This window comes from Hoeflea sp. EC-HK425 (assembly GCF_902498795.1).
Classification (GTDB): Bacteria; Pseudomonadota; Alphaproteobacteria; order Rhizobiales; family Rhizobiaceae; genus Hoeflea; species Hoeflea alexandrii.
Genome location: NZ_LR701572.1, coordinates 3,836,402 through 3,950,664, shown reverse-complemented (window position 1 = coordinate 3,950,664; position 114,263 = coordinate 3,836,402). Strand labels below are relative to the sequence as shown.

The window sequence follows — 114,263 nt, the reverse complement described above, 5'->3', positions numbered from 1 at the left end:
AGCCTTCTTCCAGGCCATGGCGCGCTATACGGCACGGCAGTGGAAGGACGCGAAGTCGCGCGCGCCCGCGCGCTACTCCTTCGCCACCCTGGTCGATCCGGACGAAGCCCTGCCGCCGTCTTCGATTGCAAGCCTGAAGCACTGGTCGCGGATCGCAGCGCGGATGGGGGTTTCGGTCGAGCCGATCGGGCGAAAGGACCTGCCGCGGCTGGCCAATTTCGATGCGCTGTTCATCCGCGAAACCACCTCGATCTCCAACCACACCTACCGTTTCGCCCGCCGCGCCCAGCAGGAGGGCATGCCGGTGATCGATGATCCGGTGTCGATGATCCGCTGCACCAACAAGGTCTATCTTGACGAGCTGATGGCCTCCAACGGCATTCCGGTGCCCGATACGGTGATGCTGATCGGGCCGGAGGATTTCCAGCGCGCCGCCGATCAGCTCGGTTTTCCCATGGTGCTGAAGGTGCCCGATTCGTCGTTCTCCCGGGGCGTCAAGAAAGTCGCCTCCATGGCCGAACTCAAGGCCCTGGCCGGTGCCTGGCTGAACGATTCCGAAGTATTGATCGCGCAGAAATTCATGCCGACGAAGTTCGACTGGCGTATCGGCGTGCTCGGTGGCAAGCCGCTGTTTGCCGTGCAGTACCTGATGGCCAAGAAGCACTGGCAGATCGTCAAGCACGACACCGGTGGCAAGCCGCTGGAAGGCGGCTTCAAGTCGTTCTCGCTGGCCCAGGTGCCACCGCTGGTGCTCGACACCGGCCTTCGCGCCGCCTGTTCGGTCGGTGACGGTCTCTATGGCGTTGATCTCAAGGAAACCGATGACGGCGTCTTCGTCATCGAGGTCAACGACAACCCCAATCTCGAGCACGGCGTCGAAGACGCGGCGGAGAAGGACGAGGTCTGGACCCGGCTGACCAACTGGTTCATCGAGCGCATAGCGACCTGAGCCGGGCTTGATGCGCCAGGCCTTGCGCCTCCGGTCGCGCGCGGGCTGTCGTTTCCGGGCGAAACAGGCTATAGCAGCCGCGGCTCGCTGCGCCGGGCCGGCACATTGATTGCGACCAGGACCCACTTCATGCTCAAAGCCGCCGAAGACAGCCTCGATCTCAACAAGATTGTCGATCCGGCAAAACTGCGCAAGGCGCTCAACGCCATCGCCGCAAAGCATGGCGGGGCCAGCAACGAGGCCCGGATGGACGTGCTCGCCGAGGTCAAGCGCGTCAATGCGCTCGGCCGTGAGACCGCCCGTGCCATGCTGTTCGACGATGGCGGTGGCACCGCCTGCGCCATGCGGATCTCGCATCTGCAGGACGTTATCACCGCCGCGCTCTATGATTACGCCAGCGTTCACGTCTACCGGGTCGAAAACCCTTCGAAATCCGAGCGCATGACCGTCACCGCCGTTGGCGGCTACGGCCGCGGCACACTTGCACCGGGCTCCGACATCGATCTTCTGTTCGTGCTGCCCTATCGCAACACCGCCTGGACCGAACAGGTTGTCGAATGGATCCTCTATATTCTCTGGGACATGGGGCTGAAGGTCGGCCACGCGACCCGTAATGTGGATGAATGCATCCGGCTGTCGCGCTCTGACATGACCATCCGCACCGCCATTCTCGAAGCCCGTTTCATCTGCGGCGAGCGGGCGCTCTTCAGCGACCTGGGCCAGCGCTTCGAAAACGAGGTGGTGGATGGCACGGGTCCCGAATTCATTGCCGCCAAGCTGGCCGAGCGTGACGAGCGCCACCGCAAGGCCGGGGACACCCGCTATCTGGTCGAGCCCAACGTCAAGGAAGGCAAGGGCGGCCTGCGCGATCTCAACACCCTGTTCTGGATCGCCAAGTATTTCTACCATATTCGTGACACCGAGGAGCTGGTCGGGCTTGGCGTGCTGTCGCGCCGCGAGTTCAACCTCTTCGTCAAGGCCGAGGATTTCCTCTGGGCCGTGCGCTGCCACATGCACTATCTCACCGGCAAGTCCGAGGAGCGGCTGTCCTTCGATATCCAGCGCGACATCGCCTCGGGCCTTGGCTACCAGGACCACCCCGGCCTGTCGGCGGTCGAGCGCTTCATGAAGCACTATTTCCTTGTCGCCAAGGACGTCGGCGACCTGACCCGGATTTTCTGCGCCGGGCTCGAGGACCAGCAGGCCAAGCAGGCTCCGGGGCTTACCGGCGTTATCAGCCGCTTTGCTAGCCGCCCGCGCAAGATCCCGGGAACGCTGGATTTTCTCGAGGACAAGGGCCGCATCAACCTTGCCGATGCAGAGGTCTTCAAGCGCGATCCGGTCAACATCATCCGCATGTTCCATCTCGCCGATATCCGCGGACTGGAGTTCCATCCCGATGCACTCAAGCGAGTGACCCGTTCGCTGCGGCTGGTCAATGCCGAACTGCGCGAGAACGAGGAGGCCAACCGGCTTTTCATGTCGATCCTGACCTCCAAGCGGCAGCCGGCGGTCATTCTGAGGCGCATGAACGAGGCCGGCGTTCTGGGCCGTTTCATTCCGGAATTCGGCAAGATCGTCGCGATGATGCAGTTCAACATGTATCATCACTACACGGTCGACGAGCACCTGATCCGCACCGTTTCGGTGCTGTCGGGCATCGACAAGGGCGAAGGCGAGCGCGAACATCCGCTGGCCTCCAAGCTGATGCCCGGCATCGAGGAGCGCGAGGCGCTTTACGTGGCCGTCTTTCTGCACGACATCGCCAAGGGACGGCCTGAAGATCACTCCGTCGCCGGCGCCAAGGTGGCGCGCAAGCTCTGCCCGCGGCTTGGCCTCAATCCGCACCAGACCGAGCTCGTGGTCTGGCTGATCGCGGAGCATCTCACCATGTCGATGGTTGCCCAGACCCGCGACCTCAATGACCGCAAGACGATCAGTGATTTCGCCGAGAGTGTGCGTACGCTCGAGCGGCTGAAAATGCTGCTGATCCTGTCGGTCTGCGATATCCGGGCCGTCGGTCCCGGCGTCTGGAACGGCTGGAAGGGCCAATTGCTGCGCACGCTCTACTACGAGACCGAACTGATGCTTTCGGGCGGCTTCTCCGAAGTCTCGCGCAAGGAACGCGCCGCCCATGCCCGCGATGCGCTGGGCGAGGCCCTGTCCGACTGGAGCCAGAAGGACCGCAAGGCCTATCTGAAGCTCCACTACGAGCCCTATCTTCTGGCTGTTCCGCTGGAGGAACAGGTGCGCCATGCCAATTTTGTCCGCGAGGCCGACAAGGCCAAGAAGCAGCTGGCCACCATGGTGCGCACCCACGCGTTCCACGCCATCACCGAAATCACCCTGCTGTCGCCCGACCATCCGCGGCTGCTGTCAATCGTCACCGGCGCCTGCGCCGCCGCCGGCGCCAACATCGCCGATGCCCAGGTCTTCACCACATCCGACGGCCGCGCGCTCGACACCATCCTGATCAACCGCGAACTGCCCGATGACGAGGATGAGCTCAGACGCGGCGCTTCGGTCGGCCGCATGATCGAGGAAGTGCTGGCCGGCAGGGCCTACATTCCTGAAGTGATCGCCCGCAAGACCCGTGGCAAGTCGAAGAAACGGCCCTTTATCGTTAAGCCGCAGGTGACGATTTCCAACACGCTCTCCAACAAGTTCACGGTTATCGAGGTCGAGTGTCTCGATCGCACCGGTCTGCTCTCCGAGATCACCTCGGTCCTGTCCGATCTCTCGCTCGACATCGCCTCGGCCCACATCACCACCTTCGGCGAGAAGGTGGTGGACACCTTCTACGTGCGGGATCTGGTTGGCATGAAGATCACCAACGAGAACCGCCAGATCAACATAATCGCACGGCTCAAGGCAGTGCTCGCCAAGGAAGAAGACGAGGTGCGCGACAGGATGCCTCCGGGCATGATCGCACCACAAGGCTCGACCCGGCGCGGCAAGACCTCGGCGTGATCCCGGCATGAAGAGACCAGCCGCATGAGCCTGATCGGAAAATTCGCAAGCGTCGGCAGCGCCACCATGGCAAGCCGCGTTCTCGGTTTCGTTCGTGAGGCGATGATCGCGGCATTTCTTGGCGCCGGTCCCGTCGCCGATGCGTTCTACGCCGCCTTCCGGTTCCCCAACCTGTTTCGCAGGCTGTTTGCCGAAGGCGCGTTCAACGCGGCTTTCGTGCCGCTTTTCGCCAAGGAGATCGAGGGCGGCGGGCAGGCGGCGGCAAGGAAGTTCGCCGAGCAGGTGCTCTCGGTCCTGCTCCTGTCGCTGTTCGTGCTGTCGGCGCTGGCGATGGTCTTCATGCCGTTCCTGGTCGGCACCGTGATCGCCCCCAAATTTGCCACGGATCCGGAGAAGTTCGATCTGACCGTGCTGCTTGCGCGCATCATGTTTCCCTACCTGGCCGCGATGAGCCTTGTCGCCATGCTGGCGGGCATCCTCAATTCGCTCAGGCGCTATTTCCTGGCGGCACTGGCGCCGGTTCTGCTCAATGTGGTGCTTGTTTCGGGACTGACGGCGTCAGGTTACTTCGACCTTTCCGCACCGGACATAGGCAAGGTTCTGGGCTGGTCGGTCACCCTTTCCGGCGTGCTTCAGCTTGGCCTGCTGGTCTGGGCACTCAGACGCGAGAATTTCAGCATCGGGTTCGTTCGCCCGAGATTGACGCCGGCCGTGCGGCGTCTCCTGTGGCTGGCCCTGCCCGCCGCGGTCACCGGCGGCATCACCCAGATCAACCTGCTTGTCGGCCAGATCATCGCGTCCGCCCAGGACGGGGCCATCGCCATCATCAACTATGCCGACCGCCTCAATCAGTTGCCGCTCGGTGTCATCGGCATCGCCATCGGTGTCGTCCTGCTGCCCGAACTCTCCCGTGCGCTCAGGGCGGGAAACACCAAGGAAGCCCTGCATCTGCAGAACCGCAGCCTCGAATTCGGCATGGCGATTACCGTTCCCGCCGCTGTCGGCCTTGCCTTGCTGCCCGAACCGATCATCGCGCTGGTGTTTGAACGCGGTGCCTTCACCCGGGAAACCACCCTTGTCACCTCTGAGGTCCTCGCTGCATTCTCCATCGGTCTGCCTGCCTTCGTGCTGATGAAGATCTTCACGCCTGTGTTTTATGCCCGCGAAGACATGCGCACGCCGCTGTGGGCCTCGTCGATATCGGTGGTTGTCAACATTGCCGGCAGCCTGCTGCTGTTTCCACGGCTTGGCGTGATGGGCCTTGCAATTGCAACCAGTCTCGCCGGCTGGCTCTCGGCGCTGTATCTCGGCCAGCAGCTCGTGACGAGAGACCTGTTCCGGCCGGCTGCTCTCACCATTCGCCGCATCCTGCTCATCGTTACCGGCGCGGCGCTGATGGGCGTTCTGCTGTGGTGGGCCGATGCCAGCTTCCCGCATCTCCTGCTTGATGCGTCGCTGCCGGTCCGTCTGGCATCGGTGCTTGTGACCGTTCTCGCCAGTGCCGTGGTCTATTTCGGATTTGCTTTTCTCACCGGAGCACTCGACCGGCGTGAATTCGCCCGGTTGTTCAAACGTCGCAAAAAGGGTCCGGACCCGGACGGTCGGGCTTGATAGGCCCTTGACCTCACACCTTTGCAGCCGCATAACCCCGCCCGATTTCAACGAGGTATCCGGGCCCTCCACAAGCCCGGCGGGAGCAAACCATGTCCGCCACTTTCAAGCCGCTCGTCTTCTCCGGCGTCCAGCCGACCGGCAATCTGCATCTGGGTAACTATCTTGGCGCTATCCGCAAGTTTGTGGCGCTGCAGGATCAGCATGACTGCATCTTCTGCGTGGTCGACATGCACTCGATCACCGCCCAGCTCGTTCACGAGGACCTGAAGGGCCAGACCCGGTCCATCGCCGCCGCCTTCATTGCCTCGGGCATCGACCCGGTCAAGCACATTGTCTTCAATCAGTCCGCCGTGCCCGGCCATGCCGAACTCGCCTGGATCTTCAACTGTGTCGCGCGCATCGGCTGGATGAACCGCATGACCCAGTTCAAGGACAAGGCCGGCAAGGACCGTGAGAACGCCTCGCTCGGCCTGCTCGCCTATCCGAGCCTGATGGCCGCCGACATCCTGCTCTACCGCGCCACCCATGTCCCGGTCGGGGAGGATCAGAAGCAGCACCTTGAGCTGACCCGCGACATCGCCCAGAAGTTCAACATCGATTTCTCCGACCGCATCCGCGCTACCGGTCTCGGCGTCGAGATGATGGTCGGCGAGGAAAAGGTCTCGGGCTTCTTCCCGATGACCGAACCGCTGATCGAGGGCCCCGCGCCGCGCGTCATGAGCCTGCGCGACGGCTCCAAGAAGATGTCGAAATCCGATCCGTCGGACCTCTCGCGCATCAATCTCACCGACGATGCCGATACGATCGCCAAGAAGATCCGCAAGGCCAAGACCGATCCAGCCCCCTTGCCCGAAACGGTCGAGGAGCTCGAAGGCCGGCCCGAGGCGCAGAACCTGGTCGGCATCTACGCCGCCCTGAGCGACCGTACCCGCAAGGATGTGATCGACGAATATGCCGGCCAGCAGTTCTCGGTATTCAAGCCGGCCCTGGTCGATCTGGCAGTCAACGTGCTTGAGCCGGTAAGCCGCGAGATGCATCGATTGATGGATGATCCGAGCCACATCGACGCGATTCTCAAGGATGGCAGCGCGCGCGCCAACGCCATCGCCGCAAAGACCATGGCCGACGTTCGCGAGATCATCGGCTTCGTCTAGGGCCGGTCCATCCGCCTGGGATCAGGCAGCATTCCTCCGGATGCGGCCTGATCCGCCCGCCTTTGCGGGTCTCAAAATCGCACTTGCGGGGCAGCCCGCTCTGATGGCATTGTCCCGCCCATGGTATCACGAAGACGTTCACGCGAGGCTGGCCACCGCCGCAAGTTCCTCGCAGTTATCGACGACACGCCCGAGTGTGAGCGCGCCATGCGCTACGCCGGGATGCGGGCTTTCAATTCCGGCGGCGGTCTGGTTCTGGTCTATGTGATCGAGCCTGGCGATTTCCAGCACTGGCTCGGCGTCGAGGAGATCATGCGCGCCGAAGCGATGGAAGAGGCCGAGGCGACGCTCGCCAAGGCCAGCGAGAAGATGCGCCAGATCATCGGCATCGATCCTGAAGTGGTGATCCGGCAAGGCAAGACCACCGAGGAAATCCACGCGGTTATCGAGGAAGACCAGGATATTGCCATCCTCGTTCTCGCCGCAGGCTCCGCCAAGGACGGTCCCGGGCCGCTCGTGACCTCGATTGCCGGACGCGGCGCGGCCTTCCCGATCCCGGTCACCGTCATTCCCGATGCACTCTCCGATGACGAGATCGATGCATTGAGTTGAAGCATATCCGCCCTTGATTGCGGGCCCATCGAGGCTTATCTTGTTTTGAAGAATTCTAAACTAGCCGGTCATTGCAACTGGCAGGGAGACCGACAATGTTCATCCAGACCGAATCCACCCCCAATCCCGCGACCCTGAAGTTCCTGCCTGGCAAGGTGGTGATGGATCAGGGGACCGCCGATTACCGGGATGCTGACGAAGCCGGTTTGGCTTCGCCGCTCGCCGCCAAGCTGTTCGGGATTCCCGGCGTTACCGGCGTGTTCTTTGGCTACGACTTCATCACCATCACCAAGGAAGGGCCCGACTGGCAGCACCTCAAGCCGGCCGTTCTCGGCACCATCATGGAGCATTTCATGTCAGGCGCGCCGATCATGGCGGCGGGCAATGACGGCGTTCCGGCGACCGATGAGGAATTCTTTGAGGCGGGTGACGAGACCATCGTCGCCACCATCAAGGAACTGCTTGAAAGCCGGGTCCGGCCGGCCGTGGCCCAGGACGGCGGAGACATCACCTTCCGTGGTTTCCGCGATGGCAAGGTGTTCCTTCACATGAAGGGAGCCTGCGCCGGATGCCCGTCGTCGACCGCAACGCTCAAGCACGGCATCCAGAACCTGCTCCGCCATTTCGTGCCCGAAGTGCGCGAAGTCGAAGCCGTCTGACGCGAACAGTCTTTACCACGCCGGCCCCTCTGCCTATTAACAACGGCATGAAGTTGCCGCGCATTGTTCGTGCGGCCCGTTCCCATGGATCTGCCCGGTGCTGACGCTCGCCATTGATTGTTCCGCAAGGTTTTGCGCCGTTGCCCTGCATGACGCGGGTGAGGACAGGATTGTTGCGTCCGCCAGCCCCGATATCGGCCGTGGCCATGCCGAGAAGCTGCCGGCCGTGCTTGAGGCGGTGCTGGCCGATGCCGGTAAGAAGCTGTCGCAGGTCGGGCGCATCGGGGTGACCATCGGGCCCGGTTCATTTGCCGGAATCCGGGTCGGAGTCGCCTTTGCCCGCGGTCTTGCGCTTGCGCTCGATGTGCCAGCTTTGGGCGTGGGATCGCTCGAAGCGATCGCTCTCCCGGCGGCAAGAGACCGGGGCAAGGCCGTCATGGCTGTTCTCGATGCCAGGCGCGATCACGTCTGGGCACTGCTGGTTGCCGCGGACGGCACGGTGATCGCCCCGGCGGCCGAATTGATGCCCGAGGCCGCGTCCGCACGGGCCGTCGAAACCGGCTGCATGATCATCGGCAGCGGCGCAGCGCTTCTTGCCAGCAATGTTCCGTCTCTCAACACGCGCATCATCGGCGACCCGGTCGCACCGGATATCGCCGATGTCGCTCGTCTTGCGGCAGGCCTCGATCCCGTGTCGAACCCGGCCGAACCGCGCTACCTTCGGGATGCCGACGCCAAGCCGCAGGCCGGTTTCGTGCTTCCGCACGAGGCGGTCATCTGATGGTCTTCAACCTGTTCTCGCGTCAACCACAGTGTCTGATCCTCGCAATTGAAATGCAGGATGCGCGCACGGCTTCGCGCATTCACGGCGAGGCCTTCGCACGGGCCTGGGGGGATGGCGAATTTGAAAGCCTCATTTCCCAGCAGTCCGTCTTCGGTTTCCTTGCCTGTCCGGAGGGGCGCGCCCGTGACGCGGCGGCCGGTTTTGTGCTGTCGCGCGAAGCTGCGGGGGAGGCCGAGATCCTGTCGATCGGCATCTCGCCCCGCCAGCGCCGCGCAGGTCTGGGATGGCGCCTGATGCTCAGCGCCATGCAGGAAGCCAGGCGGCGCGGCGCCGAGGAAATGTTTCTCGAGGTCGACGAGACCAACACGGCTGCGGTGTCCATGTACCGCAGGCTCGACTTCGTCCAGGTTGGTGAACGCCGCGCCTATTATGCACAGGCGGGCGCGTCGAGCACGACGGCGCTTGTCATGCGCTGCGATCTTCGCTAGTCCGCAGGGGATCGTCGGCTGAGGTTCGCCGGCATAACCTCTCCCTATCAACCGGCGGGGCAGGCGATGGACGAGCAGAAATCCCTGGAAGACAGGTGCGCCGAGCGCGGCATGCGCATGACCGAGCAACGTCGGGTCATCGCCCGCGTGCTCGATGGCGCCGATGATCATCCCGATGTCGAGGAACTGCACCGCCGCGCTGTCCTGGTCGATCCGCGCATTTCCATGTCCACCGTCTACCGGACCGTCAAGCTGTTCGAGGACATCGGCATCATCGAGCGGCATGATTTCCGCGACGGCCGCTCGCGCTATGAGACGGTGCCCGAAGAACACCATGATCATCTCATCGATCTGCGCACCGGCCAGGTGATCGAGTTTCATTCACCGGAAATCGAGGCGCTGCAGGAGCGCATTGCCCGCGAACACGGCTTCCGGCTGGTCGATCACCGGCTGGAGCTTTACGGAATCCCGATCAAGCCCGACAAGAAATAGCACGACGATGCCGGATATTGTCCGTCTGCCAGCCCTGCCGGTTCTGCCATGATTGCCGCCCTGCGCATCGTCTTTGTCCTTGCAGCCTTTCTGATCCTGACGCTGTCGCTTCTGCCCGTCCAGCTGGTGGCCCTGGGCTTCGGCCACTCGGTGATGCAGCGCCTGCCGCGCTGGTGGCATCGGCTGATGTGCCGTGTCATCGGCCTGCGGGTGCATGTCCGGGGCAGCCTGGCGCTGGAAAGACCTCTCCTGCTGGTCGCCAACCATGTCTCCTGGAAGGACATTCTGGTGCTTGGGTCGGTGGCAGACGTCGTCTTCATCGCCAAGTCGGAAGTCCGCACCTGGCCGGTGCTGGGCTGGCTGGCGCGGCTGCAGCGCTCGGTGTTTGTCGAGCGCGAGGTCCGGCGCAAGACCGGCGACCAGATTTCCGAGGTTTCCAGCCGGCTGCTGGCGGGGGAAGTGGTGGTGCTGTTTGCCGAGGGAACCACGTCGGACGGCAACCGGGTGATGCCTTTCAATTCCTCGCTGTTTGGTGCGGCGAGTGCGGCTCTGCCCTTTGCCCCCGGCGGCGTGGTCCACATACAGCCGGTTTCCATCGCCTACACAGGCATTCACGGCATGCCGATGGGGCGTTATCACCGGCCCGTTGCCGGCTGGCCGGGAGACGTGGCGCTGGGGCCGCACATGCTGCGTGTCATCCGCGACGGCGCCCTTGATGTCGAGGTTGTCTTCAACGAGGCCATCCCGTTTGATGCGGCCACTGACCGCAAGAAGACCGCCCGTCTGGTCGAGGCCCGGGTGCGCGACGGCCTGAGTGCAGCCCTTCGCGGCAAATTCAATGGCTGAGGGGCCATTTTCAAGCCACGATTTTGCCGCTAAAAGCCCCGCATGACACAAGTAACCCTCATACCTGACACCGCTTCCGAAGCAGGTGACGGCGCGCAAGCCGGCGGACAGTCCAAAAAGGTCTTCGTCAAGACCTATGGCTGCCAGATGAATGTCTATGACAGCGAGCGCATGGGCGACGCACTGACCCGTGACGGCTATCAGACCGTCGATACGGTCGAGGCGGCAGACCTGATCCTCATCAACACCTGCCATATCCGTGAAAAGGCCGCCGAAAAGGTCTATTCCCAGCTCGGACGGCTGGCCAAGCTCAAGAGGCAACGCAACGCCGTTGGTGGCGACCTCATGGTCGCGGTTGCCGGCTGTGTTGCCCAGGCCGAGGGTCAGGAAATCATCCGCCGCGCGCCGGTCGTCGATGTCGTCATCGGCCCGCAGACCTATCACCGCCTGCCCGAGGCTCTGGCAAGGGCGCGAAACGGCGAGAGCGTCGTTGAGACCGAGTTTCCCGCCGAAGACAAGTTCGACGGCTTGCCGAACGCGCCGGAAAAAGCCATCCGCGCCCGAGGTGTGGCGGCTTTTCTCACCGTCCAGGAAGGCTGCGACAAGTTCTGCACCTTCTGCGTCGTGCCTTACACCCGTGGCGCCGAGGTCTCCCGTCCGGTCGACCGGATCCTCGGAGAGGCCGAACGCTTGGCGGAGGCCGGCGTCCGCGAGGTCACGCTTCTGGGTCAGAACGTCAATGCCTGGCACGGCAAGGGCGCGGATGGCCGCGAATGGGGTCTGGGTGAACTGGTCCGTCGCCTGGCGACGATCGAGGGCATTGACCGCATCCGCTACACCACCAGCCATCCGCGCGACATGGATGACGCGCTGATTGCGGCGCACCGCGATCTGCCCGAACTGATGCCCTACCTGCATCTGCCCGTGCAGGCCGGCTCGGACAGGATCCTCAAGGCCATGAACCGCCGCCACACCGCGGCTGAATATGTGAACCTGGTCGGGCGCATCCGCGCCGCCCGCCCGGATATCGCGCTTTCGGGTGATTTCATCGTCGGCTTTCCCGGCGAAACGGATGCGGATTTCGAAGACACCATGCGGCTGGTCCGCGAGGTCAGATACGCCTCGGCCTTCACCTTCAAGTACTCGATCCGGCCAGGTACCCCGGGAGCAGATATGGATGACCAGGTCGACGAGGCGGTCAAGACCGAGCGCCTGGCGCGGCTGCAGGATCTGATCAACGAGCAGACCAGGGCCTTTGGCCGCGAATGTGTCGGAAAAGTGGTCGATCTGCTGCTGGAGAAACCCGGACGCAACACCGGCCAGTTAATTGGCCGCTCTCCCTGGCTGCAGCCGGTAATAGTTGATGCAAAGCTGGGGGAAATCGGTGACATTGTCAGGGTGCGAATCACGCAACCCGGCACCACCGGTCTTTACGCGGAGCCTGCGGAATGACCGCCAAGTGCAATTATGGAGCCAGATCGTTTGACAGCTGAGCACCTGTCCCGGACAGAAGCTGCGACGCCCGCATCGGGCGCCTCGGACGCGACCCACCTCGCGCTCACCTTTGAAAACAACCGTCTTGCCAGCGAACTTTTTGGCCAGTTTGACCAGAACCTGGCGCTTCTTGAGCAGAAGCTGAAGATAGACGCGCGGGCCCGTGGCAACACGGTCAACCTGCGGGGTGATGAAATCGCCACCAATCAGGCCCGCAGGGCGCTGGATTATCTCTATGACCGGCTGCTCAAGGGCGCCAGCGTGGAGAGTTCCGACGTTGAGGGCGCCATCCGCATGGCGCTTGCCGCGGACGACCAGCTCGTGCTGCCGACGCTCGAACGCAAGGGTAAGATGACGTTGGCGCAGATCTCGACGCGCAAGAAGACCGTCATTGCCCGGACCCCGACCCAGGACGCCTATATGCGCGCCATGGAGCGTTCGGAACTGGTCTTTGGCGTTGGCCCGGCCGGCACCGGCAAGACCTATCTGGCGGTTGCCCACGCGGCGCAACTGCTTGAGCGCGGCTCCGTCGAGCGCATCATCCTGTCGCGTCCCGCGGTGGAGGCTGGCGAACGGCTTGGCTTTCTGCCCGGCGACATGAAGGAGAAGGTCGACCCCTATCTCAGGCCGCTCTATGACGCGCTCTACGACATGATGCCGGGCGACAAGGTCGAACGCGCCATCACCGCCGGCGTCATCGAAATCGCGCCGCTGGCCTTCATGCGCGGCCGTACCCTGGCCAACGCCGCGGTCATTCTGGATGAAGCGCAGAACACCACGCAGATGCAGATGAAGATGTTTCTTACCCGTCTGGGCGAGAACTCGCGCATGATCATCACCGGCGATCCGAGCCAGGTCGACCTGCCGCGCGGCGTTACCTCCGGTCTGGTCGAGGCGCTGTCCATCCTCGAGGGCGTTGATGGTGTTGTCACCTGCCGCTTCCGCGGCGCCGACGTGGTGCGCCATCCGCTGGTCCAGCGCATTGTCGAGGCCTATGACAAGCGGATCTACCCCAAGGCCGAAGGAGACGCATGACCTCCGGTCCGGCGATCAGCCTGGCGCTAGCCGTCGAGGCCGGAGACTGGGGCGATGCCGGGGCAATCGAAGCACTGGCCGAGACCGCTCTTGCTGCGGCTGTGCGTGATCTGAGCGAACGCGAGGGCCAGCCCTTTCCCGACATCGAGCCCGAGGTTTCGCTCGTGCTGGCCGATGATGCGATGATGGCGGATATCAACGGCCAGTGGCGCAATCAGCCCAAGCCGACCAATGTGCTGTCGTTTCCCGCCTTCCCGCTCGTGCCGGGCGGTCAGCCAGGGCCGATGCTCGGCGACATCATCCTGGCCCGCGGGACGATCGAGCGGGAGGCGCAGGAGCTGGACAAGCCGGTGGAGGAGCATGTCGCGCACCTCATCGTGCACGGATTTCTTCATCTTTTCGGCTACGATCACATTGAAAACAACGATGCCGAGAAAATGGAAGCGATCGAGACTCGCATTTTGACCTCGCTTGGCCTATCTGACCCTTACGGCGATACAGAGCCGGTTTGACATTGAAGAGACGATGACAGAGAGCAATGCCCCGGCACAGACCGGAGACGCGCAAGGCGCTTCGAGCGCCCCACCCAGCGAAGACGCCCCCAGTTATCTTCCCGTGCCTGTGCACCGGAACGAGATCACCGTGCAACAGGATGAGCGTGGCGGCATGGGGCTGTGGCAGCGTCTGGTGCGTGCCCTGTTCCCGCCTTCCGACCGCGAATCCATCCGTGAGGATCTCAATGACGCGTTGCAGTCGGGCGGCGAGCTTCATGAGGCGTTCTCTGCCGATGAGCGCGCCATGCTGCACAACATCCTGCGCCTGCGCGAGGTCCGGGTCGAAGACCTGATGGTCCCGCGCGCCGATGTCGAGGCGGTCGACCAGACCACCTCGCTTGGCCGGCTGCTGGAGATTTTCGAGGAATCGGGCCGTTCCCGAATGCCGGTCTATGCGGAAAATCTCGATGATCCGCGCGGCATGATCCATATCCGGGATCTGCTGGCCTGGATTACCAAGCAGGCCCGGACCAAGCGCAAGTCCACCGCCAAGAGTGCTGCGACGAACCAGAAGGTCAACTCGCTCAACGCGCTCGAGCTTTCGCGCGTCGATCTGAGCAAGACCCTTCAGGAGTCAGGCATTACCCGCAAGGTACTGTTCGTGCCGGCCTCGATGCTGGCCTCCGACCTGATGCAGCGCATGCAGGCAAACCGGATCCAGATGGCGCTGGTGATCGACGAATATGGCGGCACCGACGGCCTGGTCTCGCTTGAGGACATCGTCGAGATGGTTGTGGGCGATATTGCCGACGAGCATGACGATGAAGAGGAAACGCTGATCAGCAAGGCCGGCGAGGACATCTGGGTTGTCGACGCCAAGGCCGAGCTCGAGGATCTGGCCGAGGAAATCGGATCGGATTTCGACATTCGCGAGCAGAGCGAGGAAGTCGATACCATCGGCGGCCTGATCTTCTCCGAACTTGGTCGCGTCCCGGCCCGCGGCGAAGTGGTCCAGGCTCTGCCTGGCTTCGAGTTTCACGTGATGGATGCCGATCCGCGCCGCGTCAAGCGCGTCCGGATCATCAGGAAGCGCCAGGCTCCGCGCCGCCGTCCGGCCCGTGGCGAGGCTGCCCCCAAGAAGCCCGAACCCGAAGACGCCGGCGCCACATAACGGCTCCAGACCCGTCGCTGCGCGTCGTCACATCCCGGATATTCATCCAGCCTCGCTCGATCATCCGCCTGTAACTTACGCGTTGAAAAATGCCGCGCGCAACGCCGGACATTGCCGCGGTTTTTTGAAAGGATACGGCAACTGATTCGCTTGGCCAAAGCGCATTGCAATAGCCGGATCTTTGTTGGCGGGGAGAATACCGGGTTTGGAACGGATCGCTGAATCCATCATGCTGAGTTGGGGCGTCAAGCGCGCTGTTCTTGCGTTTGCCGCAGGCGCATTCTCCGTTCTGGCCCTGCCGCCGTTCAATTTTTTTGCCGCCCTGTTCATATCCTTCCCGATGCTGGTCTGGCTCCTCGACGGTGCCAGCGGACCGCCGGAGCGGGGTCTGCTGGGGCGAATGCGCCCGGCATTTGCCACCGGCTGGTGGTTCGGCTTCGGTTACTTCGTGGCCGGCCTCTGGTGGCTTGGCAATGCGCTGCTGATCGATGCGGGCGGCTTTGCCTGGGCCCTGCCGCTGGCAGTCCTTGGGCTGCCGGCGCTGCTCGCGCTGTTTTACGGCGTCGCCACCTCGCTTGCCTGGCTGCTGTGGTCGGATGGAATCGGACGCATTGCGGCGCTTGGCGCGGCTTTCGGTCTGATCGAGTGGGTCCGCAGCTTTGTTCTGACCGGGTTCCCCTGGAACGCCATCGGCTATGCGGCAATGCCGGCGCCGGTGATGATGCAATCGGCCGAGATCGTCGGTGTTTTCGGCATGTCCGCGCTGACCGTGTTCGTGTTTTCGGCGCCCGCGCTGGTCGGCACGAGGCGCGGCGCAGTTGCCGGCCTGGTCGCGGCACTGGTGCTCTTTGCTGCTCATGTCGGATATGGATGGTTCGCGCTTGACCGTCTCGACCGGTCCCAGATGACGCCGACTGAAGCGGTCGTGCGGATTGTACAGCCGGCTATCGATCAGTCTGCAAAGTGGGACATGGCCGAACGTGAGCAGATTTTTTCGCGGCTTCTTGCCTTCTCCGCTCTGCCGCCACGCGAAGGCCAACCCAGGCCGACCCACATTGTCTGGCCGGAGACAGCACTGCCGTTTCTCCTGACGGAAAACCCCGGTTCGCTCTCCCGCATCGCCGACATGTTGCAGGTTGGCCAGACCCTCATCACCGGAGCTGTCCGGTTCGAGGACGGGCTGGCAGGTTCACCGCCGCGGTTCTTCAACACCATCTATGTGATTGATGACGAAGGGCAAATCATCGGGTCCGCTGACAAGGCGCACCTTGTGCCCTTTGGCGAATACCTGCCCTTTGAGGCCTTGCTGCGTCGCTGGGGGCTGACCCCGGTTGCCGAGACCTTCGGCGGATTTACCGCCGCTGACCGCCGCGGCCTGCTGGGTCTGCCCGGTGGGCTGGGGGCGGTGCCGCTGATCTGCTACGAAGCCATCTTTCCGGAGATGTCCAGCCTTGAAGACGGCCGTGGATCGCTTCTTCTCAACCTGACCAACGATGCTTGGTATGGTCTGACCCCTGGGCCCTATCAGCATCTCCGCCAGGCGCAGCTCAGGGCAGTCGAGACCCGTCTTCCGCTCGTGCGGGCCGCCAACAACGGCATCTCCGCTGTGGTTGATCCTGGCGGGCGCATCGTTGGCAGCCTGCCGCTTGGCGAGGCGGGTGTCTTCGATGTGAGGTTGCCTTCGGGGGCAGACGAGTTTTTGCTTATGAGAATTAGGCGATTTAACTTTGGATTGATTATCGTCATAATGGTATTGACGGCGCTTCTTGCTCGTAAAAGTAAAAATCAACGGTTCGATTGACGCAAAACCCCCAAAATAGCATAGTTGTTTCGTCAACCCATTTCCCGTCTCGGTCACAGCAAGGATGGTCGGGTGTATCCGATTTTCTTCGACTGCAATCAAAGCGGGATAAATCAACCATGGAGCCAAGGCTCTTGTCAGGACGAAAGAATGATTGAGAACAAGAAAAAGCCCAATCCGATCGACATTCATGTCGGCAGCCGGATCCGTCTTCGCCGAACCATGCTTGGCATGAGTCAGGAAAAGCTGGGCGAAGCGTTGGGCATCACCTTCCAGCAGATCCAGAAGTATGAAAAGGGCACCAATCGCGTCGGCGCCAGCCGTCTGCAAAACATCTCGACGATCCTGAATGTTCCGGTGAGCTTCTTCTTCGAGGACGCACCGGGTGACCCGTCCACGGCACAGCCGGGCATGGCCGAGGCCAACAGCTCGAATTATGTCGTGGATTTCCTGTCCTCGTCGGAAGGGCTGCAGCTCAATCGTGCCTTTATCAAGATCCCCGATCCCAAGGTGCGCCGCAAGCTCGTCGATCTTGTCAAGTCGCTGGCGTCCGAGCCGGATTCCGACTGATCGCCTCACCGGAGATCTGGCAGGCCTTCGGGCCATGAAGTGCAACAGCGCCGCGCTTCGGGCTCCTGCAGTCCGGGAGCGGCGCGTTCGCCGTCTGGAAGCTGTGCCGCGCAGCAAGGCAATCGGCGAGCGCCCTCAATCATATCAAGATATATTTATGTCATTCTGACCTTGTCAGACTCGCGCGTTGCCACTAAACGTTCTCCACCACTTCAATCTGATGGAGCCTGCAATGGAGCGCTCGACTTTCCTGTTCACAAGCGAATCCGTTTCGGAAGGACACCCCGACAAGGTGTGCGACCGCATTTCGGATGAGATCGTCGACCTGGTCTATCGCGAGGCAAAGAAGACCGGTGTGGATCCGTGGAGCGTCCGCGTTGCCTGCGAAACGCTGGCGACCACCAACCGCGTCGTGATCGCCGGAGAGGTCCGCGTTCCGCCTTCGCTGGTCAAGAAGGACAAGAATGGCAACGACGCCATCAATCCGTCCAAGTTCAAGTCCGCCGCCCGCAAGGCCATCAAGTCCATCGGCTACGAACAGGATGGGTTCCACTGGAAAACCGCCAAGATCGATGTGCTCCTGCACTTCCAGTCCGCGCATATCGCGCAGGGCGTGGACAACGCGGCCGACCACCAGGGATCGGAAGGCGCAGGCGACCAGGGCATCATGTTCGGCTACGCCTGCAACGAAACGCCGGAACTGATGCCGGCCCCGATCTACTACAGTCACAAGATTCTCGAGCTTCTGGCCGCGGCCCGCCACAAGGGCGAGGGCGATGCAGCCAGGCTCGGCCCCGACGCGAAGAGCCAGGTCACCGTTCGCTATGTCGATGGCAAGCCTTCCGAGGTCGTATCGATCGTGCTGTCGACACAGCATCTTGATGAAAGCTGGAATTCGGCCAAGGTGCGTGAGGTCGTCGAGCCTTATATTCGCGAAGCGCTTGCCGGTCTGAGCATTGCCGATGATTGCAAATGGTACATCAATCCGACCGGCACCTTCGTCATCGGCGGTCCCGACGGCGATGCGGGCCTTACCGGACGCAAGATCATCGTCGACACCTACGGCGGCGCTGCTCCCCACGGTGGCGGTGCGTTTTCCGGCAAGGACACCACCAAGGTCGACCGCTCGGCCGCTTATGCCGCGCGTTACCTGGCCAAGAATGCAATCGCCGCCGGCCTTGCCGAGCGCTGCACCATCCAGCTTTCCTATGCCATCGGCGTGGCGCAGCCGCTGTCGATCAATGTCAATTTTCACGACACCGGCAAGGTGTCGGAGGCCGCTCTCGAAGAGGCGCTGCCCAAGGTGATGGATCTGACGCCGCGCGGCATCCGCAGCCATCTTGATCTCAACAAGCCGATCTATGCCCGCACCGCGGCCTATGGTCACTTCGGCCGCAAGGCCGGCCGTGACGGCTCGTTCTCCTGGGAGAAGCTTGATCTGGTCAAGCCGCTCAAGGAAGCGCTGAAGGGCTGAGGCAGGCTTTCCGCTCGGGATCCGAAACCATGTCCAGCCCGCAAAGGCGCAGCCGTGCGACCGAAGCCTTTTACGGTCGCCGCAAGGGAAAGGCGCTCAAGGCGCCGCAGGCCGAGGCGCTTTCCGCGCTTCTGCCCGTGCTGAAGCTCGATCTGTCTGTGCCTGCACCCGTACCGCTGGCAACACTTTGGCCCAGACCTGTTTCTCGGATCAGGCTGGAGATCGGTTTCGGAGGGGGCGAACACCTGCTTCATCGTGCCCGCGAAGCCCCGGACACGGGCTTCATCGGCGTCGAACCCTTCGTCAACTCCATGGCCAAGCTGCTGGCGGCGCTCGACAGTGAAGGCCTGGACAACATCCGCCTTTATGACGACGATGCCACCCAGGTTCTGGACTGGCTTCCTGATGCCTGTCTCGATCGCATCGACCTGCTCTATCCCGACCCCTGGCCCAAGAAGAAGCACTGGAAGCGCCGTTTCGTCTCCAGGCTCAATCTCGACCGCTTCGCCCGCGTTCTCAAGCCCGGCGGCCGGTTCGGATTTGCATCGGACATCGACACCTACATCAACTGGACCCTGGCCCATATGGCCTCCCATCCGCAGTTCGAGTGGGTGGCCCGAAAGGCCGCGGACTGGCATGAGCCGTGGCAGGGATGGCCAGGCACGCGCTACGAGGCCAAGGCGATTCGCGAAGGCCGTACGCCCTGCTACCTGGAATTCGAACGCCTGGACTGATAGTCCCACCCTTCCTCGCAGTCGATCCGTGCGGCCGCAGGGCGGGGCCACGCCGGAATGCCGGAATTCCCTTGCGGAAGCGGCTGAATGGGTCTATATACCTCTCAAATTCTTGATCGTCAGAACAAGGGTGGGCCCGCGAGGACCCGCTCTTTTTTGTTGCCGGACGATCGGATGAACCATTGCAGCGCGGATGACGCCGGAAACGGCGACTGGACGCTGCAGCGCTTTTAAAGTGTTGCATCATCATGCCCCTGAACCGGCAGCGGTTCGAGGGCGCTTGCAGCAGTCAGGATACGGTGCCGATGACAGACGAAGCCGCAATGCCCAATGATGACCGCCTGGTGACCGAAACCGGTGTCGACGCACGCATTGCTGAAATTGTCGAGCCGCTCATCGAATCGATGGATATGCGCCTGGTGCGGGTGCGTCTCTCCGGCCAGAATGGCCTGACACTGCAGATCATGGCCGAGCGCAATGACGGAACCATGAGTGTCGAGGACTGCGAAGCGGTGTCCCGGGCAATTTCACCGGTTCTCGATGTGGAGGATCCGGTCGAAAAGGCGTATCATCTGGAAATCTCGTCGCCGGGCATTGACCGGCCGCTGGTGCGCAGGTCCGATTTCGTGCGCTGGGAAGGCCATCTTGCCCGCTGCGACGCGTCGGTGCTGATCAATGGCCGAAAGCGCTTTCGCGGCTTCATCCGCGATGTCACCGACACAGGCTTTTCGGTCGAGCGTGACCAGCCGGCCTATGGCGAGGAAAACATTGCGGTCATCCCGTTCTCGGCACTTGCCGAGGCCAAGCTGGTGCTGACCGACGAACTGATCCGCGAATCATTGCGCGCCGACAAGGCCGCGAAGGCCGCCCAGGCGGCAAACGGGAATGACAGCGGTGACGACGCGGACGAATCCGGCTCGGGCGATCTGGCCTGAACCGGCGACAGTATTTTGGGGCATCCATCGCGGTGCCGTTGATCCGGTCCGCTTGACGGACCCAACCCAGAGCAGGGCCGCAAGCCGCGGTCCCACATATGGAGACAGACATGGCAGTCAGTGCAAACAGGCTTGAGCTTCTTCAGATCGCCGACGCGGTCGCGCGCGAGAAGTCCATTGACCGCGAGATCGTCATCGCCGCCATGGCCGACGCGATCCAGAAAGCCGCACGCTCGCGCTACGGATCGGAATCCAACATCCGCGCCGACATCAATGCCAAGACCGGCGAGATCCGCCTGCAGCGCCTGCTCGAGGTTGTTGACCACGCCGAGGACTACTCCTTGCAGATCCCGCTGGCTCTCGCCCGCGACCGCAACCCGGATGCCCAGCTTGGCGATTTTATCGCCGACCCGCTGCCGCCGATGGACTTTGGCCGTATCGCTGCCCAGTCCGCCAAGCAGGTGATCGTGCAGAAGGTACGCGAAGCCGAGCGCGACCGCCAATTTGACGAATTCAAGGACCGCATCGGCGAGATCGTCAATGGCACCGTCAAGCGTGTCGAATACGGCAATGTCATTGTTGATCTTGGCCGTGGTGAAGGCATCATCCGCCGTGATGAGACCATTCCGCGCGAAGCCTTCCGTTATGGCGACCGCGTCCGCGCCTATGTCTATGATGTCCGCCGCGAGCAGCGCGGCCCGCAGATTTTCCTGTCGCGCACCCATCCGCAGTTTATGGTCAAGCTGTTCACGATGGAAGTGCCGGAAATCTATGACGGCATCATCGAGATCCGCTCGGTCGCCCGTGATCCGGGCAGCCGCGCCAAGATCGCCGTGATCTCCAACGATTCCTCCATCGATCCCGTCGGCGCCTGCGTCGGCATGCGCGGCAGCCGCGTGCAGGCCGTGGTTGGCGAATTGCAGGGTGAGAAGATCGACATTATCCCCTGGTCGCCGTCGCCTGCAAGCTTCATCGTCAACGCTCTGCAGCCGGCCGAAGTGGCCAAGGTGGTGCTTGACGAGGACGCCGAGCGGATCGAGGTGGTGGTGCCGGACGAGCAGCTGTCGCTGGCCATCGGCCGCCGTGGCCAGAATGTCCGCCTGGCCTCGCAGCTGACCGGTTGGGACATCGACATCCTCACCGAGGAAGAGGAAAGCCAGCGCCGTCAGAAGGAATTCAACGAGCGCACGCAACTCTTCATGGAAGCGCTCGATGTCGACGAAATGGTCGGCCAGGTGCTGGCCTCCGAAGGCTTCAGCCAGGTCGAGGAAGTGGCCTATGTCGATCTCGGTGAAATCACCGCGATTGAGGGTTTTGACGAGGAAACCGCCAACGAACTGCAGACCCGCGCCCGCGAATATCTCGACAAGGTCGAGTCGGAACTGGATGCCAAGCGCAAGGAACTCGGCGTCGAGGACGAACTCCGTTCGATCCCCGGCATCACCACGCCGATGATGGTTGCGCTGGGCGCAGACGGGATCAAGACTGTCGAGGATTTCGCCGGTTGCGCTGTTGACGATCTGACCGGCTGGTCGGAACGCAAGGATGGTGAGACCAAGCGCTTCGACGGCCTGTTCACCGGCCTCGACGTGTCCCGCGCCGAAGCCGAACAGATGATCCTGCAGGCGCGTCTTGCAGTTGGCTGGATCACCGAAGACGAACTGGTGGCCGAGGAAGAAGAAGAGGCTGAAGCGGAAGTGGAAGCTGGCGAAGAAGAAGCCTGAGGTCCGGCGTCTCCGGAGGCTTTGCAGTGAAGGTCAGGATCGAACCCGTGAACGACCGCATGTGCATAGTGACCAGGGAGCGTGGCCAGCCGGATGATCTGATCCGGTTTGTCGCCGGTCCTGACGGAACCGTTGTGCCTGACCTGCGCCATGCCCTGCCGGGGCGCGGCTGCTGGGTCAAGGCGGAGCGGTCCGTGATTGACCTGGCCGTCAAGCGCAAGCTCTTCGGTCGGGCTCTGAAAACAGAGGTGACCACGGACCCGGATCTGGGGGGCGTGGTCGACAGGCTGCTTTGCGACAGCCTTTTTGGTATGATGAACATGGCTCGGAAATCCGGCCAGTTCGTCACCGGATCTGGTAAGGTGGATGATGCCATCCGCTCAGGCGCCGCACGGGCGCTGATGCATGCGAGCGACGCGGCCGAAGACGGCGTACGAAAATTGCGTCAGGCCAATACGGCCCGCGCCAAGGGGATCAAAGAGGCGGAGATACCCGTCTTTCGGCTGTTTTCAGCCGATGAATTGGCGCTTGTCATGGGCGATGGCGCTTTTATCCATGCCGCCGCGCTTGCAGGGCAGGCCGGTGAGGGTGTAGTGAAGCGCGCAAAGATGCTTGCGCGCTACAGGAACGGTCCCGATGCGGGGCCGGGCTGAAAACGGGCTAAGGGGTGTTGAACCCCGGATGCGATCGATCAAGAAGCCGGCGCGCACAGGTGCGATGCGGCTTCCCGCGGAAACGGATACGGAATGAGCGACAGCAACGACGACAAGACAACCAGTGTTACCGGCAAGAAGACCTTCTCGCTGAAGCGCCCCTCTGTGGAACAGGGGATGGTGCGCCAGGAGATGGGCCGTGGGCGCACAAAGGCGGTGGTGGTGGAGACGCGCAAGCGCCGCATCAACCGTCCTGAAGACGACAAGCCGGTCCCGCCGGTGACCCTGAAGCCACGTCCGGCGCCCGCGGCTGAAAAGCCTGCGGAACCGGCTCCGGCCGCCAAGTCTGCGGCAGGCGCCGCGGCAACGCCGGCTGCTCCTTCGGCTCCCGCGCGCGCACCGGCTGCCAAGCCTGCGCCGCGTGGTGCCGTTCTCAACCAGCTTTCCGCAAGTGAAGTCGAGGCGCGCCGTCGCGCCCTTCAGGACAGCCGCATCCGCGATGTCGAGGAGCGCAAGCGGGCCGAAGAAGAGGCCGCGCGCCGCGCCGAGGAAGATGCACGCCGTGCAGCCGAAGAGGCTGAGGCCGCCCGCATCAAGGCGGAAGAGGATGCCCGGCTGGCCAAGGAAGCCGCTGAGCAGGCTGTTGCCGCGGAGGAAGCTGCTGTCAACGCACCTGCAGAGGCTATTCCGCCGGCCGCCGAAGAGGCCCCGCGCGGTCGCCGTCGCGATGCCGTGGAAGAGGAGGCCCCCTCCCGCTCGGGTGGTGCTGCCCGTCCCGGTGGCCCGGCACGGCCCGGTGCCAAGGTCACGCGGCCGGAAACGCCCAAGCCGGCCCGTCCGAAGGCAGAAGAAGATCGCCGCCGCGGCAAGCTGACGCTGACCGCTGCTCTCAACGATGACGGCAATTCGCGCGGCCGCTCGCTGTCGGCCATGCGCCGCCGTCAGGAAAAGATGCGCCGGTCGATGGCGCAGGAACCGCGCGAGAAGATTGCCCGCGAAGTCACCCTGCCTGAAACCATCACCATCCAGGAACTCTCGCAGCGTATGGCCGAACGCTCGGTCGACGTGATCAAGTACCTGATGAAGGAAGGCCAGATGATGAAGCCGGGCGACGTCATCGACGCCGATCTGGCCGAACTGATTGCCGGTGAATTCGGTCACACCGTCCGCCGTGTCTCGGAATCCGACGTCGAACTGGGCATCTTCAATGTCGAGGACGAAGGTGGCGAGATGGTATCGCGGCCTCCGGTGGTCACCATCATGGGCCATGTCGACCACGGCAAGACCTCGCTGCTCGATGCCATCCGCGATGCCAATGTGGTTTCGGGGGAAGCCGGCGGCATCACCCAGCACATTGGTGCCTACCAGGTCGAGAAGAACGGTCAGCTGATCACCTTCATCGATACTCCGGGCCACGCCGCCTTTACCGCGATGCGTGCCCGCGGCGCCCAGGCCACCGATATCGCCATTCTCGTGGTCGCGGCCGACGACGCCGTGATGCCGCAGACGATTGAATCGATCAATCACGCCAAGGCGGCCGGTGTTCCGATCATCGTGGCGATCAACAAGATCGACAAGCCGACGGCTGATGCGCAGAAGGTCCGGACCGATCTCCTGCAGCATGAAGTCTTCGTTGAAAGCATGGGCGGTGAAGTCCTCGACGTCGAGGTCTCCGCCACCAAGCAGCTCAACCTCGACAAGCTGCTTGATGCCATCCTGCTGCAGGCCGAACTTCTCGATCTCAAGGCCAACCCCGATCGCACCGCCGAGGGTGTCGTGATCGAGGCCAAGCTTGATCGTGGCCGCGGCTCGGTTGCCACCGTTCTGGTTCAGACCGGTACGCTCAAGCCGGGCGAAATTCTCGTCGCCGGCGACCAGTGGGGCCGTGTGCGCGCCCTGGTCAATGACCGTGGCGAGCATGTCAAGGAAGCCGGACCCGCGTTCCCGGTTGAGATTCTCGGCCTTCAGGGCACGCCGCAGGCCGGCGACCGCTTTGCCGTGGTCGAGAATGAAAGCCGCGCTCGTGAAATTGCCGAGTATCGCCAGCGGCTTGCCCGCGACAAGGCGGCGGCACGCCAGAGCGGAACACGTGGTTCCCTCGAGCAGATGATGACCCAGCTGCAGGACACCGGCAGCCAGGAGTTTCCGCTTCTGGTCAAGGGTGACGTGCAGGGCTCGATCGAGGCCATTGCCGGTGCCATCGAGAAGCTCGGCACCGACGAGGTTCGCGCCCGGATCATCCATTCCGGCGCAGGCGCCATCACCGAATCCGATATCTCGCTGGCCGAAGCTTCGGGCGCGGCGATCATCGGCTTCAACGTCCGCGCCAACAAGCAGGCGCGCGACGCGGCCGAGCGCGATGGCGTCGAGATCCGCTACTACAACATCATCTACGATCTGGTGGATGACGTGAAAGCCGCCATGTCGGGCATGCTGTCGCCGGAACGTCGCGAGACCTTCCTCGGCAATGCCGAGATCCTCGAGGTGTTCAACATCACCAAGGTCGGCAAGGTTGCCGGTTGCCGTGTCACCGAAGGCAAGGTCGAGCGTGGCGCAGGCGTCCGCCTGATCCGCGACAACGTTGTCATTCACGAAGGCAAGCTCAAGACCCTCAAGCGCTTCAAGGACGAAGTCGCCGAGGTCAATGGCGGCCAGGAATGCGGCATGGCCTTCGAGAACTACGAGGACATCCGCGCAGGCGACGTCATCGAGTGCTTCCGCGTCGAACACGTCACCCGCACGCTCTGATCGGATAGCGATCCCGGCGCTTCGGCGCCGGGCAAGCCTCCGTCTTGCGCTGTCTCGGGCCGTCGTGCCCGCACTTTCGGTTGGAACACCATGGCCAAGTCATCCTCATCGGGTCCGTCCCAGCGCATGCTCCGTGTCGGCGAGCAGGTGCGCGCCGCCATCACCCAGGTCCTGCAGCGTGGTGAGGTCCGTGATCCGGTGATCTCCAACACCCTGATCTCGGTGACCGAGGTGCGCATGTCGCCCGACCTGCAGGTCGCCACCGCCTACGTCACGCCGCTCGGCGTCGACGATCACGCCAAAACCATCGCGGCGCTCAACAAGAATGCCCGCTTCATCCGCGGCCGCGTCTCGCCGGATCTGCGCCAGATGCGCAACATCCCCGAACTTCGCTTCCGCGACGACACCAGCTTCGAGAACTATTCGAAGATCGACGCGCTGTTGCGCTCGCCCGAAGTCGCCCGCGATCTCGACCATGACGAGGATGCGGACGAGACCGGTGATGGCGCCGGCCCCGAAGGCGAAGGGAAAGCCTGAAATGGGGCGTCGTGGCAAGAAGAAGGGCCGTCCGGTTTCCGGCTGGCTGGTTCTCGACAAACCGTGGGATTTCGGCTCGACCGAGGCTGTCTCGAAGATCAAGTGGCTGTTCAAGGCCGAAAAGGCAGGCCATGCCGGCACTCTCGATCCGCTGGCCTCGGGCATGCTGCCGATTGCGCTCGGCGACGCCACCAAGACGGTCCCCTATGTCATGGACGGCCGCAAGATATATGAGTTCACCGTCGCCTGGGGCGAGGAGCGCAACACCGACGATCTCGAGGGCAAGGTGACGGCAAGTTCCGACGCGCGCCCCGACAAGGCGGCCATCGAGGCTATCCTGCCGGCCTATACCGGCGTCATCGAGCAGGTTCCGCCGGCCTTTTCCGCAGTCAAGATAGCCGGCGAGCGTGCCTATGACATGGCGCGTGACGGCGAGGTGGTGGAAATCCCCGCCCGCGAGGTCGAGATCCACCGCATCACGCTGCTGGGATGTCCGGACGCCGACCATGCGGTGTTCGAGGTCGAGTGCGGCAAGGGCACCTATGTGCGGGCGCTGGCCCGCGATTTTGGCCGCCAACTCGGCTGCTGCGGCCATATCTCGGCGCTGCGCCGCACCATGGTCGCGCCGTTCTCCGAAGACGTCATGGTGCCGCTCGCCGATCTGGTGGCTCTCGAGGAAATCGAGGACGACGCCGAACGCCTTGCTCAGCTGGATGCTTATCTGGTGCCTGCAGGCGAGGCGCTTGGCATGCTGCCCCGCATCGATGTCAGCGAGGATCAGGCCCATCGCATACGCATGGGCAACCCGATCATCCTGCGCGGACGCGATGCGCCCGTCGCCACCGACGACGCCTGCGCCTTCGTGCGCGGCCAGCTGCTCTCGATCGGCGAAGTCGCCGGCGGCGAGTTCCGTCCCCGCCGGGTCTTCAAGGCCTGATCACGGTCTTGCGGCGGCCCTTGCGCTGTTGCACACTGATCGCCTGAAAGCCGCGTCGGCCGACTTCGTGCCGGCAGGGAACAAGTTCGGGGGGTAACCAGCCTTGAAATCACGATCCGTTGTCATCTCAATCGCAGGTCTTGCCGCCATCACCCTTGTCGCTGGCGCCGCTCCGTCGGGCGCCCAGAGCCCAGGTTTCGATGCCCAGGGTTGCGGTTGGTACATCGTTCTGGGGTGTTCGAAGAGCCGTGTCGACGCCAAGCGGCAACTCATCGATCTGGGCGGTCCCATGGTCGGCGGCGGCGCCGGATCGCGGGTGATCAACACCTCCGATTTTGACGGATTCCGGGGCGGTTTCTACTGTGTCGCCGACGGTCCGTATGTCTCCCGGGATGATGCAGGCTCCGTGGCCTGGATCGAGGCGGTGCCGGATGCCTATGTCAAGCGAGGTTGCTGACGCGGCGGCTTCACGCGCGCCGATGCCGGCCTTGGTAACCTTGAAGCGGGCGTGGCCCGGGCGTACCCCACATTTCCCTTTCAATTTTGCCGCATTTGGCCTATAGCCCAGCCGTTATCGCCGGTTTGTCCGGCGTGACGCTTCGAGGCCCCTGCTGGACGACATCCCGGCAGCGGGCGCCATATCCATCCAGACTGAAAGGATTTACGATGTCGATTACTGCTGAGCGCAAGGCTGCGCTGATCGAAGAATACGCCACGAAGCCAGGCGATACCGGTTCGCCGGAAGTCCAGGTTGCCATTCTCACCGAACGGATCAACAACCTGACCGGCCACTTCAAGGAAAACAAGAAGGACAACCACTCACGCCGCGGGCTGTTGACGATGGTTTCCACGCGCCGTTCGCTGCTTGATTACGTCAAGCGCAAGGACGAAGCGCGCTATGCTGCGCTGATCGCCCGTCTGGGCATCCGCCGCTAAACGGTTCTCCGGCGGGCGGGCCACGTGTTTCGCCCGCCGGACCCTTTCCCCGATTCCGGTCCTTATGGGTCTGGAACGGGATCCCGGCGCCAAGGCGCGCGCCACCGGTCAGAGGGCCGGAAATCGCGCCACAACCGTCCGAAGACCGGGTAGTCCGGTTCCGACGACACCAGAATGGCCTGTCATGGGGCAGGATTGCCGGATGCTTTTGCCGCGGTTTGCAACGTGGTCCCTCAAAGCCTCCCGCTGTCTTGCCCGAGATGCGCTTAAACACACGGGACAGTGAAGCGCGCGGCCGAATACCGGTCACGCCCACATGCCCGCACTTGAAGGACAAGACATGTTCGATACCCACAAGGTCGAGATTGAATGGGGCGGTCGTCCGCTCACCCTGGAAACCGGCAAGGTTGCCCGCCAGGCCGATGGTGCCGTTATCGCCTCCTACGGCGAGACCACCGTGCTAGCCACCGTCGTTTCGGCGAAATCGCCCAAGCCCGGCCAGGATTTCTTTCCGCTGACCGTCAACTACCAGGAAAAGACCTATGCGGCCGGCAAGATCCCCGGCGGCTATTTCAAGCGCGAAGGCCGCCCGAGCGAGAACGAGACGCTGACGTCGCGCCTCATCGACCGCCCGCTGCGCCCGCTCTTTCCCGATGGCTACAAGAACGACACCCAGATCATCATCACCGTTCTGCAGCATGACCTGGAAAACAACCCCGACATTCTGGCACTGGTCGCAGCCTCGGCTGCCCTGACCATCTCCGGCATCCCGTTCATGGGCCCGATCGCAGGCGCCCGTGTCGGCTACATCAACGGCGACTACGTGCTCAACCCGCATGTCGACGAAATGCCGGAATCGGCGCTCGACCTTATCGTTGCAGGCACTTCCGACGCCGTTCTGATGGTTGAATCCGAAGCCAAGGAACTCGGTGAAGAAGTCATGCTCGGCGCGGTCATGTTCGGCCACAAGTCCATGCAGCCGGTCATCGACGCGATCATCAAGCTCGCCGAAGCCGCAGCGAAAGAGCCGCGCGACTTTGCCGCTCCGGATCATTCCGAACTTGAAACAGAAATGCTCGCCATGTGCGAAGCGGATCTGCGCAAGGCCTATGAGAACACCGACAAGGCAGCGCGCTACGCCGCCATCGATGAGGTCAAGGCCAAGGTCAAGGACCACTTTGCACCGGCTGAGGGCGAAGAGCCCCGCTTTACGTCCGAAGTCATCGGCGCTGTTTTCAAGTCGCTGCAGGCCAAGGTCGTCCGCGGCGCCATCCTCGAGACCAAGAGCCGCATCGACGGTCGTGATCTGTCGACCGTGCGTCCGATCGTCTCGGAAGTCGGCCTGCTGCCGCGCACCCACGGCTCCGCCCTGTTCACCCGCGGCGAGACCCAGGCCATCGTCGTTGCCACGCTCGGCACCGGCGAGGACGAGCAGTATGTCGACAGCCTGACGGGGACCTACAAGGCCACCTTCATGCTGCACTACAACTTCCCGCCCTACTCGGTCGGTGAGACCGGCCGTACCGGTTCGCCCGGCCGCCGCGAAATCGGCCATGGCAAGCTCGCCTGGCGCGCCATCCACCCGATGATGCCGTCGCCCGAGCAGTTCCCCTACACGCTGCGCGTTGTGTCCGAGATCACCGAATCCAATGGTTCGTCCTCGATGGCCACCGTCTGCGGCACCTCGCTGGCGCTGATGGATGCAGGCGTGCCGCTGGCCAAGCCCGTTGCCGGTATCGCCATGGGCCTTATCAAGGAAGGCGACCAGTTCGCCGTCCTTTCCGACATTCTCGGTGACGAGGATCACCTGGGCGACATGGACTTCAAGGTCGCCGGTACCTCCGACGGCATCACCGCCCTGCAGATGGACATCAAGATCGATGGCATCACCGAGGAAATCATGCAGATCGCGCTTGGCCAGGCCAAGGACGGCCGCCTCCATATCCTCGGCGAAATGGGCAACGCCCTGTCTGAAAGCCGGGGCCAGCTGGGTGAATTCGCTCCGCGCATCGAGGTCATGAACATTCCGGTCGACAAGATCCGTGACGTCATCGGCACCGGTGGCAAGATCATCCGCGAAATCGTCGAGAAGACCGGCGCCAAGATCAACATCGACGACGACGGCACCATCAAGATCGCCTCGTCCTCGGGCAAGGAAATCGAGGCCGCCAAGAAGTGGATCCATTCGATCGTTGCCGAGCCTGAAGTCGGTGTGATCTATGAAGGCACCGTCGTAAAGGTCGCCGATTTCGGCGCCTTCGTGAACTTCTTCGGTCCCAAGGACGGCCTGGTCCACATCTCGCAGCTGGCTGCCGAGCGTGTCGCCAAGACCTCCGACGTGGTCAAGGAAGGCCAGAAGGTCTGGGTCAAGCTCTTGGGCTTCGACGAGCGCGGCAAGGTCCGCCTGTCGATGAAGGTCGTTGACCAGGAAACCGGCAAGGAAGTCGAAGCCGGCGAGTAAGCCGGGCTGCGATTGCCAAAGGGCAACAGTACACCTGTTTGCCTATGAACGAGAAAGCCCCTGGATCTGACGATCCGGGGGCTTTCCGCTTTGAGAACAGGCGGTCTCTTGCAGGCTCATGGATCGAACACCCGCGATCCAGCAACTTGCGATCCGGGACAAGTCTTAGTAGACCCATGCAACGGCTACCCGCTTCGGGAGCATCCAGGCTCGGGACTGGCCATCTTGGCAGCGGACCAGGGACTGCCGGGCATACTCCGGCCGAAGCGGAGCGCGGATGTGAAGCATCGGAGGGGTTGCCTCCACGGGCAATACCGGAGGAGGGCGTTGGCAGCATGAACCGGGTGGTAGATATCGAGGACGCCGCGCAGCAGGCGCGCCTCCAGCCATGGGTGGAGATGGAGTGCTACCAGCTCTCGAGCGGCCGCCATGTCGCGCAAATGCAGAGCCTCGACTTCGGCGGCCCGAAGATCGTCCGCGAACGCCAGACTGCTGCCGTCCAGAAACTGGGTTTCGCACCTGCGGACTTCTGTACGGTGTCGATGTCCAGTGCAGGCGAGGCAACGCGTTTTTCGGAACATCTGAGCGTTGAAGGCGACACGGTCTTCTTCATGCCGGGCAACGTCGAATATGACATTCATGTGCCGGCAGGTGTCGAGACGAGCTATGTCGGTTTCAGCTGGCAGGCGTTTCTGCAAGCGGCCAGGGCGCTCAATCCCGCGATGTGGGAAAGCCCGCCGCAAGGCGTGGTGGCGTTGCCCACCCCCATGCACCGTGAGTTCAAGACCATCGTCGACCTCTGGCTGAGCGCCGCCGATGCGCATCATCTGCCCGGTCATCCGCCGGATGCCGCTCGTCTGCAAAACCATCTGCTGCATGCTGTTCTCCAGATCGCTGCCACCTCTGAAAATGACACCGTCCTATCCTTTGGCGAACGCCGGCGGGCCTTACAGATCGGCCGAAACGCCCGAACCTTCGTCGATGATCGTTTCGATGCCGATATGCTGCCGACCGTCGTTGATATCTGCATGGCACTGGGGGTCTCCGAGCGGACCTTGCAATATGCCTTTCGCGAGTATGTCGGAATGTCGCCAGTTGCCTACCTTCGGGTCTGTCGGCTGAACCGCGTGCGCGTTGAATTGGTATCTGCCGATCCGGCAAGCACCACAGTCACGCAGGTAGCCATGCGGTTCGGTTTTTTCCATCTTGGCCGGTTTGCCGGAGACTACAGACGCCTGTTCGGCGCGACGCCTTCGGAAACGCTTGCGTCCTGATGTCATGCCTGGCTTGCCGGCGCGGCGGTTCAGCACTCGGCGTTGCGGTTATCGGATAGCCGCTCCTGCTTCGAGTTCCTATCATGAGCCTGTTGGTTATGCCCGGGACCAGTCCTGGGCCGAAACAATTTTGCCTAACTGAAGTCGGTTTTCATCACCGAAACATTTTTAGCAATCGCCGGACCCCAATGCATTCGTTCCAGGTTCTCCACCCGCGGACTGTCCAGATTCGCCGTTCCTCGTTGCAAATGAGCAGGAAAGTCCTTCTGCTGGCAACCGCGCTGACTGGCAGCCTTGTCGTCTCGTCCGCGCTGATGGACCCGGCACGGGCACAAGCGCTGACGGGGGACGTTGTCGCCAACAATGGTGACACGGTCAACGTCACGGTTTCTTCGACACCCAACTCCGTGACCAACAACGGCGGGCAAGTCCTGGTTGAGACAGGCGGTGTGACGCTGACCACCAATTTCGTGCAACAGGGCGGCGAGACCCGCGTTGCTGCTGGCGGTGTGCTGACGGATACCGACGGCGTGGTCGCCATCAGCGGTGGCGAGGTGCAGAACAATGGCGGCGGCGCGATCACCAGCGCGGTATCGGTCAGCGGCGGTACCCTGATCGCCAGCGGCGGAACGTTTGGCGGCAATGTCACAATCAGCGGTACAGGGGAGTTCAATGTCGACGGCTCGGCCACTGTCGGGACGACAACGATGACCGGTGGCGTTATTGACGTGGGGGATGCCTTTACGCTGAACACCGACCTCGTGCAGAGCGGCGGGACGACCACGATCAATTTCAACGCAACATTGACCGATGCCGGTGGCACGACCCTTACCGGCGGAACGATCACGAATGAGGGAACCATCTCGAATTCCGTCACCGTGAATGGCGGAACCCTCACCAACAGCACGGGCGGAGCGGTCAACGGACTGACAAGCGTTCAAAGTGGTACGCTGAATGCCGCGGGCGGCACCTTTGCCGGCGGCGTGGCCGCGCAGGGCGGGACGGTGAATATGACCGCGTCCCAGACCCTCGACCTGACGAACAATGGATCGGTCATCAACATCAATACGGGCGTGAACCTGACCGACGATCTGGTCAACAATAGTGGCACGCTCAACATAGCCGGTACTCTCACCGGCAATCTGACCAATAGCGCAACGGCCTATGTGACCGGAACCATCACCGGCAATGTCATCAACAACAGCTCCCTGATCTTCAATGGCAATGACACCTTGACCTATGCTGGGAACATCTCCGGCACGGGGTCGCTGACCAAATCAGGTGCGGGCACGCGTACCTTGACAGGAACGAACACCCATTCCGGCAGCACCACGGTCGAAGCGGGTACCTTGCGGGCGGGCTCAGCTGGTGCCTTCACCGCAAATACGGCCTACACTGTCAATGGCGGCACACTTGATCTCAACGGGCACAATCTCACAATGTCGGCGCTGTCTGGTTCCGGCGGAACTGTTGCGTTGGGCAATGCCGGGCTCACCGTGAACCAGTCGGGCACCGCCACCTATGCCGGTGTGATCAGCGGCACGGGCTCGCTCATCAAGTCCGGGGCAGGTACTGTGACGCTCACCGGTGCGAATTCTCATACCGGCGGCACGACGGTTTCTGGCGGAATGCTTCAGATCGGCAATGGCGGCACATCGGGGAGCATCGGCGGCGACATCACCAACAATGCGGCCCTTACCTTTAACCGCTCGAATGCTCTGATCTTCTCAGATGATATTTCCGGCACCGGTTCGCTGGCCAAGTCCGGCGCGGGCACGCTGACGTTAACGGGCACGAACACCCATTCCGGCGGCACGACGATCTCCTCTGGCACGCTTCAGGTCGGCGACGGCGGCGCCTCGGGGAGCATCGGCGGGAATATCACCAATAACGCCGCCCTTGTCTTCAATCGCAACGATGCCTTGACCTATGCTGGCGTCATATCCGGCACGGGTTCCCTGACCAAGTCCGGCGCAGGCACGTTGACGCTGACCGGGACGAACACCCATTCCGGTGGCACGACGATCTCCTCTGGCACGCTTCAGGTCGGCAACGGCGGCGCCTCTGGGAGCATCGGCGGCGACATTACCAACAATGCAGTCCTCATCTTCAATCGCTCGGGTGCCCTGGCCTATGCGGGCGCCATGTCCGGCACCGGTTCGCTGACCAAGTCCGGCGCGGGCACGCTGACGTTAACGGGCACGAACACCCATTCCGGTGGCACGACGATCTCATCTGGCACGCTTCAGGTCGGCGACGGTGGCGCCTCGGGGAGCATCGGCGGCGACATCACCAACAATTCGGCTCTCCTCTTCAACCGCTCGGGTGCCCTGACCTATGCGGGCGCCATGTCCGGCACGGGTTCGCTGACCAAGTCCGGCGCAGGCACGTTGACGCTGACCGGGACGAACACCCACACCGGCGGCACCACGATTTCCGCCGGCAAGCTGGTGGTCAATGGCAGCATCGGCGCGGTGACCCTGAATGGCGGTACCGTGGGCGGGTCAGGCACGCTAGGCGGCCTTACCGCGAGTATCGGCAGCACGATCGCGCCGGGCAATTCCATCGGCACCCTTAATGTCGCCGGGAATTCCGCCTTCGCCTCCGGCTCCACCTATGCAGTCGAGGTCGACAGCGCCGGCAACTCTGACAGGCTCGCCGCCACAGGCACGGTCACCATCGACAGCGGCGCCAAGGTCACTGTTGCCGCCGAGAATGGCACGGACGATGGCTCCACCTATGCCGTCTCGACCACCTACACGATCATCACCGCGGGAGCCGGGATCAACGGCACTTTCGGTTCGGTGAGCGAAAATTTTGCCTTCCTCGATGCGGCGCTCGGCTATGGCGCCAACGCGGTCACCCTGACTTTGACCCGGAATGATACAAGCTTTGCCGCCGCCGCCATCACCGCAAACCAGCGCGCGGCGGCCAACGGCCTGGACAGCCTGCGCGCCGGCAACGCGGTCTATGACGCGGTCGTTGTGCTCAACCAGGCCAGTGCCCGAACCGCTTTTGACAGCCTGTCGGGCGAGATCCATGCTTCTGCTGCGGGCCTGTTCATCGAGAACAGCCGCTTTGCCCGGGACGCTGCCGGCAACCGTATTCGCTCGGCCTTCGAAGGAGTTGCCGGCGGCAACCAGCCGGTGATGGCTTTCGCGGACCTCGGCGGCGTGCCCGTTGGCGCTGCAGTCTGGGGGCACACCTATGGCAGTTGGAGCCGGTTCGGCGGCAATGGCAACGCCGCGGGCATGAACACCACGAACGGCGGGTTCCTTTTCGGGGCCGATGCGGACATGGCTGCGGGATGGCGCGGCGGTCTGATGGCGGGCTACGGCAACGCCAGCTTCAATGTCGATGCCCGCGCCTCTTCCGGCGATGCGCACAGCTATACGCTGGGGGCTTATGCAGGGCGTCAGGTCGGCCCGCTCGGCCTCCGCCTCGGCGCCAGCTACGCCCTTCACGACCTCTCCACGAGCCGCCACGTGTCCGCTGGGACCCTTCGCAATACTCTGAGTACGGGCCATGTCGCCTCGACCGCCCAGCTCTTTGGCGAGGTCGGCTACTCTCTTGAAGGCGGCGGCGCCCGGTTCGAGCCCTTTGCAGCCATCGCACTGATCCATCAGCACACCCCCGCCTTCACCGAGACCGGTGGCGCGGCGGCGCTCTCGGTTGCTTCGGCCTCTCAGACCCTGGGCGTTACCACCATCGGCCTGCGCGCCGAGCGTCAGGTGGCGGCTGGCGAGAGCTATACCGCATCGCTCGGCGGGTCTCTGGGCTGGTCCCACATGATTGGCGACCCCGGGCCGTCCTCGAGCATGCGCTTTTCCTCGGGCAACGCTTTCACCATCTCGGGCCTGCCGCTCGATCGTGACACTGCGCAGATCGAGGCCGGGCTCAGGCTGAATTTCGAGGATGGCGCGATCTTCAACCTCGACTACCAGGGTGAACTGGGCACCCGGACACAAAGCCATGGGGTCGCAGCCAGGTTCTCGAAATCCTTCTGAACCGGCAGCGCGCGGTATTGCCGCGGGCCTGTTGCTGCCGTAAGGGGAACAATCAGCCTCACTCACGCATTGCCCCTGCAAGACAAACGCAGGAGCACACTTCATGAGCCATACGCTTGCCATCGCCAGCATCGAGGAAATCACCCACAATGTCCGTCAGCTGACCTTCGAGAAACCCGAGGGCTTCGAGTTCACGCCGGGACAGGCGGCGGAGGTGGGGATCGACAAGGACGGCTGGCGTGATGCGGGCAATCCCTTCACCTTCACCGCACTGCCCGAATGGGACGAGTTGCAGTTCACCATCAAGGTCTACCCTTCGCACGACGGACTGACCGAACAGATCGGCAAGATGGAAGTGGGCGACAGCTTCATTGTCGGCGATCCCTGGGGCACCATCGAGTACAAGGGGAAGGGCACATTCATTGCCGGCGGTGCCGGTGTCACCCCGTTCATCGCGATTCTCCGCATGCTCAAGGAGCGTGGTGAATTGTCCGGCCATCGGCTGATCTTCGCCAACAAGCGCGAGGCAGACATCATCCTGCGAGACGAGTTCGATGCCATGCCGGGCCTCGAGGTGGTTTACGTCCTCTCCGAAGAGAAAAAGAATGGTTTCGAGCATGGCCGTATCGACCAGCCGATGCTCGAACGCCTGATCGGAAACACGGATCAACAATTCTATGTCTGTGGCCCCGACGATATGGTGGAGAGCATCAACGACGCGCTCAGGCAGATCGGTGCCGACCCGGACGGGCTGGTCTTCGAGGAGTGATGAGCAGTCTGCACAGTGGGTGAGCCAACGCGGTGGAATGGTTTGAGCAATGAGCCCCGACGCCACGGCGGAGAATTCAGCTGGTTTCGCTCCCATCGTCCGCTTGCACACGTGAAAAAGCCCCGGATCTGCAATCCGGGGCTTCTGCATGCGGCAGGCTGGCAGCCTCTAGCTCGGTTCCGTGTCGGTCCGCTTCAACTCGGAGACGATCGGCATCGAGGTGATGTTGAAGCCCGAATCCACGTAGTGGATCTCGCCGGTCACGCCCGACGAAAGGTCCGAAAGCAGGTAAAGCGCCGACTTGCCGACATCGCCGATATCGACGGTGCGGCGCAGCGGCGCATTCTTTTTCTGGTAATTGAACATGGCCCGGGCATCGCCGATGCCCGCGCCCGCCAGCGTACGCACCGGCCCGGCCGAGATCGCGTTGACGCGGATGCCGTCCTGGCCGTAATCGGCGGCCAGGTAACGCACCATGGCTTCAAGCGCGGCTTTGGCGACACCCATCACGTTGTAGTTCGGCATCACCCGCATCGAGCCGCCATAGGTCAGCGTCAGGATCGAACCGCCTTCGCTCATCAGCGGGGCTGCGCGCTGCGCCACTTCGGTGAAGGAATAGGCCGAGATCACCATGGTGCGCGAGAAGTTGGCCCGCGTCGTCACGTCGGCATAGCGGCCCTTGAGCTCCGACTTGTCGGAAAATCCGATGGCGTGGACCACGAAATCGATCGTGCCCCATTCGGCCTTGAGTCGCTCGAACACCTGGTCCACTGTAGCAATGTCCTCGACATCGCAAGGCAGTATCAGCTTCGAGCCGACACTTTCCGCCAGCGGCTTCACCCTGCGGCCAAAGCCTTCGCCCTGGTAGGTGAACGCCAGTTCGGCCCCGGCGTCAGCCAGTTGCTTGGCAATCCCCCACGCGATCGAGTGGTCATTGGCGACCCCCATGATCAGGCCGCGCTTGCCTTTCATGATACCGTCCATCCCCGTCATCCCCTTCGATCTCACCCGTTGTGACGCTGGAAGACCAGCGTGGCATTGGTCCCCCCGAAGCCGAACGAGTTCGACAGCACCGTGTCGATCTTCGCATCATCGATGCGCGAGCGCACGATCGGCACACCGTCGAATTCAGGGTCCAGTTCGGTGATATGGGCGCTTTCGCCGATGAAGTTCTCCTTCATCATCAGAAGCGAGTAGATCGCCTCCTGAACGCCCGTCGCACCGAGTGAATGACCGGTCAGCGACTTGGTCGACTGCACATGCGGCATGTCGTTGCCGAAGACTTCCCGGATCGCGCCGATTTCCTTGGAATCGCCCACCGGCGTCGATGTGCCGTGGGTGTTGATGTAGTCAACCCGCCCCTTCACTGTCGAAAGTGCCTGGCGCATGCATCGGACAGCGCCTTCACCTGACGGGGCGACCATGTCGTAGCCGTCTGATGTTGCGCCGTAACCGGTCAGTTCGGCGTAGATCTTGGCACCGCGGGCTTTTGCATGCTCGAGTTCCTCGAGAACCAGAACGCCGGCGCCGCCGGCAATCACGAAGCCGTCGCGGCTGATGTCATAGGCGCGGCTTGCGCTGGTCGGCGAGGTCTCGTTGTACTTCGAACTCATGGCGCCCATCGCGTCGAACAGGTTCGACATGGTCCAGTCCAGATCCTCGTGTCCGCCGGCAAACATCATGTCCTGCTTGCCCCACTGGATCATTTCCGCCGCGTTGCCGATGCAATGCGCCGAAGTCGAGCAGGCCGACGAGATCGAGTAGTTCACGCCGTGGATCTTGAACCAGGTCGCAAGCGTGGCCGATGCGGTCGAGGACATTGCCTTGGGCACCGCGAACGGGCCTATCCGCTTCGGGCTGCCGTTCTTGCGGGTGATGTCGGCGGCGTCGATCAGCGTCCGCGTTGACGGTCCGCCCGAGCCCATCACGATGCCGGTGCGTTCATTGCTGATCTCGGTCTCCGAAAGGCCGGCATCCTCGATCGCCTGTTTCATGGCGACATGGTTCCAGGCGCCGCCGCGCGACAGGAAGCGCATGGCGCGGCGGTCGACCATCTCGGTGGGATCCAGCGTCGGCGCACCCCAGACCTGGCTGCGGAAGCCATGCTCTGCAAAGTCCTCGCTGAAACTGATGCCCGATTTGGCCTCGCGGAGGGATTGTGTTACCTCGTCTGCGGTGTTGCCGATGGAGGATACGATCCCCATGCCTGTCACGACGACTCGTCTCATGTCCTGCCCTTTCTTGTAGAGGGTCCTGAAATTTCCCGGCGCCGTAATCGCGCGCCTTGAGCGGGAGTGTCAGGCAGTTTTGTCCTTAGCAAGGCCGACCTTCAGATCGCTGGCGTTGTAGATCGTCTCGCCATCCGCCTTGAGCCAGCCGTCGGCGATACCGAGCACCAGCCGGCCGCGCATCACGCGCTTGAAGTCGATGCCGTATTCGAGCTTCTTGATCGTCGGCGTCACCATGCCTTTGAATTTGACCTCGCCGGTCGACAGCGCCATGCCGCGGCCCTGTTCGCCAAGCCAGCCCAGATAGAAGCCGGTCAGCTGCCACATGCCGTCAAGGCCAAGGCAGCCGGGCATGACCGGGTTGCCCTTGAAGTGACACGGGAAGAACCAGAGATCGGGGGTGATGTCGAACTCGGCGCGCAGATAACCCTTGTCGAATGCACCGCCGGTTTCCGAGATATCGGTGATCCGGTGCACCATCAGCATCGGCGGCAGCGGCAGCTGGGCGTTGCCGGGTCCGAAGAGCTCGCCTTCCGCACATTTCAGGATCTCGTCATATGTGTAGCTCGATTGCCTGTCGACCATGAAAAAAGCGTCTCCTCGTTCGCCGTCTCTCCGCGCGGCTTCAATTCGTGGTGTGCAAACTAGCACAGGCCAGTGCCCTGGCGAAGCCACCGGGCACGGCACCCCCGAATACCGGATGAGCCATTCAAGTGAAAGGGGGGGCAGGCGGAAAGTGGATTTCAGAGATCTATTGAAAGCAATGCCCACAAAAGATATATGAAACCTATGAAATCTATCGATCGGACGCCATCAAGCATGCCTGGTGCACACGGATCAAAATCCTCCGAGCGCGAATCGGCTCTGCGCCTGCGCGGGGCAGGGCTTCGCCCAACACGCCAGCGCGTGGCGCTGGCCGACCTGCTGTTTGCCAAGGGGGATCGCCATCTGACAGCCGAGGAGCTTCATGAAGAGGCTGTCGGCGTCGGGGTGCCGTGCTCGCTGGCCACGGTCTACAATACCCTGCACCAGTTCACCGAGGCTGGTCTGCTCAGGGTACTGTCGCTCGAAACCGCCAAGACCTATTTCGACACCAATGTCTCCGACCACCATCACTTCGTGGTCGAGGGCTCCAATGATGTGCTCGATATTCCGGTGGGCAACATTTCGGTTTCCGACCTGCCCGAGGCGCCCGAAGGCATGGAAATCACCCATGTCGATGTGGTCATCCGAGTCCGTCCCAAGCGCTGACTCACGGCCGGACAGCCTCCGGCCACACCCTTTTCAAGCCCGCCGAGCCTCTCGTTGACAACACCATGAGCGATCTGCGTCGATCGCTCTGGAAAAGTGGGCAATTTCCCATTACTAGCGTGTCAGTCCCGTCAGGCTCTTGCGCGCATGACGGTCTTCGTTTTGGGAGCCGAGAGGAAAACACATGCCGCCGTATCGTTCGAGAACATCCACCCATGGCCGCAACATGGCGGGCGCCCGCGGCCTGTGGCGGGCGACGGGCATGGCGGACAGTGACTTCGGCAAGCCGATCATCGCGGTGGTCAACTCGTTCACCCAGTTCGTGCCCGGCCACGTCCATCTCAAGGACCTGGGCCAGCTTGTCGCCGGCGAGATCGAAAAAGCCGGCGGCGTCGCCAAGGAATTCAACACCATTGCCGTCGATGACGGCATCGCCATGGGCCATGACGGCATGCTCTATTCGCTGCCCTCGCGCGAACTCATCGCCGATTCCGTCGAATACATGGTCAACGCCCATTGCGCCGATGCCATGGTCTGCATCTCCAATTGCGACAAGATCACGCCCGGCATGTTGATGGCGGCGATGCGGCTCAACATCCCGGTGATCTTCGTCTCCGGCGGCCCCATGGAAGCCGGCAAGGTCATCCTCGAGGATGGCACGGAAAAAGCGCTCGACCTGGTCGATGCGATGGTTGCGGCTGCCGATGACAGTATCAGCGACGCCGATGTCGCCGCCATCGAACGCTCGGCATGCCCCACCTGCGGCTCCTGCTCGGGCATGTTCACCGCCAACTCCATGAACTGTCTCGCAGAGGCCATGGGTCTTGCGCTGCCCGGGAACGGCTCGACGCTCGCCACCCATGCCGACCGCGAACGGCTGTTCCGTGAGGCTGGCCGCACCATCGTTGGTCTCGCCAAGCAGTATTATGACGGCGACGACGCCGGCGTGCTGCCGCGTTCGATCGCCTCCTTCGCAGCGTTCGAAAACGCGATGACGCTGGACATCGCCATGGGCGGCTCCACCAACACGGTGCTGCATCTGCTCGCCATCGCCCATGAGGGCGAGGTCGATTTCACCATGGCCGACATCGACCGGCTGTCGCGCAAGGTGCCGGTGCTGTGCAAGGTCGCCCCTGCCAAGAGCGATGTGCACATGGAGGATGTCCACCGCGCCGGCGGCATCATGGCGATCCTCGGTGAGCTGGACCGGGCCGGGCTGCTCGACACGTCCGTTGGCACCATTCATGAAAAGACCATGGCCGACGCTCTGGCAAAATGGGACATCGTGCAGTCTTCCGACGAAGTGGTGCATGATTTCTACCGCGCGGCTCCCGGCGGCGTTCCCACCCAGACCGCCTTCTCGCAGTCCCGCCGCTACAACAGTGTCGACATCGACCGTACAGGCGGCGTGATCCGCAGCGCCGAGCATGCGTTTTCGCAGGATGGCGGCCTTGCCGTGCTGTTCGGCAATCTCGCCGAGGATGGCTGTATCGTCAAAACCGCCGGCGTCGATGAATCGATCCTCAAATTCTCCGGGCCTGCGAAGATCTTCGAAAGCCAGGACGATGCGGTCTCGGACATCCTGACCGGCAAGGTCAAGCCCGGCGAAGTGGTGCTGATCCGCTACGAGGGGCCGCGCGGCGGACCCGGCATGCAGGAAATGCTCTACCCGACCAGCTACCTGAAATCCAAGGGGCTGGGCAAGGCTTGCGCCCTGGTCACAGATGGCCGCTTTTCCGGTGGATCTTCGGGCCTGTCGATCGGCCACGTCTCGCCCGAAGCCGCCGAGGGCGGCACCATCGGCCTGGTCGAGACCGGCGACATCATCGAGATCGATATCCCCGCACGCTCCATCCACCTGGCTGTCGACGAGGCAACTTTGGCTGAACGCCGCGCCCGGCGCGAAGCCGAAGGCTGGCAGCCCGAAAAGCCGCGCAAGCGTGCCGTCTCGACCGCGCTGAAAGCCTATGCCTCAATGACCAGCAGCGCCTCCAAGGGCGCCGTTCGCATTCTCTGAGCTGTGCGCAACCGGCCATGTGCCGACGACCGATGCTGAAACATTCCGCGGGCCGGCCATGCCGGCCCGCCAAGCCCTGCCTCAGGCGGCCGCGGCCTGCAGCCGTCCGTCGAGCACCACGCCCGTCTGGGGCGAGACGACGCCGGCATCGCGGATGAAGGCGATGATCTCGTTGCGGTAAACCAGACCGGTGTGCAGATAGGTGAGCTGGCGCAGGTCCATGCTTGGAAGATCGCCCGCGACACCGCCGCCGATCGGCTTGCCGTTCCACGATTCGCCAAAGCCACCCAGCGAGATATAGGTGTTGAAGGCGACGGTGAAGCTCTTGTCCATCTGCTCGGCGAGTGGCTGGCCGTTGATTTCCACCTCGACCGCCCGGGCCTCCTGTGCCGAACTGCCGTAATCGATGCGATAGCGCACGCCCTTGGAGAAATGCAGGAAGCCGCGGGAAACGAAGCTGTCGAGCTTGATGTCACTGCTCGTCAGTTCCTCCGGCCGCAGGATGCGCTTGGCATTGTTGTCCAGCATCTCCTGGATCTGAGCCCCGCTCATGGTCGCCACGTGGACATTGTCGGCATAGGGCATGACGTCGAACCACTGCTTGAATGTCAGTGGTCCCTCGGCGATGCCCGAGGCGAGGCCTGTGGCGTTGAACATGGCGATGTCGATCCTGCCATTGGCAAAGGTTGCCGAGCGCTCGACGAGAGCGTCATTCATGAAATTGGCAATGGCGCATTCGCGGATGTAGCGATCTGCGATGGTGCGTTCGGTTGATACCAGCTCTCCGTCCTCGACGGTGCCGATGATTTCCGTCAGCTTCTCGTCCAGTGCTGCAAGCAGCGGCGCAATATGCGCCGTCTCGAACTCGGCGTCATAATCGCCGTCATGCTCGAGGTCGGCATACTTCGGATCGTCGGCGGCCACACGGTCATCGCGCGATTTCACCTTGTGTAGGCTGACCGAGGAGAACCAGTCCTTGCGGCCCTGGTCGGCGGCGATCGACATCGCGATCTCGCCGAGATAGGCCCCGTTGGCTTCGGCCTGGGTCAAAAGCACGCCCTCGATCATGTTGTCGAGGTCGATGCCTTCGGCATTCAGACGCGTGTGCGAATGGCCGCCGACCAGCACGATGGGCTTGTCGGTCAGCGGAGCCGCAGCGGCAGCGATGTCGAAATCGCCTTCGCCGATCATCCGGTTGGTCGCCGCCTTGCCGCTCATGTGATTGCCGGAGCCGTAGCCGCAATGCGACAGGATGACGACGACATCGGAGATCGAGGCCACAGCCGGCAGCAGATTGCGGACGGCCTCCACCGGACTGGAAACCGCCAGATCCGGATCGGACTCCTGACCGACCCGTGTATCGACCGCTGTTGTCAGGCCGATGAATCCGATGCGCATGCCCTTGGCTTCGGCAATCGCCGCACAGGAATAATCCTTGTTCATGGCCATGAATTTCGAACCATGGACATTGGCCGACAACACCGGGAAAGTCGCATCTGCGAGACCCGTCTTCAACACTTCGCAGCCACGGTCGAACTCGTGATTTCCGAGCACCGCAATGTCGAGACCTGCTGCCGAATAGCTGCGATAGGCGGGATCAGCAACGAAGCCCTCGGGCGACCAGCCCAGCAGCTCATCGAGCACCGAGCCGGTGTGGTCGTCGCCGCCGGAAATGAACAGCACGGCTTCGTTGTCTGCTGCCGCGGCCTTGGTTTCGCGAACCGTCTTGACCATCTGCGACAGCCGGTGCGTGTCGCCTTTTTTCCCATGGGTGTCGGTGAGGTGATTGTGCAGGTCATTGAAATGCATCAGCCGCAGAACCCGGCGTTCGCCGGCGGCCATGGACGACTGCGGAACGGGGTTGCCTTCGGCCGTGATGATGGTGCTGATGGGGCCGGAAAACGGATCGCCCTTGAGCAGGAACAGCCGCTCGAAAGCGCCGTTCGGATTCGGCGTGGCGGCAACCATCTGCAATTCACCCTCAGCGGCGGCGCCAGAGCGAAACGTTAGGAATGGCGACATGGCTGTCAGGCCGACGACGGCGCCGGATTTTAAAAGATTACGACGTGAAAATTGAATGTTTGCAAGAGTCACAATGACCTCCTGTAGCTGCGGAGAGGAAACATATCCCCGCGGAGGCCTTCTCATGTGTTTATGAAGTCCCGATGACGCGCGCTGGTGCGCCCGGGACTTTGCATCGCATCCGACATGTGGTGGTTGGCGATGCGCGCCGGGAAGTTGGCCTGCATAAGCCCCGAAAGACCGGTAAGTCACATCAACAGTGCGATGACCCGTTTTCCACAGAGTTCGAAATCATCCGCTGCGATAACGCTGCGAGGGTCCGATCCGGGCCTATTTGAAGGCTTCGCCCGGGTAGGCGCCCCAGATCTCGCTCTGCGCGACCCAGCCGCTGGTTCCCTCGGCTTCGGCCTCGCACCAGTCGCCGTTGCAGGTCTTCACCGAAACCACCACGCCGGGTTCGAGACGGGCGACCACATCGGCATTGGTGCGGGCTTCACGGTGCATGTTGATGAAGTCATCCGTGGCCTCGCCCTTCTTCCAGGGCGCGGTCATCGCCGTGCGCTCGCCTGACAGCAGGGACTGGTAGACCCAGCCCTCGGTGCCTTCGGCGTCGCGCACCCGGCGCCAGTTGTCGTATTCCTGGATCACTTCCATCGGCACCCCGGAGCGGGTGTAGAGCCAGGCCACCGCGTAGTCCCGGCCCGGGCCGATGCGCAGATTGACCCGCTTGGCCTTGAGGCTGACAAAGCGCGGCAGCGGCAGGCCGCTCGGGCCTTTCGTCGCCGCCTGCGCATGAGCCGCAAAGCCTGCGGTTGTTCCGGACCCGAGCATCGGGCTGACCGCCAGGCCCGCAAGCGCCAGGCAGGTTCCGGAAAAAAGGGAAAGGCGACGCATGACTCACACCTTTTGGGTTGGGGCGCCGGGGAGGGGCGGCGCCGCTGCAGTTCTGGTTCCAGGCTCGCTTGTGCCGCCGTCCCGGCGGGCGTTGGACGGGCCCTGGCGTCGAGCTCGGGGAGCGCCGCCTGTGGCCGGTTGTGAGCCTGTGACGCTTTTTTAAACAGCAATCCCGGCGCTTTGGATTGTCATCGCCGGAGGGTCTGTTAGAAAAAGCGTAACGCGGAAATCAATGTCGCCGAGTTTGGTTAAGAAGCTCTCAACGCTGGACCTGAATAAGATGCCCAACAAGAAAAAACCGAAGGTCTATATCACCCGCCGTCTGCCGGACGCGGTTGAAACACGCATGCGCGAACTGTTTGACGCCGAGCTCAATATCAATGACGACCCACGCACCCAGCCCGAACTTGTTGCCGCCATGCGATCCGCCGATGTTCTGGTGCCCACCGTCACCGACCGGATCGATGCCGCGCTGATCGAACAGGCCGGTCCGCAGATGAAGCTGATCGCCAATTTCGGCAATGGCGTCGACAACATTGATGTCGAGGCCGCGCAGAAGAAGGGCATCACCGTCACCAACACCCCGAACGTGCTCTCAGATGACACCGCCGACATGACCATGGCGCTGATGCTTGCCGTGCCGCGGCGGCTGACCGAGGGCGCCAATGTCATCATCGGCGCCAATGGCAGCTGGAAGGGCTGGTCGCCGACCTGGATGCTCGGCCACCGCATCGGCGGCAAGCGGCTCGGCATCATCGGCATGGGACGCATCGGCACTGCCGTTGCCCGTCGCGCCAGGGCCTTCGGCCTGTCGATCCATTATCACAACCGCCGCCGTGTCGACCCGGCCACCGAGGATCAGCTTGAGGCCACCTACTGGGACAGCCTCGACCAGATGCTGGCGCGCGTCGACATCGTCTCGGTCAACTGCCCTTCGACGCCCGCCACGTTCCATCTGCTTTCCAGCCGTCGGCTAGAGCTTATGAAACCTGGCGCTTACATTGTGAACACCGCCCGCGGCGGCATCATCGACGAGGATGCGCTGATCCAGGCGCTGCGCGACGGCCGCCTTTCCGGTGCCGGGCTCGATGTGTTCGAACACGAACCCGCGGTCGACAAGCGACTGCTCAAGCTTGCGTCGGAAGGCAAGGTGGTGCTTCTGCCGCACATGGGCTCGGCCACCATCGAAGGCCGGATCGACATGGGCGACAAGGTGATCATCAACATACGAACCTTCTTCGACGGCCACCGCCCGCCCGACCGCGTGCTGCCGCTGAGAAACTGAGGCCGGAGTTCGGAGTTCAGAAGTTCGGGGACCGTTTACCTTTACCCCTCAATTGCTGGGTTCGGTTTCGCCGTGAGCGCGGGCAAAAGCAAACTGTCCCCTGCCTAGCCCTTCCGGCTGTAGCGGATGGTCTGGAAGCTCGCTGCCAGCCCGTCATAAAGCAGCAATCGTCCGATGAGCGGTTCGCCCGCGCCTGTGATCAGCTTGATCACCTCCATTGCCTGCAGCGTACCGATCACGCCGGTGAGCGCGCCCACGACGCCCGCTTCGGCGCAGGAGGGCACCAGCCCAGGCGGCGGCGGCTCGGGAAACAGGTCCCGGTAGCCTGGGTAGAGCTTGCCCTCGGAATTCTTCTCATAGGGTGTGAGCACCGTAACCGATCCGTCGAAGCGCCCGACAGCGGCGGTCACCAGCGGGATCTTCAGCGTCTCGCAGGTGTCCGCCAGCAGGTACCTCGTGTCGAAATTGTCCGACCCGTCCACCACCATGTCATAAGCGGTCAGCACATCCACCGCATTGTCCGTCGTCAGGCGCGTCTGGTGGGTCACCACCCGCGTGTGCGGGTTGAGGCGGGCAAGCGACCGGGCGGCACTCTCGGTCTTGGCCATGCCGACACTGGCCGTGTCGTGCAGGATCTGGCGTTGCAGGTTGGACAGCGACACCTCGTCATCGTCGATCACGCCCAGCAGTCCGACGCCGGCGGCTGCCAGGTAGCTCAGCACCGGCGAGCCCAGCCCGCCGGCACCGATCACCAGCACCCGCGCCGCCTTGAGCCGCTGCTGGCCGGCGCCGCCGATTTCCGCAAGCACGATGTGCCTTGCGTAACGCGCCACTTCGTCGGGATCGAGATGTGAATTGTCCATGTCTGCTCTCCGGATGCCCCCGGGCATCAGTCTGTCGTAGGCCTCAACCGGCAGCGGCGTCCACGTGCGGCGTCACCTGGCCATCCGCCACCAGGAAGATCTGTCCCCGCGACCCCAGGCTTGCAAACATCGAGACATCGGTTCCGGTCATGAAGGCCTGGCAATCGAGCGCCTCGATCAGATCAAACAACGCTGCCCGGCGGCCTTCGTCAAGATGCGCGGCGATCTCGTCGAGCAGAAGGATCGGCGCATGCCCGGTCATGGCCCGCACCAGCTGCGCATGTCCGAGCACGATCCCGATCAAGAGCGCCTTCTGCTCCCCGGTCGAGGACAACGCCGCCGGCATCGCCTTGGCGCGGTGATGCACGATCAGGTCGGAGCGGTGCGGCCCCGACAATGTCCGCCCGGCCGCCGCATCCCGCCGCCTGCCGCTTTCCAGCATCTGCGCGAAGGCAGCCTCCATGTCGCTCGCCGATGCCAGCGCCTCGTCTTCGAGAAAGCCTTCCAGCCGCACCGTCGCGGCGGGAAACACGCTGTGCTCGGCATGACTTTCGATCAGATCGGAAAGCAGGCTCACCACCTCGTTGCGCGCCATTGCCATCGCGACCCCGAGTTCGGCCATCTGCGCTTCCAGCCCGTCGAGCCAGGCAGGATCCGCCCGCCCTTCCGACAACAGCCGGTTGCGGCTGCGCATGGCCCGTTCATAGTTCAGCGCCCGGCCGCCATGGGCCGGGTCCACCGACAGCACCAGCCGGTCCAGAAACCGCCGCCGGTCGCCGGCCGAGCCGGTGAACAGCCCGTCCATCGCCGGGGTCAGCCACAACAGCCTGAGATGGTCGAGAAGCTCGTCGGTGGTCCGTGCCGGCGCGCCGTTGATCCGCACCCGGCGCGATCCGCCTTCCTCGCCGCCGTCCACACCGGTGCCGATGTCGGTCGCGCCGGCCATGCCTTCCAGGCTGGCAAAAATGCTGAAACCGGTTGCTGGCTCCGTTCCGGCCCCAGGATCAGGCCTCGGTCCAGATCTGATCAGGTCGCCATAGGGGGCTCGCCGCATGCCCCGGCCGGGGGTAAGCAGCGACACCGCTTCCATGAGATTGGTCTTGCCCGCGCCATTGTCGCCCGTAAGCACCACATGGCGCTCATCGAGAGTGAGCGACAGGTTCGCATAGTTGCGGAACCCGGTGAGTTTGAGTTTTTCGATATGCACCCTGGCGGCCATGCAACTCCCCGCTCAGCCGTGTTCCGGCCGGCAGCCCGTTTCGGTGCGTGAGGCCAGCGCCTCTATACCCGCATCGGCATCAGCACGTAGAGCGCGTCGTCGCCTGCGGTGTCGCGCACCAGCGTCGGGGAGCCGGGATCAGCCAGCATGAACACCGCATCCGAACCCGACAGCTGGTTGGTGATGTCCAGCAGATACTTGGCGTTGAAGCCGATTTCCAGCGGATCGCGATCATAGCCGACAGCGAGTTCTTCCGTCGCGCTGCCCGAATCCGGATTGTTCACCGTCAGCGTCAGCTGACCGTCGGCAATCGCCAGCTTGACCGCGCGTCCGCGCTCCGAGGAGATCGTCGAAACCCGGTCGACAGCCTGGGCAAAGCTCTGGCAATCGACGGTCAGTTCCTTGTCATTGCCGGTCGGGATCACCCGCTGGTAATCGGGGAAGGTGCCGTCGATCAGTTTCGAGGTCAGCACCACCGAGCCGATTGTAAAGCGGATCTTCGCATCCGACAGCTCGACCGTGACGGTGACATCCGGATTGTCGACCAGCTTCTGCAGTTCGCCCACGGTCTTGCGCGGAATGATGATGCCCGGCATGCCTTCGGAGCCGGAGGGTGCGTCGACGTCGGCGCGCGCCAGGCGGTGACCGTCAGTGGCAACGGCTCTCAGCTTCAACGCGCCCTCGCTCTCGATCGAATGGACGAAGATGCCGTTGAGATAGTACCGGGTCTCCTCGGTCGAGATCGCAAACTGGGTCCGGTCAATGAGCATCTTCAGCTGCGTTGCGGGCAATCTGAACGTATGGGTGAAGGCACCCGCGGTCAGATCCGGAAAATCCGATTCCGGCAGACACTGCAGTGAGAATTTCGAGCGGCCGGACGCCACGGTCATAGACGTGCCGTCGGTATCCGTCGACAGCAGCACCTCGGAGCCGTCGGAGAGCTTGCGCACGATGTCATAGAGCAGATGCGCCGGCACCGTGGTGGCGCCCGCCTGCTCGATCATCGCCGGTGTCGCCTCGGTGATCTCCAGGTCGAGGTCGGTCGCCTTCATGTCAAGCGTTGCACCTTCGGCCTTAAGCAGCACATTCGACAGGATCGGAATGGTGTTGCGCCGCTCGACCACGCGATGAACATGGTTCAGCGACTTGAGGAGGTTGGAACGCTCGAGGGTGACACGCATGGTTTGACTACCGTTTGGCTGGGGGCCCGCGCTTGGCCGCGCCGGCCTTTCAAATTCTGTCTTGTCCGGCTTTGTCCGGTCGAGGCCATGGAAAGGCGCATGGAGCGCCCAGGCCGGGCGGACAAAATGGCAGATTATGCCCCCGAATTGCAACAAAAACCGGCCCGGACCTTTCGGCCCGGACCGGGATTCTGGGGATAAGCACCGGCGATTGCGCCCTATTCGATGATCAGCCGCTTGAGCAGTTCGATCTCGTGGCCGAGCTTGGTGTCCGAGTTGATCAGCTCTTCGATCTTGCGCACCGCATGCAGCACCGTGGTGTGGTCGCGTCCGCCGAATCTCCGCCCGATCTCGGGAAACGACCGCGGGGTCATCGTCTTGGCCAGGTACATAGCGATCTGTCGCGGCTTGACGATCACCCGCGTGCGGCGATCCGACACCAGCTCCTGCCGCGAGACATTGTAGTGCCGCGAAACCACCCGCTGGATGTCCTCGATGCGCACCCGCTTGGGCTCACCCGCATTGACAAGGTGGCCAAGCAACTGGTCGACCCGCTCCAGCGTCAGGTTGGGCTCGAAGCTGCGGCGGAACAGGAGTTGGTTGAACGCGCCTTCCAGCTCGCGGCCGCTTGAGGTGATGTTCTGGGCGACATGGGCGAGAATGTCCTCGCCGATATCAAGCGTGCCGTCATCGATCTGGGCAATCGCCAGCCGCTGGCGCAGCATTTCCAGGCGCATGTCAAAGTCGGGGGCCTCGATTTCGATGGCGACGCCGCCCTGCAGCCGCGAGCGAACACGCGGATCAAGCGATTCCAGCTCCCACGGCGCGCGGTCGGCGGCGACCACGACCTGGCGGGCGGAATCGAGCAGCATGTTGAGCAGATGGCAGAACTCGTGCTGGATCGACTTGCCCTGCAGGAACTGCATGTCATCGATCACCAGCAGATCAATGTTGCGCAGCGATTCCTTGAACGACAGCGCATCATTGTCGCGGATCGCAGTGGCGAAGCGCCACATGAAATATTCGGCGGTCAGATAGACCACCCGCGGATTGCGGGCATGCCGGCTGGCTGCCGCGGCAATCGCCTGCAGGAGATGGGTTTTGCCCAGGCCCACATTGGAATGGATGAACAGCGGGTTGAACCGCACCGCACCGGTGCCCGCTTCGGCGATGGTCTTGGCTGCCGCCAGAGCCACCCTGTTGGAAGAGCCTTCGACATAGCTCTCAAAGGTGTAGCGCGGGTCGAGCGGCGATCCGATCACGGTGTTGGCAGCCTGTGGCCCCTTTGGAAAGGTCGAAAGATGCGCCCCCGCGCCCTTGACCGAAAGATGAAGGTCCTTGCGCGCTTGAGCCGGTGCCGGCTGGACGGCGGATGAATTTGCGGCCGCATCGGTGTCGGTTTCGGGTACCTGGCGGCTGGCCCGGGTCGCCGATCGCACGACGATCTCGACCTTCAGGATGTCCGCATCTTCCTCGCTGAACAGCGCGCTGATCTGCTCGAGATACTTGTTGTTGATCCAGGATTTGAGAAATGCGGTCGGCACTGACAGCCTCACCACGCTCTTGGAGGCTGATTGCAGCTTGAGCCGCCCGAACCAGCTTGTGAAGACCTCCGGCCCGACCTGCGCTTTCAATCGCGCCATGACCCGATCAAAGGTCTTGGTATTCTTGTTCATGTCCGCCCCTTTGTCAGTCGTCGGGCAAACATTCTCGCCAAGCGGTTGGGCGTCGGTTTCCTGTGCGCTCCATTGTGCCGCCCTAAGCGCTGGTGTGATTTGTGTTTGCATCGCCGCTGTATTTCCCTGTTGCCACATTTAGGTAAGCCGTCCCGACCATCATGGTCCGGCTCGGACAGTGTCCCGATCGTCATGTCCATTTGATGCTGCGGGCCCCCCGCCTTCGTCGCTCCTTTTGTCCCGTCCAGATCGCCGACCTCGTATCGCGATCCTGGACACATCTTCATCGTTCCGCCGAAACACCTGTTTCGACAGAGTTAAAGCGCCACCGCATGGCTGATAGCTTAGCCAGTGCAACCGATGGTTTTATTTTGGGTTTGCCCGGCAAAAACCGCCGCGCAACAAAAGGCAGGCTGGAAAAGGTTACCTGAAATAAGCCAAACTATCCTCGGAGCTGCCCGGCTCCATGCCCCTTGTCGAGGAGTATTTAGGCAGGATGGGTTGGTCAGATCAAGCAGGATATTTACGTTTCATTCACACTTTAGGGATTGACTCGCAAAGGTTGAAAAAAGCTTCTCGAGAGCCTCGGGAACAGGCGATTGGATTCATTGCCTTTTCACCGGCTCATTCATTTTTGAGGGCGTCAGGAAGTCTTGGATACAAAATTTCGGGGCTTGACAGGATAAGCGGTGATTCCGGTTTCGTTATCACCAGCCGAATCCGGTACCTCTGGCAAGTAATTGTTTTTAAAGAAAATTCGATGTCACGATGACAGGTGCATGACAGGTCTTTGCCGGGCTCTCGGGCAGCGCTGGCGCAAGTCATTGTAGGACAACGAAAAAGGCCCGGACGAGCCGGGCCTTTAGTCGACAAACAAAATTTTGAACGATCAGGCGCTCAGTGCCTTGACCCGGTTCGACAGCCGCGAAATCTTTCTCGAAGCGGTATTGGCGTGCACCACGCCCTTGCTGGCGGCGCGCATCAGCTCGGGCTGGGCGGCCTTCAGCGCTGCGGCTGCAGCGGTCTGGTCGCCGGAGCTGATGGCTTCCTCGACGGTGCGGAGGAAGCTGCGGACACGCGAACGGCGTGCCTTGTTTACGTCAGTGCGGCGGGCAATCTTGCGGGTCGCCTTTTTCGCCGAAGTTGTATTGGCCATGAATGCCTCTCAATGTGTCACATGCTCTGTTCCGACCGGAAAGCGCCTCTTGCGAGGTGTGTCGCTTTGACATGCGGAATGCGAGAAAACCACGGCGAGCCCGAAAGCTGCCATTCGATGGCGGGCCTATACCGGGTATCGCGGCTTTCGTCAACGCGAAAAACCGATTTCCGGGCGCCCGCCACCGCATTTACCTAGCGATGCTTGAACTGTGCCTTGCGCTTGTCGATGAAGGCGGACATGCCTTCCTTCTGGTCTTCCGTGGCAAACAGCGAATGAAACAGCCGCCGCTCGAAGCGCAGCCCCTCGGCAAGCGGCACCTCGTCGGCGCGATTGACCGATTCCTTCACCATCATCGCCACCGGCAGGGAGAAGCCGGCGATCTTCTCGGCTGCCTTGGTTGCCGTCGCCAGCAGTTCCGCTGCCGGAACCACGCGAGCCACCAGGCCCGAGCGCTCGGCTTCCTCGGCGTCCATCATCCGGCCGGTCAGGCAGAGGTCCATCGCCTTGGCCTTGCCCACAGCGCGGGTCAACCGCTGGGTGCCGCCCATGCCCGGCAGCACGCCAAGCGTGATTTCGGGCTGGCCGAACTTCGCCGTGTCGGCGGCAATAATGAAGTCGCACATCATCGCCAGTTCGCAGCCGCCGCCGAGCGCATAACCAGCCACCGCCGCGATCACCGGCTTGCGGGTGGAGGAAACCGCGCTCCAGCCTTCGAAGAAGTCTTCCATATAGGCGCTGACATAATCCTTTGGCTGCATTTCCTTGATGTCGGCGCCCGCCGCGAAGGCCTTCTCGGAACCGGTCAGCACGATCGCGCCGATCTTCTCGTCCGCGCCATACTGGGCCAGAGTCTCGCGCAGCTCGCTCAAGAGCTCCGAATTGAGCGCGTTGAGCGCATCGGGCCGGTTGAGCGTGATGATGGCCACCCGGCCGCGTGTTTCAGTCTTCAAAGTCTTGAGCGCCATCGCGTATCTCTCCTTGTTGCAGCCTTTCGGGCTGTCCTCCCCGGCAGGCAATCTGGTCCGGTCAGCTTTTCTGGCAGCGCGGGCAATGGAATGTCGATCGACCGCTCTGCACGATGCGGCGGACCGTATCGCCACAGCCCGGCCGTGGGCAAGCCTTTCCCTCACGGTCATAGACGGAAAATCCATGCTGGAAATAGCCAAGCGTGCCGTCCGTCCGGATATGGTCCCTCAGCGAGGATCCACCGGCGGCAATGGCCTCCTCTATCACGGCGCGGATCGCCTGGGTCAGCACGTCAAGTTCCCTGCGCGGACGTCCGGTCCTGGTGACGAGTCTTCCCGCCGGCTTGACCGGCGACAGACCCGCCCGCCACATCGCCTCGCATACATAGATGTTTCCCAGGCCCGCGATGATGCGCTGGTCGAGCAGCGCCGCCTTCAGCGGGGCGGTCTTGCCGGCAAGGCGGCGCGCCAGCTCATGGGCGTCGAGACTGTTGCCCGTCGGCTCCACCCCGAGGCTCCTGAACCAGGGATGCTCCGCCAGCGTGCTCCGCGCCATCAGGTCCATGTAGCCGAAGCGGCGCGGGTCATTGTAGATGATGCGTGCCCGGCCCGCCGGCCCGTCGATGTGAAACACGACGTGGTCATGCTTGTCGTCTTTCGAGCGCGCGTGGTGGAAGACGCCAGGCTTCAGGCTCCCCCCCTCATCCGCCTCGATTCGGAACGAACCCGACATGCCCAGATGGCTCACCAGCACCATGCCGTCGTCGAGATCGGCAACCAGGTATTTTGCCCGCCGGCCCAGCGAGATGATCTGCCGGCCGGCAAGTCGCGCTGCAAAGTCCGGCGGAAAGGCAAATCGCAGGTCGCCGCGCCTTTGCTCGACGCGGACGATGCTGCCGCCCTCCATCACCGGCGCGAGGCCGCGGCGCACCGTTTCGACTTCTGGCAATTCAGGCAATGCGAACTCCTCGGGCTGGTGGCAATATGCGAATGGCTGACCTATAAGGCGGAGCGCTTTGCCGCAGGCTGGTGTTTCCTGCCTAGATAGCGTGGAGCGGAGCGATCCGCTATGGTCGCGGCAGAATTGACTGGTTCCCATGCGCAAAGCCCGACGGCTTGACGCTGGGTTGAAGAAGTACGGGATTAAGAGATGTCAGAACAGCGCGTTTCCTCAGATGGCGGCATGCAGACCAGCTACGGCTTCCGCACCGTCTCCGATGGCGAAAAGCAGGATCTGGTCAATGATGTCTTTCACAAGGTCGCCAAGCGCTATGACATCATGAATGATGTGATGTCAGGCGGACTGCACCGGGTCTGGAAAGACGCCATGGTGGCAAGCCTCAACCCACCGCGCCGCCCCGGCTTCCGCTTTCTCGACGTGGCCGGCGGCACCGGCGATATCGCCTTCCGCATTGTCGCGGCCACGGACGGTCAGGCCCAGGGCGCCGTGCTTGACATCAACGGCTCGATGCTCGGCGTCGGCGCCGAACGCGCCGCCAAGAAGGGCTATGCCGGCAATCTCGACTTCGTCGAGGCCAATGCCGAGGAGCTGCCGTTCGAGGATGCGAGTTTCGACGCCTACACGATTGCCTTCGGCATCCGCAACGTGCCCGACATCGACAAGGCACTGAGAGAAGCCTACCGCGTGCTCCGCCGCGGCGGCCGCTTCCTCTGCCTTGAATTCTCCGAAGTCGAGATGCCGATCCTCGATCGCGTCTATGATGCCTGGTCGTTCAACGGCATTCCGGTGGTTGGAAAGGCGATTGCCGGCGAGGCCGAGCCCTACCAGTATCTGGTCGAATCGATCCGCAAGTTCCCGCGCCAGGCCGATTTCGCCCGTATGATCGAGCGTGCCGGCTTCTCCCGTGTCGGCTACACCAACTACACCGGCGGCATCGCGGCGCTTCATTCGGCCTGGAAGATCTGACCGGCATGGCAAGTCTCGGTACCTATCTGCGCCTGATGCGGGCGGGCTTCATCCTTGTGCGCGAGGGCGTGATTTCATCACTGCCAGCCGACGAGCTCCCGGCACCGGCGAAATTCGGCCACCGGGTCGCCGGACTGCTGGCCCGGCGCAAGGCCAGAACTGCCGAACGCACCGATAGGCTGGCCCGCGCGGTCGAGCGGCTGGGGCCGTCCTGGGTCAAGCTCGGCCAGTTCCTGGCCACGCGGCCCGATGTGGTCGGCGCCGAGATCGCCGATGATCTCTCCGGGCTGCAGGACCGGATGGCGACCTTCCCGGAAGCGCTTGCCCGCGCGGAAATCGAAGCTTCGCTCGGTCGACCGATCAGCGAGCTTTTTTCGCGCTTCGATCCGCCGATTGCCGCAGCCTCCATCGCCCAGGTCCATCCTGCCGAAGTCACCGACGGCGACGGCACCCGCAAGGTCGCCGTCAAGGTGGTCCGCCCCGGCGTGCGGCAGCGCTTCAGGCGCGATCTCGAAGCCTTCTACCTGGTCTCGGAACTGCAGGAACGCTTCATCCCGTCCTCACGCCGGCTTCGCCCGGTGGAAATCACCAAGACGCTCGAGCAGACCACCCGCATCGAGATGGATCTGAGGCTGGAAGCTGCTGCACTTTCCGAGATGGCCGACAACACGCGCGACGATCCCGGCTTCCGCGTGCCGGCAGTCGACTGGGAGCGGACTGGACGCGATGTGGTCACCATGGAATGGATCGACGGCATCAAGATGAGCGATGTGGCGGGCCTCAAGGCTGCCGGTCACGATCTCGATCAGCTCGCCGACACGCTGATCCAGTCGTTCCTGCGCCACACCCTGCGCGACGGCTTCTTTCACGCCGACATGCACCAGGGCAATCTCTTCGTCGACCCGGCGGGCATGATCGTCGCCGTCGACATGGGCATCGTCAGCCGTCTCGGCAAGAAGGAACGCCGCTTCCTCGCCGAGATCCTCTACGGTTTCATCACCCGCGATTACCGCCGCGTCGCCGATGTGCATTTTGAAGCCGGCTATGTGCCGGCCCGGCATGATCCGGCGAGCTTCGCCCAGGCGATCCGCGCCATCGGCGAGCCGATCCATGGCCAGCCCGCCGAAACCATCTCCATGGCGCGGCTGTTGACGCTGCTGTTCGAAGTCACCGAACTGTTCGACATGGAAACCCGGCCAGAGCTGGTGATGCTGCAGAAGACCATGGTCGTGGTCGAGGGCGTGTCGCGCACGCTCAATCCAAGGTTCAACATGTGGAAGGCCGCCGAGCCCGTGGTGGGCGACTGGATCCGGGACAATCTCGGTCCCAAGCGCATCGCCGTCGACATCCGCGAAGGCGCCATCGCCGCCTTCAAGCTTGCCGAGCAACTGCCGGATCTTGCTGCCCGCACCGAACGCTTCTCGCAGGAGGTCGGCGAGATGGCCGAAAACGGTCTGCGTTTCGATCCCGCCACCTCCGAAGCCATCGGCAAGGCAGAGGCGCGCCACACCCGTTCGGGCCGGGTGGCGTTGTGGATCATCGCTGCGGCTGCGGTCTGGATGGCGCTCGCCTTCCACCCTATATGGTAAGTGTGACCTTTTACCGTCCCATTTCCCTTGACGATATCGACGTGGAGCCCCTGGCTGATGAGGCCTGGGCCGATGGCTATCCCTTTGTCGAGCGCATGAGGCATGACTGGAAGTCAGGCGAGAACCGCTTTGACGGTCCGGGTGAACGCCTTGTCGGTGCCTTCGATGGCGCAAGTCTGATCGGTTTCTGCGGCCTCAACCGGGACCCTTACATAAGCGAAATCGCCGGGCGCATCCGCCATCTCTATGTCGATCTCGATCACCGCCAATTCGGCGTTGGCCGGACCCTTGTCGACCGGGCTCTCGACGGTGCCTCCGTCTGGTTCCCCCGCGTCCGCCTCCGTGCCACCCCGGCCTCGCGCAGCTTCTATGAGCATCTCGGTTTTGTGCCGGTCGACGAGACCGAGGCGACCCACACAATGGGGCTCAGGTAAATCTCCCCGTCCCCGGTCGGGCGTGTATGCGGGCTGGCATGGAGGAATTTGCAATTCGCGCCCGTATTGCGCTAGCTTGTGCCGTGCGCCGGCCATTGGGCCGGGCCAGCATTCGCCGACGGGCCATCTGAGCGCCGTCCCGACAGAAAACCCGGCAGCGGAATGCCTCTGGCGTTTCCGCGTTTTGATATGCCGGGGTACACACAAGCATTGGATGAACATATGAGCGAGGCCAAATCCGGCGATATCGTGCGGATAAACTACACCGGCAAATTGACAGACGGCACCCGGTTCGACAGTTCCGAGGGACGCGAGCCCCTGGAATTCGAGGTTGGTTCCGGCCAGATCATTCCCGGCCTTGACCGCGAAGTCGCGGGCATGAAGGTCGGTGACAAGCAGACGGTGACCGTTCCGGCCGAAGAGGCCTACGGCCCCCATGATGCCGCCAAGGTTCAGCAAATCCCGCGCAGCGCCCTGCCGCCCGAACTCGAGCCGCAGGCCGGCATGCAATTGCAGGCTCAGACTCCTCAGGGAGGCCAGGTGGCGCTCGTCATCACCGCCCTCGATGAACAGGAAGTGACGGTCGACGCCAACCATCCGCTGGCCGGACAGGACCTGGTCTTCGAAATCGAGATGGTCGAGATCGTCAAGGCGGCCTGATCAGGGCGGCCTGACCGCATGAGACCTGGACAACCCGGCCCGGCGCCGGGTTGTCGCTTCCACGGAGGATGCGCTGCCTCTGTGATGATCAGCGGCCCGGGCAGATGCCGCGAGGCGCCGTGATCGGTCGCGTTTGACTGCAATGCAAGCAATGCCTACATTGCAGTCATCGGAAGATCTCTGCCCGGGAGGTGCATCATGGCAACGCTGACCATTCGCAATCTCGACGATTCCGTGAAGCAGGCGCTGCGCGAGCGTGCAGCGCGACATGGCGTGTCGATGGAAGAAGAGGCCCGCGTGCTGTTGCGCACCGGCCTTTCCGGGTCTGCCGAGGCCAGGGAAAGTCTTTGGGACAGGGTCTCAAGGCTACGCGAGAAATACGGGACCGCAGATCTGGAAATGCCCGAACGCACGGAACTGGCCGGGGAACGTGAAGTGTTTGCCGATTGGCAAGACCGTCAATGATCCTCAATACAAATGTGATTTCGGAATTTGTGGCGGCTGAACCGTCGCGGGCAGTTGTCGACTGGTTCAGTTCCGTACCCGAAGATGGCCTCTATGTTCCGGCTATTGTCAAAGCCGAGATCCTGCTTGGAATGGAGCTTCTTCCGGATGGCCGGAGGAAATCCATCCTGGAGACTTTCGTGGAGAACTTTCTGATCCCGTATGAGCAGGGCCGGATTTTGCCTTTCGAGACTGCGGACGCTGTTTTCTACGCGGAGATTGTCAGCCGGCGAAAACGGATGGGCCGACCCATAGTTGGTGTTGATGCCCAGATTGCCGCCATCGCACTTCGTCGCGGCTTGCCCATTGCCACCCGCAATACCCGTGATTTTGCCGATTGCGGTGTCACGCTCATCAACCCCTGGGAACCCGCATCATGACGCTTTCCGGCAAACGCATCCTCCTGATCATTTCCGGCGGCATCGCCGCCTACAAGTCGCTCGACCTGATCCGTCGCCTGCGCGAACGCGGGGCCGAGGTGCGGCCCGTCATGACGGCGGGCGCGCAGGAGTTCGTCACGCCGCTGGCCGTCGGCGCGCTCTCGAGCGGCCACGTCTACACCGATCTGTTCTCGCGCGAGGACGAGCAGGATGTCGGCCACATAAGGCTGGCGCGCGACTGCGACATGATCTGCGTTGCCCCCGCGACCGCCGACCTGATGGCGAAAATGGCAAACGGGCTCGCCAATGATCTCGCCTCCACCGTCCTGCTCGCCACCAACAAGCCGGTGCTGGTCGCACCCGCCATGAACCCGGCGATGTGGTCCCACGCCGCCACCCGCCGCAACGTGGAAATGCTCCGGCAGGACGGCATCCGCTTCATCGGCCCGATGTCCGGCGAGATGGCCGAAAGCAATGAGGCCGGAGAGGGCCGCATGGCCGAGCCGCTGCAGATCGTGGCCGCCATCGAGGCGCTCATGGACGACGCACCGAAGCCGCTCGCCGGCAGGACCGCCATCGTCACCTCGGGCCCGACGCACGAGCCGATCGACCCGGTGCGCTACATCGCCAACCGCTCGTCCGGCAAGCAGGGCCACGCCATCGCCGCCCATCTCGCCCGTCTCGGCGCGCAAGTGACGCTGGTCTCCGGCCCGGTGACGATCCCCGATCCCGCAGGCGTCAACGTCATCCATGTCGAGAGCGCCCGCGAGATGCTTGATGCCGTCACCAATGCCCTGCCCGCCGACATCGCCGTCTTCGTTGCCGCCGTCGCCGACTGGCGCGTTTCAGCCTCGGCGGACAACAAGATCAAGAAGAAGGAAGGCGAGGGGCCCGCGCCGCTCGAACTGACCGAAAACCCCGACATCCTCAGGACCATCGGCCACCACCAGAACCGTCCTCAGCTGGTGGTAGGCTTCGCCGCCGAAACCGCCGACGTGATCTCCAATGCGCAGGCCAAATTGGCCCGCAAGGGCGCCGATTTCATCGTCGCCAACGACGTTTCGCCAGAAACCGGCATCATGGGCGGCGACCGCAACCGCGTCCGTATTGTCTCGAAAGATGGCGTCGAGGACTGGCCCGATCTGAGCAAGGACGAAACTGCGGCAAGGCTGGCGGCAAGGATTGCCAAGTTCATCGCCGACTGGGACTAGCTTGGCTCAGCTCTCGTTGATCCAGAAATGGCGCGTCGTGGCAGCACTGGATGAAGCAGGCCCAGCGATCTGGCTGCAATCGAGAAATGCAGATTCGTTGAATTGACAGCCGTCATTGCCGCCCGGCCAGTTGAAATCTATGGCTGCCGAGTTGCTGAGGAATACCTAGGATAGTTCTCATTGCTGGTCGTCTATGGGCAGGAAGATATCGCTGCGCAGATCCTCCGGTTTGGTATCAACAGGTGAGTTGAGGTACGCCTCAAATCCCGGACGCTCCGAGATTTCAAAGCCTGAACCGGGCAGCCAGACACCATAGAGCCAGTGATAGGCGCCCCTCATATTCGCGTAAGGCCCTTTGTATCTTAGCTTGGCATAGCGCCCGGCTGGTCGCAGCAGTTCTTCAGTACCCTTCGGTATTTCCAGACCCTCAGACCAGGGTGTGCAGGCCGCAGACCTCAGAGTTTCCTCAGGTCGCAGATCTGGGTCATCGTAGAAAACTGCCTGCATCGGTGCGTTTTGCGCCAACATTTGTGCTTTTGTCAAAATGCTAAAGAGTCGTGTCATCGCGGCGTCGATTCGTAAGTATGAACCGATATGGGGGACACTGACACATCGGACCGCGTCATGATGTTCTATGCTGACGTGAAAGCCTTTCGCATTCGCATTGGCAATAGCGGCTTTGAATGCGGCATGGCTGCCGCTTAGACGATAAGCACCCGGTGTTTTGCCGTAGGCGTCACGGAAAGCACGCGAAAAGGCGTCCTGCGAGCGATATTGTGCCAGTTTCGAGATGTCTGATATCTTCATATCTGAGTTAGCCAAACGGTCAGCTGCGCGTTGTAAGCGCAAACGTCGTAGCGTGGCGGCTACAGTCTCTCCGACCATGGCGGTGTAAATCCGGTGCCAATGATAGCTGGACAGACAGGCCACATTGGACAGCGAGACAATGTCGATGTCGCTTTCCACGTTGGCATGTAGATACGCTGTGACACGGTCCAGACGGTCACGATAGCTCTGTTGCATTGCTCGCATTGCCTTCACCGCTGTGGGGGGCAAGATCAAGCCCCCCCATTCGATAATCTACGCAACCCGATCGAGAGAACCAGCAGTATCAAGAGGAGGGCGAAGAACATCATCACACCCGACTTGAAAACGGTAGACACGGAACTGAGCCAAACGATAGAAGGCGAGATTGTTGGAAAGTGCATCAAGAGTGTAATGACCAGTCCGTTTTCGATGTAATCCGCCGCGCCGCTAATCAATGGCAAGACGCAAATCCAACTTGGGAAAGCTGTTCGGCTTTGAAATTTTCCAAGGAGCCATAACCAGACTGCTGCGCCTGCCAGAGCGTACAGAGCCGGGTAAATCATATCCAATGCCAACTGGCGGGTCAGGTAATAGTGCCTGCCCTCCTCGCCAAGACTGTCCAGAAATGTCTGTGCGTAATCGATGCCGTAGCCCGTTGGCATGATATCGAAAGGCAGCAGCCCTCCGGAGTATTGCTGAACTTGCGGTATGGTAACCGTGAGCATGAGCACATAGACAAGGTTCGAGACGATGAAAAGCGCCAAGACCTTCTTCCCGTCTGGTGCTTTGCTCAATATCGAAGACCAGCCGGACCTTTCCACGGTAAAACTCTTTGGGGTTGGCTTCATCATTTTCTCCAGATTGCGATACCTCAACCCATGTTAGGTGAGGTGCGACCGACAAATCCTGCTAAATCAAGAGAAACATGGTTCGCTTCCGCTCAAAGAGTGCGCAATCTGGATTGGCGATCACCGAAGCAACCAGAAATCCACGAATCCCTTGTCAGAATTCGACATCGGCCGAAATGCGGCATCCAAGGGTCGACGCTCGGGGAAAGGGCTGTCGTTGCTATGGTGCTCCTCGAACCTTGTCCGTCCTCAGGCCACTTCAGCCACCTTCACCGCCGCCACCTGCACCGGCGCAAACCGTGCCGACGATATCCCGCCCGCAGTCAGCGTGACGATGCTCCCCGCCGGGATCTCGTGCCATTTCGTGTCCGTGTCGTGAAACGGTTCGGACACCAGGCAGTGGCCCTGGTTGTTGCAGGTCGGTGCGGAATAGAGCGTCGGCGCGTAGTCGTCGTTGGAGTAGCGGATCGCGTGCAGCGTCTCGCCGTCGGAAAACGCCGCGGTGAACCGCACCAGCTCGCGCACGCCGGCGCGGGCCGCTTCCGAAAGCGCAAAGCGGATGGCTTCGCCGAAGGCCGCCGCGGGATCGGTCTCGAGCCCGAATTCGATCGCCAGCAGGAACAGCAGCTCGGAATCGGTGGTGCCGTGCCGGGCCTGGTAAAGCCGGTCAGAAAGGGCCGTTTCCATCGGCCGCCGGATCTTCTCGAAGCCGGCGATCTGGCCGTTGTGCATGAACGACCAGCGGCCATTGACGAACGGGTGGCAATTGTCGCGGCTGGTCGCCCCGCCGGTCGAGGCGCGCACATGGGCCAGGAACAGCGGCGAGCGGATCTGCCGCGCCAGCGATTTCAGATTGCAGTCCGACCAGGCCGGCAGCACGTCACGGTAAAGCCCGGGTTCGGGGTGCTCGCCATACCAGGCCACGCCAAAGCCGTCACCATTGGTTGCCGTCTTGGCCTGGGTGGCCTGCTGCGATTGCTCGACCAGCGAGTGACCCGGCGCGGAGATGATCTGCTCCAGCGGGATCGGCGTTCCACGGTAGGCGGCCCATCGGCACATGCGCGTCTATTTGCTCCGGTTGTGCATCCGGTGATGCATCTCGTTGATCATACGGCTTGCAGTTTTCTCAAAGGTAAACGGCAGGATCGCGTGGATCAGCGCGCAAAACCCGGCAGCAAACAGCTTGGCCGAAAACTTGCCGGCGAAAACCAGGTGTTCGAAATAGGTCTCGTCGACCGATTGCGGGTGGTCGGTGAAAAGGCGGGCGATCTGGTTGGACATGTGCTTGTATCCCTCATTTGAATTGGTTCCTGAGAGGATAGCCCGATTCAGAGGGAGAAATGTCCCATTTGTCCTTTATCGTGATAATAAATTGGGATATATGTCCCGACATGCACCAGATTGACGATATGGATGTCCGAATACTCACCCAGCTCCAGCGCGACGGTACCCTGTCGGTGGACGCGCTCTCCGAGCGGGTCAACCTGTCGCGCAATGCCTGTTGGCGCCGGGTCAAGCTGATGGAGGAGCGTGGGCTGATCAGGGATCGCGTCGCCATCCTTGATGCGGAAGCGGCCGGCTGCGGCCTTTCGGTGTTCATCTTCGTCCGCGCCGCCAGCCATGATGCCGACTGGCTCAGGCAGTTTCGCGAGGCAGTCGCAGGCTTTCCCGAGATCGTTGGCGTCTACCGCACCTCCGGCGATCTCGATTACGTGCTCCGCGCCCGCGTGTCCGACGTCAAGGCCTATGACCGTCTCTACCAGCGGCTGATCGCCAAGGTGAAACTGGCCGACGTCTCGGCCTCCTTCGTCATGGAGGAAATCAAGGAGACGACGGCCATTCCGCTCTCCGCCCTGGCATCGGGCTGAGGGCGGAAGACGTCATCGGCGGTAGCGTCGCGATGCGCGATGGCGGTCTGATTACCGGTTCTTCACCCGCGAGATAGCCAGGTTGAGTGATGCCATGCGCGCTTCGACCTGCGCGAGATCGCCGGTGCCGCGCGCCGTCTGACGCTCGAGTTCGAACTTCATGTCCTTGATCCGCTCGAGCTTTTCGTCCCTTGTCAGGTCGTCATCTTCGGAGACGTCTTCAGGCGTCAGTTCGGTTTCCAGCTTGGAATCAATCTTCAGGGTCATCCGTTTCTCCTCTTTTTTTCTGATGAAAAGACAACGCCCGCAAAAGGCCGTGGTTCCGCCGAAGCCGGAGATGCCAGTATGGTCTTTGCCGGGAAGGGCGCTACCTCGACCCCCGTACCCCCGGCGGTTTGAGCCCGCGGGGATGCATGAAATTGAACAATCCGTTTCCATGTAGACCCTTATAAGACGCTGTCCCGCCCGCTACATTCCAGCCAACGCAAATCCTGCCGGCCCTTTATCCGGCAACGATACCGAGGAGACTTCCATGTCCATCAGGCCAGTCCGCCACCAGTCCACCGCCGTGCCGCACCTCGAAGGTGCCGGTGTGCATCTTCAGCGCGCCTTCGGTTTCGACGATCCGTCGCTCACCGATCCGTTCCTGCTGTTTGACGATTTCCGCAATTCCCAGCCCGAGAAGTATCTCAAGGGCTTTCCCTGGCATCCGCACCGCGGCATCGAGACCATCACCTATGTGTTGGCCGGCACCGTCGAGCATGGCGACAGCCTCGGCAACACCGGCACCCTGGGCGCGGGCGACGTGCAGTGGATGACCGCCGGCAGCGGCATCATGCACCAGGAAATGCCCAAGGGCGATTTCGCCGGCAAGATGCACGGCTTCCAGCTCTGGGCCAACCTGCCGTCCTCGATGAAGATGACCGCTCCGCGCTACCAGGATGTCACCGCCTCCGACATCCCGGTCGAAATCGATGACGACGGCACCGCCGCCCGCATCATCTGCGGCGAGTTCTGGGGCAAGCGCGGCCCGGTAGACGGCATTGCCGCCGAGCCGTCCTATGTCGACATCTCGGTGCCGCCCGGAAAGCGCAAGACCTTCAAGGTCGACGCCTACCGCTCGGCCTTCGCCTATATCTTCGCCGGCTCCGGCACCTTCCGCGACGCCTCCAGGCCGTTCGGCGTTCTGGTCGAGAAGGAAGTCGAGGGCGAGGAAATCCAGATCCGCGACATGTCCGGCGACCGCACGCTGGTGGTCTTCGACACCGGCGACGAGATCACCGTGCAGGCCGGCGACCAGGGCATCCGCTTCCTGCTGGTCTCCGGCAAGCCGATCCAGGAGCCTGTCGCCTGGCATGGCCCGATCGTCATGAACACCCGCCAGGAACTTATCCAGGCGGTGACCGAACTGCAGAACGGCACCTTCATCAGGCCGGCACACTAGCGCCGGTCAACCTCTTGAGCGTGACAATGCCGGGATCAGTCCCGGCATTGTTTTTGCCGGCTGTGCCTGGTCAGCCCACCATCCCGGCGGGCGGATGCGTGCTTTCAAGCTCGATCGGATCCCTCTGGACAGGATGATGTTTGATGTCAAACCAGTTGCGATGTGACGTTCAGAAGCTTCATTCGGGCGACCGCGGTTTGCCTTGATCCAGCGCTCTCCGCCTTCAAGTTGCAATCAGCCAGTTTTCATTTGCGGCTCGGTGCCCCATCCCGATGAAGGCCGCCGGGCGAATGGTTCAAGCCCATGATATTAAAAGCTTTATCATATTCTAAAGGGAGGCCGATCGAGGCGTTTGGTTTACCACGAAAGCCAAGCCGGCTTGCAACTGAAGGCCGTACGATGCAAATGTTCGCCAAAAGGCAAGGCTGTGGATCGGTTCTGTTCACGCCGCCTTGCCAGACCAGCGTTGCGAAAGGTGTGAACACGATGAGTTCCGATCGCCTGAGAAAAACCAACTACGGCCCTGCGGACGTGTTCGCCTATTTTCGTGAAGCCTGCCAGACCGCCCAGCTCTCGGAAGCCTTGCTTGACAAATGCCTGCCGGACGATCTGCATCGTTCTCATTTTTACATCGTCAATCATTTGGCCAGGGGCGGCGATGGCGAGACGCCCCAGCAGATCACCGATGCCATGCAGGTGACGAAAACGACCATCAGTCATTCGCTTGCCGTGCTTGAGAAGCGCGGTTTCATCAAGACCCGGCCAAGCGTGTCGGATGCCCGGTCCAAGGAGGTTTTCATCACCGATGCCGGACGCGATTTTCAGCAAAAGGCGGTTGCCGCGCTGACCAGGCTTTATGGGGTCTTTCTTCGTGACGACGATTTCCGGGTGATGGGCGAAGCGCTTCCCAGTCTCGTGTCGATCCGCCGGCTGCTCGAAAGCAACAGCGCCGTCGGGCCGGACTGACGCAGCGGCCTGAAACGGTTGCGGAAATCGGCCTTCAGAACGGAGCATCAACCACTCTGGCCGTTACGCAGAATGCGCGGTGGTCGCAACAGTCTGATTGTATGATTTGATTATATGACAGGGCCTTCCCGCAAAGGGAATGTTCCGTGCTAAGGTCCTTCGGGATTTGCGTCGGAAGATGGTTGATTTCAGGAAGACCGCACCGAGTTTTGGCAACCCGTTCGGTATTGCCGGGCTGGCGAGAATTGTAGAGGGAACTCTGGACAGAATGGATTCGGGGAACAAAGCAGGCCAGGTCTTCGCGTTCTTCAATGAAGTCGCCATAATCGACCAACTGGGGACAACGCTGCTCGGAAAGGTGCTGCCCGACGGCGTCCACCCGTCTCACTTCGCCATCGTGGTCCATCTCGCGCGTGCCGGCAACGGCAAGACGCCGGGCGCACTCGCCAGCGCCATGCAGGTGACCAAGGCGACCATGAGCCATTCGCTCAAGGTCCTCGAAGGCCATGGCTTCATCGAGATCCGGCCGAACGGAACCGACGCCCGGTCCAAGAATGTTTTCCTCACCGACTCCGGCCGCGCCTTCCAGGGCGAAGCGATTGGCGCCGCAGCCCGCACCTTCAGCCAGTTCCTGCGCGAGTCCCACATCGACACAATCAGCGACCTGTTGCCAGGTCTTGCCGCGATTCGCACGCTGCTCGATCAAAACCGCAATCCGGGCATCAAGTGAAGCCACTGCGCCGCGCCGTCGTTTTGAAACCTCAACGCGTCTTGTGAGCCCGAACCAGCGTCCTGTACCGGCGTCCGCCGTGATGCGAAGCAGTCAGTGCTTCACGGGCTCGCCACCAAAAGTTTGAGAGTCACAGACGAGAAAATCTTTGCTGTTTATGCTACCAAGCCCTGCGAAACTGAATTCCGCGATGGCGGAATGCCAGTGCGGCTGGCCTCTGGTCCGGACCGTTCGCCTTCGGTCCCGACCGTCGGGGCAAAGCAAGGGGAAAAAAGACACGTGACGAACTCCGGCAAGGAACGCAACGAAGCCTACGCCTTTTTCAATGAGGTCAACACCATTGACCTGCTCTGCAAGACATTGATCTCGAAGATCTTGCCGGACGGCGTCCATCCGTCCCATTTCGCCATCATCCTCCATCTTGTCCGGCTGGGTGATGAGAAGACGCCACAGGCTCTGGCCGGTGCCATGGAGGTCAGCAAGGCCACGATGAGTCATTCGCTCAAGGTTCTGGAAAAACGCGGTTTCATCGAAATCCGCCCATGCGATCAGGACGCCCGTTCAAAGCTGGTGTATCTGACTGATCGCGGCCGCCATTTCCACAGTCAGGCAATTGCAGCCTCTGCGCGCACCTTCGGGAGCTTCCTGAAAGACGAGCACCGGCAAGCCATGGTCGGTGCTATGCCGACGCTCGTGACGATCCGCAGGTTGCTCGATGAAAATCGCGAACCGGTGAGCGATGACTGAAAGCCCGGGCATCCATCTGTGGGGTCTCGATGAAGTTCGCCCCAGCGGTCACAGCGCCTTGTACATGTAGGTGGTGGCGTGCATCGCCGCTCCGTCCGGGTCGAGCGCAAAACCGGGAATGATCCCGGCGGTGCGGAATCCGGCAGCCTTGTAGAGCGGCTCGGCCTTGTCGCCGGTCTTGGTGTCGAGCGTGATGAGTGTCTTGCCCGCGGCGCGCGCTTCCGTCTCAAGGGCCGCCATCAGGGCGCGTCCGACGCCCTTTCGCCTGGCCACCGGATGCACCATCATCTTCGCCACCTCGCAACGGTGCGGCTGGTTGGGCGGCAGCGCCAGGATCAGCTGCACGCTCCCGGCAATCTCTCCGTCAAGTTCCGCTGCCAGCAGCTTGCGCTTACCGGTCCGGACTTCCGGAAACACCTGGGTGGTGAAGAAGGCGCGCCCGTCGGTAGTTGAAAAGGGCTGCATGTATCCGATCGCTGCACCGTCGTTGACCGTATGTGCCATGATGTCCGCAAGTCTGCCGGCATGAAAGACAAGCGCGTCGGCCGCGAGTGAATGAATGCTGATGCTGGTCATGATGCCTCACACAAGAACGATGAGATAGGACGCGGCATCACTGCCGGTTCGGAAGCGCGAAGGGCCGTAAAGCTGGTAACGCAGGCAGTCGCCCGCCTCGAGCAGGTACTCCTCGCCGCTGGTGTTGACCGTCAGCCTGCCGGAAAGCATCAGTAGGTGATGCTCGTGCCCGGGCAGGGAAGGGGCCGCGTAGGAGATGTCCTGGTGGGGGTCGAGATCGCAGCGCACCACCTCTGCGGACAGCCCGCCGCTGGGCGGAGAAACCACCCGGCGTGAAAACCCGTTATCGGCGTCCTGCCACTGGCTCTGCTCGTCCTTGCGCACCAGCGGTGCGAACGGCGCCTCGATCGGCGCCAGCAACTGCGATATCGTCATCCGGTAACAGGTCGACAGAGCGCCGAGTGTCTCCGCCGTGGGGCTGACTTCGGCGTTCTCCACCCGCGACAGTGTCGAGCGGCTGATCCCGCTGGCCTCCGCCAACTGCTGCAGTGACCAGCCCCTTTCAGCCCGGATCTGTTTCAGCCGCTCCGCAAGTCTTGAGTTCAGGTTTGTCAAGTGAATTCCCGTATATGAGATTAATTTCCATATAAGGAATAATCCGGCTTCCGGGTTTCGTCAAGCGCGTCTCGCCATGCGCTTCGGCAGTAAAGGCTTCTTAAGCCGCGCCTGATAGGGATGGTGTCGCTAAAGGGGACCCGATGAGCAAAAGCCTGTACCTCACCCGAACCGCAGAACCCCGTCCCCAGGCCTTCAGACGCGCTGAACTGCTGGGCGCACTCAGCTATGCGCTGGACCTGACCGAGGGACAGCCGCAAGGCCATTGCATCCGCTGCTGCTGGATCGGCACCCGAATCGGCGAGGCGCTGAACCTCCCCGCCGAAATGCTCAGTGATCTCTACTACACCCTGTTGCTCAAGGATCTCGGCTGCTCGAGCAACGCCGCGCGGATCTGCGAGCTCTATCTCGCCGACGACATTTCCTTCAAGCGCGATTTCAAGACCATTGACGGCAGTCTCTCGTCCGCCTTGCGCTTCGTGTTCAAGAAGACCGGGCTGGAATCGGGCCTGAGCGAGCGCATCCGCGCCATCGTCAACATCCTGCAGAACGGCGGCGAGATATCCCGCAGCCTGATCGAGACCCGCTGCCATCGCGGCGCCGACATTGCGGCCCGGATGCGCTTTTCCGAGGCTGTTCAGAGCGGCATCCTTTCGCTTGATGAGCATTGGGATGGCTCAGGCAAGCCCGAGGGCCTGAAGGCGCAGGAAATCCCGGTGATCTCCAACATCGCGCTTCTCGCCCAGGTGATCGACATATTCCACACCGAAAACGGCGCCGCCGCGGCACTTCGTGAAGCCGGGGCCCGTGCCGGAGACTGGTTCGATCCCGCGCTGGTCGACGCCTTCCTGCAGGCTCAGTCCGATCCGGAATTCTGGCCTGCGCTTGTCGCGCCGGATATCGAGGCCCGCGTATTTGCGATGCAGCCGGGGCTGACCTCGGAAGTGGTGGATGAAGACTATCTCGATGATGTCGCCGCCGCCTTCTCCGATGTGGTTGACGCCAAGAGCCCTTTTACCGCCGACCATTCCAATCGTGTCACGCTCTACACGGACATGATCGCCGAGGAACTTGGCCTTGATGCCGCCCACCGCCGCTGGCTTCGCCGTGCCGCCTTGCTGCATGACCTGGGCAAGCTCGGGGTTTCCAACCAGGTGCTCGACAAGCCCGGCAAGCCGGACGAAGCGGAGTGGGCGTCGATAAGGCGCCACCCGGTGCAAAGCGAGGCCATCCTTGCGCGCGTTGCAGCCTTCACCGATATAGCTCCGGTCGCTGCGGCCCATCACGAGCGGCTTGATGGCAAGGGATATCCCTACGGCCTTGCCGGCGACGAAATCTGCCTCGAAGCACGAATACTCACGGTTGCCGATGTCTTCGACGCGCTCTCGGCGGAGCGGCCCTACCGCGCCGCCATGCCCATCTCCAAGGCGCTCTCCATTCTCGATGCCGACGCCGGTTCCGCCTTCGATCCGGCCTGTATCGCTGCGCTCAAATCGGGTCTGGCGAAGCTCAATGCGGAGATGGCTGCCTAGCCCGGGTCGAAAGTCCAGAGAGATGGCGAACCAGGCCGCTCGCGAGCCGGGATCCGGGGCTCACGCAACGGTGTCAGAACTCGGTGACCACCGTCACGCCGACCCCCTCGAACCGGTCCATTCCCATCAGTGCGTCGATGGATTGGGCCAGGGTGATCTTTCGTCCCACCAGTTCGGCCGGCTTCAGCCGTCCCGCCGCGATCATCTCGAACATCGCGCCGTAGCGGTGCGCCTGCATGCCGTGGCTTCCGAGGATCTCAAGCTCGTGGCTGATGACCCGGCCCATCGGTACCGGCGGCATGCTGTCATTTCCCAGCATCAGGCCGACCTGTATGTGCTTGCCGCGTTTGCGCAGCGAATGGATCGAGTTCACGCATGTGCCGATCGCACCCAGTGCGTCGAGCGAAACATGCACTCCGCCACCGGAGATCTCCAGCACCGCCGCGGGCACATCGTCCACGTCGCGGGCGTTGACCGTCGCCACCGCGCCCAGTTTGCGCGCCAGAGCAAGCGCCGGTTCGGAGATATCCACGGCCACCACATTGGCGCCCGCCGCGACAGCGATCATGATGGCGGACAACCCGACACCGCCGCAGCCATGCACGGCGACCCATTGACCGGCGGAAACCTTGCCCTGATCCACGACCGCCCGGAACGAGGTGACGAACCGGCAGCCCAGGCTCGCTGCAGTGGCGAAATCGAGGCTCTCGGGCAGCGCAACCAGATTGAGATCGGCGCGTTCGATTGACACATATTCCGCGAACGATCCCCAATGCGTGAAACCGGGCTGGAACTGGTTGTCGCAAACCTGCTGATGCCCGGCATGGCACTCCGGGCAGGAGCCGCAGCCGCCGACAAACGGAACCGTCACCCGGTCGCCCGGCTTCCAGCGCGTCACCTCGTTACCCACCGCCTCGACTATTCCCGCAAGCTCATGCCCCGGCACATGCGGCAGCACGATATCGGCATCATGCCCCACCCAGCCATGCCAGTCGCTCCGGCACACGCCGGTGGCCATCACGCGTATCACCACCCCGTGCGGCTTCGGAGCAGGATCGGAAAGGCTGACCAGTTTTGGCGGCTGGCTGAAGGCTTCGTACAGGATGGCTTTCATGATCGGGACCGGTCAGGATGTGGGAAGGTCGATAAGGGCTTACACCGCAGTCGGTTGATTGGAAACCGGGATAAGGTGTACCTATGTTCTGGTAGCAGCTTCGCGCCCTGTTCATTTTCAGAAAATGCGGTAGATCGGCACATTCGTGCATCCAACCGGGGCAGACGCAGTAAAGGGTATCACGGCCATGTCGACAAAGCCCGTTACGAACATCTCCGACCGCGGTGGACTGGAGACCTCGCGCCCGCTCCTCGATGCGATGAGCAACGCGGTCTACACGACGGACCGCAACGGCATCATCACCTATTTCAATCCTGCGGCTACTGCCCTTTGGGGGCGCGAACCGGAAATCGGAGTCAGCCTCTGGTGTGGATCACTGGGGTTGAGGCGTCCGGACGGAACACCGGTCAATCCTGAAGACTGCCCCATGGCGGTCTGCCTGAAAACCGGTGAGCCGGTCGGCAAAACCGAAATGCTTGTCGAACGTCCAGATGGCGACCAGCGCCACGTTCTGGTCTCGCCGCAGCCGATCCGCGACGCTGATGGCCAGATGATTGGCGCCATCAACACACTCGATGACATCACCGAACTGCGTGAAAGCGAACGTCAGCGTGACACCAGCAATCAGCTGACCGAATCGATCCTGCGCAATTCGAAGGATTGCATCAAGCTGGTCGATCTGGACGGCACGCTTCGCTCCATCAATCCCTGCGGCTGCTCAAGCCTCGAAATGGCCTCGCCCGAGGATGCGGTTGGCAGGAACTATTTCGATTTCTGGCAGGGTGCCGATCGCGATTCGGCAATGGCGGCGGCCAAGGCTGCCGAACTGTCAGGCGCTGGCCGGTTCACCGCTGATTTTGTCAGCCCTTCGGGCAAGCGCACCACCTGGGACGAGATGCTGTCGCTGATCACCGACGCCAGGGGAACGTCGACCGGATATCTGGTGATCTCCCGCGACATCACCAATGAATTGCGCGAAGCGCGTAACAAGACCCGGCAACTGGCGCGTCAGGAGGCCTTGACCGAGATTGGAACGCTGGCCCTTGCCGAGGGATCGTTTCAGTCCTTCATGGACCGGACCATTGCGCTGGTGGCCCAGGTGCTGGAACTGCCTCTTGCAAAGATCCTGCCTTTCGCCGACCAGGCCGATCATCTCTGGCTGGCATCCGGTGTGGGTTGGCACGAGGGGCTCGTCGGCACCGCGAGCGTTGGCGTCGAGCTTGCCTCGCAGGCGGGCTACACGCTCTCGGTGCAGGGTCCGGTCGTGGTCCATGATCTGCCCACCGAAACCCGTTTTGACGGCCCGCCGCTTCTGCATGAGCATGGTGTTCGCAGCGGCATCAGTGTCACCATTCCGGGCACGGGCGCTCGCCCCTTCGGCGTCATCGGCGTGCATGACACCCGTATCCGTGACTTTGATGATGGCGAGGTCGCGTTCCTGGTCACGGTTGCCAATCTCATCGCCAGCTGCCACCGCCAGTATGAAGCCGGCAAGCGCCAGCGGCTCCTGGTGCGCGAGATCGCCCACCGCTCGGGCAACATGCTGCAGTTCGTCACCTCGATCTTCAACCAGACCGTTCGCAATGCCGACAGCCTCGCCGAGGCCAAGGTCAAGTTCGAGGCGCGGCTGGCCCAGATGTCGCGGTCGAACCTGCTGATTTCCAATGGCGGCTGGACCAAGGCCAGTGTTCGAGAGCTTGTCGCCCAGACAATCGAACCCTTTACCGACCGTACCGATATCGCCGGACGTGACGTCATCCTGTCTGCCGACATGTGTTTCGATCTCAGTCTGGTGCTGCATGAACTTGTGACCAATTCGAGCAAATATGGCGCCTTCGCAGGCGAGAAGGGACGGGTCAGCCTCAAATGGTCGGTCATCTCCGACGGCGACCGCAAGAGCTTCGTGCTCGAATGGAGCGACGGCATTCGCCAGACGGCCGCGACGACGCCCGGAACAGGTTTCGGAACCAGGCTGATCCGCCAGCTGGTCGAATCCAAATGGTCTGGCAAGGTGACGACGGAGCTTGAGCCGAATTTTCACTGTGTTCTGTCGCTGCCGCTTCCCCCGGCCTGAGATCGAGTAACCTGCGAAAGCACGGAAAACGGGCTGTACTCACGCTTTCGTGACAGGTCCCAAACCACGAGCCATGCTCCGAAACCCTGGAAAACCGGGCTTCATCCCGCCTGTGCGATCTCGCCGCATCGCGGAACTTCTGCCAGCCCTGCCCGTTGACCTGCCGAATCCCAAAAGGAGCAGGCATGTCAACAATCACCACCATCAATCCCGCGACAGAACAACCCATCGAGACCTATGAGCTGATGAGCGAGGCAGAAGCCACCCGCCGTCTTGAGGCTTCCCATGCGGCTTTTCTCGAGTGGCGCAAACTCTCGCATCAGGAGCGGGCACCTTATCTCACCAGGATCGCGCAGAAGCTGCGTGACAATGCAGATGAACTCGCCGAACTGATGACCCGCGAGACCGGCAAGTTGCTCAAGGATGGTCACACCGAGATCAAGATCTGTGCTGCCATTCTCGATTACACCGCCAAGAACGGGCCGGAGATGCTGGCCGACGAGGAGCGGACCCATGGCACCAAGGGTCAGCGTGGCGTCGTCAGCTATCAGCCGATCGGCGTGATCTACTCGATCCAGCCATGGAACTTTCCGCTTTACCAGCCGATCCGGGTGCTTGCCGCCAATCTGATGGCCGGCAATGGCTGCGTGCTCAAGCATGCCAGCATCTGCACCGGCTCGGGCCTGCGCCTGCGCGAACTGTGTATCGAGGCCGGTCTGCCCGAAGACCTGTTCCAGGTCGTGCTCATCGACCATGATACCAGCGACAAGCTGATAGAGCACCCGAAGGTCCGTGGCGTCACGATGACCGGCTCCGACGGCGCAGGCCGGCATATCGGCTCGGTTGCGGCCAGGGCACTGAAGAAGACCGTGCTCGAACTCGGCTCCAACGATGCCTATCTCGTGCTCGAGGATGCCGACATCGAAACCGCGGTGAAGTTCTCGGTCATGGGCCGGCTCTACAACAACGGCGAGACCTGCGTCTCGGCCAAGCGCTTCATCGTCACCGACAAGGTCTACGACGCCTTCGTCAAGGCGTTCGTCGCGCAAATGAAATCCGTCACCATGGGCGACCCCATGGATAAGGATACGGGTCTCGGCCCGCTGTCGAGCCAGGACCAGTTCGACACCGTGAAGAGCCAAGTCGACGAAAGCGTTGAAAAGGGCGCCAGCGTTCTCTGCGGCGGCGAAGTGCCGGACCGCACCGGCGCCTACTACCCGGCCACCGTGCTCGGCGACCTCAAGCCCGGCATGCCCGCCCATGACGACGAGATCTTCGGTCCGGTCGCCTCCATCATTCGCGCCCGCGACGATGAGCACGCCATGCAGCTTGCCAATGAAAGCCGCTATGGTCTCGGCGGCGGCATTTTCTCGCGCGACGAGGGCCGGGCGCTGAAGCTCGCCCGGGATCATTTCGACACCGGCATGGTTCGCATCAATTCCTTCGGCGCAGCTGATCCCAACATGCCCTTCGGCGGCGTCAAGGATTCCGGCTACGGTCGCGAGCACGGCGGTTTCGGCATGAAGGAATTCGTCAACGCCAAGGCGATCTTCCTGCCATGATCACGCTGCACGCCCTTCAGTATTCGCGCGCCACCCGTGTGCTCTGGCTGCTGGCCGATCTTGGCCAGCCCTGCGAACGGGTGGATTACCGGCGCACCGAAGCGTTTCGCGCCCCCGAAGACCTGTCGCGGGTTCATCCGCTCGGCAAGTCGCCGGTGGTCGAGGATGATGGCGAGACCATCGCCGAATCCGCCACCATCCTGCGCTACCTCGTCGAGAAATACGGCGACACCACGCACCGGCCGCCCCACGGCACTCCCGCCTTCTGGCGGCACGAGGCGCTGCTTGATTACGTCGAGGGCTCCTTCGCCCCCGTCGTCCTGCGCGCCATCCTGCCGGCCTTCGACGGCAAGCCGGTGCCCGAGCAGGCGCAGGCGGAGCTCGACGACCATCTCGCCTATATCGCCGGCGAACGCGGCGAGGGGCCGCTGCTTTTCGGTGAGGCGCCGATGCTGGCAGACATCCAGTTTTCCTACCTGATCGCGATGCTTGACCGTTTCGGCCTTCTCGAAGGCCATCCGGCCGTGGCCGACTACTGGAAGCAGTTGCAGCGCCAGCCAGGCTACATCGCCGCCACCGAAGCCGCGGGGCCGATGGTCCCGCCTTCGGAATAAACCGCCGTATCCGACCCGGTCTCCCGGTCTCCCGGCTTCCCGTTCCGGGCCAGCCGGCCCCCGATTGCCATTCGAACTCAAAAGGACATTCATCATGCCCAAGACCATCCTCATCGCCGGCGCCACCGGCAAGACCGGCCGCCATCTGGTCCAGACCCTGCTCGATCAGGGTCAGAGCCCGATCGCGCTTGTCCGCGAAAGCTCCGACACCAGCACTCTGCCCGAGGGCGTTGCCTTGCGTCAGGGCGACCTTACCGATCTTCAGCCCGGCGTCTGCGAGGGCGTCGACGTGGTTGTCTTCGCCGCCGGATCGGGCGGCTCCACCGGCCCGGAAATGACCGAGAAGGTCGACCGCGACGGCGCCATCCGCCTGGTTAATCTGGCCGCAAGCGCCGGTGTCGAGCGCTTCGTCATGCTCAGTTCCATCGGTGCCGACCAGTCCGACCCCGAAGGCGATCTCGCCCATTATCTAAAGGCCAAGCATGCCGCCGACGAACACCTCAAGGGTTCGTCCGTAACCCATGCCATCCTGCGACCGGTGGCGCTCACCGATGGCGATGAAAGCGAAAACGTCGTCCTCGGCGAGAATGTCGACAAGACAGCCAAGGCCGCCCGCGCCGATGTTGCACGGCTTCTCTCCGAAGCTGCCATCACCGGCCGGTTTGACGGCAAGGCGCTCGACATGCAGTCGGCCTGAGCAATACTTTCGCGCAATGCGGCCGGCTCCAGCGAGCCGCATTGCGCGGAGCCCCTCGGCTGTCCCGGCAGTCTCCTGGCAAGACCGCGGGGGGCTGAAGTCTCTTCAGTCATAAGCACAGCGGAACCCCACATAGACCGCGTAGAATGAGGCGGGTTTCCACTGCATGCCCTCGGCCTGTGTGGCGCTTGGCCCGTACCACCAGCTGCCGCCCGCCGTCAGCGCGTCCTCGCCGCGCCGGTCGGCGAGCCATTCCCAGGCATTCCCGCCCATGTCGTAAAGCCCGTTGACGCCGCGCCTGGTGCTGCCAGCCGCCACATGCCCTGTCCGGTTGTTGTTCATTCCCTCTGGCGCGTCACCCACCGGGTAAACGTAGCTGCGCCCGGTCTCGAACCCGTCGGTCGGGCTCGGGCGCTGTTCGGTATAGGCCGCGCGGCTCCATTCCTCGCGCGTCGGCAACCGTCCGCCGGCATCTGCGCAGAAGGCGTCCGCCTCCTCCCAACTCACATGCACCGCGGGCTCGCTGTCGTCTGCAGCGCGCCCGAAGGGTGTGCGGAAGGTCCGGCCCGGCCGCCGCTCCCATCCAGCGCCCCATTCGAAACCTCCGCCCTCGCGCTCGGCCATGGTTTCAAGCCCTGCGCGTTGGGCAAAATCCTTGAAGGCGCCGACCGTGACCTCGGTCCGGTCGATCGCAAAACCGTCGAGCCGCGCCTGTTCCGCGTCCGAGTTCGCGGCACTAGCGCACCCCAGTGCAGTGGCCATCGCCGCCGCGCCACAAGCCATCCGATAAAGGCCAGTCTTCATAACGCGCATCCCCCTGCTGACAATCCTACCTTGCAAGCCTCACACGCGCCCTGCTGCCCGTCCGCGCGTGCGCCACACCGGGCCATATAGACCGCCGCCTGAGAATGACGAGAGCCCGCTGCAACGGGTTAAGCCGGACCGACCCGATCCCGCGCCTTCAGCCCGCCCGGTTGCGGTCAAACTGCCTGGCCCGGATACCTTGCCCAGATACCTTGCCCAGATATCCGGGCCAGATGAAGAGCCAGGCTGCCCGGCGAGCGGCCGTTGGCGCCCGGCAAGTCGAAATCCGCCCATTCCTTGAGCCAAATCAACACGGCTGCAGAGCGGTCGTGCTAGTTTTTCGAGATTGAGGAGGACCTGACCATGTACAAGAACATCCTTGTTGCCACCGCACTCGACCACGCCCATGACATCGCCGCGGCCTTCGATATCGCCCGCGCGCTTGCCTCGGATGACGCTTCCATGACCGCGCTGCACGTGCTTGAGGAAATCCCGGCCTACGCGGCGCAATATGTCCCCGCAGAGCAGACGGGAGCCCGCTATTCGGAAGCCGAAACCCGGCTGAAAGCCGAGCTTGGCGGCGTGACCGGCGTCAAGCCCGTCGTCATCAGCGGCCACCCGGGTTCCACGATCGTCGACTATGCTGCAGCCCACAACATCGACTGCATCATAATTGCTTCCCACCGCCCCGGCCTCCAGGACTATTTCCTTGGCTCCACCGCCGGTCGTGTCGTCCGCCACGCACCCTGCGCCGTGCACGTGATCAGGTGAGCGGGAGGAGCAGTTTTGTGCTCGCATGTCGGTCGTTCATCGCTTTGGGTCGATGTTGCACAAGCCGCCGACCGGCTCTTTTCGCAAAAGTCTTGATACGTGACTGATTGACGTTCGCTTTGCGGACCATGGATGATCGCCAGACAGAAGCCTTTTCCAGATCTTGAGGCAGCAAGACCGGAATGAGCACAGCCGGATCCAGTCAAGCGGATTGGCTGAGTCTGGCGGTATGATCTGTATTTGGCTGCTGCTGGTCTGCGATCAACTGCCTTGCGTCCTCCCCGCTCATCGGCCGGCCAAACAGGTATCCCTGAATCAGGTCGGGCTGTAGTTCCTCGAGAACGGCCATTTCGTGGTCGGTCTCGACGCCCTCCAGCACACACCGCAGGTTAAGCTTGGAGCACAATCCATTGATGGCCGCCACAATTTCACGCGAAGTGATGCTGTGAGGAACCTTGCGGATGAAACTCCTGTCAATCTTGACCTTGTCTAGCGGCAGCTGATCGAGATACTCGAAACTTGAGTAGCCAGAACCAAAATCATCAAGTGCGATTTTGCAGCCGCTGCTCCTCAGCCGGCTGAGAACGGCGCTGGAGGTTGCCAGATCAGACATGACCGCTGTTTCGGTTATTTCGAACTCCAGACGGGCCGGCGAGAGCTCCGCCTTCATGATCTCTCCGAGGAGAGACAGGACGAAGGTCTGATCCGAGATGTCGCGCGCCGAAAGGTTGAAAGACAGGCCGATGTCGTCGGGCCATCTCTTCAGCTCCGCCAGTCCCTTTCGGAACAGAATTCCAGTTATCTTCTGAATGAAACCGGAGCGTTCGGCCACACGAATGAACTGGTCAGGGCGGACAAGCCCGAGCTTTGGATTTTCCCAGCGGGCAAGTGCTTCAAAGCTCAGGACACGCTTCTGGCTCGGTGAGTATTGCGGTTGAAAAACGAGAAACAGTTCTTCTTCAAGGTTGCCTTCACGCAATTCCCGCTCGATCGCGATTGCGTTTTTCATTTCCTCACTGTCGGCCGCTTCAAAAAGGATACACTGTCCGCGGAAATGAGTTTTGGCCTTGTACAGCGCGAAATCGGCCTGTTCATAAAGTTGCGTGCTGTGGGTTCCCATGTCCGGAAAATGCGATAAACCCGCCGAAGCCCCTACCGTGAGTTCCTGGTTGTCGATCACGTAGGGGGAAGTGATTGATTCTATCCCGTTGCTGACGAGTTTCTTGACCTGCTGTTCGGTGAGGTTTCCGGGAAGAATGGCAGCGAATTCGTCACCGCCGATCCGGCCGATCATTACCCCTTCCGAGACCTGTTCCATCACCCGGTCTACGGCTGCACAGAGCAGGCGGTCGCCCATCGAATGGCCATACACATCGTTGATCGCCTTGAACCCGTCGAGGTCGAATATTCCAAGCCAGAACGGCTTGCCACGCTCAATCAAAGCGTCGATCTTCTCGAAGATAGCCCGCCTGTTGGGAATCCCCGTTAGTGTGTCGGAGTCTGCAAGGGATTGTGCCTTGGCCGTCATTTCATCGGCAAGTAATCGTGCGTCGATCTGACGAATGATCGCATGCCTGAGTAGCCCGGTCATGCTGATTGAGGCAAAGGCAGTTGCAACGATAATGGATAGATATTCGGCATAAAGGTCGCTTGGTAGCGATGTGGAAAACCAGTAAAGCGTTGCCAAAGACAGTGGAACGCTGATCATGACTGTGCGCGCAGTTGCACCCGTTATCGCAAAGATGAATGCCAATAAAACGAAATAGATGTAGCGAGTCTGTACGTCGTAGACGAGAAGGTAACTCAAAAGGTTGAGGTACATGAAAAGATGCATTGCCAGGCTATGAACTTCGAGCCTGGCCAGAGACATCGTCCGATTGCTCGTCAAATGCTTGTGAAACATATAGAAGCTGAGAGCCGTCGTCATGCTGATGAAAGAGAACATGATCAGCAGAATTCCGGTCTGCGTTTGCCAGTGTTCCCATGTGACGAACAGGTAGTATGCGCAGGCTGGTATCAGAATGGGCCGCAGAACAAGCGAGTATGAGTCCACCATTGCCTGCTGTCTTACCGGATCCTCCAGTTTCGTCAGATAATTGGCAATGGTATCGAGTCTCATGAAAATATTTCTCGGATCTCCGTCTGCTTCGCTCGACAATTCCTTCGATGTCAACGCAAACACATATTCGGTTTCTTGCGATTTGGATTCCGTGAGGCGAGGCTCGGCCTTGTTTTACGTGGAAACATCATCGTCTCTGTATATTAGTGCGCCTTAAATTTGGGTTACGGTAATTCTTCGATTTGAATGAGGTGTGACGATTGATTTCACCCGTGCAGACTCTATGCAGGACAGAACCCGTCGTATCTGACTGAACATCTGTTCGCGGACTCATCCCAAGCGTTCAACCCAGAAAATCCCTCCGTCTTTTTCCCCACCCTCTCTCGCCATGCGATCATCACTCCACCTTCCGTCGGAACGGATGATCGCGGACCACGGAGCTGCGGTTGGCGGGAGGCGGTGAGGTCTGGCGGGCGCGGCCGTATCGCGCGCCAGGCGCTTGCGGGAAAATCATCCCGGCCAGCACCGGTGCCCGTCAGCCTCAAGCGGAGCTGACATCAGGGTGATCATGCGAAGGCCGGAACCGGAAGGCCCGGCTCTGCCGGCCCCGGCGGCGTTTCAGGTGTGTGTGCGTGCCCGGCGGGCTGGCCGGGCGCCATAGGCTCCGCCCGCTTTGAGACGCCGGCCTGACAAGTCCCATAGGTGATGCCGCAGGGCTTGCCGTGCGCGCATGCGGGGAGAGGGCGGGTTCGGCTCACGCGCCGAACAGGACGAAACCGCCCGGGGCTCAAGATGATCCGCTGCAGGAGGAGAAGCCCGCCCGTGCCCGGAAGGCGCGGGAGATCCGTCACCGGCGGGGCGCGGGAGACTGTGCCAAGCCCTTTCTTCACCACCACCACGGGCCGGTTGCCCGTGCCCCGCACACCGGTTTTGACGCCGGAGCCTGGAACTGCCCCATCCCGCCGGCGAGATTTTCGCGCGCGGTTTTTTGCCGTGGCTGGAAACCGGTCCGGATTTGGGGGGCAGGTGCCGAGCCGCGCTGCCGGCGGCTGGGTCGGGGCTGGCTTCAGGGCAAGTTCAACGAAGGCGGGGGCCGGTTGCGATTCCGGACAGGCGGGAGATCAACACGTCCGGGTAGTTTCGGGGGGCGTTTTACCGGAGGTAACCTAACGTCCATCCACTTCAGGGGTTGCCTCCGGGCCGCCATTCAGGTCGGCGATCAGCGCTTCCATCTCGGCGATTTCCAGCCGTTGCGTGTCGATGATATCGTCTGCCAGCTCGCGCACCCGCGGGTCTTCGAGATTGGCTCGCGAACTGGTCAGGATGGCGATCGAGTGATGCGGGATCATCGCCTTCATCCAGGCCTCGTCGCCCACCGTGTCCTGGCTTCTCACCAGGTAGAGCGAGACCGCAAACACCAGCGCCGCGGCCACGAAGATCGCCGCATTGAGCCGGGTGTTCCTGTACATACCGAGCATGAAGCTCAGCATCACCGCGGCCATGGCAGCACCCATGTAGAGCGCCATCCACATCCGCGTCTGGCTGAACCAGGCATGGTCGGCCGCAAAGGTGTTGAGATACATCAGTCCGAACATCACCAGCGTCGATGTGGCGATCATGGCTGCGAAGCGGATGTAGGACGTGGACATGCTTTCTACCCCCGTGGTCTGCGACAGGTGTCTGTCGGACAACGCAGGGGCGGGCGGATTGTTCCGGCCTTGCTGGCGCGGGCTGTGGACGCCCCGGGGGAAACCTCCGGAACCCGCCTCAGGCGGCCTTGGCCACGTGGTATTCCTTGATCGCCACCATGTCGATCATCTTCCAGCGCTCGGCCTCGTAGTTGAGCGAGAACTGGTCGGAGGCCAGGAACACCGGGTCGCCGTCGAGATCGCGGGCAATGTCGCCGCGGTGGCTGGTGACGAAGCGTTCGAGGTCGGCCTTGTCGTCCGCCGAGATCCAGCGGCAGATCGAGAACCGCGCCATCTCGAAACTCACCGGAAGCCCGTATTCGGCGTGCAGCCGCTCCTTCAGCACGTCGAGCTGCAGCGCGCCGACCACGCCGACGATCGCCGGCGAACCGTCCTCGGGCGAGAACAGCTGCACCACGCCTTCCTCGGCCATCTGCTGCAGCGCTTCCTTGAGCTTTTTCGCCTTCATCGCATCCTCGAGCCTGACCCGGCGGAGAATTTCCGGCGCGAAATTCGGCACGCCCTGGAACACCAGCGCCTCGCCCTCGGTCAGCGTGTCGCCGATCCGAAGCGTGCCGTGGTTGGGAATGCCGACCACGTCGCCGGCATAGGCGGTGTCGGCGATCTGGCGCTGTGAGGCAAAGAAGAATTGCGGCGCCGACAGGCTCATCGGCTTGCCGGTGCGCGCCAGCCGCGCTTTCATGCCGCGTTCCAGCTTGCCCGAGCAGACTCGCACGAAGGCGATCCGGTCGCGGTGGTTTGGGTCCATGTTGGCCTGGATCTTGAACACGAAGGCGGTCATCTTCGGGTCGGTGGCCTCCACCGTCCGCGTGTCCGCCACCTGAGCCCGCGGCTGCGGCGCGAATGCGCCGAGCGCGTCGATCAGGTCGCGCACCCCGAAATTCCGCAGCGCAGAGCCGAAATAGACCGGCGTCAGGTGACCTTCGCGAAACGCGTCGAGGTCGAACGGCTTGCACGCCTCCGCCGCAAGCGAGGTCTCCTCGATGAAGGTCTCGCGCTCGTTCTCCGGCAACAGCCCCGCCACCTTGTCCGATTCCGGCCCGTTCACCGGCGTCAGCGCGGTTTCCTTGTCCGACAGCCGGATCGCCGACTTGGCGAGATGATAGGTGCCCGAAAAGCTCTTGCCCTGTCCGATCGGCCAGGTCATCGGCGCGCAGTCGAGCGCCAGCTTCTGCTCCACCTCGTCGAGAATCTCGAACGGATTGCGCGCCTCTCGGTCCATCTTGTTGACGAAGGTAATGATCGGAATGTCTCTGAGCCGGCAGACCTCGAACAGCTTCAAAGTTCGTGGCTCGATGCCCTTGGCCGCGTCGATCACCATCACGGCTGCGTCCACCGCCGTCAGCGTCCGGTAGGTGTCGTCGGCAAAGTCCTCATGGCCCGGCGTGTCGAGCAGGTTGAAGACATGATTGTCATACTCGAACGTCATCACCGAGGTGACCACCGAGATGCCGCGCTCACGCTCGATCTTCATCCAGTCCGAGCGGGTCTGGATCCGGTCCTTCTTGGCCTTGACCTCGCCTGCCAGCTGGATCGCGCCGCCGAACAGCAGAAGCTTTTCGGTCAGCGTGGTCTTGCCGGCGTCCGGGTGAGAGATGATGGCGAAGGTGCGGCGGCGGCCGACTTCCTCTGCGAGTGGTTCGGGCATTGGCGGCGGATTCCTGTTGATTGCGCTGCCTTCTACCGTCTTGCCGCCCGCCATGCAATTGACCTCGGCCCGCCAAGAGTAAAAGCTTGTCCCATGATTCAGCCTGCCCACCTGTCCCCGTCCGCCGCTGATGCTACACCGGTGCTGCTTGTGCGCCGCCTCCCGCATGGCGAGGGACTGGAACTGCCGGCCTATGAAACACCCGGCTCCGCCGGGATGGACCTGCGCGCCGCCGTCGCCGACGATGCTCCCCTGGAAATCGCGCCGGGGGCCCGTGCCGCCGTTCCCACCGGGCTGGCAATGGAAATCCCGCACGGCTTCGAGGGCCAGGTTCGTCCGCGCTCTGGCCTGGCGCTGAAGTCCGGCATCACCTGCCTGAACACGCCCGGCACCATCGACAGCGATTATCGCGGCGAGGTCATGGTGATCCTCGCAAATCTCGGCACCGATCCCTTCATCGTCACCCGCGGCATGCGCATAGCCCAGCTGGTGATCGCCCCGGTGGTCCAGGCGCGGATCGTCATGCAGGACAGTCTGAGCGAAACCTCCCGAGGCGACGGCGGTTTCGGCTCCACGGGAACGGCATGAGCGGCCTGCTCACCGTCATTGACATGCACACCGGCGGCGAGCCGCTGAGGATTGTCACCTCCGGCTATCCCGAGCTGCCCAGGGGCACGATCCTCGAAAAGCGCGCCTATGTCCGCGATCATCTCGACCATCTCAGAAAGATTCTGATGTTCGAGCCGCGCGGCCATGCGGACATGTATGGCGCGCTGCTGGTCGAACCGGATCTGCCCGGCGCCGACCTGGCGGTGCTGTTCATGCACAATGAGGGCTATTCCACCATGTGCGGCCACGCCATCATTGCGCTTGGTCGCTATGCGGTGGACCAGGGCCTGGTCGAGGCCGTGGGCGACCGCGCCACGGTCAACATCGAGTGTCCCTGTGGCATGGTGCGCGCCGAAGTGGTTATCCGCGATGGCAAGGCTGCCGATGTCAGCTTCGAGAGCGTGCCGTCGTTCCTGTTCGCCCGGGATCAGGAGCTCACGCTCGAAAACCGCGGCCTCGAAAACCACGGCAAGATCAGCTTCGACATCGCCTATGGCGGCGCCTTCTATGCTCTGGCCGACGCCCGCCAGTTCGGGCTCGAATTCGGCCGCGATCCGGTTTCGGCCTTTGTCGAGGCGGCCGACCAGTTGACCAGGGCCGTTCAGGCCACCACCCGGCTCAGCCATCCTGATGCCGAGGACCTGGCATTCCTCTATGGCTCGATCCTGACTGACGGGCGCGACGCCTTTTCCGATCAACCCACCCGAAATGTCTGCGTCTTTGCCGAAAGGCAGGTCGACCGGTCGCCCACCGGCTCCGGCGTTACCGCCCGGCTGGCGGCGATGCATGCCCGCGGCCAGATCGCGCCGGGTCAGGCACGGACATTTGAAAGCATCATCGGCAGCCGTTTTTCGGGATCGGTCGCTTCGGTAACGACTTGCGGGCCGCATTCGGCCATCACCGCGCTCGTCTCCGGACGCGCATTTTATGCGGGCAGGGCGGAGTTCACCGTCGAGCAGGATGATCCGCTGGCGGCGGGGTTCCTTGTCCGTTGAGTGGCTTTGCGGGCCTGCTGGTGCCCAGATAGATCGACCCGATGATGATCGCCAGCGCGATCAGCCGCTGTGTGGTCAAGGCCTCGCCAAGCAGCAGAAAACCCAGCCACGCCCCGCCAACGGGAACAGCGAAATTGACCTGCGACATCCGCGTCGCCCCCAGCCGTGGCACCAGGTGAAAGTAAATCAGGTTGGCGCAGGCCGTCGAAAACAGCCCGAGATAGAGCACTGCGCCCAGCGATGTGACGCCGAAGTCCATCTTACCAAGCTGAGCGCCCGAAAGCGCCAGTACGCATCCCATGATCAGGCTGGCAAAGAGCATTGATCCGGCCGCCATCTCCAGGGGCGGGCGTGTGACTGCCCGGCGGATATAGACCGTGGAGGCGGCATAGCAGGCGGTGGCTGCGAGGATCGCCAGTTGTCCGCCGAGCTGTGCACCCAGCCCCGCAAGCGCTGCCGGCCCGACAAGCACGGCGACTCCTGCGAGTCCGCCGATGATGCCTGCCGAGGTGCGTAACGTCAGCCGCTCCTGTGGCACAAGCCAGGCCGCAAGCAGCAGGGTGATCACCGGCGATGCGCCCATCAGGATCGAGGCGAGCGCGCTGTCGACCGATTGCTCGCCATGGGTGATCAGCAGAAACGGCGCAGCGCTGCCCAGCAGCCCGGTCACCCCATAGGAGAACCATACCGCCGGATCCCGTGAAAGAGCCAGCCCGCGCCAACGCATGACCGTGTAGATGATGACGCTTCCGACCAGCAATCGTCCGAAAACGAGGACCGCCGGTTCGAGCGTTGCAACGCCGATCTTGATCACAGCGTATGACGAGCTCCACATCGCGGCCAGAGCCAGCCAGAGCACGATGTCGATGAAAGATGCCTTGCCCATTCCAGCTGTTCCTGTAGCTTGCTACGTTATCAGTAGCAGTACACCGCTACGAATATAGTAGCAAGACGCGTGGCGCTTGGTGTGAGCTGCGCATCAAGGGGAGGCAGCGATGACCAGCGATGGCAAGCCGGTTGCCAGATTGGGAGAGCCGGTTCGCGGCTCACGGAGCGGACAGCCGATCATGGTGCTGTTTGATCTGCTGAGCCGGCGTTGGGCCATGGGCATTCTGTGGAACCTGGCCGAAGGCCCTCGAACCTTCCGCCACCTGCAGGCGCGCTGCGGCTCGGCGTCGCCCAGCGTCCTCAACACCCGTCTCAAGGAGTTGCGCAGTGTCGGCCTGATCGAGAACACCGGTGAGGGCTATGCACTGACGGCAACGGGCCGGGAACTGTTCACCCATCTGGAACCGCTGGGCGATTGGGCCATGCACTGGGTGCCTACGTTGCACCCGGACGCGGGCGGAGAATGAACCGTTCCTGGATGCTCGCGGCCAGGATCAGGCCGTCTGAGCCGAAAAGCGGAATACCATTCCGCGATGAGCTTCAGAACGAGAACAAATTTGCGCGTCGATCAGCACCTCGTCGATGGTGATGGCTGGCGCGAGGTCAGGGCCTGACCTACACTCGCGCCAACCAGAAGGAGCATTTTCATGTCCGCTTACTCGAGTGAAACGCCTGGCCGTGGCCGCGTTTACAATTCCATCATCGACACCATTGGCAACACGCCGATCGTGCGGCTCGGCAAGCTTGCGAACGCCGATGGCGTCAAGGCCGATCTTCTTGCCAAGCTCGAGTTCTTCAACCCGATCGCCTCGGTCAAGGACCGCATCGGCGTCGCCATGATCGAGAGCCTGGAAGCGCAAGGAAAGATCGAGGCAGGCAAGACCACGCTGGTCGAGCCGACCTCGGGCAACACCGGCATCGCGCTGGCCTTCGCGGCCGCTGCCAAGGGCTACAGGCTGATCCTGACCATGCCGGAAACCATGTCGGTCGAACGCCGGAAGATGCTCGCCCTGCTCGGCGCCGAACTGGTGCTGACCGAGGGGCCGAAAGGCATGAAAGGCGCCATCGCGCGGGCCGAGGAACTGCTGAACGAGATTCCGGATTCGGTGATGCCGCAGCAGTTCGAGAACCCTGCAAACCCGGAAATCCACCGTACCACCACCGCCGAGGAGATCTGGAACGATACCGGCGGCGCCATTGATATCCTGGTCTCCGGCATCGGCACCGGTGGCACCATCACCGGCGTCGGCCAGGTGCTGAAGGCGAAAAAGCCTGGTGTTCAGGTTGTCGCCGTCGAGCCGGCAGACTCACCGGTGCTCTCGGGCGGCACTCCCGGCCCGCACAAGATCCAGGGCATCGGCGCCGGCTTCGCGCCGGGCGTGCTCGATACCGGCATCTATGACGAGATCGCCAAGGTCACCAATGACGAGGCCTTCGACATGGCCCGCCGGGTGGCGAAACTCGAAGGCCTTCCGGTCGGAATTTCCTCAGGCGCAGCCCTCACCGCTGCCGTCCGCGTCGGCCAACGGCCGGAAAATGCCGGTAAGCAGATCGTTGTCATCATCCCCTCCTTCGCCGAGCGCTATCTGTCGACGGCGCTGTTCGACGGTCTTGGCGGCTAATCCCAGCCCCACTCTCGGCAATTCCGGCGTAATTGAAATGCGGTTTCGCGTCCGGAATTGCGTGCGAACAATTTGCTGGGCCTGTCCGGTGCTTCCCGATGCACCGGACAGGCCCAGCGCAGGATCAAAGCATACCTGGAGTATGGGTGCGGGAACATCATTTCACCCTGAGCCGGATCGCACCGGTCAGGGTGGTGTTCCCGGCCAACTGAGCTTTCACGCCGCCGCCGACACCCGTTCCGCCCCGATCCGGTAGGAGATCGCCTCGGCGAGGTGGATGCGGCCGACAGTCTCGGCGCCGTCGAGATCGGCGAGCGTCCGCGCCACCTTGAGAATGCGGTGATAGGCGCGGGCCGAAAACCGCATCTTCTCGGCCGCATCGCTGAGCAGTGCCTGTCCGGCCTGGTCAGGTTTCGCCACCTGTTCGACAAGCGAAGTCGAGCATTGGGAGTTGGTGCGAATGTCGGGGCGTCCGAGGCCTCGGAAGCGGTCCTGCTGCATGGCCCGCGCCCGCGCGACCCGGAGAGCCACATCGGCGCTTTTTTCTGCCGCTTCTGGCCTGATCAGGTCCTGCGCGGTAACAGCAGGCACATCGATGCGGATATCGATCCGGTCCATCAGCGGGCCTGATATGCGGCCCTGGTAATCGGTCTGGCAGCGCGGTCCGCGCGAGCAGCTGTGTCCCGGTTCCCCGGCCATGCCGCAGCGGCAGGGGTTCATCGCCGCGATCAGCTGGATATTGGCCGGGTAACTGACCCGGTGATTGGCCCGTGCAATCACGCTTTCACCGTTCTCCAGCGGCTGCCTGAGCGAATCGAGCACCTGCGGCGTGAACTCCGGGAACTCGTCGAGAAACAGGATGCCGTTGTGCGCCAGCGACACCTCGCCTGGCCGGGCCCGCAAACCGCCGCCGACCATCGCTGCCATCGAGGCCGAGTGATGCGGCGCCCGGAACGGGCGCCGGTCCGACAGTTTGCCGCCCGCCAGCTGCCCGGCAATGGAGTGGATCATCGAGACTTCCAGCAGTTCCGCCGCCGACAGTGGCGGCAGGATCGAGGGCAGCCGCGCCGCCAGCATCGACTTGCCGGACCCGGGAGGCCCGACCATGATCAGGTTGTGACCGCCGGCTGCAGCCACCTCGAGCGCTCGCTTGGCGGTTTCCTGGCCCTTGATGTCCGACAGGTCCGGAAGGTTGGCGGGTGCTGCCCGCATGGCCGGTACCGGGCGGCCCAGCACCTGGGTGCCGCGGAAATGATTGGCAATGGCGATCAGCGAGCGCGGCGCCAGGATGTCGATCTCCTCGCCGGCCCAGGCCGCTTCCGGCCCGCTTGCTGCCGGGCAGATCAGTCCCTTGCCCAGCGCGTTCGCCCCCATGGCGGCCGGCAGTGCACCGGCGACGCTGGCGATGGTGCCGTCAAGCGAGAGTTCGCCCAGCACCACGTAACCGTCCAGCGCATCGCCGGGAATAGCCCCGAGGGCGGCCATCAGCCCAAGCGCGATCGGCAGGTCGAAATGGCTGCCCTCCTTGGGCAGGTCCGCCGGCGCCAGGTTGACGGTCACCTTCTTGGCAGGCAGCGAAAGCCCGGAGGCATGCAGGGCCGCCTGCACCCGCTCGCGGCTCTCGGCCACCGCCTTGTCCGGCAGCCCGACGATGTGCATGTTCACCTTGCCTGGCGCGATCATCACCTGAACATCGACCGGCACCGCTTCGATACCCTGAAATGAAACCGTGCTGACCCGCGCAACCATGTGTGCCTGCCCCTTCATGTTGCCTGTCCACCTGCGCCGGGCATGATCGAATACCCGTTATACGCGATCCAGCTTGCATTGAAACACGGTATGCGGAATATAACAAGAACAATATGGCAACAAATACACCATAAAGGAGAAATGGGTTGTGCCGGGTTGCAGGGCCGGAACGCCCGATTGCCAGAACTTGATCAGAATCCACCGATTCCATCGGTCTGCGGCCTGGGCGATGCAATCGAGCATCGCTCCTGGCAGATTTCCTGCACCGGTTGCTGCTCTGGAACCTGGTTATGCCGGTCCAGGAAGCGCAGTCTCAACCTGAGCAATACGCAGCCTGAAAAATTCAATGAGAAAACCTGCGATCTGCACATGATTGTTGCCCGCGTGGGGTACAAAATCAGCGGAAACTGAATTACGTGGTGAGCTTCGTTCCGGGCTGGCCCCGGAAATTTGGGCAGTCGACCGGAAAGCATCTCGCGGTCATTCCGGCACGGAGCAGTAGAATGGCCTTTCTCAAGGATGGCGAAAACCTGTTCGTCATCGACCTGACCTACATCACCGCGCTCGAAACCATCGACCCGCTGGTCGCCCCGCACACGGCCTTCATCGAGCGCAATTATGCCGCAGGCCTGTTCCTGGCCTCGGGCGCCAAGGTGCCCCGCACCGGCGGTGTCATCATCGCCCGCGGCCGGTCTGTCGCCGATATCGAGGACCTGATCACCGCCGACCCGTTTCACATGGCCGGTGTCGCCCGCTACAAGATCACCGAATTCATTCCCGGCAATGTCGCCGCGGCGCTGAAGTAGCCGGGCCGCTGACCGGCGTCGATGTGCGCGGTCGAAATCTGCCGGCCGAACCGGGTCCATCTCTTTTGCAGTCCCGCAAGCCGGACCGTGACAGGTTTCATGTCGCGGATCTGGCGTCGCCCTGTTGCGCGTCTTCCATCTCGGCAAAGTCGGAAATCCGGCTGTCGCGCTCGGCTGGCAGGAACTGCCGGCCTTCGCTGCGCTCCAGTTCGAGCTCGCTGGCGGCCTTGAGCATTGCCTCGCGCAGTTCGCATTCCATGGTCCAGGCGGTCAGCGGCTCTTCCGCGGTGGCGTAGAACCCGACCAGCATCCCGGTGGCATCGTGGTCAACGACCAGCACGCGCGCACCGTCCTTGTCGATGACCTTGTCATTGTCCCGGACAAAGCTTTCGAAGCGCTCGCGCAGGCTGTCGATATCGGCGCTGTGGTGCAGCCGGAGCCGGACAACCTTGGTCATGGTCGGGTCGCGCTTGGTCCAGTTTTCGAATGGTTCCGAGACAAAGTAGGTCACCGGAACGATCAGCCGCCGGCTGTCCCAGGTTTTCAAGAGAACATAGGTGAAGTTGATCTTCTCGACGTAGCACCAGCGGTTCTCGAAGAACAGCGAATCGCCGATCGCCGCCGTCTTGGAGATGGCGATCTGCAAGCTGGCCATGATGTTGCTGAGTGCCGAGCGGGCAGCGAAAGCCAGGATCAGGGTCACGACCCCGGCCGAGCCGATCAGGGCGACGCCGGTCGTGGCAAACAGGTTGATCTGGGTCAGCAGCACACCGGCGGCCAGCATGATGGCCAGCACGATCCCGATCCGGCGAAACGCCGAAAGATTGGTCTGGAACGCCCGCATCTCGCGGTTCTCGGGTTTCTCGAGTTCGGAGATGTCCTTGGTCAGGGTGCGTTCAAGAATCATGTCGATGGTCTGCACAAAGACCGTCAGCGCGCCGCCAAACAGGATCATCAGCAGCAGTGGGGCGAAAAATGTATCGATAGTGGCTGAGAACACGAAAAGGCGCCCCTGCATCGCGTAGCCGGTTACCGCACCGGTCAGCACCCCGAATGACAAGGCGAGCCGGCCCAGCAAGCGTCCCCAGAAACCCGGCCGCAGCTGGCTGCCGGCATTTCGCAGCATCCTGTAGACAAGCCACCCCGCCAGCCCCGCGGACATCAGCAGCAGCGGCAGGGAAAGCAGCTGCCAGGCCGCGAGACCCGGAACTATCTGTGTGTGCGCCCAGTTCGGCATCGACCGCTCCAGCCAGCTCTCGCCATAGGCCTTGTGCAGCGCCGGAATGGTCTCGACCGAGCGTGCCGCAAACACCCAGACCGGTTGGCCGTCTGCCGGTTTGACACGCTCCAGACGGAGAGGCACCGGGCGGTCGTCGAGCTCGATCAGCGCGAGCCGCAGCGACCGGCGGGGGCTGCCGGCCAGGAGGTCCTTCGGGCTGGCGGTAATGTCGAGACCATCGGGACGGTCGGGGAGGCCTTCCCAATTGATCCAGACCTTGCGTTCGAGGATCTTCTCGAGCTGGCGTGCCAGTTGTGGTCCGGCGCTGGGCTGGTCCGCTGCCTCGATCGAGCTCAGGTCGAGCAGATGTGCGGCTCTGGCGTACTCCCCGGCCTTGGCAAGATCCAGAAAGCTCTCGAGCGCGGCTTGCGGGGTGTCGCGGTTTATCCGTGGTTCTCCGGCGAGGCCGGGGTTCAGAGCCTCGACTTCGAAGTAGACATCGCCCGGTGCGGATTGCTGGGCGGCCGCACTGCCGGCAAGCCCGGCAAGCCAGCCAAGAGCAAGGGCAGTCATCAGTGTCATCAACCGCGGCATCGTCTCCCCCTGTGCGTTGCACTCAGGGTTTGAACGCCTGTGGCCGTGGTTGGTTCAATGGCCGCCGCAGGAAGCGTGGATCAGGAGTGCGCGCGTTTGGATTCCACCGCATCCCAGAACAGGGCCGCCACATCCGGTCCGCCGAAATTCCTGATTTCGCGGATGCCGGTCGGCGAAGTGACGTTGATCTCGGTCATCTTGTCACCGATGATGTCGATGCCGACCAGGATGAAGCCGCGCGCCTTCAGCGACGGCCCGATGCGGGCGCAGATCTCCTTTTCGCGGCTCGTCAGTTCGCTGTGCTCGGCGCGGCCGCCGACATGCATGTTGGAGCGGGAATCGTGCTCGGCCGGCACCCGGTTGATCGCCCCCGCCGGCTCGCCGTCGATCAGGATGATACGCTTGTCGCCGGCCCTGACATCGGACAGATACTCCTGCGCGATGAACGGCTCGCGGTACATCTGCGCAAACATTTCAAGAAGCGAGGACATGTTGCGGTCGTCCGGCTTGACGTGGAACACGCCGGCGCCGCCATTGCCGTAGAGCGGCTTGAGGATCATGTCGCCGACTTCCGCGCGGAAGGCGTTGATCGTCGCCGGATCCCGGGAAATCAGCGTCTTCGGCATCAGGTCGGGGAACTCGGTGACGAAGATCTTCTCGGGCGAATTGCGCACCCAGGCCGGATCATTGACCACCAGCGTCTTCGGATGCACCCGCTCCAGAAGATGCGTAGAGGTGATGTAGGACATGTCGAACGGCGGATCCTGGCGAAGCAGCACCACGTCCATGCTCGAAAGATCAATCTTCTCCTGCGGCCCGAGCTCGAAATGGTCGCCCTCGACATCGCGCAGGATCATCGGCTCGGCGATCGCCTGGACGACGCCGTCGCGCATCGACAGCTGGTCCGGCGTGTAGTGAAACAGCTTGTAGCCGCGCGCCTGCGCCTCCAGCGACATGGCGAAGGTGGAATCGCCGCCGATCTTGATAGAGCTCACATGGTCCATCTGGACCGCGACATTCTTGATCTTGCTCATGGGTAGGGTGTTCTCCGCCAAGTCTCAGGCTCTCACATAGGCGCTGAGGGGGGAGGATTGCAACGGGGAGGGACGTATTGGGAGAGAGTGGCAGCTGTCCTTTCCGCAATTTTTTTGCCACCAGCAGAAAAGCGCAGGGAACCTTTTGCGGATCGGCACGTTGAGTTCCGCCGGAAAATTGCAGGTGTGATGATGACGACCGCGGGAACCCGCCTGCGGCCGTCAATTCGGCTGCCGCCGCACGTTGCGTCGGGTGGGCTGTGCAAAGGATCCCCAATGGTCACAAAAGCGATTGCCGCTTCGGCGCGGGCCGCAATAATCTTTATCGGTGCAACTCTGCTGATCTATTCCGCCATCATCGGTGCCTTTATCTATCAGGGGGTAAACGAACAGCAGGATCGCGCGGAAGCCACCGCATCGGCGGCTGCCAAGGCGGTCAGGGTCAATACGGCATGGATTGTCGAGGTCGCAGCACAGGCGCTCAGGCGAATGGATTCGGCTCTGGGCCGGGACGTCCAGCCCAACCAGACCACCACCCTGACCGGCCTCCGGGATGCTCTCGAAGGGCTTCCCGCCACCGCCAAGGCCTACATTGTCGCCGCCGGGGGACAGACCCTTTACACCACGGATCCGAACTTTGTGGACATCGACATTCGCGACCGGGAGTATTTTGCACAGCCCGCGGCAGGAAAGCATTTCTTCACCTCGTCGCTTCTCATGAGTCGGCTCGACGGCAGCGAGATCTTCACCTTCAGCCGGCGCCTGGAGCGCCAGGGCGTGTTCATTGGCGTCGCCATCATTTCCTTTGACGGAGTTCTGCTCGAGAGCCTGCTGGAGTCCCTCGATCTGGGGCCCGGATCAACCATAAGCATTCTGCGTTCCGACGGCATGCTGGTTGCCCGTTACCCGCCGGCCGAAGGCCCCGTCGACCTTAGCCGGCACACGCTGTTCACGCATATGCTCCCCAGCTCGGACGTTGGTGTCTACACCGCCAGGTCCCCGGTTGACGGAGTGCAACGTGTGGTCAGTTACCAGTCGGTTCCGGGCACCGATCTCATCGCGCTGGCGTCAGTCTCAACCGCTGAAACGATGTGGCGGTTCTGGCGCCGGGTCTGGATATTCCTGATTGTCGTCATCCCGACGACTCTCGCCCTGGCACTCTGTGCGATATGGATCATAAGGCTCCTGCAGAAGGACGGACGCCGCAATGAGGAGCTGGAAAATGCGCTAGCGACCAACACAATGCTGTTTCGCGAGATCCATCACCGGGTGAAGAACAACATGCAGTCCATGCAGTCACTGGTCCGGATGCAGAATCTTCCCGAAGCCATCAAGACGGACATTCAATTGCGCTTTGCAGCCATGTCGGCGGTGCATGAGCACATGTACAACCGGGATGCCTATGCTGCGCTGGATGCGCCGGCCTTTATCTCCTCGATCACCGAAAAGCTCTTCCAGGCCTACGGCACCTCCGCGCAGCTGGCCCTCGACATCGATCCGCTGCTGATCAGCCACGAGCGCGCCACACCACTGGCGCTGCTGATCAATGAGGTCGTCACCAACGCGCTCAAATATGCCGATCTGGAAAGAGCCGGAGCAACGGTATCCATCAGCCTCAAGGGAATGTCGGAAGATCTGGCGAGGCTGGTGATCACCGACAACGGTCCCGGGTTTGACCCGGCCACCATCAGCATGGGGATGGGAACGAAGATCATCAGGGGAATGGTGATGCAGCTTGGTGGGTCCCACATCTACACATTTGACAACGGAACAGTGTTCTCCGCAGAGATCCATATCGGTTTCAGGCCCGCCGCCTGACCGCTCACCGCCCTCCGAGCACCCGGGCCAACCGGTCTATGGCGCGGCGGACCTCGGGCAGATGGCGATCGTCCTGGTGGGTGACGATCCAGCGTTCATGCGCCAGTTCCGCGATGGTGCTGCCTGCCCGATCAAGCCCAGTCTGCCGGTCGCCGATGAAGGTGGGCAGCAGGGCAATGCCCTTGCCGGCAAGCGCGAGGTCGAGGCTGTTGCGCGGCGCGGTGACCTCGCAGACCGCATCGGTGCCGGTCATCCTGTCGAGCCAGCGCGCCGAGGGTGTGTCGGCCATAACCTTGATCCAGCGATCTGGCGCACCTGCTCTGGCATAAGGTGCGAATTCCACGCGCGACAGGCTCTGCCCGGCAAGGCCCGGATCCGTCGGGCGCGCATTGCGGATGCCGATGGCGATCTGGCGGCGGGTTATGTTCAGCGAAGTTTCGGCGGAAACAAAGCGAAGCCGGAGATCGGCCGGGGTTCCGGTGATCCTGTCAAGATTGTCGAGCAGGAGCAGCGTGGTCCAGGAGCCGGCGGAAATCTTCACCAGCCGCCTCTCGCCGCTGCCGGGTCTGACCGCAAGCCTGGTGATGCGAGCCTCGATCTCGGTCAGTTCCACAAGCAGGTCACGGCCTTCGCCGGTCAGTTCGTAACCGCGCTCGTGCCGGACAAACAGCTCGCGCCCCATCGAGCGCTCGAGTGAGAGCATCCGCCGCCCCAGCGTCGCGGCGCTGCGGCCCGTCACCCGCGCCGCAGCCGACAGCCCGCCCTCCCGTGCAACCGAGAGAAAAAGATGAAGGTCCTCCCACCTGGCAGTCGTTTCATTCATGAAATGAACCTTTCAATTCGTTTCATTTCGAAAGTGCCAGCCAGCCACTACTCTGGGCTCTCGTCAAGACTGGCCCGTTAAGAAACCCTTCAAGGGCCCAAGCCGGAGAGCAGGTAGATGCGTATCGACAATTCAGGAAAGGGAGCTGGCTCACGGCCCTTCCCGCAGGCCGGCAAGACCAGGGCCGAGCGTCAGGAGGATGCCTTCATGGAACTGCATGGCGGACGCGGAGCGCAGCTGATCTACCGGATTGTCTGCCTGATCGATGCGGCCGCCGGTTGGGTCATCTTGCTCGTGCGTGGCAGCAGCGGCGCAAGCCGTGTTACTGAAGCTGAGCATGACGGTCCGGTCATGAAAGATCGCGGCAAAAAGAAACCTTGCAGGCTGGCTTCCGCGACCACGCCCCTTAAAAAGCATCCTTGAGATGCACAGGCCACTTCCACGGGCTGACCACGATGATGTCATGCCGCCAGGACAGGCTTGCGGAAGCCGGCTGCCGACCGATGAACAACTCGCCCGCAGCCTGAATCCGCCGTTGCGCGGAATAGCTCACAGCATCCACTCCCGAGGCCAGATCCCGCCGCGCCTTGACCTCGATGAAGGCGATGAGATCACGCTTGCGCGCCACGATGTCGATTTCCCCCAGCGGCGTGCGGTAGCGCAGGGCGACGATGCGGTAACCCTTGAGCATCAGTGCCATCGCCGCAAACCATTCCGCGCGGCGGCCCTTGCGCTCGGAGCGCCGTTTCCTGTCGAGCCTGTCGCCCGCGCTCACGCCTCGCCTTCCGGTGAAATGGCTTTCAGGGCGAGCAATCGGGCATAGAGATCCTTGCGGTTGAGGCCGGTGAGCCTGGCCGCTTCCGTCGCAGCCTTGCCGGCGGGCAGATCGGCTGCAAGCTTGGCCAGTAGGAGGTCGACATCGCCCTCCGAAGGAGCCGGCGTCGAGCCGGGGCCGATCACCAGCACGATCTCGCCGCGCACGCTCTCGTCCTCGTAACGTGCGGCAAGCTCGCCCAGCGGGCCCCGGCGAATTTCCTCGTAAGCCTTGGTCAGTTCGCGGCAGACCGCTGCCGGGCGATCTGCGCCCAGAACCGCGGCGGCTGACTTCAGGCAGGCGGCGATGCGGTTCGGGCTTTCGAAGAACATCAACGTCGCCTCGGTTGCGGCAAACGATGCCAGACGATCGCGCCGCGCCTTGTCTTTCGACGGCAGGAAGCCCGCGAACAGGAAGGTGTCGCTGGGCAGGCCCGAAGCGACAAGGGCTGCCATCGGCGCCGAGGCTCCGGGAACCGGGATCACCGGGATATCGGCCTCGATCGCGGTCTGCGAGAGCCGGTAGCCGGGATCCGAGACAAGCGGCGTTCCGGCATCGGAGATCAGCGCCACGCTTTTCCCGGCTTCGAGCGCTTCCATCAGCTTCGGCCCGGCGCGCTCGGCATTGTGCTCGTGATAGGCGTGGGGACGGGTGGCGATGCCGAAGCGGTCGAGCAGCACCCGGCTGACGCGTGTATCCTCGCAGGCAATGATGTCGGCGCCCGAAAGCGTCTCCAGCCCGCGGATGGTCATGTCGCCGAGATTGCCGATCGGGGTGGAAACCAGATAGAGCCCCGGCTCGAGCGGCCGTGCGGCGATCTCGTGCGCACCGATGCGAAACGACCGTGCCCGCCGGTCGGCTTGCAGTGTGCCCTTGTTGCCGGCGTCAGTCGAAGCTGTTGATTTTCCGCGCGTCATCTGTGCTCCGCAACCCGGCCTGGTCTGTCACCCCGGCGGGCCATGTTTCAATCTCAAGGGCGGGTGTAGCAGAGTTTTTGGACCGGGTGTGAGAGGTTGTCGCCCGGAATTTCGGCGGCTACCGAAGTCTCTTGAGGTTTGCTGGACATCGCTCCTGACAGGTTTCGGCTCCTGATCCACCTACAAGCAGGCGCCAGACAGGGAGCCCCCATGCGCGCATCGTTGAGAGAAAAAGCCATTGCCGTCTGCGAGGCCAGGATCGCACAAAGAGGTGAGGGCGTCGGCCTGTCGTTCTATGCGTTCTTCGCCAACAGGAATGACGATCCGGAACTTCTGATGGAGGCGGCGACCTGGTGGATCAGCATCCACCGGCTCGATCACTTTGAAAAGGCGGCAAGGATCCGGCGCATGCTGCTTGATCAGCTGTGAGGCCGGTGGGAAAAGGTCTCAGTTGAACTGGCTGATCAGTCCGGCTGCAGACAGGAGTGCGAGCAGCATCAGGCAGGCGGTCTTGTAGATTGGCTCATAGGCCGGCCGGAACAGCAGGATTCCAGCCCACACCCCGAGCAGCGCCACCGGAGCCATCAATGCGCCGCGCCAGATTGCCTGTATGGTCATCAGGTCGTATGCGATGAGCCAGATCAGCGAGGTGAACATGCTGATCGCCAGGAACATGACCAGCGACGCGCGCATCTGTCTGGGCGGTGCTTCGCTGGCCAGCACGTAGAGAGCGATCACCATGCCACCGACAGATGCAAGCCCGGTTGCGATCCCGGCGGCAAGACCGCTGGCATACAGACCCTTTGTGGTGCTCAGGAAAGCAGGCCTCAGGCGGAAGAACTGCGCTGCCGTCAAGGCCAGGATCAGGCACAGCGCCAGTTTTCTCGAAAGCTCGATGTCCATGCTTGTGGTGGCCAGCAGCCCAATCGGAATACCGATGGCCGAACAGATCACCAGCCCGCGGACAATTCTCATGTCGGCATGCGCCATCCCGCCCCGGAACATCGCCAGGCTCGCCGCCCCCTCAAGCAGGTAGCAGACCGGTATCAATTCAACCGGTGGAATCCGGGTCGCAGCAGACGCCATCACGATGGCCGACAATCCGAAGCCGGCGAAGCCGCGGATGAGACCCGCCAGGAACACTGCCGCCAGAACAATAGCCAGATCGGCCCCGGCAAGCCCGGTATACTGCGTCAACATGGTGAGCATATGAACAGCGGCCTCCTCGTCTGCGCGACCGGAGCTGGCAGTCTGCCGCCGGTTTTCCTTGGCTTGTCTGTCTTTCCGGTCCTGGCGCCGCGGCATCAACCCCGCAAGTCCGGGATACTCAAATTTAATATACTTTATGTATTTCCATCGTGAGCGTTTCTTTCCGGCAATCCACGACGGCACTCAAAAGTGATGAAAACTGCAGTTTCTAGGTTGCGACGTCTGTTGGTGGTGCCTGCCGACAATGCAGATCTGCTAAAGGCCCAGTTTGAGGTTTTTTCCAAACAGGTGCCGTTGATGTATGCGATCGTGCTGATCAATGCATGGGCGCTTGCCATCACCTTTGCGCAACGGGCGCCCGATTGGCTGACGATCTGGATTCCGGCCTTCATTTCAGTGGTGTGCTGTGTCCGAGTCGCGAGCTGGTGGCGTTCCGTCTCCGCCGTGCCCGATGCCAAAACCGCGCACAAGGCGCTGACCCGAACCAATCAGTTCAGCTTCATCCTCACCGCTGCTCTCGTTGCATGGTCGTTGTCGCTCTATCCCTATGGCGATGCCTACATGCGCGGCAATATCGCCTTCTTTGTCGGCATCACCGGCCTGGGTGTGATCATCTGTCTGCAGCAATTGCCCTCGGCGGCGTTCATTGTCGCGGCCGTGATCAACATTTCGTTCGTGACCTATTTCAGCCTTGCCGGGATCGCCTCCTTCTTGGGCATGGCTGTGAACCTGGTGCTGGTGTCAGTCGCCCTGCTGCTGGTCGTCACGGTGCAGTACCGGCATTTCTCCGCAGCGGTGACAGCCCGAGCCAAGCTGGAAACTGCAAACCACGAAAATGAACGGCTTGCCAACCTGGACAGCCTGACCGGACTGTCCAACCGCCGCCAGTTCTTCGCACGGCTTGAACAGGATTTCTCAACAGCCAAAGGCCGGCGGCTGGCTGTCGGTCTCATCGATCTCGATGGCTTCAAGCCCGTCAATGACCTTTATGGTCATACCGCCGGTGACAGCCTGCTTTACGAGGTTGGCCAGCGGCTGCTGGCGTTTGTCGGCGACAGGGGGCATGTCGCAAGGCTCGGTGGTGACGAGTTTGCCTTCATTGTCGACGATTGTCCCGACAACGAGGCCCTGATCGGCCTTGGAGAGGAGATCTGCGCAGCGCTGCGGACCCCGTTCGTGCTGAGCGACTCGACGGTCCAGATCTCCGGATCGATTGGTTTTTCCGTCTATCCCGAACTCGCCGAAGACGTGCACCAGCTTTATGAGCGGGCCGATTACGCACTCTACAAGGGCAAGGAATCAAACCGCGGTCATGCGCTTCTGTTCAGCAAGGAACATGTTGCCGCCATCGAGCAGAACCAGCAACTGGAACAATTGCTCAGCAAGGCGGATCTTGATGCGGAGCTGACCGTCTTCTTCCAGCCCATCGTCAATATCCAGAGCGGCAAGACCGTTTCGTTCGAAGCCCTGGCGCGCTGGAACAGTCCGGTGCTCGGCAACGTCTCGCCTGCCGTGTTCATCCCTGTTGCAGAGCGCATCGGGCTGATCAGCGAACTGACCTGCACATTGCTCAGAAAGGCCCTTGCCACGGCCACCACCTGGCCCGAAGAGGTGGGCCTGTCCTTCAACCTGTCCACGCACGACATCAGTTCATCCGACGATGTGGCGACCATTGTCGGCATCATCCTGTCAAGCGGCATGGATCCCAGGCGGCTTGATCTGGAGATCACCGAAACGGCGATGATGTATGATTTTGCCCAGGCCAAGGCCGCCATCGAGATCTTCAAGATCCTCGGCTGCGGGATGGCGCTGGACGATTTCGGCACCGGCTATTCAAGCCTCAGCCAGTTGCACGCGCTGCCGCTGACCAAGATCAAGATCGACCGCAGTTTCGTCTCCGGCCTTCACAAGAACCCGGCAAGCTACAAGATCGTCAAGTCCCTGCTCGCGCTCAGCTCCGACATGGATCTGGACTGTGTCATCGAAGGCGTCGAGACCAGCGAGGAGCTCGAGGCGCTCAAGAAGCTCGGCGGGGTTCTGGTGCAGGGTTACTATTACTCTGCGCCCGTCGCCGGGAGCGAGATCGCGAGATTTCTTCCCCGCTCCGAAATGGATCGCAAGGCGGGCTGAACCTCCTGTCGCGGCGGGGCAGGCGCCTGGCGGTCACGGTTCTTGCCGCTCAGGCGGTGCGGGCTTCCTCGCTCGGCTTCAGGCGCTGGATCTTCTTGACCACTTCCGGGATCAGCAAGGCGGGGGCCGGCCGGGAATAGTAATAGCCCTGTATGGCATCGCAGCCCATGTCACGGATCACGCTGACCTCTTCGAGCGTTTCGGCACCTTCGACGACGATGTCGAAACCCAGGCCACGGCCGAGTTCGAGGATCCCGCGCATCACCTTCTGCTTGCGCACATCCGTGTCGATGTCGGAGACGAAGCTCCGGTCGACCTTCAGCTGGTCGAACGGAAGCCGGTTGAGATATCCCAACGAGGAGTAGCCCGATCCGAAATCATCAAGTGACAGCAGCACACCGAGCTGGCGCAATGCCGCCAGAACCTTCTCGATGCGTTGTTTGCTCTGGTCGACAAACACCCCCTCGGTGATCTCGATGCAGATCTCGTTGCCTGCCAGATCATGGCGTTTGAGCGCGTCCTTGACCACCTCGATGAAATTCGGCTGCCACAACTGGATCGGCGAAACGTTTATCGAGATGTGACGGAACCCGAAACCGGCCGCGCGCCATTTCGCAGCCTGTTCGCAGGCCAATTCGAGAATCAGGGTTCCCAGGTCGACGATCTGGCCGCTGGCCTCGGCGATCGGAATGAACATGCCCGGCGAAATCGGTCCTTCCGCCGGATGGGTCCAGCGTGCCAGCGCCTCGACACCGGCGAGTTGGTGGGTCGCCGGGTTGACCTGCGGCTGGAAGTGAACCTCGATCTCGCGATCGGCGATCGCCAGTCTCAGCATCCGTTCTATCCGCATGTGGTTCTGGAAATCGTCAAGCATCTCGGATGAGAAGAACACCGCCCGGTCGCCCTTTGCCTTGGCCTTGCGCAGGGCGAGGCCGGCGTTGCGGTGGGCCTCATCGGCATCGCTGGCGTCGTGTTGCAGTAGAACGATCCCGATCGACCCGGTCAGGCGGATTTCGCCGGCGTTGAGTTGCAGCGGCTCATGGATCTCGGTCAGCAGTTTTTCCGCCAGTGTTTCCACCTCCTCGGCCGGGCGGCCATCACCGATCAGCACGGCAAAATGGTCCGCGGCCAGGCGGGCAATCCGGGCGCTGTCTCCGGCCGTGTCTTTGATGCGGGCAGCGATGAGCTTGATCACCCGGTCGCCGACGCTCTGGCCATATCCGTCGTTGACCTGCTTGAACTTGTCGAGGTCGATATGCAGCAGGGTCCACTTGCGCTGCCCCGAGAGACTTTCGCTCAGCGCCTGGTCGAGGTCGTTGAGATGTCTGCTGCGGTTGGCAAGGCCCGTCAACGGATCGGTATAGGCGAGGTGGGCAAGTTTTCCCTGCAGGGCGACCACCCTTTCGAGCCCCTGCGCCAGCGCGCCGATCTCGTCGTTCCGCTCCCTGTAGGGCACCGCGCCCGCCGGGGCGCCGGCAGCCAGGTCCTCGGCATACCGCGACAGCGCCCTGAGCGGCTTGAGCTCGGCACCCAGGCTGGCGGCACCGAAGGCGGCGACCAGGACGAGAATGAGGCCGGTTGCAATAATGATCTGCCGCCGCAGCTCGTTTCTTGCCGCGACCAGATCGTCCACCCAGCCGACATCGACGGCCAGTGCGCCGGCGACACTGCCGGTGGCCGTCTGGATCGGCGTCAGATAGGCCAGCCGCATCCGCCCCATCACCGGAACCTCGCCAAGATGCGGCCGGTTGTTGATCAGATTGTCATAGGCGGGGTGCATGATCCCGATCGACATCGGCGGCGGCATCGATCCGTCCGGTCTGCGGAAAGTCGTGGCAAACCGGTCAAACGCCTGGGACTCGGGATTGAGTCTGAACAGGTTGGCGGCACCCTGGTTGATGGCCCCGATCTCCTTGAGAAGCGCGTCATGGGCGTCACGGAAGGTTAGGGCTCCCGTCGGATCCTCCCCTTTCAGCCGCAGGGCCAGCGGAGTACCGGCCTCGTCGCGGATCACTGTGAACTCGGAGGCGAGACGCTCCGCAAACAGTGCCGTGGCTGCCCGCGCGGCGCGGTCGATGCGGATCTCGGAATTCGCTGCGGTCACCTGGTAGAGCTTGAAATAGCCCAGCGTTGCCGTGATGAGAATTGAAACAGAAACGATCAGGACCAGGAGAGTAGTCACCCTGCCGGTTATTCCTTTGAGGAACGTGAGTAATTTGGACATGTTCTGCTGTCCTGACAAAATATAGATGTAATCGACAGGAGTTTAATGTGCAAAACTTGCGCGAAAATGAAGAGGAAAGAGTCAATGTTTCCTGGTTTTGAAGCCGCTTGATTGGCCCGTTTCGAAACGCATGTTCAGTATCAACACAGTTTTCACACTGCGCAACGGGGAAGGGGTGACCGGATCGGCGCGCCATGCGGTCAGGCAAGATCGGCAGGCGCACAGCGGTGCCCGGCAAGAGCGGATTGTTCAGTGGCGTGTCGAAACCTCAACAAGCATCCTGACACTCAGAACGCGAGATCGGCCACCACCGCGTCGAGCACCAGCATGCCCGCTTGCGTGCAGCGGATCCGGTCCCCACCCATCTTCTCGATCATGCCGTGATGGATCAGGAAATCGGTGCGGTCGGGATCGAGGCCTCGCCCGGCCAATGCGCCCCAGCGTTTCAGGTTGATGCCTTCGCGCAGCCGCAATCCCATCAGCAGCAATTCGTCGGCCTGCTCCTGTGCCGTCAGTTCGGTGGTTTCGGTCATACCATGACCGTTTTCTGCAACAAGCTTCAGCCAGGTCTCTGGAGTGCGCTCGGTCGCCGTGGCAATCTTGCCGGTCTTGGTCGACAGCCGTCCATGCGCGCCGGGGCCGATGCCGGCATAGTCGCCATAGCGCCAGTATGTCAGATTGTGCCGGCTCTCGGCACCAGGCCGGGCATGGTTCGACACCTCGTAGGCGGGCAGCCCGTGCCGCTCGCACACCTGATGGGTGAGTTCGTAAAGCTCGGCGGACAGGTCGCCATCGGGGACGATCAGCTTGCCGGCCTTGTGCAATCCGTAAAACGGTGTGCCTTCCTCGATCGTCAGCTGGTAGAGCGACAGGTGGTCGGCGGCCAGCGAAATGGCCTCTTCCAGTTCCGCTGCCCAGGCCTCCGCGGTTTGATCCGGCCGCGCATAGATCAGGTCGAACGACATCCGCGGGAAGATCTCGCGTGCCAGCCCGATGGCTTTCAGCGCCTCGGCCCGGTCATGCAGCCGCCCCAGCCGCTTGAGATCGGGGTCGTTGAGGGCCTGCACGCCCATCGACACCCGATTGACCCCCGCCTGCCGGTAGCCGCGAAACCGTCCTGCCTCGACACTCGACGGGTTGGCCTCCAGCGTGATCTCGATCCCCTCCGGTACCACCCAGGCATCGCGCACCGCATCGAGAATGGCGCCGACCGTGTCGGGCGACATAAGCGACGGGGTTCCCCCACCGAAGAACATGCTGGTGACGACCCGTGGGCCGGAGATCGCCCGCATCGAAGCGATTTCCTGCTTGAAAGCCGTGACATAGGCCTGCTGGTCGATGCCGGCATGCCGGACATGGCTGTTGAAATCGCAATAGGGGCATTTCGCGGCGCAGAACGGCCAGTGCAGGTAGACGCCGAACCCGGGCTTGCCTGTGTCCGGCGCAATGCTGTCGGCTGCATGGATGGCGTCCGCGACGGTACCGTTGCGGGTGCCGGATCCGGATACCGGTTGATCCGTTGGGCGGGACGGCGTGCTCACGTTGCGGCTACACCGAGACGTTGTTCGGCAAACAGCTTGAAGGCGCGCGCGCGGTGCGACAGCGCGGTCGCCTGGCCGGGAGTCCAGCCATGCTTTTCTTCAGCCGGCATCTCGCCGAATGTGCGCTCGTGGCCATCCGGACGAAACACCGGGTCGTAACCGAAGCCCAGCGATCCGCGGGGCGGCCAGACCAGAACGCCGTCGGCCTCGCCGCGGTAGAAGCTGACCTCGCCCTCGGGCGTTGCCAGGCACAGCACGCTGACAAAGCGGCCGGTACGTTGCACGTCGCTCTCCGCGCCGCGTGCCTTGAGCGCATCCTCGACCTTCTGCATGGCCACGTTGAAGTCGCGGCTTCCGTCTTCAAGCGTCGCCCAGTCGGCAGTGTACACTCCGGGTGCGCCATCGAGCGCGTCGACCACCAGGCCTGAATCATCCGACAATGCGATCAGCCCCGAGGCCTTCGCGGCGGCAAGCGCCTTGGTTGCCGCATTGGCCTCGAACGTGTCGCCGGTTTCCTCGGGTTCCGGCAGCCCGAGTTCTGCCGCCGAGGTGACCTCGACGCCGAGCGGTCCGCACAGGTCGCGGATTTCCGAGATCTTGCCGGCATTGTGGCTGGCGACCAGCAGTTTGGTGAGGGGCGCGTCCGTCATCGGTGTTACAGCGGTCCTGCGACCGTTTCCTTCTGCATGGCAACCAGGTCGGCAATGCCGTTCTTGGCCAGTTCCAGAAGTTCGAGCAACTGCTCCTGGGTGAACGGCTCGGCTTCGGCCGTGCCCTGGATCTCGACGATGCCGCCCGAGCCGGTCATGACGAAGTTGGCGTCCGTTTCCGCCGCGGAATCCTCGAGATAGTCGAGATCGATCACCGGCTGCGAGGCAAAGATGCCGCAGGAGACGGCGGCGACATTGTCCTTGAGCACGCGCTCGGTGCGAACCATGGCCCGCGCTTCCATCCATTTCAGGCAGTCGTGCAGCGCGATCCATGCGCCTGTGATGGCGGCCGTGCGGGTGCCGCCATCGGCCTGGATGACGTCGCAATCGACCGTGATCTGGCGTTCGCCGAGTTCTTCGAGATTGACGACGGCGCGCAGCGAGCGGCCGATCAGGCGCTGGATTTCAAGCGTCCGGCCGCCCTGCTTGCCCGAGGAGGCTTCGCGGCGCATGCGGTCGCCGGTCGAGCGCGGCAGCATGCCGTATTCGGCGGTGACCCAGCCCTTGCCTCCATTGCGCAGCCATGGCGGAACCCGTTCTTCAAGACTGGCGGTGCAAAGCACATGGGTGTCGCCGAACTTGACCAGGCAAGAGCCCTCGGCGTGCTTGGAAACGTTGCGTTCGAAGCTGACCGCCCGCATCTTGTCTGTGTTCCGGCCCGATGGGCGCATGATATCTCTCCTGATTTCAATGTTGCCGCCTTCTATCGGCGCGCGCCGCCCGATGCAAAGAAAAAGCGCTCCACCCCGACGATTGCGCCGAGGCTGATGCCAATGCCGCCAGGTGCGGGTTGCCTCTTCCGTGTTGAGGCGCAAATACCTATATTCCCGCTAGGCAGCGCCGCAGGCGGCCTGTAGGAAACTGCACATGACCATGACCAAGACATGACCATGAACACCCCATCCATCCCGGCAGACCTTGTCGGGGCGCTTGACGAACGTTCGCGCGAAATTTTCCGCGCACTGGTGGAAAGCTACATGGAATCCGGCGATCCGCTCGGCTCCCGCAGTCTTTCGCGCATGTTGCCGATGTCGCTGTCACCGGCATCCATCCGCAACGTGATGAGTGATCTTGAGGATCTCGGCCTGATCTACGCACCCCATGTCAGTGCCGGCAGGCTGCCGACCCAGAAGGGCCTGCGCTTCTTTGTCGACGCCTTCATGCAGGTCGGCGATCTGCAGCCGGAGATGCGCCAGACAATTGAGCGTCAGGTCCATTCCGAAGACACCAGCCGTCCGGTCGAGACACTGCTGACAGAGGCCAGCCAGATGCTGTCGGGCATGACCCGCGGGGCAGGCCTCGTCATCGCCGCCAAGCAGGATTCCACCATCCGCCATATCGAGTTCATCAGGCTCGACCCGAAGCGGGCGCTGGTGGTGCTGGTCGGTGGCAACGACCAGGTCGAGAACCGTGTGATGGAATTGCCGGATGGCGTTACCGCCGGACAATTGACCGAGGCGGCTAATTTTCTCAATGCCCATCTGGCCGGAAGGACGATGAGCGAGGTCCGCCAGGAACTGGAACGGATCACCGACGAGGTCCGCTCCGAGCTCGATGTGCTCTCGCGCGATCTGGTCGAGCGCGGCCTGGCGGTCTGGGCCGGAAGCCGCGAGGGCGCCAGCACCGCGCGGCTCATCGTGCGTGGCCGCGGCAATCTTCTGGAAGGCCTTTCGGCTGGCGAGGAGCTCGATCGTCTCAAGCTGCTGTTTGACGAACTTGAGCGCAAGGAAAGCCTGATCGAGCTGATGACGCTGGCTGAGGAAGGCTCCGGTGTGCGGATCTTTATCGGCTCCGAGAACAAGTTGTTTTCGCTCTCGGGCTCATCGCTGATCGTGGCGCCCTGGCGCGACGGCGAGGACAAGGTCGTGGGCGCCGTCGGCATCATCGGCCCGACCCGGCTCAACTACGCCCGTATTGTCCCGATGGTCGATTACACCGCGCAGCTGGTCTCGCGCCTGGTTCGCAAATAGCGCGGCGGCCGGGCTGGCACATGGCTGCCGCAGGGCGGCTTGGCAAGGTTCCGCAGATTGCGGTTTTGGCTTGCCCTGCAGGCCGGCACAAGCACGCCGCCGCGTTGCAGGGCCTTGATTTTTGCGGCCCGAACGTCGATATGCGTGGCATATCTCCGGGTCACCCGTGCAATCGGTGATCCTCAGACATTCATCACAACAGTCAGGACATGCACAACATGAGCGATGAAAGCCAGGGCCGCGAACACGATAAGCCGCAGGCCGACGCCGCACCCGAGGTTGAACAGGCCGCCAATCCTGGCCAGGAACAGGAGCTGGACCCGATGCAGGTGCTGATGGCCGAGATTGCCGATCTCAAGGACCAGCGCTTGCGCATGGCCGCCGAGATGGAAAATCTGCGCCGCCGCACCGCGCGCGAGATCAAGGACGCCAAGAGCTACGCCATTTCCGGCTTCGCCCGTGACATGCTGCAGGTCTCCGACAATCTTCAGCGCGCCCTCGCGGCGGTTCCGGAACAGTCCGAGGCTGCGTCCGACAACGGCCTGAAGACCCTCGTCGAGGGTGTCGAACTGACCGAACGCGCGATGCTGTCGACGCTGGAGCGTCACGGTGTGCGCAAGCTCGAGCCGATGGGCCAGAAGTTCGACCCGAACTTCCACCAGGCCATGTACGAGGTCCCCAACACCGATGTGCCCAACAACACCGTCCTCGACGTGGTTCAGCCTGGTTACGTGATCGGCGACCGGATGCTGCGTCCGGCCATGGTCGGCGTTTCCAAGGGTGGCCCCAAGGAAACCGCGCAGCCTGAAGCCGCGCAATCAGACTCCGATGGCCCGGATCCGGCCTCCGGCTACGACGTCTGAGGCCTGCCCCGGCGGGGAGAGGAACCACCCATGACCCCGCTTGATGCACTCGATTATGCCGGTGTCGCGGTCTTTGCCGCCACCGGCGCGCTGGCCGCCTCGCGCAAACAGCTCGACATGATCGGCTTTGTCTTTCTTGCCGCCGTGACCGGCATTGGCGGCGGCACCTTTCGCGACATCGTGCTTGGCGCTACGCCGGTGTTCTGGGTTGGCAAGCCCGCCTACCTGGTCGTCTGCGTCTTTGTCGCGGTGATTGTCTATTTCACCGCGCACCTGGTGGAATCGCGCTATCGCCTCTTGCTCTGGCTCGACGCCATCGGTCTCTCCGCCTACGCGGTGATGGGCGCAGCCAAGGGCCTGGCGCTCAGCGGCTCGCCGATCGTCGCCCTTGTAACAGGAATGATGACGGCGACACTGGGCGGCATCCTGCGGGATCTTCTCTCCGGCGAGCCTTCGGTGCTGATGCGTCCCGAAATCTATGTCTCGGCTGCTCTGGTCGGGGCCGGCGGTTATGTCGCCGCCAGCCTGCTCGGTGCGCCGCTGATCCTGGCGTCGGCCATCGGTGTCACCGCCGCCTTTGCCGTCCGCGGCGGCGCCATTCGCTATGGCTGGGCGTTTTCGCCCTACCGCTCACGGGCAGGCCGCCCGCCCGAAGACGTGATGTGAGCCAATCAGCCTTGCCTGCAGTCAGGTGAAGCCGGCGTCGCGCGCGGCGTCCTTGAGCGACAGTTGCGGCCGTGGGCCGATCTGCTGGATCACCAGGCCGGCGGCCAGGCTGCCGAGCTTGCCGCAGACATCGAGCGGCTTGCCATGGGCGTAGCCGTGCAGGAAACCCGCCGCATAGAGATCGCCCGCGCCGGTGGTATCGACCACCTCGTCAATGTCGATCGCGTCGATGTCGTAGCGTTCATCACCCCGGACGATGACCGAACCATGCTCGGAACGGGTGATCGCCGCGAGCTTGCAATCCTTGCGCAGCTGCGACACCGCATGTTCGAAATTGTCGGTCTGGTAGAGCGACTTGGCTTCGTCCGCATTGGCGAAGATGATGTCGATGGTGCCCGAGCGCATCAGCTCGAGAAACTCGTTTCGGTAGCGGTCGACACAGAACGGGTCCGACAGCGTCATCGACATTTCCCGGCCGTGCTTGTGGCCGATGTCGGCGCAGAGCCGGATGGCATCCTTGGCCCGTGGCGGATCCCACAGGTAGCCTTCGAAATAGGTGACCTTGCTGCCGGCCACCACATCCGCTTCGACGTCTTCGGGGCCGAGCTCGACACAGGCGCCGAGATAGGTGTTCATCGAACGCTCGCCATCCGGTGTTACGAAGATCATCGAGCGCGCTGTCGGCGGTGTTGCCGGCAGCGGTCGGGTCTCGAAATGAACCCCTTGCGCCCGGATGTCGTGGTTGAAGATCTTGCCGAGCTGATCATCGGCCACCTTGCCGAAATAGGCCGACCGGCTGCCGAAACTGGCGATGCCGGCAGCGGTGTTGCCGGCGCTGCCGCCCGAGGCCTCGATCGCCGGTCCCATGCGCGAGTAGAGCAATTCAGCCCGTTCGGCGTCGATGAGGTTCATCGCTCCCTTGATGATGGCATTGTCAACGAGAAAGGCCTCGTCGCAGCGGGCGATGATATCGACAATCGCATTGCCGATGCACAGGACGTCGAACTGGCTCATTCCGTTTCCTCGTTACCGAACTGCGATCGTGCTGCGCAGCCGGTCCTCTCTTATCGGTTTTTGGTCGGGATGGAACCCCGCCAAAGGTGCGTGCCGTGCCGAGGCTCAGCTTTTCCCCGGCTCAACCAGCCGCCGCTTGAGTTCATACAGCGCCTCCAGCGCCTCGCGCGGGGTCATGTCGTCCGGGTTGATTTCTGTGAGGTAGGCGTCGGACTGCGACGGTCCCTTTGCAGCCTTCTCCGCTTCCCTGTGCACGGGTACTGCAAACAGCGGCAGGTCGTCGACCAGCCGTGCCGCCGGGTTTTCCCGCTCGCTGGTTTCAAGCAGCTGCAGGACCTCGCGGGCGCGTGACACCACCGCGTCGGGAAGCCCGGCCAGCCGCGCCACCTGGATGCCGTAGGAGCGGTCTGCGGCACCGGCGCCGACCTCGTGCAGGAACACGACGTCGCCCTGCCATTCCTTGACCTTCATGGTCGCGTTGGAAAGCCGCGGCAGTTTCTCCGACAGCGCGGTGAGCTCGTGAAAATGGGTCGCGAACAGGCCCCGGCAACAGTTCTGGGCATGCAGATGCTCGACCGCCGCCCAGGCGATCGACAACCCGTCGAAGGTGGCGGTGCCACGGCCGATCTCATCGAGGATGACCAGCGAGTGCGGCCCGGCCTGGTTGAGGATCGCTGCCGTCTCCACCATCTCGACCATGAAGGTCGAGCGCCCGCGCGCCAGATCATCCGAGGCCCCGACCCGCGAGAACAGCCGGTCGACCACGCCGATATGGGCACTGCCTGCTGGCACGAACGAGCCCATCTGCGCCAGGATGGCAATCAGCGCGTTCTGTCGCAGAAAGGTCGACTTGCCGCCCATGTTGGGACCGGTCAGCAGCCAGATCGCGCCGCCGTCATCGCTCTCCTCGGGTGGCGAGAGATTGCAGTCATTGGCGACAAACGGCTGCGCCGCCTGTTTCCGCAGCGCCTGCTCGACCACCGGATGCCGCCCGGCGACGATCTCGAAGGCGAGGCTGTCATCCACTTTCGGACGCGAATAGCCCTGTTCCTGGGCGAGTTCTGCAAGTGCTGCCGTCACATCGATGACCGACAGCGCATCTGCTGCCGCCTTGATGGAATCGGCATGGCCAACAGCCATCAGCACCAGCTCGTCAAAGGCCGATAGTTCGATCGCCAGCGCTTCGCCCGCCGCATTGGCGATACGGGTTTCCAGATCCGAGAGTTCGGTGGTGGTAAACCGCATGGCATTGGCCATGGTCTGCCGGTGGATGTATTTGGACTTGGCCTCGTCGCCCTCGGTCAGCGGTCCGGCATTGAGCGCCGTCACCTCGATGAAATAGCCCAGCACATTGTTATGCTTGATCTTGAGAGACCGGACCCCGGTTTCCTCGGCATAGGACAGCTGCAGCCCGGCAATCACCCGCCGCGACTGATCTCTCAGCGCCCGGAGTTCATCGAGTTCCGGCGAGTGTCCTGCCCGCACAAAGCCGCCGTCGCGCTTCATCAGCGGCAATTCGTCGTCAAGTGTCGCTGCCAGCCGAGCGCCGATCTCGCCGGGAACCGCCCTGAGTGCATTCACCGCACTTTGCAAATGCGGTGGCGTTTCCCCGTCGCCAAACAGTGCGGCGATATCGGTGGCGGCCTTCAATCCGGCAAGAATGGCGCCGAGATCGCGCGGCCCGCCACGGTTGAGCGCCAGCCGCGACAGTGCCCGCGGCATGTCGGAGACGCCCTTGAGCGCCCGCCGCAGTTTCTCGCTCAGGCCGGGATTGGCGATCAGGTGCGAAACGCCGTCGAGCCGCGCATTGATGGCGTCCGGATCTGTCAGCGGCGCCATCAGCCATTCGGCGAGCTTGCGCCCGCCGCCGCCGGTCACGGTCCGGTCGACCGCCTTGATCAGGCTGCCCTGCCGTTCGCCCGACAGCGTCCGCACCAGCTCGAGGCTTGCCCGCGTCGCCGGGTCGATGAACATCCGCGCGCCGTCGCTTTCACGCTCGGGCCGGCCCAGCGGCGGCCGCTCGGAAATCTGGGTCTTCTCGACATAGGCGATGGCCGCCGCCGCCGCCGCCAGTTCCGCCCGCGAGAAGCTGCCGAACCCGTCGAGCGAGCCGACTTCGAAAAACCGGGCGATCCGGCCTTCGGCCGAGGCGCTGTCAAACAGCACCGCCGGCTGGGGTGCCGCCACCCGGCCGAGCTGGTCGATCAGCGGCCGAAGCTCCGGGTCGTGGAACACGTTGTCGGCCAGGATCAGCTCGCGCGGCTCGACCCGGGCAATGTCGGCCAGCAGTCGCGCCAGCCGGCTTTCTCCGACGTGAAACGCGCCGGTGGAGATATCGATCCAGGCCAGTCCGTACTGTGCTTCGCCGGCACCCTTGACCCGCGCCAAGGCCATCAGGAAGTTCGACTGTGACGGATCGAGCAGCTTCTCCTCGGTCAGCGTTCCTGGTGTCACCAGCCGGGTCACGTCGCGCCGTACCACAGATTTCGAGCCGCGTTTCTTCGCCTCCGCCGGGTCCTCGGTCTGCTCGCAGACGGCGACCCGGAAGCCGAGCGAAATCAGCTTCTGCAGGTAATCGTCTGCCGCATGCACCGGCACGCCACACATCGGGATATCCTGGCCCAGGTGCTGGCCGCGCTTGGTCAGCGTGATGCCGAGCGCCCGCGACGCGTCCACCGCGTCCTCGAAGAACAGCTCGTAGAAATCCCCCATCCGGTAGAACAGCAGCGAATCCGGATTGTTCGCCTTGATCTCGATGAACTGCTCCATCATCGGCGTCGCCGTCGCCCGGCTTTCCGCCGTGGCAAGCTGGGCTGTCGTCAGGATGGCGGGGTTAAGCGGAGTTTCGGCGTTCAAGAGGTAATGCCTGTCTTGGGTTTTCAAATCTTTGCGATGTAAGCTTCACCGGCCACGCGGCTTTACAGTGCGTGCCAACCACCCTAACGGTGGGGTGAGGACAAAGACAACAGTTACGAGGCGCCATACACAAGGTCGCCCACAACGGGATGGAGACATATGCCAGGGACGGACAAGTCAGATCGCTCGATTTCTCAGGTCACCGATCAGGAGGCGCTGGATTTCCACGCCCGCGGCCGGCCCGGCAAGCTCGAAATCAACCCGACAAAGCCCATGGCGACACAGCGCGATCTGTCGCTGGCCTATTCGCCGGGCGTTGCCGTTCCGGTCAAGGCCATTGCCGAGGATCCCTCGCGCGCCTTCGATTACACCGCAAAGGGCAACATGGTGGCCGTCATTTCCAATGGCACCGCCATTCTGGGCCTTGGCAATCTCGGCGCCCTGGCCTCCAAACCGGTGATGGAAGGCAAGTCGGTGCTGTTCAAGCGCTTCGCCGATGTCGATTCCATCGATCTCGAGGTGGACACCGAAAATGTCGACGAGTTCATCAACTGTGTGCGGTTTCTGGGGCCGAGCTTCGGCGGCATCAATCTCGAGGACATCAAGGCGCCTGATTGCTTCATCATCGAGCAGCGCCTGCGCGAGATCATGGATATCCCGGTGTTCCATGATGATCAGCACGGCACCGCGATCATCGCGGTTGCGGGTCTCATCAACGCGCTGCATCTGACCGACCGCGATCTCAAGACCACCAAGCTCGTCTGCAACGGCGCTGGTGCCGCGGCAATCGCCTGCGTCGAGCTGGTCAAGGCGATGGGGTTTGCGCCGCAGAACATCACGCTCTGCGACACCAAGGGCGTGATCTACAAGGGCCGCACCGAGGGCATGAACCAGTGGAAATCGGCCCACGCGGTGGAGACCAAGGCACGCTCGCTGGCCGATGCCATGGAAGGCGCCGACGTGATTTTCGGTCTTTCGGCCAAGGGTGCGCTGACCAACGAGATGATCGCCTCGATGGCCAAGAACCCGATCATCTTCGCCATGGCCAATCCGGACCCGGAAATCACGCCCGAAGAGGTCGCCTCGATCCGCAATGACGCCATCATGGCGACCGGCCGCTCGGACTACGCCAACCAGGTCAACAATGTCCTCGGATTCCCCTACATCTTCCGCGGCGCGCTGGATGTGCGGGCCACCACCATCAACGAGGACATGAAGATCGCTGCCGCCCAGGCGCTGGCCAATCTGGCCCGCGAGGATGTGCCCGACGATGTCGCCGCGGCCTATCAGGGCGTCCGCCCCCGCTTCGGCCCGCAATACATCATTCCGGTGCCGTTCGATCCGCGCCTGATCTCGGCGATTCCTGTTGCGGTCGCCAGGGCCGCGATGGACTCGGGGGTGGCGCAGAAGCCGATCCTCAACATGGACGCCTATGCCCAGGAGCTCTCCGCCCGGCGCGACCCGATCGCCTCGACGCTGCAGCGGCTTTACGAGCGTGTCCGCCGCCACCCGCGCCGCGTTGTCTTCGCCGAGGGCGAGGAAGAGCAAGTCATGCGTGCCGCTGTTTCCTATGTGAACCAGCGGCTCGGCACCGCCTGCCTGCTCGGCCGCGAGGAGCAGATGCGCGAGACCGCAAAACATGCCGGCATCGATCTCGACCGTCCGGGTCTCGAACTGGTCAATGCCCGCGTCTCGCGCCGTGTCGATGCCTACACCGACTATCTCTATGCAAGGCTGCAGCGCAAAGGCTACCTGCACCGCGATTGCCAGAGACTGATCAACACCGACCGCAACCATTTCGGCGCCTGCATGGTGGCTCTCGGCGATGCCGATGCCATGGTCACCGGCACGACCCGGAACTATTCGACCGCGCTCGAGGACATTCGCCGCTGCGTCGACGTCAAGCCGGGCCACCGCATGATCGGCGTCTCCCTGGCACTGTGCCGGGGCCGCACGGTGTTTGTCGCCGATACCGCCGTCATCGACATGCCCAACTCCGAGGAACTGGCTGATATTGCCGAGGAAGCCGCAGGCATGGCCCGCAGGCTCGGCTACGAGCCGCGGGTGGCGATGCTTGCCTATTCAACCTTCGGTCACCCGACCGGCGAGCGCTCGGAACGGGTGCGCGACGCGGTCAGGATCCTCGACAAGCGCCGGGTCGATTTCGAGTATGACGGCGAGATGGCCGCCGACGTGGCGCTCAATTCCAAGGTGATGGAGCAATACCCTTTCTGTCGCCTGTCGGGCACCGCTAACGTGCTGGTTATGCCGGCGTTCCAC

General features: G+C 62.6%; 103 protein-coding genes (2 of these 103 running past the window's edge). 65 read left to right on the top strand and 38 right to left on the bottom strand.

The features are described from left to right. From SPHINGO391_RS21600 to SPHINGO391_RS21455, 30 genes are all read left to right on the top strand, one after another. On the top strand, positions 1-949 hold the 3' portion of the coding sequence (locus SPHINGO391_RS21600; protein ID WP_152010776.1) for a RimK family protein. The gene continues 509 nt to the left of window position 1, outside the view; the window shows 949 of its 1,458 coding nt (coding positions 510-1,458); its start codon lies off the left edge, out of view; the stop codon is at positions 947-949. A 129-nt stretch (positions 950-1,078) separates the two neighbouring features. Next, positions 1,079-3,919 (top strand): [protein-PII] uridylyltransferase, encoded by a 2,841-nt coding sequence (locus tag SPHINGO391_RS21595; RefSeq protein ID WP_152010775.1) that lies wholly within the window; start codon positions 1,079-1,081, stop codon positions 3,917-3,919. 24 nt (positions 3,920-3,943) lie between these two features. Further along, positions 3,944-5,530, top strand: a complete 1,587-nt coding sequence (murJ, locus tag SPHINGO391_RS21590) for a murein biosynthesis integral membrane protein MurJ (RefSeq protein ID WP_152010774.1) — start codon at positions 3,944-3,946, stop codon at positions 5,528-5,530. Positions 5,531-5,622: 92 nt separating this feature from the next. Continuing rightward, positions 5,623-6,687, top strand: a complete 1,065-nt coding sequence (gene trpS, locus SPHINGO391_RS21585; protein ID WP_152010773.1) for a tryptophan--tRNA ligase — start codon at positions 5,623-5,625, stop codon at positions 6,685-6,687. Between the two features lie 120 nt (positions 6,688-6,807). Further along, positions 6,808-7,299, top strand: a complete 492-nt coding sequence (locus SPHINGO391_RS21580; RefSeq protein WP_152010772.1) for a universal stress protein — start codon at positions 6,808-6,810, stop codon at positions 7,297-7,299. A gap of 95 nt (positions 7,300-7,394) precedes the next feature. Next, positions 7,395-7,958, top strand: a complete 564-nt coding sequence (locus SPHINGO391_RS21575; protein ID WP_152010771.1) for a NifU family protein — start codon at positions 7,395-7,397, stop codon at positions 7,956-7,958. 97 nt (positions 7,959-8,055) lie between these two features. Then, positions 8,056-8,739, top strand: a complete 684-nt coding sequence (gene tsaB / locus SPHINGO391_RS21570) for a tRNA (adenosine(37)-N6)-threonylcarbamoyltransferase complex dimerization subunit type 1 TsaB (RefSeq protein ID WP_193217372.1) — start codon at positions 8,056-8,058, stop codon at positions 8,737-8,739. After that, entirely contained in the window at positions 8,739-9,230 is a 492-nt protein-coding gene (locus tag SPHINGO391_RS21565) for an N-acetyltransferase (protein ID WP_152010769.1), read from the top strand. Before tsaB ends, SPHINGO391_RS21565 begins: the two co-directional genes overlap by 1 nt. A 66-nt stretch (positions 9,231-9,296) precedes the next feature. Next, positions 9,297-9,722 (top strand): Fur family transcriptional regulator, encoded by a 426-nt coding sequence (locus SPHINGO391_RS21560; protein WP_152010768.1) that lies wholly within the window; start codon positions 9,297-9,299, stop codon positions 9,720-9,722. A gap of 48 nt (positions 9,723-9,770) precedes the next feature. Then, positions 9,771-10,568 (top strand): 1-acyl-sn-glycerol-3-phosphate acyltransferase, encoded by a 798-nt coding sequence (locus SPHINGO391_RS21555; RefSeq protein WP_152010767.1) that lies wholly within the window; start codon positions 9,771-9,773, stop codon positions 10,566-10,568. Positions 10,569-10,610: 42 nt separating this feature from the next. Beyond that, a complete protein-coding gene (miaB, locus tag SPHINGO391_RS21550) occupies positions 10,611-12,020 on the top strand; it encodes a tRNA (N6-isopentenyl adenosine(37)-C2)-methylthiotransferase MiaB (RefSeq protein WP_152010766.1) in 1,410 nt (469 codons plus the stop codon). A 30-nt stretch (positions 12,021-12,050) separates the two neighbouring features. Continuing rightward, a complete protein-coding gene (locus tag SPHINGO391_RS21545) occupies positions 12,051-13,097 on the top strand; it encodes a PhoH family protein (protein ID WP_244615312.1) in 1,047 nt (348 codons plus the stop codon). Then, positions 13,094-13,609 carry an rRNA maturation RNase YbeY gene (gene ybeY, locus SPHINGO391_RS21540; protein ID WP_152010764.1) on the top strand — a complete coding sequence of 172 codons (516 nt, stop codon included), beginning with the start codon at positions 13,094-13,096 and terminating at the stop codon, positions 13,607-13,609. Before SPHINGO391_RS21545 ends, ybeY begins: the two co-directional genes overlap by 4 nt. A gap of 13 nt (positions 13,610-13,622) precedes the next feature. Continuing rightward, positions 13,623-14,762 carry a hemolysin family protein gene (locus tag SPHINGO391_RS21535; protein WP_244615310.1) on the top strand — a complete coding sequence of 380 codons (1,140 nt, stop codon included), beginning with the start codon at positions 13,623-13,625 and terminating at the stop codon, positions 14,760-14,762. Between the two features lie 205 nt (positions 14,763-14,967). Further along, positions 14,968-16,563: an apolipoprotein N-acyltransferase gene (gene lnt, locus SPHINGO391_RS21530; protein WP_152010763.1), complete on the top strand. Its 1,596-nt coding sequence runs from the start codon at positions 14,968-14,970 to the stop codon at positions 16,561-16,563. A 150-nt stretch (positions 16,564-16,713) separates the two neighbouring features. After that, positions 16,714-17,133: a helix-turn-helix domain-containing protein gene (locus SPHINGO391_RS21525; RefSeq protein ID WP_152010762.1), complete on the top strand. Its 420-nt coding sequence runs from the start codon at positions 16,714-16,716 to the stop codon at positions 17,131-17,133. Between the two features lie 232 nt (positions 17,134-17,365). Beyond that, positions 17,366-18,607 carry a methionine adenosyltransferase gene (gene metK / locus SPHINGO391_RS21520; RefSeq protein WP_152010761.1) on the top strand — a complete coding sequence of 414 codons (1,242 nt, stop codon included), beginning with the start codon at positions 17,366-17,368 and terminating at the stop codon, positions 18,605-18,607. 29 nt (positions 18,608-18,636) lie between these two features. Then, entirely contained in the window at positions 18,637-19,341 is a 705-nt protein-coding gene (gene trmB / locus SPHINGO391_RS21515; protein WP_152010760.1) for a tRNA (guanosine(46)-N7)-methyltransferase TrmB, read from the top strand. 305 nt (positions 19,342-19,646) lie between these two features. Then, entirely contained in the window at positions 19,647-20,276 is a 630-nt protein-coding gene (gene rimP, locus SPHINGO391_RS21510) for a ribosome maturation factor RimP (RefSeq protein ID WP_152010759.1), read from the top strand. Positions 20,277-20,386: 110 nt separating this feature from the next. Continuing rightward, positions 20,387-22,000 (top strand): transcription termination factor NusA, encoded by a 1,614-nt coding sequence (gene nusA / locus SPHINGO391_RS21505; protein ID WP_152010758.1) that lies wholly within the window; start codon positions 20,387-20,389, stop codon positions 21,998-22,000. A 38-nt stretch (positions 22,001-22,038) separates the two neighbouring features. Beyond that, positions 22,039-22,653 carry an RNA-binding protein gene (locus SPHINGO391_RS21500; protein WP_267662090.1) on the top strand — a complete coding sequence of 205 codons (615 nt, stop codon included), beginning with the start codon at positions 22,039-22,041 and terminating at the stop codon, positions 22,651-22,653. Positions 22,654-22,746: 93 nt separating this feature from the next. Next, on the top strand, positions 22,747-25,401 hold the full coding sequence (gene infB / locus SPHINGO391_RS21495) for a translation initiation factor IF-2 (RefSeq protein ID WP_152010757.1): 2,655 nt from the start codon (positions 22,747-22,749) through the stop codon (positions 25,399-25,401). Between the two features lie 90 nt (positions 25,402-25,491). Beyond that, positions 25,492-25,938 (top strand): 30S ribosome-binding factor RbfA, encoded by a 447-nt coding sequence (gene rbfA / locus SPHINGO391_RS21490; RefSeq protein ID WP_152010756.1) that lies wholly within the window; start codon positions 25,492-25,494, stop codon positions 25,936-25,938. A gap of 1 nt (position 25,939) precedes the next feature. Continuing rightward, positions 25,940-26,875, top strand: coding sequence for a tRNA pseudouridine(55) synthase TruB (gene truB, locus SPHINGO391_RS21485; RefSeq protein WP_152010755.1), 936 nt, complete (start codon positions 25,940-25,942; stop codon positions 26,873-26,875). A gap of 103 nt (positions 26,876-26,978) precedes the next feature. Next, positions 26,979-27,332: a hypothetical protein gene (locus SPHINGO391_RS21480; protein WP_152010754.1), complete on the top strand. Its 354-nt coding sequence runs from the start codon at positions 26,979-26,981 to the stop codon at positions 27,330-27,332. A gap of 209 nt (positions 27,333-27,541) precedes the next feature. Beyond that, positions 27,542-27,811, top strand: a complete 270-nt coding sequence (rpsO, locus tag SPHINGO391_RS21475; protein WP_152010753.1) for a 30S ribosomal protein S15 — start codon at positions 27,542-27,544, stop codon at positions 27,809-27,811. 340 nt (positions 27,812-28,151) lie between these two features. Continuing rightward, a complete protein-coding gene (pnp, locus tag SPHINGO391_RS21470; protein WP_152010752.1) occupies positions 28,152-30,272 on the top strand; it encodes a polyribonucleotide nucleotidyltransferase in 2,121 nt (706 codons plus the stop codon). A 335-nt stretch (positions 30,273-30,607) separates the two neighbouring features. Further along, positions 30,608-31,546, top strand: coding sequence for a helix-turn-helix domain-containing protein (locus tag SPHINGO391_RS21465; protein WP_193217371.1), 939 nt, complete (start codon positions 30,608-30,610; stop codon positions 31,544-31,546). A gap of 248 nt (positions 31,547-31,794) precedes the next feature. Beyond that, positions 31,795-35,553 carry an autotransporter domain-containing protein gene (locus SPHINGO391_RS21460; protein ID WP_152010750.1) on the top strand — a complete coding sequence of 1,253 codons (3,759 nt, stop codon included), beginning with the start codon at positions 31,795-31,797 and terminating at the stop codon, positions 35,551-35,553. A gap of 103 nt (positions 35,554-35,656) precedes the next feature. Then, positions 35,657-36,322 carry a flavodoxin reductase gene (locus SPHINGO391_RS21455; protein WP_152010749.1) on the top strand — a complete coding sequence of 222 codons (666 nt, stop codon included), beginning with the start codon at positions 35,657-35,659 and terminating at the stop codon, positions 36,320-36,322. Between the two features lie 168 nt (positions 36,323-36,490). Here SPHINGO391_RS21455 and fabI read toward each other — a convergent pair whose 3' ends face one another. The 3 genes from fabI to fabA all read right to left on the bottom strand — a co-directional run bounded on the left by fabI (position 36,491) and on the right by fabA (position 39,135). Further along, positions 36,491-37,306 (bottom strand): enoyl-ACP reductase FabI, encoded by an 816-nt coding sequence (fabI, locus tag SPHINGO391_RS21450; protein ID WP_152010748.1) that lies wholly within the window; start codon positions 37,304-37,306, stop codon positions 36,491-36,493. 20 nt (positions 37,307-37,326) lie between these two features. Then, positions 37,327-38,550 (bottom strand): beta-ketoacyl-ACP synthase I, encoded by a 1,224-nt coding sequence (gene fabB / locus SPHINGO391_RS21445; RefSeq protein WP_152010747.1) that lies wholly within the window; start codon positions 38,548-38,550, stop codon positions 37,327-37,329. 69 nt (positions 38,551-38,619) lie between these two features. Continuing rightward, positions 38,620-39,135, bottom strand: a complete 516-nt coding sequence (gene fabA, locus SPHINGO391_RS21440) for a 3-hydroxyacyl-[acyl-carrier-protein] dehydratase FabA (protein ID WP_152010746.1) — start codon at positions 39,133-39,135, stop codon at positions 38,620-38,622. Positions 39,136-39,369: 234 nt separating this feature from the next. On the opposite strand from fabA, the gene irrA reads away from it, so the two are divergent. Beyond that, the gene (gene irrA, locus SPHINGO391_RS21435) at positions 39,370-39,801 is read left to right on the top strand and encodes an iron response transcriptional regulator IrrA (protein ID WP_152010745.1); all 432 of its coding nucleotides are present in this window, start codon (positions 39,370-39,372) and stop codon (positions 39,799-39,801) included. A 184-nt stretch (positions 39,802-39,985) separates the two neighbouring features. Next, on the top strand, positions 39,986-41,818 hold the full coding sequence (gene ilvD, locus SPHINGO391_RS21430; protein WP_152010744.1) for a dihydroxy-acid dehydratase: 1,833 nt from the start codon (positions 39,986-39,988) through the stop codon (positions 41,816-41,818). Positions 41,819-41,899: 81 nt separating this feature from the next. On the opposite strand, the gene SPHINGO391_RS21425 is transcribed toward ilvD, so the two are convergent. Together SPHINGO391_RS21425 and SPHINGO391_RS21420 are read right to left on the bottom strand one after the other, a co-directional pair. Continuing rightward, positions 41,900-43,840, bottom strand: coding sequence for a 5'-nucleotidase C-terminal domain-containing protein (locus SPHINGO391_RS21425; RefSeq protein ID WP_210385808.1), 1,941 nt, complete (start codon positions 43,838-43,840; stop codon positions 41,900-41,902). Positions 43,841-44,170: 330 nt separating this feature from the next. After that, positions 44,171-44,734: an SH3 domain-containing protein gene (locus SPHINGO391_RS21420; protein WP_152010742.1), complete on the bottom strand. Its 564-nt coding sequence runs from the start codon at positions 44,732-44,734 to the stop codon at positions 44,171-44,173. 280 nt (positions 44,735-45,014) lie between these two features. On the opposite strand from SPHINGO391_RS21420, the gene SPHINGO391_RS21415 reads away from it, so the two are divergent. Beyond that, on the top strand, positions 45,015-46,019 hold the full coding sequence (locus SPHINGO391_RS21415) for a D-glycerate dehydrogenase (RefSeq protein WP_152010741.1): 1,005 nt from the start codon (positions 45,015-45,017) through the stop codon (positions 46,017-46,019). 104 nt (positions 46,020-46,123) lie between these two features. Here SPHINGO391_RS21415 and SPHINGO391_RS21410 read toward each other — a convergent pair whose 3' ends face one another. From SPHINGO391_RS21410 to mutM, 7 genes are all read right to left on the bottom strand, one after another. Next, the gene (locus SPHINGO391_RS21410; protein WP_152010740.1) at positions 46,124-46,882 is read right to left on the bottom strand and encodes a molybdopterin-synthase adenylyltransferase MoeB; all 759 of its coding nucleotides are present in this window, start codon (positions 46,880-46,882) and stop codon (positions 46,124-46,126) included. A 43-nt stretch (positions 46,883-46,925) separates the two neighbouring features. Continuing rightward, positions 46,926-48,101: a DNA replication/repair protein RecF gene (gene recF / locus SPHINGO391_RS21405; RefSeq protein ID WP_152010739.1), complete on the bottom strand. Its 1,176-nt coding sequence runs from the start codon at positions 48,099-48,101 to the stop codon at positions 46,926-46,928. Between the two features lie 62 nt (positions 48,102-48,163). Further along, positions 48,164-49,282 carry a DNA polymerase III subunit beta gene (dnaN, locus tag SPHINGO391_RS21400; protein ID WP_152010738.1) on the bottom strand — a complete coding sequence of 373 codons (1,119 nt, stop codon included), beginning with the start codon at positions 49,280-49,282 and terminating at the stop codon, positions 48,164-48,166. A 218-nt stretch (positions 49,283-49,500) separates the two neighbouring features. After that, positions 49,501-50,958 (bottom strand): chromosomal replication initiator protein DnaA, encoded by a 1,458-nt coding sequence (gene dnaA, locus SPHINGO391_RS21395; RefSeq protein WP_152010737.1) that lies wholly within the window; start codon positions 50,956-50,958, stop codon positions 49,501-49,503. An 889-nt stretch (positions 50,959-51,847) separates the two neighbouring features. Further along, positions 51,848-52,114 carry a 30S ribosomal protein S20 gene (rpsT, locus tag SPHINGO391_RS21390; protein WP_152010736.1) on the bottom strand — a complete coding sequence of 89 codons (267 nt, stop codon included), beginning with the start codon at positions 52,112-52,114 and terminating at the stop codon, positions 51,848-51,850. A 194-nt stretch (positions 52,115-52,308) separates the two neighbouring features. After that, positions 52,309-53,082: an enoyl-CoA hydratase gene (locus tag SPHINGO391_RS21385; RefSeq protein WP_152010735.1), complete on the bottom strand. Its 774-nt coding sequence runs from the start codon at positions 53,080-53,082 to the stop codon at positions 52,309-52,311. 61 nt (positions 53,083-53,143) lie between these two features. Continuing rightward, positions 53,144-54,040, bottom strand: a complete 897-nt coding sequence (gene mutM / locus SPHINGO391_RS21380; RefSeq protein WP_152010734.1) for a bifunctional DNA-formamidopyrimidine glycosylase/DNA-(apurinic or apyrimidinic site) lyase — start codon at positions 54,038-54,040, stop codon at positions 53,144-53,146. Positions 54,041-54,232: 192 nt separating this feature from the next. Here mutM and ubiE point away from each other — a divergent pair, with 192 nt between their 5' ends. The 7 genes from ubiE (at position 54,233) to coaBC (ending at position 59,787) form a co-directional block, all read left to right on the top strand. Further along, positions 54,233-55,009 (top strand): bifunctional demethylmenaquinone methyltransferase/2-methoxy-6-polyprenyl-1,4-benzoquinol methylase UbiE, encoded by a 777-nt coding sequence (gene ubiE / locus SPHINGO391_RS21375; RefSeq protein WP_152010733.1) that lies wholly within the window; start codon positions 54,233-54,235, stop codon positions 55,007-55,009. 5 nt (positions 55,010-55,014) lie between these two features. Continuing rightward, positions 55,015-56,598 carry a 2-polyprenylphenol 6-hydroxylase gene (gene ubiB / locus SPHINGO391_RS21370; RefSeq protein ID WP_152010732.1) on the top strand — a complete coding sequence of 528 codons (1,584 nt, stop codon included), beginning with the start codon at positions 55,015-55,017 and terminating at the stop codon, positions 56,596-56,598. A gap of 41 nt (positions 56,599-56,639) precedes the next feature. After that, on the top strand, positions 56,640-57,032 hold the full coding sequence (locus SPHINGO391_RS21365) for a GNAT family N-acetyltransferase (RefSeq protein ID WP_193217370.1): 393 nt from the start codon (positions 56,640-56,642) through the stop codon (positions 57,030-57,032). A 222-nt stretch (positions 57,033-57,254) separates the two neighbouring features. After that, a complete protein-coding gene (locus SPHINGO391_RS21360) occupies positions 57,255-57,692 on the top strand; it encodes a peptidylprolyl isomerase (protein WP_152010730.1) in 438 nt (145 codons plus the stop codon). Positions 57,693-57,890: 198 nt separating this feature from the next. Next, a complete protein-coding gene (locus SPHINGO391_RS21355; protein ID WP_152010729.1) occupies positions 57,891-58,157 on the top strand; it encodes a plasmid stabilization protein in 267 nt (88 codons plus the stop codon). Then, positions 58,154-58,576: a type II toxin-antitoxin system VapC family toxin gene (locus SPHINGO391_RS21350; RefSeq protein ID WP_152010728.1), complete on the top strand. Its 423-nt coding sequence runs from the start codon at positions 58,154-58,156 to the stop codon at positions 58,574-58,576. The genes SPHINGO391_RS21355 and SPHINGO391_RS21350 overlap by 4 nt, the downstream gene beginning before the upstream one ends. Continuing rightward, positions 58,573-59,787: a bifunctional phosphopantothenoylcysteine decarboxylase/phosphopantothenate--cysteine ligase CoaBC gene (gene coaBC / locus SPHINGO391_RS21345; protein WP_152010727.1), complete on the top strand. Its 1,215-nt coding sequence runs from the start codon at positions 58,573-58,575 to the stop codon at positions 59,785-59,787. The genes SPHINGO391_RS21350 and coaBC overlap by 4 nt, the downstream gene beginning before the upstream one ends. Before the next feature lie 177 nt (positions 59,788-59,964). Here coaBC and SPHINGO391_RS21340 read toward each other — a convergent pair whose 3' ends face one another. The 4 genes from SPHINGO391_RS21340 to SPHINGO391_RS21325 all read right to left on the bottom strand — a co-directional run bounded on the left by SPHINGO391_RS21340 (position 59,965) and on the right by SPHINGO391_RS21325 (position 62,723). Beyond that, entirely contained in the window at positions 59,965-60,810 is an 846-nt protein-coding gene (locus SPHINGO391_RS21340; RefSeq protein WP_244615308.1) for an AraC family transcriptional regulator, read from the bottom strand. Between the two features lie 35 nt (positions 60,811-60,845). Further along, entirely contained in the window at positions 60,846-61,442 is a 597-nt protein-coding gene (locus tag SPHINGO391_RS21335) for a hypothetical protein (protein ID WP_152010725.1), read from the bottom strand. A gap of 249 nt (positions 61,443-61,691) precedes the next feature. Further along, positions 61,692-62,501 (bottom strand): class II glutamine amidotransferase, encoded by an 810-nt coding sequence (locus SPHINGO391_RS21330; protein ID WP_152010724.1) that lies wholly within the window; start codon positions 62,499-62,501, stop codon positions 61,692-61,694. 6 nt (positions 62,502-62,507) lie between these two features. Continuing rightward, positions 62,508-62,723: a DUF6356 family protein gene (locus SPHINGO391_RS21325; RefSeq protein ID WP_152010723.1), complete on the bottom strand. Its 216-nt coding sequence runs from the start codon at positions 62,721-62,723 to the stop codon at positions 62,508-62,510. A 110-nt stretch (positions 62,724-62,833) separates the two neighbouring features. On the opposite strand from SPHINGO391_RS21325, the gene SPHINGO391_RS21320 reads away from it, so the two are divergent. Further along, entirely contained in the window at positions 62,834-63,310 is a 477-nt protein-coding gene (locus SPHINGO391_RS21320) for an Lrp/AsnC family transcriptional regulator (RefSeq protein WP_152010722.1), read from the top strand. A gap of 51 nt (positions 63,311-63,361) precedes the next feature. Here the strand turns inward: SPHINGO391_RS21320 and SPHINGO391_RS21315 are convergent, their stop codons facing one another. Further along, positions 63,362-63,577 carry a hypothetical protein gene (locus tag SPHINGO391_RS21315; protein WP_152010721.1) on the bottom strand — a complete coding sequence of 72 codons (216 nt, stop codon included), beginning with the start codon at positions 63,575-63,577 and terminating at the stop codon, positions 63,362-63,364. Between the two features lie 265 nt (positions 63,578-63,842). Here SPHINGO391_RS21315 and SPHINGO391_RS21310 point away from each other — a divergent pair, with 265 nt between their 5' ends. From SPHINGO391_RS21310 to SPHINGO391_RS21295, 4 genes are all read left to right on the top strand, one after another. Further along, complete coding sequence (locus SPHINGO391_RS21310; RefSeq protein WP_152010720.1) at positions 63,843-64,754, top strand: pirin family protein; 912 nt, start codon at positions 63,843-63,845, stop codon at positions 64,752-64,754. A gap of 486 nt (positions 64,755-65,240) precedes the next feature. Further along, entirely contained in the window at positions 65,241-65,720 is a 480-nt protein-coding gene (locus SPHINGO391_RS21305) for a MarR family transcriptional regulator (protein WP_152011679.1), read from the top strand. Between the two features lie 268 nt (positions 65,721-65,988). Further along, the gene (locus tag SPHINGO391_RS21300; RefSeq protein ID WP_152010719.1) at positions 65,989-66,450 is read left to right on the top strand and encodes a MarR family transcriptional regulator; all 462 of its coding nucleotides are present in this window, start codon (positions 65,989-65,991) and stop codon (positions 66,448-66,450) included. A gap of 96 nt (positions 66,451-66,546) precedes the next feature. After that, positions 66,547-67,197, top strand: coding sequence for a MarR family transcriptional regulator (locus SPHINGO391_RS21295; RefSeq protein ID WP_244615306.1), 651 nt, complete (start codon positions 66,547-66,549; stop codon positions 67,195-67,197). Positions 67,198-67,245: 48 nt separating this feature from the next. Here the strand turns inward: SPHINGO391_RS21295 and SPHINGO391_RS21290 are convergent, their stop codons facing one another. Together SPHINGO391_RS21290 and SPHINGO391_RS21285 are read right to left on the bottom strand one after the other, a co-directional pair. Continuing rightward, entirely contained in the window at positions 67,246-67,773 is a 528-nt protein-coding gene (locus SPHINGO391_RS21290; RefSeq protein WP_152010718.1) for a GNAT family N-acetyltransferase, read from the bottom strand. 6 nt (positions 67,774-67,779) lie between these two features. Next, the gene (locus SPHINGO391_RS21285) at positions 67,780-68,328 is read right to left on the bottom strand and encodes a helix-turn-helix transcriptional regulator (protein WP_152010717.1); all 549 of its coding nucleotides are present in this window, start codon (positions 68,326-68,328) and stop codon (positions 67,780-67,782) included. A 143-nt stretch (positions 68,329-68,471) separates the two neighbouring features. On the opposite strand from SPHINGO391_RS21285, the gene SPHINGO391_RS21280 reads away from it, so the two are divergent. After that, a complete protein-coding gene (locus SPHINGO391_RS21280) occupies positions 68,472-69,860 on the top strand; it encodes an HD domain-containing protein (RefSeq protein WP_152010716.1) in 1,389 nt (462 codons plus the stop codon). Between the two features lie 73 nt (positions 69,861-69,933). Here SPHINGO391_RS21280 and SPHINGO391_RS21275 read toward each other — a convergent pair whose 3' ends face one another. Next, positions 69,934-70,974 carry a zinc-dependent alcohol dehydrogenase family protein gene (locus SPHINGO391_RS21275; RefSeq protein ID WP_152010715.1) on the bottom strand — a complete coding sequence of 347 codons (1,041 nt, stop codon included), beginning with the start codon at positions 70,972-70,974 and terminating at the stop codon, positions 69,934-69,936. 187 nt (positions 70,975-71,161) lie between these two features. Here SPHINGO391_RS21275 and SPHINGO391_RS21270 point away from each other — a divergent pair, with 187 nt between their 5' ends. The 4 genes from SPHINGO391_RS21270 (at position 71,162) to SPHINGO391_RS21255 (ending at position 75,921) form a co-directional block, all read left to right on the top strand. Then, entirely contained in the window at positions 71,162-73,048 is a 1,887-nt protein-coding gene (locus SPHINGO391_RS21270; RefSeq protein WP_152010714.1) for a PAS domain-containing protein, read from the top strand. Positions 73,049-73,233: 185 nt separating this feature from the next. Then, a complete protein-coding gene (locus SPHINGO391_RS21265) occupies positions 73,234-74,610 on the top strand; it encodes an NAD-dependent succinate-semialdehyde dehydrogenase (RefSeq protein WP_152010713.1) in 1,377 nt (458 codons plus the stop codon). Beyond that, a complete protein-coding gene (locus SPHINGO391_RS21260; protein ID WP_152010712.1) occupies positions 74,607-75,224 on the top strand; it encodes a glutathione S-transferase family protein in 618 nt (205 codons plus the stop codon). Before SPHINGO391_RS21265 ends, SPHINGO391_RS21260 begins: the two co-directional genes overlap by 4 nt. Before the next feature lie 94 nt (positions 75,225-75,318). After that, complete coding sequence (locus SPHINGO391_RS21255) at positions 75,319-75,921, top strand: SDR family oxidoreductase (RefSeq protein ID WP_152010711.1); 603 nt, start codon at positions 75,319-75,321, stop codon at positions 75,919-75,921. A 105-nt stretch (positions 75,922-76,026) separates the two neighbouring features. Here the strand turns inward: SPHINGO391_RS21255 and SPHINGO391_RS21250 are convergent, their stop codons facing one another. Further along, positions 76,027-76,725: a formylglycine-generating enzyme family protein gene (locus SPHINGO391_RS21250; RefSeq protein ID WP_244615304.1), complete on the bottom strand. Its 699-nt coding sequence runs from the start codon at positions 76,723-76,725 to the stop codon at positions 76,027-76,029. 363 nt (positions 76,726-77,088) lie between these two features. Between SPHINGO391_RS21250 and SPHINGO391_RS21245 the strand changes: the two genes are divergently transcribed. Further along, entirely contained in the window at positions 77,089-77,496 is a 408-nt protein-coding gene (locus SPHINGO391_RS21245; RefSeq protein ID WP_152010710.1) for a universal stress protein, read from the top strand. Between the two features lie 202 nt (positions 77,497-77,698). On the opposite strand, the gene SPHINGO391_RS21240 is transcribed toward SPHINGO391_RS21245, so the two are convergent. The 3 genes from SPHINGO391_RS21240 to SPHINGO391_RS21230 all read right to left on the bottom strand — a co-directional run bounded on the left by SPHINGO391_RS21240 (position 77,699) and on the right by SPHINGO391_RS21230 (position 82,912). Beyond that, positions 77,699-79,615, bottom strand: coding sequence for an EAL domain-containing protein (locus SPHINGO391_RS21240; protein WP_152010709.1), 1,917 nt, complete (start codon positions 79,613-79,615; stop codon positions 77,699-77,701). A gap of 1,106 nt (positions 79,616-80,721) precedes the next feature. Beyond that, a complete protein-coding gene (locus SPHINGO391_RS21235) occupies positions 80,722-81,204 on the bottom strand; it encodes a DUF305 domain-containing protein (protein ID WP_210385807.1) in 483 nt (160 codons plus the stop codon). Positions 81,205-81,322: 118 nt separating this feature from the next. Then, positions 81,323-82,912 (bottom strand): peptide chain release factor 3, encoded by a 1,590-nt coding sequence (locus SPHINGO391_RS21230; protein ID WP_152010708.1) that lies wholly within the window; start codon positions 82,910-82,912, stop codon positions 81,323-81,325. 93 nt (positions 82,913-83,005) lie between these two features. On the opposite strand from SPHINGO391_RS21230, the gene dut reads away from it, so the two are divergent. Together dut and SPHINGO391_RS21220 are read left to right on the top strand one after the other, a co-directional pair. Further along, the gene (gene dut, locus SPHINGO391_RS21225) at positions 83,006-83,500 is read left to right on the top strand and encodes a dUTP diphosphatase (RefSeq protein WP_152010707.1); all 495 of its coding nucleotides are present in this window, start codon (positions 83,006-83,008) and stop codon (positions 83,498-83,500) included. Next, a complete protein-coding gene (locus tag SPHINGO391_RS21220) occupies positions 83,497-84,516 on the top strand; it encodes a proline racemase family protein (protein ID WP_152010706.1) in 1,020 nt (339 codons plus the stop codon). Before dut ends, SPHINGO391_RS21220 begins: the two co-directional genes overlap by 4 nt. Here the strand turns inward: SPHINGO391_RS21220 and SPHINGO391_RS21215 are convergent. Continuing rightward, positions 84,467-85,402, bottom strand: coding sequence for a DMT family transporter (locus tag SPHINGO391_RS21215; protein ID WP_152010705.1), 936 nt, complete (start codon positions 85,400-85,402; stop codon positions 84,467-84,469). The two genes, SPHINGO391_RS21220 and SPHINGO391_RS21215, sit on opposite strands and share 50 nt — an antisense overlap. Positions 85,403-85,511: 109 nt before the next feature. Between SPHINGO391_RS21215 and SPHINGO391_RS21210 the strand changes: the two genes are divergently transcribed. Both SPHINGO391_RS21210 and cysK read left to right on the top strand, forming a co-directional pair. Then, entirely contained in the window at positions 85,512-85,871 is a 360-nt protein-coding gene (locus SPHINGO391_RS21210) for a helix-turn-helix domain-containing protein (protein WP_152010704.1), read from the top strand. A gap of 180 nt (positions 85,872-86,051) precedes the next feature. Continuing rightward, the gene (cysK, locus tag SPHINGO391_RS21205; RefSeq protein WP_152010703.1) at positions 86,052-87,026 is read left to right on the top strand and encodes a cysteine synthase A; all 975 of its coding nucleotides are present in this window, start codon (positions 86,052-86,054) and stop codon (positions 87,024-87,026) included. A gap of 216 nt (positions 87,027-87,242) precedes the next feature. Here cysK and SPHINGO391_RS21200 read toward each other — a convergent pair whose 3' ends face one another. Further along, positions 87,243-88,775, bottom strand: coding sequence for a YifB family Mg chelatase-like AAA ATPase (locus SPHINGO391_RS21200; protein ID WP_152011675.1), 1,533 nt, complete (start codon positions 88,773-88,775; stop codon positions 87,243-87,245). 42 nt (positions 88,776-88,817) lie between these two features. Between SPHINGO391_RS21200 and SPHINGO391_RS21195 the strand changes: the two genes are divergently transcribed. Together SPHINGO391_RS21195 and SPHINGO391_RS21190 are read left to right on the top strand one after the other, a co-directional pair. Further along, positions 88,818-89,186, top strand: coding sequence for a hypothetical protein (locus tag SPHINGO391_RS21195; RefSeq protein WP_152010702.1), 369 nt, complete (start codon positions 88,818-88,820; stop codon positions 89,184-89,186). Positions 89,187-89,278: 92 nt separating this feature from the next. Then, positions 89,279-89,581, top strand: a complete 303-nt coding sequence (locus SPHINGO391_RS21190; RefSeq protein WP_152010701.1) for a YciI family protein — start codon at positions 89,279-89,281, stop codon at positions 89,579-89,581. 97 nt (positions 89,582-89,678) lie between these two features. On the opposite strand, the gene SPHINGO391_RS21185 is transcribed toward SPHINGO391_RS21190, so the two are convergent. Further along, the gene (locus SPHINGO391_RS21185; protein WP_193217369.1) at positions 89,679-91,382 is read right to left on the bottom strand and encodes a mechanosensitive ion channel family protein; all 1,704 of its coding nucleotides are present in this window, start codon (positions 91,380-91,382) and stop codon (positions 89,679-89,681) included. Between the two features lie 92 nt (positions 91,383-91,474). Next, positions 91,475-92,428 carry a glutathione synthase gene (gene gshB / locus SPHINGO391_RS21180; RefSeq protein WP_152010699.1) on the bottom strand — a complete coding sequence of 318 codons (954 nt, stop codon included), beginning with the start codon at positions 92,426-92,428 and terminating at the stop codon, positions 91,475-91,477. Between the two features lie 276 nt (positions 92,429-92,704). Between gshB and SPHINGO391_RS21175 the strand changes: the two genes are divergently transcribed. Continuing rightward, positions 92,705-94,246 carry a cache domain-containing protein gene (locus tag SPHINGO391_RS21175; protein WP_193217368.1) on the top strand — a complete coding sequence of 514 codons (1,542 nt, stop codon included), beginning with the start codon at positions 92,705-92,707 and terminating at the stop codon, positions 94,244-94,246. Between the two features lie 4 nt (positions 94,247-94,250). Here the strand turns inward: SPHINGO391_RS21175 and SPHINGO391_RS21170 are convergent, their stop codons facing one another. Continuing rightward, a complete protein-coding gene (locus SPHINGO391_RS21170; RefSeq protein ID WP_152010697.1) occupies positions 94,251-95,069 on the bottom strand; it encodes a LysR family transcriptional regulator in 819 nt (272 codons plus the stop codon). A gap of 117 nt (positions 95,070-95,186) precedes the next feature. Between SPHINGO391_RS21170 and SPHINGO391_RS21165 the strand changes: the two genes are divergently transcribed. Further along, positions 95,187-95,492 carry a hypothetical protein gene (locus tag SPHINGO391_RS21165; RefSeq protein ID WP_152010696.1) on the top strand — a complete coding sequence of 102 codons (306 nt, stop codon included), beginning with the start codon at positions 95,187-95,189 and terminating at the stop codon, positions 95,490-95,492. On the opposite strand, the gene SPHINGO391_RS21160 is transcribed toward SPHINGO391_RS21165, so the two are convergent. Further along, positions 95,476-95,844: a YraN family protein gene (locus SPHINGO391_RS21160; RefSeq protein WP_152010695.1), complete on the bottom strand. Its 369-nt coding sequence runs from the start codon at positions 95,842-95,844 to the stop codon at positions 95,476-95,478. The genes SPHINGO391_RS21165 and SPHINGO391_RS21160 overlap by 17 nt on opposite strands. Continuing rightward, on the bottom strand, positions 95,841-96,800 hold the full coding sequence (gene rsmI, locus SPHINGO391_RS21155) for a 16S rRNA (cytidine(1402)-2'-O)-methyltransferase (protein ID WP_152010694.1): 960 nt from the start codon (positions 96,798-96,800) through the stop codon (positions 95,841-95,843). Before rsmI ends, SPHINGO391_RS21160 begins: the two co-directional genes overlap by 4 nt. A gap of 210 nt (positions 96,801-97,010) precedes the next feature. Here rsmI and SPHINGO391_RS21150 point away from each other — a divergent pair, with 210 nt between their 5' ends. Next, the gene (locus SPHINGO391_RS21150) at positions 97,011-97,229 is read left to right on the top strand and encodes a DUF6500 family protein (RefSeq protein WP_152010693.1); all 219 of its coding nucleotides are present in this window, start codon (positions 97,011-97,013) and stop codon (positions 97,227-97,229) included. 18 nt (positions 97,230-97,247) lie between these two features. Here the strand turns inward: SPHINGO391_RS21150 and SPHINGO391_RS21145 are convergent, their stop codons facing one another. Further along, complete coding sequence (locus SPHINGO391_RS21145; protein WP_244615302.1) at positions 97,248-98,009, bottom strand: sulfite exporter TauE/SafE family protein; 762 nt, start codon at positions 98,007-98,009, stop codon at positions 97,248-97,250. A gap of 297 nt (positions 98,010-98,306) precedes the next feature. Between SPHINGO391_RS21145 and SPHINGO391_RS21140 the strand changes: the two genes are divergently transcribed. Continuing rightward, positions 98,307-100,139 (top strand): EAL domain-containing protein, encoded by a 1,833-nt coding sequence (locus SPHINGO391_RS21140; protein WP_244615301.1) that lies wholly within the window; start codon positions 98,307-98,309, stop codon positions 100,137-100,139. 49 nt (positions 100,140-100,188) lie between these two features. Here the strand turns inward: SPHINGO391_RS21140 and SPHINGO391_RS21135 are convergent, their stop codons facing one another. From SPHINGO391_RS21135 to rph, 4 genes are all read right to left on the bottom strand, one after another. Next, entirely contained in the window at positions 100,189-102,363 is a 2,175-nt protein-coding gene (locus SPHINGO391_RS21135) for an EAL domain-containing protein (RefSeq protein ID WP_152010690.1), read from the bottom strand. 287 nt (positions 102,364-102,650) lie between these two features. Further along, on the bottom strand, positions 102,651-103,829 hold the full coding sequence (gene hemW / locus SPHINGO391_RS21130) for a radical SAM family heme chaperone HemW (protein ID WP_152011674.1): 1,179 nt from the start codon (positions 103,827-103,829) through the stop codon (positions 102,651-102,653). 71 nt (positions 103,830-103,900) lie between these two features. Continuing rightward, positions 103,901-104,554 (bottom strand): non-canonical purine NTP pyrophosphatase, encoded by a 654-nt coding sequence (locus SPHINGO391_RS21125; protein ID WP_152010689.1) that lies wholly within the window; start codon positions 104,552-104,554, stop codon positions 103,901-103,903. 5 nt (positions 104,555-104,559) lie between these two features. Then, positions 104,560-105,285 carry a ribonuclease PH gene (rph, locus tag SPHINGO391_RS21120; RefSeq protein ID WP_152010688.1) on the bottom strand — a complete coding sequence of 242 codons (726 nt, stop codon included), beginning with the start codon at positions 105,283-105,285 and terminating at the stop codon, positions 104,560-104,562. Positions 105,286-105,498: 213 nt separating this feature from the next. Between rph and hrcA the strand changes: the two genes are divergently transcribed. The 3 genes from hrcA to SPHINGO391_RS21105 all read left to right on the top strand — a co-directional run bounded on the left by hrcA (position 105,499) and on the right by SPHINGO391_RS21105 (position 108,113). Then, positions 105,499-106,584 (top strand): heat-inducible transcriptional repressor HrcA, encoded by a 1,086-nt coding sequence (gene hrcA, locus SPHINGO391_RS21115; RefSeq protein WP_152010687.1) that lies wholly within the window; start codon positions 105,499-105,501, stop codon positions 106,582-106,584. A gap of 209 nt (positions 106,585-106,793) precedes the next feature. Then, positions 106,794-107,447 (top strand): nucleotide exchange factor GrpE, encoded by a 654-nt coding sequence (gene grpE / locus SPHINGO391_RS21110; RefSeq protein ID WP_152010686.1) that lies wholly within the window; start codon positions 106,794-106,796, stop codon positions 107,445-107,447. Between the two features lie 30 nt (positions 107,448-107,477). After that, positions 107,478-108,113 carry a trimeric intracellular cation channel family protein gene (locus tag SPHINGO391_RS21105; protein ID WP_152010685.1) on the top strand — a complete coding sequence of 212 codons (636 nt, stop codon included), beginning with the start codon at positions 107,478-107,480 and terminating at the stop codon, positions 108,111-108,113. 21 nt (positions 108,114-108,134) lie between these two features. Here the strand turns inward: SPHINGO391_RS21105 and SPHINGO391_RS21100 are convergent, their stop codons facing one another. Both SPHINGO391_RS21100 and mutS read right to left on the bottom strand, forming a co-directional pair. Then, complete coding sequence (locus SPHINGO391_RS21100; protein WP_152010684.1) at positions 108,135-109,127, bottom strand: adenosine kinase; 993 nt, start codon at positions 109,125-109,127, stop codon at positions 108,135-108,137. Positions 109,128-109,232: 105 nt separating this feature from the next. Further along, positions 109,233-111,983 carry a DNA mismatch repair protein MutS gene (gene mutS / locus SPHINGO391_RS21095; RefSeq protein ID WP_244615299.1) on the bottom strand — a complete coding sequence of 917 codons (2,751 nt, stop codon included), beginning with the start codon at positions 111,981-111,983 and terminating at the stop codon, positions 109,233-109,235. Between the two features lie 159 nt (positions 111,984-112,142). Here mutS and SPHINGO391_RS21090 point away from each other — a divergent pair, with 159 nt between their 5' ends. Continuing rightward, positions 112,143-114,263: the 5' portion of an NADP-dependent malic enzyme gene (locus tag SPHINGO391_RS21090; RefSeq protein ID WP_152010683.1), read on the top strand. The gene runs 165 nt beyond the window's last position; the window shows 2,121 of its 2,286 coding nt (coding positions 1-2,121); it begins with the start codon at positions 112,143-112,145; the stop codon falls past the right edge of the window.

Coding starts and splice junctions, on each gene's coding strand:
- SPHINGO391_RS21595 (WP_152010775.1), top strand. CDS start 1,079: ATGCTCAAAGCCGCCGAAGACAGCCTCGATCTCAACAAGATTGTCGAT.
- murJ (WP_152010774.1), top strand. CDS start 3,944: ATGAGCCTGATCGGAAAATTCGCAAGCGTCGGCAGCGCCACCATGGCA.
- trpS (WP_152010773.1), top strand. CDS start 5,623: ATGTCCGCCACTTTCAAGCCGCTCGTCTTCTCCGGCGTCCAGCCGACC.
- SPHINGO391_RS21580 (WP_152010772.1), top strand. CDS start 6,808: ATGGTATCACGAAGACGTTCACGCGAGGCTGGCCACCGCCGCAAGTTC.
- SPHINGO391_RS21575 (WP_152010771.1), top strand. CDS start 7,395: ATGTTCATCCAGACCGAATCCACCCCCAATCCCGCGACCCTGAAGTTC.
- SPHINGO391_RS21565 (WP_152010769.1), top strand. CDS start 8,739: ATGGTCTTCAACCTGTTCTCGCGTCAACCACAGTGTCTGATCCTCGCA.
- SPHINGO391_RS21560 (WP_152010768.1), top strand. CDS start 9,297: ATGGACGAGCAGAAATCCCTGGAAGACAGGTGCGCCGAGCGCGGCATG.
- SPHINGO391_RS21555 (WP_152010767.1), top strand. CDS start 9,771: ATGATTGCCGCCCTGCGCATCGTCTTTGTCCTTGCAGCCTTTCTGATC.
- miaB (WP_152010766.1), top strand. CDS start 10,611: ATGACACAAGTAACCCTCATACCTGACACCGCTTCCGAAGCAGGTGAC.
- ybeY (WP_152010764.1), top strand. CDS start 13,094: ATGACCTCCGGTCCGGCGATCAGCCTGGCGCTAGCCGTCGAGGCCGGA.
- SPHINGO391_RS21535 (WP_244615310.1), top strand. CDS start 13,623: ATGACAGAGAGCAATGCCCCGGCACAGACCGGAGACGCGCAAGGCGCT.
- SPHINGO391_RS21525 (WP_152010762.1), top strand. CDS start 16,714: ATGATTGAGAACAAGAAAAAGCCCAATCCGATCGACATTCATGTCGGC.
- metK (WP_152010761.1), top strand. CDS start 17,366: ATGGAGCGCTCGACTTTCCTGTTCACAAGCGAATCCGTTTCGGAAGGA.
- trmB (WP_152010760.1), top strand. CDS start 18,637: ATGTCCAGCCCGCAAAGGCGCAGCCGTGCGACCGAAGCCTTTTACGGT.
- rimP (WP_152010759.1), top strand. CDS start 19,647: ATGACAGACGAAGCCGCAATGCCCAATGATGACCGCCTGGTGACCGAA.
- nusA (WP_152010758.1), top strand. CDS start 20,387: ATGGCAGTCAGTGCAAACAGGCTTGAGCTTCTTCAGATCGCCGACGCG.
- infB (WP_152010757.1), top strand. CDS start 22,747: ATGAGCGACAGCAACGACGACAAGACAACCAGTGTTACCGGCAAGAAG.
- rbfA (WP_152010756.1), top strand. CDS start 25,492: ATGGCCAAGTCATCCTCATCGGGTCCGTCCCAGCGCATGCTCCGTGTC.
- truB (WP_152010755.1), top strand. CDS start 25,940: ATGGGGCGTCGTGGCAAGAAGAAGGGCCGTCCGGTTTCCGGCTGGCTG.
- rpsO (WP_152010753.1), top strand. CDS start 27,542: ATGTCGATTACTGCTGAGCGCAAGGCTGCGCTGATCGAAGAATACGCC.
- pnp (WP_152010752.1), top strand. CDS start 28,152: ATGTTCGATACCCACAAGGTCGAGATTGAATGGGGCGGTCGTCCGCTC.
- SPHINGO391_RS21465 (WP_193217371.1), top strand. CDS start 30,608: ATGAACCGGGTGGTAGATATCGAGGACGCCGCGCAGCAGGCGCGCCTC.
- SPHINGO391_RS21460 (WP_152010750.1), top strand. CDS start 31,795: ATGAGCAGGAAAGTCCTTCTGCTGGCAACCGCGCTGACTGGCAGCCTT.
- SPHINGO391_RS21455 (WP_152010749.1), top strand. CDS start 35,657: ATGAGCCATACGCTTGCCATCGCCAGCATCGAGGAAATCACCCACAAT.
- fabI (WP_152010748.1), bottom strand. CDS start 37,306: ATGGACGGTATCATGAAAGGCAAGCGCGGCCTGATCATGGGGGTCGCC.
- fabB (WP_152010747.1), bottom strand. CDS start 38,550: ATGAGACGAGTCGTCGTGACAGGCATGGGGATCGTATCCTCCATCGGC.
- fabA (WP_152010746.1), bottom strand. CDS start 39,135: ATGGTCGACAGGCAATCGAGCTACACATATGACGAGATCCTGAAATGT.
- irrA (WP_152010745.1), top strand. CDS start 39,370: ATGCCTGGTGCACACGGATCAAAATCCTCCGAGCGCGAATCGGCTCTG.
- ilvD (WP_152010744.1), top strand. CDS start 39,986: ATGCCGCCGTATCGTTCGAGAACATCCACCCATGGCCGCAACATGGCG.
- SPHINGO391_RS21425 (WP_210385808.1), bottom strand. CDS start 43,840: ATGTCGCCATTCCTAACGTTTCGCTCTGGCGCCGCCGCTGAGGGTGAA.
- SPHINGO391_RS21420 (WP_152010742.1), bottom strand. CDS start 44,734: ATGCGTCGCCTTTCCCTTTTTTCCGGAACCTGCCTGGCGCTTGCGGGC.
- SPHINGO391_RS21415 (WP_152010741.1), top strand. CDS start 45,015: ATGCCCAACAAGAAAAAACCGAAGGTCTATATCACCCGCCGTCTGCCG.
- SPHINGO391_RS21410 (WP_152010740.1), bottom strand. CDS start 46,882: ATGGACAATTCACATCTCGATCCCGACGAAGTGGCGCGTTACGCAAGG.
- recF (WP_152010739.1), bottom strand. CDS start 48,101: ATGGCCGCCAGGGTGCATATCGAAAAACTCAAACTCACCGGGTTCCGC.
- dnaN (WP_152010738.1), bottom strand. CDS start 49,282: ATGCGTGTCACCCTCGAGCGTTCCAACCTCCTCAAGTCGCTGAACCAT.
- dnaA (WP_152010737.1), bottom strand. CDS start 50,958: ATGAACAAGAATACCAAGACCTTTGATCGGGTCATGGCGCGATTGAAA.
- rpsT (WP_152010736.1), bottom strand. CDS start 52,114: ATGGCCAATACAACTTCGGCGAAAAAGGCGACCCGCAAGATTGCCCGC.
- SPHINGO391_RS21385 (WP_152010735.1), bottom strand. CDS start 53,082: ATGGCGCTCAAGACTTTGAAGACTGAAACACGCGGCCGGGTGGCCATC.
- ubiE (WP_152010733.1), top strand. CDS start 54,233: ATGTCAGAACAGCGCGTTTCCTCAGATGGCGGCATGCAGACCAGCTAC.
- ubiB (WP_152010732.1), top strand. CDS start 55,015: ATGGCAAGTCTCGGTACCTATCTGCGCCTGATGCGGGCGGGCTTCATC.
- SPHINGO391_RS21360 (WP_152010730.1), top strand. CDS start 57,255: ATGAGCGAGGCCAAATCCGGCGATATCGTGCGGATAAACTACACCGGC.
- SPHINGO391_RS21355 (WP_152010729.1), top strand. CDS start 57,891: ATGGCAACGCTGACCATTCGCAATCTCGACGATTCCGTGAAGCAGGCG.
- SPHINGO391_RS21350 (WP_152010728.1), top strand. CDS start 58,154: ATGATCCTCAATACAAATGTGATTTCGGAATTTGTGGCGGCTGAACCG.
- coaBC (WP_152010727.1), top strand. CDS start 58,573: ATGACGCTTTCCGGCAAACGCATCCTCCTGATCATTTCCGGCGGCATC.
- SPHINGO391_RS21340 (WP_244615308.1), bottom strand. CDS start 60,810: ATGCAACAGAGCTATCGTGACCGTCTGGACCGTGTCACAGCGTATCTA.
- SPHINGO391_RS21335 (WP_152010725.1), bottom strand. CDS start 61,442: ATGAAGCCAACCCCAAAGAGTTTTACCGTGGAAAGGTCCGGCTGGTCT.
- SPHINGO391_RS21330 (WP_152010724.1), bottom strand. CDS start 62,501: ATGTGCCGATGGGCCGCCTACCGTGGAACGCCGATCCCGCTGGAGCAG.
- SPHINGO391_RS21325 (WP_152010723.1), bottom strand. CDS start 62,723: ATGTCCAACCAGATCGCCCGCCTTTTCACCGACCACCCGCAATCGGTC.
- SPHINGO391_RS21320 (WP_152010722.1), top strand. CDS start 62,834: ATGCACCAGATTGACGATATGGATGTCCGAATACTCACCCAGCTCCAG.
- SPHINGO391_RS21315 (WP_152010721.1), bottom strand. CDS start 63,577: ATGACCCTGAAGATTGATTCCAAGCTGGAAACCGAACTGACGCCTGAA.
- SPHINGO391_RS21310 (WP_152010720.1), top strand. CDS start 63,843: ATGTCCATCAGGCCAGTCCGCCACCAGTCCACCGCCGTGCCGCACCTC.
- SPHINGO391_RS21305 (WP_152011679.1), top strand. CDS start 65,241: ATGAGTTCCGATCGCCTGAGAAAAACCAACTACGGCCCTGCGGACGTG.
- SPHINGO391_RS21300 (WP_152010719.1), top strand. CDS start 65,989: ATGGATTCGGGGAACAAAGCAGGCCAGGTCTTCGCGTTCTTCAATGAA.
- SPHINGO391_RS21290 (WP_152010718.1), bottom strand. CDS start 67,773: ATGACCAGCATCAGCATTCATTCACTCGCGGCCGACGCGCTTGTCTTT.
- SPHINGO391_RS21280 (WP_152010716.1), top strand. CDS start 68,472: ATGAGCAAAAGCCTGTACCTCACCCGAACCGCAGAACCCCGTCCCCAG.
- SPHINGO391_RS21275 (WP_152010715.1), bottom strand. CDS start 70,974: ATGAAAGCCATCCTGTACGAAGCCTTCAGCCAGCCGCCAAAACTGGTC.
- SPHINGO391_RS21270 (WP_152010714.1), top strand. CDS start 71,162: ATGTCGACAAAGCCCGTTACGAACATCTCCGACCGCGGTGGACTGGAG.
- SPHINGO391_RS21265 (WP_152010713.1), top strand. CDS start 73,234: ATGTCAACAATCACCACCATCAATCCCGCGACAGAACAACCCATCGAG.
- SPHINGO391_RS21260 (WP_152010712.1), top strand. CDS start 74,607: ATGATCACGCTGCACGCCCTTCAGTATTCGCGCGCCACCCGTGTGCTC.
- SPHINGO391_RS21255 (WP_152010711.1), top strand. CDS start 75,319: ATGCCCAAGACCATCCTCATCGCCGGCGCCACCGGCAAGACCGGCCGC.
- SPHINGO391_RS21250 (WP_244615304.1), bottom strand. CDS start 76,725: ATGAAGACTGGCCTTTATCGGATGGCTTGTGGCGCGGCGGCGATGGCC.
- SPHINGO391_RS21245 (WP_152010710.1), top strand. CDS start 77,089: ATGTACAAGAACATCCTTGTTGCCACCGCACTCGACCACGCCCATGAC.
- SPHINGO391_RS21240 (WP_152010709.1), bottom strand. CDS start 79,615: ATGAGACTCGATACCATTGCCAATTATCTGACGAAACTGGAGGATCCG.
- SPHINGO391_RS21235 (WP_210385807.1), bottom strand. CDS start 81,204: ATGTCCACGTCCTACATCCGCTTCGCAGCCATGATCGCCACATCGACG.
- SPHINGO391_RS21230 (WP_152010708.1), bottom strand. CDS start 82,912: ATGCCCGAACCACTCGCAGAGGAAGTCGGCCGCCGCCGCACCTTCGCC.
- dut (WP_152010707.1), top strand. CDS start 83,006: ATGATTCAGCCTGCCCACCTGTCCCCGTCCGCCGCTGATGCTACACCG.
- SPHINGO391_RS21220 (WP_152010706.1), top strand. CDS start 83,497: ATGAGCGGCCTGCTCACCGTCATTGACATGCACACCGGCGGCGAGCCG.
- SPHINGO391_RS21215 (WP_152010705.1), bottom strand. CDS start 85,402: ATGGGCAAGGCATCTTTCATCGACATCGTGCTCTGGCTGGCTCTGGCC.
- SPHINGO391_RS21210 (WP_152010704.1), top strand. CDS start 85,512: ATGACCAGCGATGGCAAGCCGGTTGCCAGATTGGGAGAGCCGGTTCGC.
- cysK (WP_152010703.1), top strand. CDS start 86,052: ATGTCCGCTTACTCGAGTGAAACGCCTGGCCGTGGCCGCGTTTACAAT.
- SPHINGO391_RS21200 (WP_152011675.1), bottom strand. CDS start 88,775: ATGGTTGCGCGGGTCAGCACGGTTTCATTTCAGGGTATCGAAGCGGTG.
- SPHINGO391_RS21195 (WP_152010702.1), top strand. CDS start 88,818: ATGATCGAATACCCGTTATACGCGATCCAGCTTGCATTGAAACACGGT.
- SPHINGO391_RS21190 (WP_152010701.1), top strand. CDS start 89,279: ATGGCCTTTCTCAAGGATGGCGAAAACCTGTTCGTCATCGACCTGACC.
- SPHINGO391_RS21185 (WP_193217369.1), bottom strand. CDS start 91,382: ATGACACTGATGACTGCCCTTGCTCTTGGCTGGCTTGCCGGGCTTGCC.
- gshB (WP_152010699.1), bottom strand. CDS start 92,428: ATGAGCAAGATCAAGAATGTCGCGGTCCAGATGGACCATGTGAGCTCT.
- SPHINGO391_RS21175 (WP_193217368.1), top strand. CDS start 92,705: ATGGTCACAAAAGCGATTGCCGCTTCGGCGCGGGCCGCAATAATCTTT.
- SPHINGO391_RS21170 (WP_152010697.1), bottom strand. CDS start 95,069: ATGAATGAAACGACTGCCAGGTGGGAGGACCTTCATCTTTTTCTCTCG.
- SPHINGO391_RS21165 (WP_152010696.1), top strand. CDS start 95,187: ATGCGTATCGACAATTCAGGAAAGGGAGCTGGCTCACGGCCCTTCCCG.
- rsmI (WP_152010694.1), bottom strand. CDS start 96,800: ATGACGCGCGGAAAATCAACAGCTTCGACTGACGCCGGCAACAAGGGC.
- SPHINGO391_RS21150 (WP_152010693.1), top strand. CDS start 97,011: ATGCGCGCATCGTTGAGAGAAAAAGCCATTGCCGTCTGCGAGGCCAGG.
- SPHINGO391_RS21145 (WP_244615302.1), bottom strand. CDS start 98,009: ATGCTCACCATGTTGACGCAGTATACCGGGCTTGCCGGGGCCGATCTG.
- SPHINGO391_RS21140 (WP_244615301.1), top strand. CDS start 98,307: ATGTATGCGATCGTGCTGATCAATGCATGGGCGCTTGCCATCACCTTT.
- SPHINGO391_RS21135 (WP_152010690.1), bottom strand. CDS start 102,363: ATGTCCAAATTACTCACGTTCCTCAAAGGAATAACCGGCAGGGTGACT.
- SPHINGO391_RS21125 (WP_152010689.1), bottom strand. CDS start 104,554: ATGACGGACGCGCCCCTCACCAAACTGCTGGTCGCCAGCCACAATGCC.
- rph (WP_152010688.1), bottom strand. CDS start 105,285: ATGCGCCCATCGGGCCGGAACACAGACAAGATGCGGGCGGTCAGCTTC.
- hrcA (WP_152010687.1), top strand. CDS start 105,499: ATGACCATGAACACCCCATCCATCCCGGCAGACCTTGTCGGGGCGCTT.
- grpE (WP_152010686.1), top strand. CDS start 106,794: ATGCACAACATGAGCGATGAAAGCCAGGGCCGCGAACACGATAAGCCG.
- SPHINGO391_RS21105 (WP_152010685.1), top strand. CDS start 107,478: ATGACCCCGCTTGATGCACTCGATTATGCCGGTGTCGCGGTCTTTGCC.
- SPHINGO391_RS21100 (WP_152010684.1), bottom strand. CDS start 109,127: ATGAGCCAGTTCGACGTCCTGTGCATCGGCAATGCGATTGTCGATATC.